Here is a 104936-nt window from a genome sequence, read left to right as displayed (position 1 = left end):
GAGAACTACACCGTAGAATCCGAAAGTGTAAGCGTACAAGGCACCAAGAACCCCTTTCAGCAATATGCAGAAGAAGCCTCAGCCAAGACCTACAACAAAGTACCCCTTTCCTTATACAACCAAAGTTTGATGGAAAGTGGCAGGATGGAGCTTACCTCTGCAGTAAAAAGACAGAAACAAAGCCGTCAAAACGTATTTTATTTAGAAGCCAAGACCCATAATCCAAACATACGTTTAGGCGATATTGTGAAGCTCAAAGCTTGGATGCCGGGACATGAGATCTTCAAGAACGGAGAAGTTCCCTTAGAGAGCTACCGCATTATAGAGATTACCCATAACTACGAAGGCATGGAAGGCTATCATAACTTTATAGTAGGGGTACCCAAAGAGATAGAGACCCCTCCTTATATGGAAGAAGACGCCATCCCCCAATGTGAAGAACAGTCGGCTACGGTTATGGATAACAACGATCCGGAAGGGATGTCAAGAATACGAGTGCAGTTTCTATGGCAGAAGCCCTTTAACGGAATGACCCCATGGATACGCTCCATCACGCCCTATGCAGGAGCCGGCAAAGGGATGCATGTAGTACCGGAAATAGGAGAAGAAGTGATTGTGAGTTTTGAGAATGGGAATGCAGAGAAGCCTGTTTCTTTGGGAGCGATGTTCAACGGAAAAGGAAAATCAGGTCATGGAGGTAAGGGAAACTATATGAAGGGCTTACAGACCGCAGCAGGAAATAAGCTACAGTTTAACGATAAAGAAGGAAGTGCTTTACTTACAGATAATGGAGGAGCAAATATGAAGTTTGATGGAACAGGAAATGCTACAACGAATGCGAATAAAATACATGCAGTTAATGCCGGAACAAATGCAAATACATCCGTAGGAGAAGATGCCAGTACCCTGAAAATGGATAAAGATGGTAATATTACTTTAGAAGGCAACACTAATATAACCTTGAAAGTAGGAGGAAATACCATTGTAATAGACCAGAATGGATTGACATTTACTAATAAAGATGGAAATACGGTAGCTATAACTCCGGAAGGTATAACCAATACGGCTAAAATAGGAGAAATGAAATCTACAGCAGAAACAGGAATTGTTTCCATAGAAAGTAAGTCGGACACAGCTACTTTTAAAGGTTCTACAGATACAAATATAGGTGGAGGTAGTATAACATATGTAACAGGAGGAGAGGTAGAAATTAATCAATCTTAAAGGTTAAATAAATATGTATTACATCAATATCCCACCTTTAGGTGAAAAATATAGGTATAAAGTTACCACTGCAAATCGTACTTTGATTGGAAATAAGAACATGGAATTTGTTCAGGATAAAGAAATTGAATTATCCTTATTGAAAATAGAAAACCAACAATTGAAGTTTAGGTATAGACTCATTAATCATAAAATGGAAAATTCTGCCCTTATTCATCAGTGGGCAGATGATATAGAAGTTATATATCAAGAACTTATTTTACTAACAAATGTAGATGGTGTTCTTATGGATATTGAAAATTTTAGAGAAATAAATACCCGATGGATAAAATTGAAAGGTTCTTTGAAAAAAAAATATCCACTCGGTGTTGATTTTATGATAGAAGAGACAACCAGATTATTAAAAGATAAGAATAGATTTATGGAAACCTTTATAGGATATAGTTTTTGGAGAGCTTTTTTTCAAGGATGGTTTAAGGAATATGAAAAAGAAGAAAAAAAAGAATTAGTCTTAAAAAAATATTTTGGAACAATAGATCTCCCCTTAATTCTTAATTCTAGAATTGAGAGTAGGCAAGGCAAATATGATATAACTTTTTGTGAGAACACAGCAGAGTTAAATAAGAAAAAATTTAATCGGAAAGCATTTGCACGAATGTTAAAGGATTTGACGGATATTTATAATATAGACGCTTCATTATCAGTAGATATGGAAGAAAAATATCATTTCAGTGAAAAAGGAGTTTTGCAAAAAGCAGATATTTTTTTAGAAACCTATGTAAATCAATGGTATTCTGTGTCTAATGCTCATCAAATACAAATAATAGAAGAGAATACCAGGGAAAGAAAAGAAAAAGATACTGAAAAGTTAGTAAGCAGGCCCAGTATATTTTTAGATAATCCGGAGAAAAAAAACTCCAAAGGTTTTTTTATAAAAGAAAGTTCAAATAAAAAGTAAAAATGACTATAGAAGAAATAAAAACCGGAGCAGATTTACGGCAATATACACTAGAGTTATTAGCAAAAAAAGATCAGGAAGTAGCAAATGGGAAATATACTTACCCTCCTTTGTTAGATTATCTGTTGTCTTTATGGACAGTTGCAGGGCAGTATAAAGAAAATGAGCTTTTAACTTTTCGGTTAATTGCAAAAATAGTAGAACAAGCCTTTACTGCACCTAAAAAACAGGTAAATTGGGAAGAATTGGAAAAAGAACCGTTTATACCCCCTTATAAAAGCACCGTTAATACTCCGGAATATTTTGAGGAAATAAAAAAATATAAGGCTTTTGAAAAGAAACTGCGAAACCATGTAATAAGTTTGAAGATGCTGTTGACCTACGGAGCTGAAAAACTGGGAGTGAAATCTTACGACAATATTTTTACAGGCAACCGATATTTTTGGGAGAATACAACTACAGAAAAATTTTTAGAAAGAGGCACAGTTCATTTGAAAGACGAAATAGACTGGACAGATTACGAAGAAAAATATCCTGTGACTTGGTCTGTACTTAGAGGTATTTTAAATGGAGGAAGATTTGAAGAGTAAAAAACAAAAACTATGTCTAAAAAAAAATATATACCGGATAATAGCTGGCTTACTTGTGATAAGGGAGCCAATCCTATAAAAATAAAAGTAACTCACAACAATAACAGTTATATATATGGTGAAAAGCTGGTAAGCGAAATGGATATGGTCCCCGGAGAGAATGTAGATTCCTTTGGCAGCTGTTCTTTATGCGGGTCTTGTGCTTTTGATCCTGTGTATTGGGATAAATGTAACCAGGGAGTAAAAGTAAACAGTTACAAACTGGTTTTTGAAGATGCAAACCTGCTTTGCAAAAAAGGAGTTTTGCAAAAAGCGGATATTTTTTTAGAAACCTATGTAAATCAATGGTATTCTGTGTCAAATGCTCATCAAATACAAATAATAGAAGAGAATACCAGGGAAAGAAAAGAGAAAGATACTCAGCGATTAGCAGCTAAGCCCAATATATTTTTAGATAGTCTGTGGAAAGAAAACTCCAAAGGTTTTTTTATAAAAGAAAGTTTAAATAAAAAATAAAAATGAATATAGAAGAAATAAAAACCGGAGCAGATTTACGGCAATATACACTAGAGTTATTAGCAAAAAAAGATCAGAAAATAGCAACCGGAGAATATACTTATCCTACTTTGTTAGATTATTTATTGTCTTTATGGACAGTTGCAGAGCAATATAAAGAAAATGAGCTTTTAACTTTCCAGTTGATTGCAAAAATATTGGAACAAGCTTTCATTGCTCCTAAAAAGCAGTTGGATTGGAAAGAATTGGAAAAAGAACCATATGTATTGCCCTATGATAGTAAACCTAATACTCCGGAATTTCATAATGAAGTAAAAAAATATCCTTATTTTGAAAAGTCTATTAGGAACCATGTAATAAGTTTGAAGATGTTGTTGACCTACGGAGCTGAAAAGCTGGAAGTGAAACCTTACGACAATATTTTTACCGGCAATCAATATTTTTGGGAAAATACAAACACAGAAAAATTTTTAGAAAGAGGGTCTTATTATTTAGATGGTGAAGACGATTGGTTAGATGAAGACGATAAACTTCCGATAACATGGTTTACCTTATGTAGTATTTTGAATTATGGAAGATTTGAAGAGTAAAAAACAAAAACTATGTCTAAAAAAAAATATATACCGGATAATAGCTGGCTTATTTGTGATAAGGGAGCCAATCCTATAAAAATAAAAGTAACACACAACAATAACAGTTATATATATGGTGAAAAGCTGGTAAGTGAAATGGATATGATCCCCGGAGAGAATATAGATTCCTTCGGGAGCTGTTCTTTATGTGGGTCTTGTGTTTTTGATCCGGTGTATTGGGATAAATGTAATCAGGGGGTAAAGGTAAACAGCTACAAGCTGGTTTTTGAAGATGCAAACCTTCTTTGCAAAAAAGGAGGCAAAATAAGAGTAGATTTTACAGTACCTTCACAGGTTTCAGGAGCATCTATCGGATTGGGAGTAGGCATAGGACTAGGTCTAAATGGATTTAATGCTGTAGCACCAAATTTAAAAGGAGTAGATGCCCTTATGCCTGTTAACCAATTACGTTGGAGTCAGAATACAGTAAGTCCTTTTTTTAGAGATGGAAGGTCACTTTCAGTAACCCGTGATATTATAATGAAAAATGGTTCTGCATATGGGCAAATCCCACCATTAGAGGTTGTTAAAATGTCAGATGGGGGATTTACAACCTTAGATCATAGAAGAGGAGTTGCCTCATTAGAGGCAGGAGCAAAAGTGGTCCCGGTAAAAATAATAGAAGGAAAAACACCTCTTCCACCTGATGAAGTAGAAAGATTTGAAATAAAACCTAAAGCAGCTAAAAAATTAGGAGTTGATGTTACGTATAAGCCAACTACCTATGAAGATGCTATTCGAGTTAGAAGTGCCAACCAAGGAGCAAGTTTTCCATTAGAAGGTTCTACTTCCCCACCTAGAATAACTGGAGAAGGAATAGGTTCAGTACCTAAAGCTAACAGTTTCATTCAAAATACCCGTAATAGTCTTGCCAATACTAACATGGTGAAAAGCATAAATAGTAGTTCCACAACGTTGAAAATAAATTCTTACTTAGCGGAAAATTCAGGAACAATATCTAAAGTGGGGAAGGTTGCTGGGAGAGGAGCCATTGTAGTGGGGGTTGCCTTGGAAAGTTATAATGTTTATACTACCTATCAACAGGAAGGAGAATTTGGAACTGAAACGAAAAAAGCTACAGGAGGAGCGGTAGGAAGTCTGGCAGGAGCTTGGGCAGGAGCGGAAGCGGGAGCAGCCGCAGGTGCTTTTATTGGCTCAGTTGTTCCCGGTGCTGGAACATTAGCAGGAGGGATTGTAGGAGGTATAATAGGTGGAGCTGTTGGTGGTATAGCAGGAAGCAGTGTAGGAAAATGGATTGGTGGCTGGTTTTAAATAAAAAAAATTATGGGAATATTTGCTCAGTTTTTTAGTTCAGAGTCTAATGAAAATAAAAAGATCAGGACTCAGTTTAAAAATGAAAAATATTTTAAAAAAGAAATTGAACGTTGTAATCAATGGATAGATGATGATAAAGAAGATTTTGAAAATTATATTAAAAAACATGGCAAATTAATGGATACTCATTATTTAAGTGCTTGTAAAATTAGATTACAAAAAATTGAAAATATGTATTCATTAGGAGAATCTCCAGCAAAACTTAAAGATATTTATAAGGAAGTTTTAAATTATTTTTTAAAAGGATATTCAGAAAATTATAAAAATAATTCTTTGGCCTTAGAAATAATTTCATTTTATAAATTATTAAAATTTCAACAAAATGAATTAAATGAAATTATTAACTTTATTAATAAGTGGGAAAGTAATTCTAAAATAGAAGATATATATAAACCTGCATCGTTAATATACTTTATTTTAGAAATGAAAATAATTAAAAGAAGTTCATATAAACCATATGAAACATTATATGAAATTGTAGAACAACCCGCACGCGAAGCTGAAATTTCAATAGAAAAATATTTAGATAACTGGTATGGTATGCACAAAGAAGAGCCTTGGTATAACACACATCTTAAAGATTGGGGCTACAGTGGCTACTGGGCTTGGGAAGTGGCAGCAGTAGTAGAAGTAAAGGGTCTGAATGATTCAAAATTTAAAGATAATCCATATTATCCTTATGATATGGTTCACTGGAAAGAGGAAAATTAAATTTAAAATGAAAATTACAATTTATAATGCTCAGACTGGATTAAAAAAAGACTGGGAAGAAGAAGATTCTTGGAAAAATGTTAAACAGATTTTTAATGAAATTCCGAATATATCCGGGTGTTTTTTGCTTATACATAAAAATCAGTTGGGCGTAAAACTTCAGGTAATCAACGAAGACTATTTTAAAAGTATTTTGATATATCGGGAAGAAAAAAAATCCGTAATAATTAACAAAGAAGAAGGACAAAATGTCTTGAAGTTATTACTAGACGATGAATTAGAATTTGTTCGATTATTTGATTTCCCAGAGGAGTATTTTAATAATAATGCTTCTGCAAAATCAAAAGTAAATGATTCTATAAAAAAAACAGATATTTCTCCAAACTCTGAATCGCAGACTTTAATATTTAAAACCTATAAAGGGAAAAAATATACAGAACAAGAATGGGAGAAGTTCGAGCAAGAACAATTTGAACACTATGCACGAAAAAACAATATATTGCTAGAAGATGAAAAAACTAAAAAAGGGAGTAGATTTTTTTTAGATGAAAAAGAAGGTGATTTTTAATACATCAATGAATAATATAGATCCATATCCTTATCAAAACCTATCCTTATCAGACATGGAAGAAGAGATCTGGAAGGAAGTTTTTGGATATGAAGGCTATTTATCAGTATCCAATAAAGGTAGAGTAAAATCATTAGCCCGCTCTTATACAAACGGTAGAGGGATTAGTTTTAAGGAAGAAAGAATCTTAAAACAAAAAATAGGAAAAGACGGATTGACTTTTGTTATTAGTGTAGATGGAATACGCTACAATCATATAACCGCAAGAATAGTTTATTCCACTTTTATTAAGTCTTTGCCCGACTTTAAAAAGAAACAATTATTTATACTCCACAAGGATAATGATAATTTAAATAATAATGTGGACAACTTGTTTTTAGCCAATCGCTCACAGGTTATGAAACATTATTTTAAATCAGGAATAATAACGCCTAATTTTTATACGCATAGCGAAGAAGCAAAAAAAAAATTTCGGACTTCCCGGTACAAACCTGTATCACAATATACCCTTGAAGGAAAATATCTGAGAACCTATAAAAATATAAAAGAAGCAGCCGTTCATTTGGGAATATCTCCTTCCTCTATATCAGTTGCTCTTCAGGGGAAAACAGGCTATGCAAAAGGGTATTTGTGGAGAGAAGCTAAAGAAGAATCATCAGATATTTCCCCGTTTATCATGCCTTCTTTAGGTACAGTTATTTCTAAATATGATAAGTCCGGAAAACATATATCCGATTTTGAAAGTATCCGTCAGGCAGAAAGAATTACCGGAGTGAACCGTAACTGTATTCGTAAATGTCTTTTGGGGAAAAGACTTACAGCCGGTGGATACATCTGGAAAGAAGCAGATAAAAAAACTACTGAACAGTAAGATGATTTTTTATTAAGTGTGTATAATTACTGCATATTTTCTTATAAAAAGGAAGATTATTGCAATCCTTCTTTTTTCTGAGTTATATATAATTCCCTTAAACCTTTAATGGTATGTAAACGATCATATATTTTGATTTTAGAAGTTAATGGAGCAAAAATATGTCCGGTTCCGCCTGTTGCAATTACATATGTTTCTTCTTTTAATTCTTTGTTAATTCGATCTATGAGTCCTTCAACCATACTTAAAAATCCGAATACCACACCGCTTTGCATACATTCCTCTGTATCCTTTCCTAAAGTTTGCTTGGGTGTACGCATTTCAATATCCGATAATTGGGCAGTTGAACCAATTAATGATTTTAAAGAAGTAATTACACCCGGAGCAATAACTACACCTTTTATTTCTCCGTTTTTATCTACACAAGTAAGAGTTAAAGCCGTTCCAAAATCCACAACAATTTTGGTTCCTTCATATTTTTTAAAAGCGTAATAAGCATTGGCATATAAATCAGTTCCCATTTGAGGAGACATAAAAGTAAGTTCAGTAGGAGTATTTTTACTTACCAACGTGGTTTTTATGTTATGTAGCCTTTGAAGGGATTTTCTTACAGGATAAGTTAGATGGGGAACCACAGACCCTACGGCAATATCTTTTATTCTATTTATGTCAATATCATAGTTTTTAAATGCTATTTTAAATTGAGAGTAGAGTTCATCTTCAGTTTTATAAGGTTTGGTATTCATTACCCATGAATTTACACATTCTTCACCTTCAAAAACTCCGAATCGAATGTTACTATTTCCAATATTTACAACTAAAAGCATATTTTATTTTTTAGGATATATATTATTTTGATAATTTGCATCACCTAATCTTTGAGTGGCATCAATCATCATAGATTTAATTTTATCCATTGAAAAAGGAAGATTAAAAGTATATTCTTTTTGAGTCCATTTCCAATAAGGAAGAAGTTTCATTGGAATCGAAAATTCTTGTTTTTTCGTATTGTGCATCATGTTCAAGGGTATTGTATAAATCTCTTGAGTTCCATCTGTATAAGAAACATATAGATCTACCGGCATTGGGAAATCTCCCAGATTTTCTAGTGTGATTTGTGTAGAATTTTCTTCGTAGGGGGTAACAGCTTTAATTGAATAGTCAATTTGACGAGTAGTAGTAGTCATATAATTCCAGTACCATTTAAGATCCATTTGAGATACTTTTTGAGCTATATGAATAAAGTCTCGATCTGTAGGATGTTTAAATTTCCAGGTTTCAAAATATTCTTTCATTATTTTGGATAAGTTTTGTTCTCCTACGATATATCCTAACTGTATTAAAAATAATTCCCCTTTTATATAAGCAGCAACAGAATATGCGCTATTGGTTTTGAAATGATCGGCTAATAGTCCCATGGCTTCTTCTTGTCCGGATTTGGTAAAATTAATATACGTATTTACGGTTTTATAGTGAGGGTTTGGAAGATTTTTTACACTTTCAGGAAATATTTTTGACATAACTAAATTTTCGGCATAAGAAGTAAATCCTTCATCCATCCAAGCACGCATGCTTTCGTTGGAGGCAATAATTTGTTGAAACCACGAATGAGAACCTTCATGAAACATCAATCCACAAAGATTTTGTAAAGAATTAGAATTTCCTAATATCATAGAACACATTCCATATTCCATTCCCCCATCTCCACCTTGTATAAAAGAATATACAGGATAAGGATATGCACCGAAATTTTCTTTCATGATTTGGTAATACTCAACAATTTTAGGTTTTGCATCTTCCCAATATTTTGTATTTTCAGATTTTTGATAAACTAGGTATACTAAAGGACCTTCAGGTACTTTTATACTATCTATAGTATAATCAGGATCAGCAGCCCAAGCGAAATCATGTATATTTTCTGCTTTAAAATGCCATAATATCTTTTTATTTTTTATTTTAGGCTTAGCTATAGGGGTGTATCCTTTGACATCGTCAGGATTTTGCAAAACACCTCCAGCACCTAAAATATAATTTTTGTCAATATTAATTTTTACATCAAAATTACCAAAAACTCCCTGAAATTCTCGAGCTATGTAATCAAAGGTATGCCACCCTTCATAGTCATATTCTGCAACTTTAGGATACCATTGGGTCATAGTCAGATCAATTCCTTCTGAATTATTTCTACCACTTCTTCTTATTTGTAATGGAACCTGTGCTTCCCAGGTCATTTCAAATGTAGTTTGCGTATTTGGTAAGATAGGTTTAGCTAATTCTACCTTTAAAATTGTTTCTTCTTCAGTATATTTTAATGGGATATCTTCTTGTTTTAATGATAGTATTTTCTGATATCCTATTTCATTATCTTTTAATAAATGAATCCGAGATTCTCCATTATTTGTTATCATACGGGAGTCTGCTTTTTTTCCTAAAGTCTGTAATTTTTGATCCATCATAGAATTTGGCTGAAAAGCATTCCAATACAAATGAAAATAAAAAACTTTTAATGTGTCGGGAGAATTATTCGTATATACAATTGCTTGATTTCCTTTATATTGATAGTTTTTGACATCTACATCAATATTCATTTTATATTCGACCTTTTGTTGATAATAGGCATTTTGCTGTGAAAATATGAATGTGTTTGTTAATAAAATAAAAACTAAGAAAATATTTTTCATCAATGAATTATTTTTTTATGCAAATTAAATATATTTTTAATATTCCGAATAAGGTTTTTTAGGAAATTACAAAATAGATATATTATTTTGTTGTTTGGAAATATGGATACTTTAAACTTTATAAAAATTATTATTTCTTAATAATATAAATTTAATTGATTAAAAATGCTAGAAATGAATCTCAACGTTTAATTTTCTAGGTTTTATAATTAATAGAGTATTTTAATAAAAAGAAAAAAGGATATTATAACTTTAATGTCCTTTTTTTTCATCTTAATTTTATATAATAGTTACATTCCCATATCATCATCTAAAGAATTTCCTATACTATTTTCTTGTCGGTTCTTTTTTCCTTTTTTAGCATTTTCCTTATTTATCCTATAAGTAAAAGAAATAGTAAACTGTCTGGGTCTCCATTGCATTTCAGAGTAGCGATAAAAATCTGCGCCCCAAGTATCTGTTTTTCTTTTTCTAGATTTAAAAACATCCTGTATGTTAAAAAGAATAGTACCTTGTCCTTTTAAAATATCTTTACTTAAGCCTAAATCCATACCAAACGTTTCTTTATTTTTATTTTGTCCGGATTTATTTGGAGCCATATAATTACCTTGTAATTGGAAATTGAAATTTTCAGGGAATTTCACCGTCATATTTAGACGTGTTTGCCAGGTAAATCCACTTTTGTTAAGGTTTTCGGTAATTGAAGTAGAGGTTTGTGTAATCGGGTCTAATTTTTGGTACGTATGGCTACCATAGTTTTTGTATTGAAAAAGGTTGACATCTCCAAAAATTCTCCACCATTTATAAGGGTTAATTGTATAAGACAGCTCCCCACCATATCGGTTTTCATGTCCTAGATTTATAGGACTCGTGTTTAAATTTCCTAATGGATCAGAAATTGTAACTTTTTGAAAAGGGTCTTCTGTTCTTTGATAATATATAGAAGGTGTAATTCCCCAAACCCGATATTGAATGTTATATCCCAATTCAAATGAATTAGTATATGAAGGGTCTAAATCAGGATTGCCTGAAAAAGTATTTTTATCATCAGAAAGATTTTTATAAGAAACTAACATTCTGCTTTTGGGACGATTTATTCTCCTACTATAACTTAATTGTATCTGGCTTTTTTCAGTAACATCATAATTTAAATGAAGAGTAGGAAATAAGTCAGTATAATTTTTGTGAGTGTCGGACTGAGATTTTTCTGATTGTACAATTATAAATGAAGTTTCTTCTCTTAAACCTGCTAAAAATGAAAAGTTTCCCCATTTATTTCCATATTGCAGATAGGCAGAAAGTATATTTTCTTCATAGTTGGTTTTATCAGTATATTCCGGATTATTAATCCAATGAGTATTTCCCGATGTTAGTTCATCTAAAGAAAAATCGGTTTTAATTTTGGAAAAGTCCGTTCTAACTCCTGCTTCTAACTGAGAGCCTTCTTTGAATGGTAAAACATAATCAGATTTTAACATAAATCCGGTTTGAGTGTTATTGTTTTTATTTTTACCTAGTTTTTTATCAAAAATATTAGAATCAGAATCATCTACACTGTAGTTAAATGTACCATCAACAGTTAATGTGTTATTTTTTTTAGAAAATTTATGAGTAAAGTTAAGATTTCCATCTATACCATAATTATTTCTATTTTGTCTTTCTTTTCTTTCTGAAAAGGTTTGTAATAGTGAAGGAAAATATGTATTGTTATAATATGTTGTACTTAGGTAATTGCTAATGTTGTACTTATATCCTATAGAAGTTGATAAAGAGTTATTTTTGTCAAAATCAAAATTAAACCCAGTATTAGCATTAAATGAAGTTCTTTCTCTATTTCTTTTAGAATTTTGTTCAGAGTATTCATCTTGCAAACCATTTGTGTCATATCCGGTATATTGATTTTTTACATTTCCGTTATTTTTTCCATATCTGAAACCTGCATTTGCAAACCAGTTCCATTTTTCTTTTCCATAACCTAAATTTACATTTGTTCCATATAGTTGAGGGGTACCTCCTAAGACTTGAAAATTACCTGTAAGTCCTTTTTTTACATTTTTTTTTGTAATTATATTGATAATTCCTGCGGTTCCAGAAGCTTCATAACGAGCAGAAGCATTGGTTACCACTTCAATTTTATCTACCATAGCTGCAGATATTGATTTTAAAGCTTCTGCAGTATCATTAATTCCTAACATTGCAGAGGGCTTGCCATCTATAAGAATTTTTACATTTTCATTTCCTCTTAGGCTTACGGTTCCTTCAACATCTACACTTACTGAAGGTACATTTTGCATAACATCTGAAAGAGTACCTGTTTTTGCTGTTAAATCCTGAGAGACATCATATACTTTTTTATCTAATTCTACTTTATATATGGGCTTTGTACCTTGAATTACTATAGCATCTATGTCTTTTACATTTCCGGAAGGTTCCATACTTAATTTGCCTAAAAAAGTATTTACAAGGAGATTTTTTTGATCAAAATATGATTCATAACCTGCTTGATCTACAGTTATATTATACTCTCCCGGAGGTACTTCAAGAGTAAATTTGCCTTTATTATCTGTGAGTTGCCCAAATACTAAAGTTTCATTATTTGTATTTGTTAGGCTTACACTGGAATAGGGAATAGGGGTACCGTTGCCTGACTGGGTTACTATACCAGTTACTTTTATTTTTTGAGAAAACAAAAGAGTGGGTGCGAATAAAAAAAATAATATAATATATCTAAACTTAAGCTGTGAATTTCTCATTATGAATCAAATTAGATTTATAAATCAGACAGACTAAAGGAAAGAAGGTTTAATCATAAATATATTTTGGTTTATTTAAGTATTTATTTTTTATGATTAGGATTATTGTTTTCTATTAATTCAAAAGGATTTTCAGAATTAGTTTTAATAAAGCTTTTACCAAAAAGTATAATTCCAAAAATAAGTAAAGCAATTCCAACTATTTTTTTTATTCTATATACAATCTGATCTGTTAATTTGTTTTGGAATTTATTTGCCAGAAATATTTTAAGGAGATCTACACCAATCATTGTTATAATTAAGCATGACATGTATAAATAGAAATCAGATTGTTTAGGATATTGTGCAGATATTAAAACTACAGTTGTAAGCCAAAAAACAATAACACCTATATTTACCAAATTAAGTATAAAACCATTCATAAAGGTTTTGAAGTAATTTGTAGTAACAATATTAGTTCCCCCTTTTAGGTGTAAATTACCTCTTGATAAAATACTATATAATCCGTAAATAAAAATAATAAACCCGGCAATCATATATAGAGATGGATGAGCATCAATAAAATCTAAAAGGCCTTTACTACCTCTATGTGAAATAATGATACATAACAGATCTGCAGAAATTACCCCTACTTCTAATGCTATGGCAGGTTTAACCCCTTTAGTTAAACTGGTTTCTAGTAATAAAAAAAATACGGGTCCTATTAAGATAAGACTAAGAAATATGCCTAATAAAATTGCAGATGTGATAAGAGGTACCATTTATATAGCATTAAGAAATGCTGCAAGTTACATATTTTTAGATTAAATTGTTTCGATGTTTGTTATTTTAACTTTTATGTAGTGTCTTTAAATATTCAATCCATTGATTTTCAAGCGCATTTGCATTAATATGATATACTTTATAAATATCAGTTTTTCGCCAAAATTCTAAAAATTTATCCCAACCGTAAACTGTTATTAAGTATTTTATCAGAGATCCAGATTGTGGATAACAAATTTGTGAATTAAATGTATTGAATTTATTGTTTTTAAATAATTTTTTTAAAGGAATGAGTTGGTTTTTTTTTAATAGTTGATGACATAGTATATCTATATCCTGATTGTTCCAAATCTTATCAGAATAAACTGAAAAACCTTCGGAAATCCATGAATGTGTATTGCCCCAATTTTGATTAGACAATAAATGGACTACTTCATGTGATTCTCCTATAAGAAAATAGCTTTCTATAATTGTATTGCTTTTTGAATAGGAAATAGCGGTATGATTGAGCCCGGTCAGTTTTTTAAAATCATTTTTATCATTTACAATGAAATAATAAATTGGAGTTTTTATATTTTGTATGCCGGTAAATTCTTTAGCTTTATAAATTCCTTTTGTAATTTTTTTTTCAGTTGATAATAAGTTTTTTTCAACAATAGAGTTAGTTTGATAATAGGCAATATAATCTTTAGTCTGGAATGCTTTCCATGTGTAGTTTTTTTTCTTAAAATAAAATTGATTTTGATTCCCACTATATAAAATACTGGAACAATTAGATAGTAAAAAAGTTGAAAGAAAAAAAATAAAAATCTTTTTCATTTTTTTATAAAAAAAGGAAAGTTTAAACTTTCCTTTTAAATTTAATTGTCAAAATTGATTGTATCTTTTTTCTTTAATTGCGAATTAATAGTTTCCTTAGGTGTGTTGTCAACGCTTTCTTCAATATCATAATTTTGCGATGAGGAATATCCTCCGTCATAAGCTCCATAGGAAGCCAAATCATCACAACCAAAATTTGCACCCATAGTTTCCGGTTTAATAAATTTATCTTCTTGAGAAACACCAAGTTTTTTATCAGCATATACTTTTTGCATAAAGTATGCCCAAATAGGAAGAGCCATACTAGAACCTTGTCCTATAGAAGTTGAAGCGAAGTGTGCATATCTGTCTTCCCAACCTACCCAAACTCCTGTTGCAAGTTTAGGAGCTATACCGATAAACCAACCATCTGCATTTTTATTGGTAGTTCCGGTTTTTCCGGCTATTTCAGCTTTAATACCCATACCTCGTAATCTTTTCCCTGTACCAAAATCTACTACTCCTTTCATAAGATCAATCATGGTATAGGCATAAATTTCATTCATAACCTCTCGGATTTGAGGCTGATATTCTTTAATTACTTTTCCATTGTTATCTTCTATTCTCCAAATCATTTCAGGTTTTATATAGTTACCATAATTAGCAAATGTACTATAAGCTCCTACCATTTCATATATTGTTAAATCTGCAGAACCTAAAGCAATTGTGTTATTTCTAGGTATTCGACTTTCAACACCTAGATCTTTAGCCATTTGAATAACGGCATCGGCTCCGGTTGCATTAATAAGCCGCGCTGTAACTGCATTTTGCGAATATGCTAAAGCATGTCGTAAATCAGGATTTCCCCCTTTACCGTAAACGGTCCAACTTTTATTGGAATAAGTGGCATTGGATATTTGTGTACATGGTGTATAGTTTAAAGTTTTTATGGCAGTTGCATATACAAATGGTTTAAATGTTGAACCTACCTGCCTTTGTGCTTGTTTTACATGGTCATATTGGAAATGTTTCCAGTTTATTCCTCCTATCCATGCTTTTATATTTCCGGTATTAGGCTCTATAGCCATAAGACCTGCCTGTACTATATGTTTATGATATCTTATAGAATCCCAAGGAGACATTATAGTATCTCTGTCTCCTTTCCAGGTAAATATTTGTAATTCAATAGGTTTTTTAAATTCCTTTATAATATCTTCTTCTGATAGACCTTTAGCTTTTAAATTTTTGTATCTTCCTGTTCTACGCATTGCGCTTTTCATAAGGTTATTATATACTTCTTCTATAGGTCGATCTTTTTGATCTGCATAAGTATAAAAAGGTGCATATTTTCTTCCTTTTTGTTCTTTAAAAAATATGTTTTGAAGATATTTTACATGTTTTTCAATGGCTTCTTCTGCATATTTTTGCATTTTAGAATCTAGTGTAACATAAATTTTTAAACCATCTTTATATAAATTGTATTTTTTACCGGTTTGTTTTTCATAGTCACTTAATATATCATTAACTTCTTTTTTAAGTGCATATTTAAAATAGGCAGAATACCCCTCGCCTATTTCTTTTACCGGTCTATAGTCCAATTTTACAGGGGTTTCTTTTATTGAAGCATATTCTTCTTGTGTTATATAGCCTTGTTCTGTCATCAATTTTAGAACAATATCTCTTCTTTTTTGTGCATTTTCTGGATTAATTTTTGGATTATTAAGTCTAGGATTTTCAAGCATAGCTACTAAGGTTGCACACTCTGAAAGATTTAAATTTTTGGTGTCTTTATTAAAGTATACTTTAGATGCTGTAGCGATTCCATTAGCACTAAATAGGAAGTCAAATTTATTAAGATATAGAGTGATAATTTCGTCTTTGGTATAAAGTTTTTCAAGTTGTACAGCAATTATAATTTCTTTAATTTTTTGGAAAACACGTCCAATTTTATTTTTGGAAACACCCTTGTAGGCAAAATTGCCATCATCATCATCTTTTTGAGTAAATAATAATTTTGCTAACTGTTGGGTTAATGTACTTCCGCCTCCTCTCTTACCACCAAATACAACAGCTCTGAAAAGAGCTTTTTTGTCTACACCTGAATGTTCACGGAAACGTTCATCTTCTTTAGCCATTAATGCATATACTAATGCTTGTGGTAGATCTTTATATTCTACAGGTATTCTTTTTTCTTTTTCAAATTTTTGTAAGACTACTCCATCAGAAGAGATAATTTCTGAAGCTACAAAAATTTCAGGATTTTCTAAATCTCTAACGTCAGGCATTTCACCAAAAGCCCCATAAATTGTTAGTACAAATAACAATATAAAAGCAAGGAGTCCGGCAAAAAATATACCCCAGAACCATAAGAGGCATTTTTTTATAAAACTTTTTTTAGAAGTTTTTTTTATTGTATTGCTAGTGTTGATTTTCTTTTTATTTGTTGATTCCATAATTTTTTATATGGTTTGTTATTCAATATTTACTCCAAAATCTTCAATTCCTTTTAAAGTATCTTTTCGCATTCCTTGAACTATAGAAAGTGTATACAGCCCATTTTTAGGGAAATTAAATTCTTTTTTATATCGTAGATTAATTTCTTTTACAGAACCTACTCCTGTGCCTAACCACTTCCCACTGTTGTCTGCCAAAAAATAATTTAGGGTATCCACTGTAACAATATTTTTTCCTTGTTTTAGTTTTACAAATAAATATATGTTACTAAACGGGTAATCATTATTATTTCTTACAATAAAATTTATATTTTTTTTGTTTTCGGAATTTTGTACTTTAAATGTAAAATTCAAAGTATCTTTTTTATTCCATGAATTTTTTACATTGATGATATCGGAATATTCTAGATGATTATTGCATTGTATACAAAGTAATCCTATAAGTGTTAAATAAAAAATAAGTGATCTTTTCATACTTATTGTTATCGTAAAAAGTATTTAAGGGTTATTCTTTCTGGAATTTTTTTTTCTTTGTCCTGAATTTTTCTTTTCATTAACAGGATTATTTAATAATTTTTCGCTTTTTTTAGATTTAGTTTTGTTATTAGATCTTTTTTTGTTGTTAGATTTCGTTCTTTTTTCAAATCTATTTAAGTTATTTTCTTCAATTAAATCTACTTTCACAATTTCTTTTTCTAATAACTCATCCAGAGGTTTAATAATAATTCCTTTTTTGTTTAGCTCTATTAGTTTTTTTAAATCATAAATATTTATAGGATACCAGGATATTGAATTATCAGTATAAGTAAACCACATTTGCTTTCTAAAAACATCAACTTTTATACAAAAAGCTTTTCCTTTTTCTGTATCTAATATAGTTTGGCTTGATGGGAAGTCAGCAAGTGCATCGACATAAATATCTAATTCAAAATTTAAACAACACTTGAGTTTTCCACATTGTCCAGCCAGTTTTTGAGGATTGATTGATAATTGTTGATATCTTGCTGCAGCAGTATTTACTGATCTGAAATCCGTTAACCAAGTAGAACAACAAAGCTCTCTTCCACAAGAACCTATGCCGCCTACTTTTGCACTTTCTTGTCTATATCCTATTTGTCGCATATCAATTTTAGATCTGAATGCTACAGCATATTCTTTAATTAATTGCCTGAAATCAACTCTACCTTCAGAAGTGTAATATAAGGTAACTTTGGATCCGTCTCCTTGATATTCAACATCACAAATTTTCATTTGTAGCCCTAAGTCTTTTGAAATTTTTCTTGCTTCTAGCATTACTCTATTTTCTTTGGCTTTGAAATTTTGCCAAATATCGACATCTTTAGGGGTAGCTTTTCTATATATTTTTAGAATTTCTTCATACTTTACTTTTTTCTTTTTCATTTGAATTTTAACTAATTCTCCTGTTAAAGATACTACTCCTACATCGTGTCCTGAAGAAGCTTCTACGGCTACAATGTCTCCTATGTTTATGGCTAATGAAGAATCTTTAATATAAAAATCTTTTCTATCATTTTTAAATCGTACTTCTAAATATTGAGGTTGGTGATTATTGAATTCGGGTGAATGAATGTTGGATAGCCAGTCAAATACAGAAAGCTTACTATTACAGTTTCCTGTTCCGCAAGCTCCATTATTTTTACAACCTTGAGGAAGGTTGTTTGAACTACATGATCCACATGTTTCCATATTCTACATTTTAATCTAATTTACAAAGATAGATATTTTTTAATGCTTAAGTTCTAAAATATTTTTTTAAATTGTCATTTAATTTCTTTTGTATAGTTACTTTTTCAATAGAATATTAGATTTTTATTACATGAGATTAGAAAATAAAATAGATTATTCCAAACTACTTCCTCATATATCTTTAAAAGCAATAACATTTATTGAAAGATGGTTGAGTCCTTATTATTTTCATTTAATAATAAAAAATCCTAGAGAAACTAAATTAGGAGATTACAGATTTCCAAAGAAAGGTAATCCACATAGAATAACAATAAATGCAGGAATGCCACAATCATTGTGTTTTTTAACATTAACTCATGAGATAGCTCATTTGATTTCTTTTGACATTTTTGGAACTAAAATTCGGCCACATGGGAAAGAATGGAAAAAAGTATTTTCTGATTTAATAATTGAAAGTATTTCAGCATATGATGAAGCTAGCAGAAACTATTTGTTAAAATATGCGAAAAAACCTAAGGCTAGTTTTTATGCAGATAAAGAATTGTCTGAATATTTTACCAGATTACAAAATCCTAAAGCTTTATTATTAAAAGATATAGATGATAATACGTGGTTTAAACTTAACAATAAAGTTTTTCTTAAACTTGAAAAAGTAAATTCTCGTTATATTTGCATGGAAAGAATGACCAAAAAGAGATATTTTATAATAGGAAATGCTCTTATTGATGAAATAATTGAATATGATAAAAAATAAAGATTATTATTGTGTAATATTAGCCGGAGGAATTGGTAGTCGTTTTTGGCCTATAAGTACATCTAAACTACCTAAACAATTTCATGATATTTTAGGCACAGGTAAAACTTTAGTACAGCAAACTTTTGATAGATTAAATAAAATTATATTAAAAGAAAATATATTTATTATTACTAATGAGGAGTATGTAGATCTAACTTTAAGTCAGTTGCCCCATATATCGAGAGAGCAAGTAATAGGGGAAACAGTAATGATGAATACTGCTGCATGTAATGCGTATATGGCAGAAAAAATTTTTCACTTGAATCCTAATGCTACAATTATTGTAGCACCCTCAGATCATCTTATTCTTGAAGAAAAATCTTTTATGAAAGATATATTATTCGGAATGGATCGTGCAAGTAAAAAAGATATTTTAGTAACATTAGGGATTCATCCTACTCGCCCTGATACCGGATATGGATATATAGAATTTGAAAAAAAAAATGTAGATAAATTTCATAAAGTAAAATCATTTAAAGAAAAACCAGATTTAGAGACAGCCTATAAATTTGTTGAGTCTAAAAGATTTTTATGGAATTCAGGAATTTTTGTTTGGTCAGCTCAAAGTATATTAAATTCTTTTCAAAAATACTTGCCAGATATGTATTATACATTTGAAAGTGTGGAAGGATATAATACTAATAGGGAAAAAAATGAAGTAGATAAAATATATCCCAATTTGCAAAAAATATCAATAGATTATGGTATTTTAGAAAAGTCTGATAATGTGTGGGTAATTCCTTCATCTTTTGGTTGGAGTGATTTAGGTACTTGGGGAGCTCTATACGAAAACTTTGATAAAAATGAGGATGGCAATGTATTACATGGAAATCATGTTTATACATATAATACAGCAAATACTATAATAAAAACTAATCGTGATAATAAAATCTTTATTGTTGACGGGCTAAAAGATTATATTATTGTAGATACAGATAACGCTTTATTAGTTTGTCCAAAGAATAAAGATCAAAAGATTAAAGAATATTTAGACAATATTAAAAAGATGGAAAATGGGGGAAATTTTATTTAATATTTTGTTCTTTTTTTAAATTGTAAATCATGGCTTCTCTAGCCATAGTAAATATTTTTGAGGAGAAAACAAATTTAATTAAATTTTGATTAGTGGTAGTTAGAATTGAATTTTTATCTCCTTCCCATTCTTTTATTCCATTTTTAAGATATACAATATTTTCTCCTATTTCGAGAACAGAATTCATGTCATGTGTATTTATAATTGTGGTTGTATTATACTCAAGAGTTATTTCATGGATCAATTTATCAATTAATTGAGAAGTTTGCGGATCTAATCCTGAATTAGGCTCATCACAAAAAAGGTATTTAGGATTGTTTACTATTGCTCTGGCTATAGCCACTCTTTTTTGCATTCCTCCTGATATTTCAGAAGGATATTTTTTACCTGCATCTCTTAGATTGACTCTTTCCAATACTTCAGCTACTCTATTTCTTTTTTCAGATGTGGTTAGATTGGTAAACATTTCTAAAGGAAATTTAACATTTTGTTCAACAGTCATTGAATCAAAAAGAGCGCTACCCTGGAAAACTGTTCCTATTTCACTTCTCAAATTTTGTCTTTCAATATTTGATAATTTAGAAGCATTTATTTTTTCATAATAAATATCTCCGGATGTAGGATCAAATAATCCTAATAAACATTTTAAAAAAACAGTTTTTCCAGATCCACTTTGACCAATTATAAGGTTTGTTTTTCCTTTTTCAAATGTGGCTGAAATTCCTTTTAATACTTCAATACCATCAAATTTTTTGGTTATATTATCTGCTATAATCATTTTTTTATTAGTCTAATAAAATTTGAGTAAGAATTAAATCCATAATAATAATGGAAACAGTAGTCCATACAACAGCTAATGTACTGTTTTTACCTACTTCTAAGGATCCGCCTTTTACAGTATATCCATAATAAGAAGGTATAGTTGCTATTAGAAATGCAAATACAAAAGTTTTAATAAAACAGTAATAAATAAAAAAATCGGGAGATGGGTTTTGCAAACCTTTAACATAATCAATATTTGCCCATTTACCTGTAGCTACTCCGGCAATGTATCCTCCAAAAATACCTATTACCACACTTATCATTATTAAAACTAAATTAAAAAATAAAGAAGCTATAACTTTAGGTAAAATAAGATAAGAAGGAGTGTTTACCCCCATAACTTCTAATGCATCTATTTGTTCGGTCACTCTCATGGTTCCAATACTTGAAGCAATAAATGAACCTACTTTCCCTGCTAAAATAATGCTAATAATAGTGGGGCAAAATTCTAGGATTAGTACTACTTTAGTTGCATATCCAACATAAAAATCGGGAATAGGAAAAGAAGAGGCTTTAAAATTATTATACATTTGTATAGCTACGATAGCACCCACAAAAAAAGAAAGAAAAATAACCAAACCTACGGAATTGATTCCCAGGTCATTAATTTCCTGGATTACATTTTTCCTTAAAATCTTTCTCTTTTGTGGTTTTTGAAACACTCTTAGCATTAAAAGAGAATATTCACCAATAATTGAAATCATTTTCATAATTGTGCTAAGTTAATATTTTTTTAAGATGTATGAGAAATAATGGAGAGTATAAATCTTAAATATGAAATTAATTTTCTAATTATTCACAACAATTTCTAATATGTTTTTTTTGTTCTATTTCTAATGCTTTATTGGAAGGGGAAATCATATGAATGCCTAACCCTAACCCTCTTAAAATAAATAAAATCCCTAATATAGCAATGAAATATGGAAAGAATTTTAAAACTTTAGTCCTTATTTTCAAATTTACTACTTTCCCTATTAGAGTAGTAATAAACATAAAAGGAAATGTGCCCAACCCAAAAATAGCCATAAAAATCATTCCTTGTAAAATTCCTCCGGCAGCTATAGAAGAAGTGAGGGCTACATAAACAGCACCGCAAGGTAAAAATCCATTTAAAATCCCTGTTATGTATCTTGAAATATTTCCTTTTTTACCTAAAAATTTACTTAAGAATATTTTTATTTTAACCATAAATTTATTTATAGGTTTGAAATTTCCACCGATTTCTGTTGTTTTTCCAGGGAGTAAAACCATTAATAATAAAAGAATTCCGGATAAAATAGATATTTGTTTTTGATATCCTGCTATGTCTAAACTTTTTCCAACAATTCCAACAATTCCACCTAATATAGTATAAGTAGTAATTCTTCCTAATTGATAAAGTAGATTTTGTGTATAAAATTTAAATTTGTTATTGGAGTCTAGTCCTAATGAAAATGCAATAGGTCCACACATTCCTACACAATGAAAACCACTGAGTAATCCTAGGCTAAGCGCGGTATATAAATATATTCCATTTATTTCCATATTATGGGAACTTCCATTTGATAATTTATTTTATCTTTTGACCAATAAAGTTTTAGGGTATATTTTCCTTTAACAAGTATTTTATTAGGAATAAGAATTGTATTTTGCGGAGATAAATCTAAAAAATTTTTCTTAATATCCAGTTCTTTAGAATTTGCTCTAAATAAAAGAAATCTCCCTTTTGTATTTGTCAGATTAAATTCTTTTGGGAAAGTTATTAATATACCTGTTCTATCCATATTAATTTCCGGTCTTTCCTTTAATTTTGCAGCATTTTTAGTAGCATCAATTTCCTGTTGATAATTTATTTCTTCTTCATAATATTCATCGGTAACTAAATCATATGAATTTGAAAATTGATTACTAAATACCATAGAGCATATAAATAAAATGAAGCATATCAAGGCAGTTATAACTCCATGAGCCCAAGTAAATTTGAATTTCATAATTAAAATCTTAAGTTAGAAGGTCCTATAAAATTTGTTTTATATTGATCAATTTTCTTTCCCTTATCATCAAAAACCCCTATGATTATTTCTTCTTTAGTATTTTTTAAAGTAGATTTTGGGATTTTAACTGTAGCTATTCCTTTGAGTGTACTTTTTGCTTTTATGGAGAAATGGGTTCCATAACCTAATAAAAAAATTTCTGCATTTGTAGGTTGTATTACTTTGACATTTAAATTTTTATTTTCGGTTGTTTTATTAGCAAAAATAAATTGGTATTCATCAACAATAAGATTGTCTTCTACAGAAAACTGTGTTCCTGTTTCTTTTAGAAATTTTGTTTCCACACTAGATCTTATAAATAGCAAAGATGTACATACTGAAACTAAAATAATTAAGACCAAAGTATATGCAATGACTCGGGGAGTAAATTTAAACTTAGATCTTTTTTCAATCATATTTTCAGAAGCATATTTGATTAACCCGGTAGGAAATCCAATTTTTGTCATAACTTCATCACAAGCATCTATACAAGCTGTACAGTTTACACATTCTAATTGACTTCCATTTCTAATATCAATTCCGGTAGGACATACTGCAACACATTGTCCGCAATCAATGCAATCTCCTTTGCCAAGAGTTTTCCTATCTTCATTTTTTTTCCACTTACATCTACCCGCAGTACTTTCCCCTCTTATGAAATCATAAGCAACATTTATAGTGTCTTTATCGATTAAAACTCCTTGTAATCTGCCATAAGGACAAATAAAGGTACACGCTTGTTCTCTAAACCAGGCAAATACAAAATAAAATAAACTGGTAAAAATTAATAATCCTAAAAATGTAGAAATATTTTCTGATGGACCTTCAATTACTATTTTTTTTAATGCATCAATTCCAATTATATAAGAGAGAAATAAATTAGAAATAATGAAAGATATAATAGCAAAAATGGTCCATTTTAATAATTTTTTCCGTATTTTTTCACTATCCCAATTTTGCTTGTCTAGTCTTATCTGTTTATTTCTATCTCCTTCAATTAAATATTCTATTTTTCTGAATATATGTTCCATAAAAATGGTTTGTGGACAGATCCAACCACAAAAAATTCTACCATATATTACGGTAAAGACTATAATAAAAACAACAGATGTAACTAATCCAATAGCAAATAAATAAAAATCAGAGGGTGAAAAATATGCCCCGAAAATGTAAAATTGACGATTTAATATATCGAATAAAAAAAGTGGATTTCCTTTTATTTTAATGAATGGAGAAATAAATAAAAAAAGTAGCAAACAAGTACTTACTATATCTCTATATTTAGTATATTTTCCTTTAGGTTTCTTTGGATATACCCATTTTCTTTTTCCGGTTTGGTCAGCAGTTGCCAAAGTTGTTCTAAAACTATCATTTTCATTTTTTACATCTTGAGTTTCAGGCATCTTCTGATACATTTTATAGATATTTATAGTTATAAAGTGAAAATACGAAAAAGCCTATTTATTATAAGGAAGAATAAACAGACTTTTTGTATATATTATTTTATTTCTAATTAGAAGCAGCAGCCTCTTTTACAGTTCCTATTTTTACAGTTTTTCCTTCAGCAGCAGCAGCAGCAACTATTGCTTCTCCGCCTTTTACCCATGGAGCAATATCACCTTGCGGAGCCTTACCTTCAGATGATCCATCAGGGTTCTTTTTAGATTGTTGGTTTAATGAATATATGTAGCTGGATACTTTCATGATATCATTTCCTTTTAGCTCTCCGGTAGCGCCAAATGCTCGCATTGTTAGATCATTTTTACTACCATTCCATACCATGTAGAAAATATTTTTAAATTCATCGGTTTGATAAATATTGATCCAATAATCATCGGTTTGGTTAGGACCAGCAAGACCTGTACCTCCTTCACCATGACAAGTTTTACAAGTTTGGTCATAAATTTGCTTACCTTCTTCTACATTTTCAGGTTTATATTCTGCGGTTTCTAAAGTAGCCTGAGGAGCTGTTTTTTCATATTCTGTTATTTCAGCAAGTTGAGTTTTATATTCTTCATCGTATTCTTTATCAGGATGTGCAAAATCAGTAAATGAATAAGCAACAAAATATATGCAAGCAAAAGTTATAGTTACAGCAAATAATCCAATATACCATCTAGGTAATTGATTGTCTAGTTCTTTTATTCCGTCATATCCATGATCTAAAATTTCAACAGTACCGTCTTTTTCTTCTTGTGAATTTTTAAAGGCACTATTCCAAGCTCTTGTCCAAAAAGGAATTTTAAGTAATTCTAAATATTCCTTTTTTTCTTCTTCTGATAATTGTTTAAATTTTTCAGCATCAATCAATGTGTTTAATGAATTATTAATTAATAACAAAACAATTGAAATTGATATTGTTGATAAATATATGGGGCTTGTTATGAATTTAAAGTTCTCTAAGAACATATAAAATGCTCCTGTAATTAAGCATACTGCTATTATTAGGATTATTATAAATGGTGTTCTTGGTTTCATATTTTTAATTAGTATTGTTTAAATTAGTATCCTCATCAGGTTCATCTAAAGGTAAATTACTCATATCATGGTAATATTTTTTAGGTTTTTTTACAACCACAATGATTAAAAATAAAAAAAATAAAAAGAATAGCAAAAGCGCAATGCTTTGGTATATCGTCGCATTGTCAACTCCGGCTACTATTTTATTATAAAACTTTAGCATTGTAAATTAATTACTAGCTGTTTGTATTTGAGTTTTTTTTATGTCTGTACCCAACCTTTGTAAATAAGCAATTAATGCAATAATTTCTCTTTTTTCTAAAGGTACAAATTCCTTACCTTCTTTTTTAGCCTCTGCTAAAGAAGCATCATAACTTTTTTTATAGTCAGGACTGCTGGTAAAAATATCTGAAACAATTTTTTTTGCTTGGGCAGACATATTTGCTTGATAATTTTTTATATCTCCATCTGAATATTCTACTCCAAACCAATTTTTCATCAATTCGAGTTTTTCTTTTGTTTTGGATACATCTAATTTATTATATATAAGCCAAGGGTAACGAGGCATAATCGAACCGGGAGATGTAGATCTCGGATCTAGCATATGGGTAAAATGCCATGAACTTGGATTTTTTCCTCCTTCTCTGTGTAAATCGGGACCTGTTCTTTTAGATCCCCATAAAAATGGTCTGTCATAAACATATTCTCCGGCTTTTGAATACTCTCCGTATCGTACAACTTCATCTCTAAAAGGACGTATCATTTGTGAGTGACAGGCGTTACAACCTTCTCTTATATATAAATCTCTACCTTCTAGCTCAAGTGGTGTATAAGGTTTTACACTTGAAATTTGAGGTATATTGGATTTTACAAATAATGTGGGTAAAATTTCAATAGCTCCTCCTGTAGCTAATGCAATAAATGCTAAAATAATGAAATATAGAGGCATTCTTTCTAACCAAGAATGTGTTTTTTCATTTGTTCCTTTTTTTGGAGAAAGTTTTAAAGCAGGAGCTTCTGCATCTTCGTTAGCTAAGAATTTACCTTTTCTAACAGTGGCAATAATGTTAAAAGCTAAAAGAATTCCACCACATAGGTATAAAGAACCTCCGACAAATCTGAAAATGTAAAAATTTCTTAATGCAGTTACAGTTTCCAAAAAGTTTTTTGTTACAAGGGTACCGTCTGGATTAAATTGTTTCCACATTAATCCTTGGGTAAATCCACTCATATATAAAGGAACGGCATACAAAACTATTCCTAAAGTTGCTAACCAAAAATGCCAGTTTGCTAGTTTTACAGAGTATAATTTAGTTCTAAATATTCTAGGAATTATAAAGTATAACATTCCAAAGATCATCATTCCATTCCAACCTAAAGCTCCCACATGTACATGTGCTATAATCCAATCAGTAAAGTGCCCTATTTTATTTAATGTTTTAGTTGCTAAAATTGGACCTTCAAAAGTTGCCATTCCATAGCAAGTAACAGCTACAACGAACATTTTAAGTACAGGATCTTCTCTTACTTTATCCCATGCTCCTCTTAAGGTTAGTAAGCCATTTAACATTCCTCCCCAAGAAGGAGCTAATAACATGATTGAAAAAGCAGTACCCAGCATTTGCGTCCAGCCGGGAAGTGAAGTATATAATAGGTGGTGTGGCCCTGCCCACATATATACAAAAATTAATGACCAGAAATGTATAATTGATAGTTTATATGAAAATACAGGTCTATTTGCAGCCTTAGGTAAATAGTAATACATGAGTCCTAGGATAGGAGTTGTTAAGAAAAATGCTACTGCATTGTGCCCAAACCACCATTGTACTAATGCATCTTGTACTCCTGAATAGAGTGAGTAACTTTTTGGGTGTAAAATATTTCCATCTAAAGGTATTTCTAAATTGTTAAATACCCACAATAAAGTAATTCCTATCCAGGTTGCTATATAAAACCATAAGGCTACATACATATGTCCTACTCTTCTTTTAGCAATAGCAATAAACATATTTAAGCCAAATAGAATCCAAATTACCGCTACTAAAATATCAATAGGCCATTCATGTTCAGCATATTCTTTAGATGTGTTTATTCCCATAAGGAAAGTAACCGCCACTAATACAATAATTATTTGCCAACCCCAGAAATGTATCCAGGATATTAGATCATTAGTTCTTGTTTTTAAAAGTCTTTGAGCGGAATAATAAAAGCCTGTAAAGAATCCATTGCCTACGAAAGCATAAATTACTGCACTGGTATGCAGCATTCTAAGTCTTCCGTAACCAAGGAATCCTTGAGATTTTGCAAGGTCCATCCCATCATTTCCAAAAAAAACTTCTGGTAATGTTGGGAAAAACAACAATAATGCAACAGTAAGCCCTACTATAAAGCCAATAATAGCCCAAAATATTGTGGCATAAGCAAAAGCTTTTACTATTTTGTTGTCATACGAAAATTTCTGTGTTTCCATTTTTTGATTACGTAGTTACTTTATTATGATTGTCTTTTTTTTGTTCTGTTTTATCACCATTAGAGTTTGTTTGATTTTGGTCGGAGTCTAGTAATATTCTTACAGCTGGTGACTCATCATCATCAAATTGACCACTTTTTATACCATAAATAAATAGAGCTAAAAAGATAATAGCAAGTGAAACACTGCATAATATCATTAAATATAATATTTCCATAATTTAATATAGCTATAATAGCAAAAATACAGTTTATTTATTTCTAGGTATGATGATTTTTATCATATTTAATTATGAGATATAAATTTATAATCATTCTAAATAACATGCGTATTTAATTATTTGATTTTAAAGTTCTTGTATCCAACAAACAGTGTGGCTAATGTTGTGAATGTTACAATGGAAATAGAGCTTATAGGCATTAAAATAGCAGCTATTAAGGGTGATAATTCACCGGAAACGGCAAAGCTTAATCCAATGATATTATAACAAAAACTGATGAAAAAACATATATAAATTATATGTATTGTTGACTTTGAAAGCTTTAAAAATTTAGTAAGATATTCAAAACTGTTTCCATCTAATATAGCGTCTGAAGAAGGGGTAAAACTGTTTACATCATCAGCAATAGCAACTCCTACGTCAGCTTGTTTAAGAGCTCCTGCATCATTTAGACCATCGCCAAGCATCATGACAATTGTGCCTGGATTTTTCTGAATTTTTCTAATGTATTCTAATTTATCTTGGGGAGATTGGTTAAACTTCATAATGGTTTGTGCAGGAAATATCTTTTTTAAAAATTCTTTTTCAGAATCATTATCTCCACTTAATAGGGATATTTTATAATTTTTAAGGCTGTTTATAATATTTTGTGTATTTTTTCTATACTGGTTGGAGAATGCAAATCGTCCTTTGTATTTGCCATTATATTGAATGTAGACAGAGGTATCATTTTTAGCTAGATTTTTATCGCCTACAAATATAGGAGAACCAATTTTAATGTGAGTCTTATCTATTTCGCCTTGAATTCCTTTTCCAATAATTTCCTCAAAATTTTTGACAGGTATGTAATTATTATCTGTTGGTATAAATTCATATAAAGACCTGCATAGCGGATGGTTTGAATTTTGTAATACTGCTTTTATATTTTGCAATTCTTTAGGAGTTAGTGGTTCGCCTTCATAATTAATCTTAGCAGCTTTATTAATGGTTAAAGTCCCGGTTTTATCAAAAACGATATGATTTACTTTTGAAAGTTTTTCAATGGTAAGAGCATCTTTAACATAGAATTTTTTTCGTCCAAAAATACGCATCATATTCCCGATGGTAAATGGTGAAGATAATGCAAGAGCACAAGGACATGCTACAATTAATATGGCAGTAATTACCTGATACATTTGTGAAGTATTATTTTTCACAAAATACCAATACAAACCACTTAATATGGTAATTATGAATATGAAAATTACAAAATATTTGCTTATTTTATTGGTGAGAGTATCTATTTTAGAGTGATCTTTTTTAAAGGCATCATTGTTCCATAGTTGAGTTAAATAACTTTGATTTACTTCTTTAATTACTTCAAGTTCTAATATGGCACCTATTTGTTTTCCTCCGGCAAATATTTTTTCTCCATTTTTCTTTTGAATTAATTTGGATTCACCTGTTATAAAACTATTATCTATAAAAGCATCACCTTTAATTAAGATCGAATCTGTAGGTATAATTTCATTATTTCTAATTAAAATTCTATCCCCAACTTTTAAATCAGAAATTAGTATGTTTTCTTGTTTGTTATTAAAATCTATTTTTGTTATAGCAATAGGATAAAATGACTTATAATCTCTATCGAAGGCTAAGTATTTATAAGTTCTTTGTTGAAAATATTTACCCAGAAGCATAAAGAAAAGTAATCCACAAAGAGAGTCAAAATACCCGTTACTTATTCCTTCATATGCTTCATAACAACTTCTCAAAAATAAAGCTAAGATACCAACAACTATGGGTAAATCGATATTCAGATATTTGTTTTTTAAGGCCGCCCATGCGGATTTGTAATAATCAGAGGCGCAATACAATACTACGGGAAGAGACAAGAGAAACATTAGTATTCTAAATAAATGATTGTATTTATGTAACCATATGTCTCCTTCTTTATCCATAAATTCCGGAAAGGCAAGTAGCATTATATTACCAAAAGAAAATCCTGCAATCCCTATTTTGATAATTAATGATCGGTCTACTTTCTCAGGTTTTTTATCTGCAGTTTCTAAATTTATAATGGGTTTGTAGCCAAGATCAGTTAAAAAATAGGCTAATTCACTTAGTTTATATAATTCACTTTTATATGCAATTTGTACGGTTTTTGTAGTAAAATTAACAGTTGAGTAAATTATGTTTTTATTAATTTCTTTTAAGCTTTCTAATAACCAAACACATGAGCTGCAATGTATAACCGGTATTTTGAAAGTTACCAGAGTAGTTCCATCTTCCGAATAATCTATAATTTTATTAAAAATTAAAGGAGTATCTAAAAAATCGAAGTGATTTTGATTTTTTTCTGGTTTAATCCCTGCTTTTTCATTTAATTCGTAATAATTTTCAAGATTGTTTTGATTTAAAATTTCATAGACAGTTTTACATCCGTTGCAACAAAAAATTTTCCCATCAAATTCTATTCTTACATCTTCAATATTTTGTCCACAATGAAAACAAAATTCGCTCATATTTAGATAAAATCAATTAACGTGTATACAAAGATATTGCTTTATTTAAAAATAAAATATTATTTTTGCAATGAATTGAACACACAAAATGACAAATATCATGACAAAAGATTCGGTAGATTTAATCCTTTCAGAATTAAAGAATAAGGAGATTTTGGATCAATTTACCAAAGAAGAGATGGATATTCTGGATAAGGAAATGAGAGAAATTCACTACGAAAAAGGGCAAGAAATTATTCATGAGGGATATAAACCTACAGGAATTTACGGAATACTTCGTGGTACAGCTAAGCTTTATAAGAGTGGATTTAATGGTAAAGAACAAATATTAAGATTTACTAAAAAAGGAGATCTTGTAGGCTATCGTTCTTTATTAGGTGGAGAAAGTTTTAGTGCATCTTGTACTGTATTGGAGGAAGTGAATGCTGTATATGTACCTGAACTTATTTTTCACAAATTATTGGAAATAAGTTCGAAAGTGTCTTTTGATATATTGAAAAAAATATCACAAGATTTAGGAGAAGCAGGTAAAACTATTACTCTTCTAGCTCAAAAAACTGTTCGGGAAAGGTTGGCAGAGATTTTACTTTTTTTAGAAAATAAATTAGGTATGGATAGTGAAGGTTTTATTAAAATAACTTTAACTAGAGAGGAAATGGCGAATTTAATCGGTACAGCAACTGAAAGTGCAATAAGGTTAATTTCAGAATTTAAAACTGATGATTTAATTGAGGTGGAAGGTAGAAAGATTAAAATATTAAATCATCAAAAATTAACCCGTTTGGGACATGTAATAGCTTAATTATATAAGTTTATATCTAAAAAAATTATCTTTGAATTTTCAAAGATAATTTTTTTTATTCATTAAATTCCAGCCATCTAAATTCTTTTTCTTCTATTTTTTGAATAACAGCTTCCAGTTGGGTACTTATTTTTTGAATTTCTTCAAAATTTAAGTTAGGATTTGAAATTAATTCTGTTAAATTCTCTTTTTCTTTTTCCAATTTCGGAATTTCTTTTTCTAAAAGTTCCAATTCCCTTTTTTCTTTAAAAGATAGTTTTTTAGTTTTATTTATTTCCTCATTTATTGGTGGGCTTATATTTATTTTTTTGGATTTTTCTTTTTCATCTTTAGTATTTTCCAGTTCTTTTTTCTGGAGATAATACTGTGTGTAATTACCTATGAACCAAGATGTTTTTCCTTCACCTTCAAATATCATTAGTTCATCTGTTACTTTATCCATAAAGTATCTGTCATGGCTTACAATAAGTAAACATCCTTGGTATTCGTTAAGGAAGTTTTCCAGAACCGTCAGTGTAGGCAGGTCCAAATCATTAGTAGGTTCATCTAAGATAAGAAAATTAGGATTTTTAAATAATACAGATAAAAGTTGAAGGCGTTTTCGTTCTCCTCCGCTTAGTTTAGCAATAGGTGTATATTGAGTTTCCGGCGTAAAAAGAAACATTTCTAAAAATTGGGAGGCTATTAATTGTTTACCGTTGGAGAGGGGGAAATAATCTGCAATTTCTTTAACAAAATCTATAACTCTTAGTTCTTCTTTGAAATTAATGCCTCCTTGTTTAAAATGTCCTATATTTACTGTTTCACCACGTTCTATGATCCCGGAATCTATATTTTCTTTATTTTCAAGAATTTTTAAAAAAGTAGTTTTCCCTACACCGTTTTTTCCAATAATTCCGATTTTTGAACCTCTGGCAAAAGAATGAGAAAAATTGTCTAATATAATTTTATCTCCATATTGTTTAGAAACATTCTTCATTTCAATGATTTTTTTCCCCAAACGAGTCATTTGCATATCAAGTTGTACATTAGAATCATTGATTTTCTGTTTAGATTTTTCTTCGGTAATATAGAAATTATCAATTCTGCTTTTTGATTTAGAGGTACGTGCCTTGGGCTGACGTCTCATCCATTCAAGTTCTTTTCTATATAGGTTTTTAGCTTTATCGGTTTGGGCTATTTGATTTTCGATTCGTAGTGCTTTATTAGATATATAGGTTTCATAATCTCCATTATGTGTATAAATGGTTTCATCTTCTAATTCTAAAATTTTAGTACAGATAGAATCTAGAAAATACCGATCATGAGTAACCAAAATTAAAGTTTTATTTTCTTTGTTCAGGAAATATTCCAACCATTCTACCATATCAATATCCAAATGATTGGTTGGTTCATCAAGAATAAGCAAAATGTGGCCTTTTTCAAAGCTTATATCAATTAAAAATTTGGCTAGAGCAATTCTTTTTCGTTGACCTCCGGATAAAGATTCAATTTTTTGAGAAAGAAAATCTATTTTTAATTTAGATATAATTTCTTTTATAATAGGCTCAACTTTCCACCCTTCCAGTTGGTCCATTTTTTCAATCAGTTTTATTAAATCTGGATTTTCCGGATCTTCTTCTGCCATTTTGTCGTATTGACACACAATATCTAAAATAGGGTTGGAGTGTGTAAATATGTAATCTTTGGTCAAAAGATTGTTATCAAATGAATCGTTTTGTTCAAACATTATTGTTTTAACATCTTTATTGAGTATTACTTCTCCTGAATCTGAAGTTTCTTTTCCGGCCAATATTTTTAGTAAGGTCGATTTTCCACTGCCATTTTTAGCTACTAAGGCAATTTGATCGCCTTCATTAATATGAAAAGTGACATTATTAAAAAGCGAACGTATACCAAAAGATTTGCTTAAATTATTTACGGAAAGGTAGTTCATATATTCAAAAATAAAAATGAGGGGTAAAGGTATTTATATTTTTTGAAATATGCCTATCTGTAATTTTTGGGTTTAAATTTATATTGGCCAACTGTTATGAGAATGTGCTGTATAAGTATATTTGAAATAATAAAACAAAATAAATTTTATCTTACATTAGCTTTTCATTTCAATTTTTGTCAGGTATAAAATTTAATCTATGAAAAAAGTAGTAAGTAAAAATTATACAAAAATAATCCATATACTCACAAAAGCTTTTGTAAATAATAAATCGGTGAATTATGTCTTAAAACAAAAAAAGGAAAAATATATTTCAAGATTGATGGATTATTCTCTATATATGGGAGAAAAATTTGGAAAGATATTGATAAATGAAGAAGAAACCGCCTGTGCTATACTCATAGACCACAAAAAAAAGAAAACTACTTTAGGCACCCTTATACAAGATATAAAATTTGCTTGCTGTATTAGTGGATTAAAAAATGCCCAAAAAGTAGTGAAAAAAGAAAAGATTACTCATGAAACACTACCTAAAAATATTGATTTTATTCAGCTTTGGTTTTTTGGTGTAGATGTTTTACAGCAAGATAAAGGAATAGGATCTGGTTTTTTACAAGAGGTTATAGAATATTATAAGGAAAAAAAGAAGCTATTGTTTTAGAAACATCAACATTAAAAAATATTCCATTTTATGAAAAAAATGGATTTAAAATATATAGTGTGAATAAAGAAGATTTCGGGTTTGATTTTTATTTTTTAATATATAGATATTAGTAAAGTTTAAAAATTTTAAAAAAAATAGAAGGTTATATAGATTCAAGTCCTTTTCTTTCGGCATTATCTTATAAATCGTCTTTTATTGAAAGAAAGTAGTAGTAAAATATATAATGATTGAGATTTTTAAACAATTTAGGTTTTATAAACCAACTAATTTTCTTTTTTGAATTAGAGTAGCTAAAAGATATTTTATATCAGGATAAAAAATTACATTTGTATAATTTAAAGGTATTTAAAAAATAATTGAAAAATATATCAATGATAGAATTGAAAAACAATGATAAAAAGAAGGGCTTAAGAATATTAATTATACTTAAGAAATAATACTTCGAATTTAATAAATTAGATAAATATTTAGGAGAGCTATCATAAGTGCTTGATGCGATTCTATTTAAATTTGTTCACATTATAGAGGCTTTCATGAAGGATATTGCATTGGCTTTAAATGAAGAGAAAATATGAAATAGTGATTTATTTGGAAAAGAAGGACGAGTAATATATAGTAATGGATTAACAATTATCAATCTCTTAAAATTATAAAAGAAATTGAGCCTATAAAGAAATCTTTTATTCAAACTCATTATAAAGCAAAAGATTGGGAATATAAAGAAGAATATAGATTAACAAAGCTATTTTTTATTTCAACTAATGGATTTAAGCTACCTGAGAATAAAGATAGAACTGTTTCAATTACAGACAATTTTATTGAAGAAATAAATTTAGAATTAAATATATTCCAAAAACACAAGGATAAAATAATTCTAATATATAAAAATAAAAATATAAAAGTCTATCAGATAACTAAAATACCTTTTAAATTCTTATTAGATAGGTAAGAAATAATAAGTAAAAAATAATTGATTCAATAATATGATTACTCAAATAGAACAAGCTTTATTAAGATGTAGTGGTGATAAGTTTGCAAATATATCACGTTTATATTTATCTTATAAATATGAGTTAGTATATTCTACTGGATTTGTTAAAGGTAAAGAAAAATCTAAAAAAGGAACACCTGATAATTTTGTCTTATTTAAAGATTATTATATATACAATGAAATTACTACTCAAGAAACAAGGCTTGATGAAAAATTAAAAAAAGACATAGCTCATTGTTTTAAACAGAAAGATATTCCAATAAATAGAATATTAAAGATTGTTTTAATTTGTAATGGAGAAATTACTCCAAAGCTTTTAGAAGACTTAACTAATTACAAGAATAATATAAATAAATTAGTTGAATTAGAGGTTATTGGAGTAGATACATTTGCCAATATTATATTTAAAGATTATCCATCCTTAGGGAAGGAATTAGATATACCTATTGATACTGGACAAATTTTAGAATTAAATGATTTCGTAAGACAATATGAAAAATCAAAATTTGCAACCCCTTTAACCAACCATTTTTTTAATAGAGAAAAGGAATTAAAAGAAGGTAGTGCATATTTAGAAAGTGAAGATATAATTCTTATTTCAGGTCAGGCAGGAGTTGGAAAAACCAAATTTTCTCTAAAACTTGTAGAAGAATATAGAAATAAATATCCCTCTTATCATGTAAAATATGTAAAAGCAAATGGAAATCAAGGTATTTGGGAAGATTTAAAAATACAGTTAATCAAGGAAAATAATTATTTGCTTGTAATTGATGATGCTAATAAACTGAAAACAAATTTAGAATCAATATTGAATTTTAAAAATGTGTATAATAAAGAAAAAATTAAACTAATTTTTACTGTAAGAAATTATTTAAAAAGTGAAGTGGACTATTTATTAAAGGATTTTTTACTTATAGAACTTAAAAATTTTGAAAAAGATGAATTAAAAGATATTTTAACTTCTACTGATTTTAATATTACTAATTATTACGCAGATAAGATTTATTCTATTTCTAAAGGAAACTCAAGAATTGCTATAATGGCTGCTAAAGCTGGAATTAATAATGATATAGAAAAAATAAACAATGCCTCAATAATTCTTGAAGAATATTTTTCTTCTGTCAATCAAAGTATTAAATCTGATACGGCTTTACTAAAAGTAGCTGGAGTTTTATCAGTTTTTAGAATTATTGACTTTTCAAATACTAAAATAATAGAAGAAATTAAAAAGTATTTTAATATATCTGAAAACATTTTAAGGGAAAAACTGGATTTGTTATATAAAAATGAAATAGCGGATGAATATAAAAACACTTATAAAATAGCAGACCAAATTTTAGGAGAATATATTTTTTATTTAGTATTTATAAAAGAAAAGTATTTGTCTTTTAAACTATTATTAGAAGTTTACTTTGATGAGCATAAAATTTTATTAATGGATATTTTATCTCCAATTGTGAGCAATTATGGGTTTGAAGAAATAAAAAGTAAAATACATAATGATGTACTAAACAAATGGAAATCAATTGATTGTTATAATAAAAAACTAAAATATTTGAAAGACTTTTGGTTTTATTTACCAACAGAAACTTTATTATTTCTAAATAAATCCATTTCCAATAAAAAAAAATGTGATATAAATAAATACTTATTTACCATTTATGACGATAACAGAATAGGGGCATATGATGATGAAATTATAGATATTTTAATTAATTTCCAACAATTTCCAGATAAATTTGGATTGGCTTTAGAAATTCTCTTTAAATATGGGCTATCAACTCAAGAATTATTCTCCAAATTATTAAAAGCTCTTACTCAATCTTTTGCCTATGGGGAATATAGTTATGAGACAAAATATAATATACCTATAAAAGTATTTGATTATTTATATTCTAAAGTATCAGAAAATGAGGTTTTTTATTCAAGGATAATACTTTTTATTGCAACAAAATATTTGATTGATAGTTATCAGGTTATTTCAAGTGAAGGTTTGAAATTTTATATAGGTGAAAAACTTGTTTGTTTAACTACAGAACAGAAGAAGTTTAGACATAAACTTTGGGATTTCATTTTTAATTGTTATAAAAATAATGGTATAAAAGAATACGTTTATGAATTCTTTGAAAATCATCATTATTCAATGCATGTAAAAATTAATAAATCTGTAATTAAATTTGATAGAGATTTAATTACTGAATTTATAAAAGATAATTTTTCTAACAAATCTTATAAAGATGTGTATATTGTGTACGAATATACAGAAGAATTAAAAAATGCTGATATTGAATATGATATAGTACTTGATTCAAAAATTCAGAATAAAGATTTTGAAATATGGTTGTTATTGTATGAAACAGTACATGAAAATAAAAATAATTTACTTTTTGAAAAAATAAAAGATTATGGGTTAGAGGATTATATAACTCTTTTAAATAGCATAAATAACATTTATAAAAAAGTAGGGTATGAAGAATTTTCCCAAAACTTTTCTATAGTATATCATTCAATTTATGAGATGTTTGTAGATTTAGCTCGTAAAGATTTTGATTTATTCCTTCAAGTTTTAGAAAAATTATTTGAATATGACTATTTTGTTGATATGTCTTTAGGAAACATATTTATTAAACTTGATTATGATTTGCCAAAAACTAAAAAGTTAAAAGATATTTTACAAAAGAATACAAAAATAGAAAATATATATATTTCTCTACTTGTTAATATACCTAAAGATTTTATTACTATTGAAGATTATTTATACTACTATAAATTATTACAAGACCAGAATACTAATCACTTTTATTTTTGGTGTATTGACTCAATTTTAGAAAAGTTAGAAAATTTAGAATTAGATTTAAATCAAGAAGTATCTAAAATTATTGATATCATTTATCAAAAAATTAAAACAAGTAATGCTTATTTAGATCTTAGAGATTCATTATTTAATTTTATCTATAATAAATATCCTTCTGTTTTTATTAAGAAATTAGATATAATAAAAAAAATATACTTATATTTTAATAAAAAAAACAATTATTTTGACAATAATTTGAATATATTAAAATGTATTTTGGTAAAATCCCCTAATTTCATAATTAAATTATTAAAATCTAAATTTAATGAAAACACATTCATTAGTAGAAATGACTTAAATGTTTTTAATTTTTGTAAACTTTGGGAACTCAATAATCCGGAAGAAATATTTATAAATATAATTAAATATTTCAATGGTTCTCTTTTTATATTATCTAATACACCATCAGCAATTGTAAGTCTATTTAGAGGTAACAATAAACAAGAATCAGACTTTCTCCTATCCTTAATTAGTATTTCTGATAAAAGGATGTTAAGAACTATTTTTAATGTTATAGTCTGTAAATTTAAAGACAAAAAATTTGAATTTTTGCTAAAAATACTTAAAAAAGATAATGATTTAGAATTTTTTAAAACTTTAGACTTATACATGTTAAGTACTATTTATTCAGGAAGTGGAATTCCAAGAATGGAGTATAAAATTTCTGAATTAGAGAAAACAATAGATTTTTTTCAATCTTTAAATGATATGAAATATTTAGAACATATTAAATATTTGGAGGATACTATTATGTATACTAAGATAGAGATTGAATATGAAAGAAAAAGAGAATTTATTAATAAATGGAGTGTTTAATAAATTAAGTGTTAAAAGGATTATAATAAAACAAAGAATGCTGTCCTTCGAAAAAACAAAAAACCATAATCTAAAATGATTATGGTTTTTTAAGTGGTACCTCTTGGAATCGAACCAAGGACACAAGGATTTTCAGTCCTTTGCTCTACCAACTGAGCTAAGGTACCTCAGATTTGGTTTGCAAATATAGGACTTAATTTTAAAGTACAAAATAATTATTAAAAAATATTTAAAAAAAAATCACGTTAACATATTTAATAGAACTTTTACAATATTTATTTTTATAATCCGTGCATTATTGACATATTTGCAGTTATTAAATTTTTCAGGATGAAATTTAAAATTTTCTTATTATTTATTTTTATTTTAGCTAACCATTCAATTAATGCACAGCAAACCTCAACTTCTCCATATTCATCCGTTGGGTTAGGAGATAATAAGACAAACAGTGATATAGTAATTTCATCCATGGGAGGCATAGGTACTGCGTATATTTCAGATTTCAATAATGAAGTGAATTTTATTAATCCTGCAGCAAACAGAAATTTAAGATATACCAGTTTTAATATTAGTGTGAATACAGATTATACAGACGAAAAAACTTCTTTAGAAAGCAGTGATAGATCTACTACATATTTAGCAAATTTAGCTTTTGCTTTTCCTATTGGTCAAAAATCTCGAGCAGGTGTAAATCTACAACCCTATACAAATATAGGATATGATATGACATTAGATGCAACTTCGCCTGTAAATATGAAATCTATATTAAAAGGGAGAGGGGGGTTAAATTCATTTAATGGTTTTTATTCTTATAACGTAACTAAAGAATTATCTTTAGGAGCAAAAATAGGTTATATTTGGGGAGAACTTAAGAAAGAACAAGAAAATTCTATTCAGAATGCAGCTTTAATCTCCGGGATATTTAACAAAAAGGAATATAATTTTTTCGATTATACCTTGGCATTAGCTTACCAAAAAAAATTAAAAAAAGATCATTTATTAAAATTAGGAGCTACCTATAATATAGGACACAAAGTAAATACAGACATCGATTATGTTTATTCTACCTATTACTATGATGTTTATGGAAATAAAAAATCTGTAGATACACTTACATACATAAATGGAGAAAAGAAAACTAAAATACCTTCTTCTTTTTCTTTAGGAGTGGCTTATGGAAAAGAATTTAAATGGTCATTAGGAGCAGATTTTAAATTTACCAATCAATCTAAATTAGAAATACCGGAAGATAATTTAGAATATAAAAACAGATATAGAGTAGCAATAGGCGGTTGGGTATTACCCAATGTGAACAGTTTCAGATCATATTTTCAAAGAGTTATATATAGATATGGGATATATTATGAAAATACAGGCATTGAACTTTATAATCATACAATTAATCAATATGGACTTACAGCAGGGATGAGTCTTCCTTTGGGGAAATCAGGTCGTCAAGATCCCTCATTGCTAAACTTAGGTATTGAATTAGGCCAAAGAGGAACTAAATCTGATGGGCTGATCAAAGAAAATTTTGTAAACTTTAAAATAGGATTTAACTTTGATGACCTTTGGTTTAGAAAAAGAAGATATGATTAATATGCCCTCTTTTTACTTACTTTAAACTAATAACTTTTAATTATGAAAAGTAAAGTAAGGCTTATAAAAATTATTGCATTTATCTACTTAGTTTTCTGTAGTACAATTTCTTGTTCAGATGATTCAACCGAGAATTTAGGAAAAAAAAATAAGAATTTTGTATCACGAAAAATATTTAATGCCCATGTGGTTATTACAGATTCTATTTATAAAGTCATAAATCTGAGATCACCTTTGATAGAAGAATATGAATTTGCTCAAACTCCCTATACAGAGTTTCCCAAAGGGATAGATATGGATTTTTATGAAAAAGGTAAAAAACCTGGGCATTTAAAAGCAGACTATGCGAAAATAATAGAAGTAACAGGATGGTATGAAGCTAGGAATAATGTAGTACTGATAAACTCTTCTAACGATACATTAAAGACCAATCGTATTTTTTGGGATAAAAAAAATAGAAGGATATTCTCTAATGATACGGTAAAAATATACCGAGCTGATGGAATAACTACAAATATTTCAGAACATGGGATTGAATCAACGGAAGATTTTAAAAACTATAAACTCAAAAAAAATAAAGGAACTCTTCCATACAATAACGAATTAAAAAAATAATAATAGTTAGTAACCGCAGCCTCAAATATTCTTATTTTCATATTTTTTTAAATTACTTTAACTCAAAAATTCACAGATTTATATATCTTTATTTATATTATTTTTTATAGATAAAAAATTCGAAAGTTTTTCCAAGATATATATATTTATATTATTTTTACTAAATTTGCTTTCATAAATTATTCTTTCAATAATTATTATTTGATGAATGCAAGGTTTCAATTTAAAATTATATTTAGTTTTTTTAGATTATTTTTATAACCTAGAAGAAGTTCTTTAATTATATATATATAAAATTTGATATATTTAATATTGATATTCAGATTTAAAATGAATGAAGTTAGAATTCTTAATGTATGTTAAATAATATAAAATAAAATCTTTTTTTATTAAAATAGAAAGGTGTAATTTAGTAACTTGAAATGCATTGTAATTAAAATGTAAATATTCATTAATCATGAAAAGAACATATACCATTTTGTTTTTATCAATAACCATTTTATCTTTTGCACAAAGAAAAAAAATTGAAGAAACTTCAGAAAAAGGATTTTATTTTAAGCAAGTAGGAGATAAAATAGAGGTTTGGAGAGGTTATCCATCTTCCGATAAAGCGAGTAATAACGCAGGTTATAGCTTTATTGAAGAAAAAAAGTCAGAGAGAATGGAAGTAGTATCAAATAATAAGAGCAATAGATTGCCTGCAAGTGCTTTTTCTTCCCCTAATGAAGTAAAAATAACTCAAGATGCAGAAGGAAATAAATATTGGATTATTATAGATGGTACGGTAGTAAAAACAGAATTAGCTAACAAAGCTAATTCAGAAAAAGCAACCCCTCAAACTACAAGTAAGATAATAACAAAAGATCCTAAAAAAAATTCAGATGAAATCCAAAATAATATGATTTCAACAACTCCTGAAAAAAAATTAGGTACATCCGGAATTGTAAAAGTAGCTTCAAAAAAATCATCAGTAAAAGAAGAAATACCTGTTAAAGGTCATAAAAATGTAGCTCAGGTTAATACGAATACAAAAAGTCTTAAATTATCAGAACAATCTACAGAAGTTAAAAATGCAAATGCAGAAGTTTCAGATTCAAAATCCTTGAAAGAAGTAAAAACTTCTGAGACTGTTACAGCTTCATCTTTAAAGAGCGAAACGCCTAAAGAACCTATACCTCCTCAAGAACCTGTATTTTCTAATGAAAAGAAAGAAATTCAAAGTGTAAAAGTAAAAGAAGAAACTTCAGTCAAAACGAATCCAAATCTAGCACCTACAAATACTATTACAGAAAAACCTACATTGACAATAGAACCTTCTGAAACTAAACATGTAAATATAAAAGAATTGGATTCTCCTACAGGTAAAGAAGTTAAAACTGATATAAATAATAATGAAGATATAAATGAAGAGATTAAAATCGATTCTGGAGATGTTGGAAATGTATCAGATCTTTTTGAAAAGAATTATGATAATATGACCAATAAAGAAAAAAAGTTATATAGAAAGAATGAAAAGAAAATTATGAAACAGTTAAAAGCTGAATTAAAATTAAAAGAAGAAGAAAGTAATTAAAATATAATTGATTTTTTATAAAATAACCCATCAAATGTTACCAATTGATGGGTTTTATGTTTTTAGAAATTAAATAATTATTTGTTTTACTAAAAGGTCTAGAACCAAAAAATCCTCGGTATGAGGATAATGGAGAAGGGTGTGGAGATTTAATTATAAAATGTTTTTCAGGATTTATTAGTTTAATTTTTTGTTGAGCATAACTTCCCCATAAGATAAAAACAATGTTTTCCTTTTCTTCTGATATTTTTTGGATTATAGAATCTGTGAAAATTTCCCATCCTTTTTTTTGGTGTGATCCGGCTTCATGAGCTCTTACCGTTAAAGTAGCATTTAATAAAAATACGCCTTGCTGAGCCCAAGCAGACAGATCTCCGGAACTAAGACTTACACCTAAATCATCTTTTAGTTCAGTAATTATATTTTGTAAAGAAGGAGGGTTGGTTATTCCTTCGGGAACTGAAAAACATAATCCCATAGCTTGGCCTATTCCATGGTATGGGTCTTGCCCGAGTAATACAACTTTTACTTTATCTAATGGAGTTAATTCAAATGCCTTAAAAATTTGTTTTCCTTTAGGAAAGCAAGTATGGGCTTTATATTCATTTTTCACAAAATCTATTAAAGATAAAAAATAAGGTTTTTCAAATTCATTTTTTAACGCATTTTTCCAAGATGGTTCAATATTTATGTCCATGTGTGAATTACATAAAATAATTAAAATACTAAAATACAATTTTTATTTAAAAAGAAATAATAGCATTTTTTTAAAATTCAATTGATTATCATAAATTTCCTATTTAGTAAATTAAAAAAAGTGTACTACTATAAAAATGATAATAATTTTAAATAATAGAATACATATTAAAATTTAATAGTTTAATTTTTTTTTCAGCTATTAATTCTTGTAGAAAATGATGGATTTCATCAAAAGAAAAAGAGTGAAATTCAGCATAAATATCCTCTCTAGAACATGGACCTTTAGCTATAAATGATAGAATATCTGACGAAGGATTTAAATTCTTTTTTATTTTATTTAAACAAACATCACATTTATTGCAATTATGGTAAGATTTTTCTCCAAAATAACCCAAAATTAATTTCATTCTACAATATTTTTTATTTTGAATGAAAAATTCTAATTCTTTATATTTTAATAATTTATTTTCTTGAATTTGTTTAAATTTTGCCCAAAGATCATTAAAGATCAAAAATTCATTTCTTGAAGTGATAAAAATTATTTTTTGCAACGCACCATCAATATAATTTATTTCTCCTAGTTTAGAGTATTTAACTAAAATTTCATGAAGCAGTATGGGGGAAATCATTAAAGAATCTGCTAATTTTTTTTCATTTACCTTAATTTGATAAGAAAAAATTCCGCTGATTTTTCTAGCTATTTTTTCAATAATTTCAGAATCTTTCCCAAAAGCATTTTTAATATCAAGTCTTTCAATAGGAAAATTAAATTGAATCAAACTATCAGTTGGTTCATATTTCCATTGTATAATATTACAGTTACTCAAAAATTCCAGGACATTTATAATTTTATTACGACCTATATTTACTTTGTTTTGAAAACTCATCAAATCAAATTCAAAAGTATTTTCAGGTAATTCATTTGGAGCAATACCGTAAATTGAATATAAATAAAGAACAATTTTTTTATATTCGGTTTTTGAAGAAATAGTTTGCGTTAGTGATGAAAAAATTTGAGATAATTCATTTTCAGACCAAAATAAAAAAGCATAAGAAGTTAATCCGTCTCTACCTGCTCTACCAACTTCCTGATAATAATTTTCCAGAGAATATGGTGGGGAAAGATGAATTATCAACCTAACATTATCTTTATCTATTCCCATTCCAAAAGCGTTGGTTGAAATCAAAACTTTTGAATTACTATTTGTCCACTCTTTTTGTTTTTGTAATTTTTCTCGAAGAGGGAGCCCAGCATGAAAATAATCTACATCAAAACCCTTATTTGAAAGAATTTGATAAATATTTTTAGTTTCGTTTCTTGTTCTACAATAAATAATTCCTGAACCATTGTATTTGTTTAGAGTCCGTTCAATTTGTCCAATTTTGTCTTCTGTTTGGATTACATGTAATGATAAATTCTCTCTTTCATATGATTTTTTAAAAACTTGGACATCTCTTAAATTTAATTTTTTTATAATTTCAAAAAGTACTTTTTCTGTTGCTGTAGCTGTTAAAGCAATACAGGGAATTTGCAGGCCAATATAAATTCTGAAATCCTTAATTAATTGATAAGAAGGTCTGAAATCATTTCCCCATTCTGAAATACAGTGAGCTTCATCCACAGCCAGGAATGATATTTCAACATCATGAATTATCTCTAGAAAATTTTTATTTAAAAGTCTTTCAGGAGAGACATATAATAATTTAAGTTCATTATTTTTGAGTTTGTCAAAAATAATATATTGCTGATCAATGGTTTGCTCCGAAGAAATATATTCTGCAGATATCTGTCTTTGTTTTAATTGTGATACTTGATCTTTAATTAATGCAAGTAAAGGGGATATAACAATACATGTGCCTTCTCCCATTATTGCAGGAACTTGGTAACAGATAGATTTACCTGCACCTGTTGGCAAAAGTGCCACTGTATCACAACCTTCCAAAATACTTAAAATAATTTCTTTTTGAGGATCCCGAAACTCTTTATATCCCCAATAAGATTCTAGTATGAGGTTAGGTAAAGTATAATTCATTAAAAATTAGCAATTCACTTTAAATGTTGATGGTTTACAAATATAGGTTTTTAAGTTAATTTTTTATAGATTACGTGTAACAAAAAAAGCTTAATTTAGACAAATCAAATTAGAAATGTAGAAAAATATTATCATGAAAAAGAAGACTATTAAAATTATTTTAATAATTATCTTTATTTTGCTCTTTTTATATTGTATCGGATATGTTGTCCGATCAAATGCTAACAACAGTGATACTTTTACTACAGAATCCCCTGTAATGATGGTGGTGCAACAAAAATCTATTGCAACAGGAAAGATAAATCCTAAAGAAAAAATTGATATAAAACCCAATATATCTGGAATTATAAAACAAATTCATGTTAAAGAAGGAGAAGAGGTTAAAATTGGTCAGTTAATAGCAACAATTAAAGTGGTTCCGGTAGTTTCTAATGTAAATGCAGCCATGCAATCTATAAACTCAGCAAAAATCACTTTAAATAATCAAATACGTCAGTTTAATAGACAAAAATTATTATATAATCAAGGTGTAATTTCTAAACAAGACTATGAAACAGCTGAGACTGATTATAAGATGGCACAACAAACTTTAAAACAAGCACAAAAAGAATATGATATTGCTAAAACAGGAGTTACACCAGGGCTAGAAGATTTGGCAAGTATTCAAATACGTTCTACGGCAAACGGGTTGGTATTAGATATTCCTGTAGAAGTGGGAGATCAGGTTATTGAAGCTAATACTTTTAATGCCGGAACAACTATAGCCAGTGTTGCAGATGTAAATAAAATGATATTTGAAGGGAAAGTAGATGAAGCTGATGCCGGTAAAATGCATGAAGGAATGTCCATGAAAATAGTTATAGGAGCTTTACAAGATAAAAATATAAATGGGATTTTAACCTTTATTTCCCCTCAGGGAAAAGAAGAAAATGGGGCTGTGAAATATGAAATAAAAGCAGATATTATAATTCCTTCGGGAGTAGATATAAGAGCAGGATATAGTGCAAATGCTGAAGTGATACTTAAACAAACCCCAAAAACTTTAGCAATTCGGGAAGCTTTGGTGCAATATGATGAAAATGATAAACCTTTTGTAGAAATTGAAGAAGCAAAAGGAAAGTTTAAAAAAGTAAATATACAGTTAGGACTTTCAGATGGTCTATACGTTCAAGTATTAAAAGGCCTTAATAAAAATGATAAAATAAAATTGTGGAACCCTACAGATACTGATAAAGAGGCTAAAAAATAAATCCTAATTAGAAGTAAACATATGAAACATGGATAAAGTTTTAGAAATAAATCATCTTACCAAGAAATTTAATCGGTTAACAGCTGTACACGATATAAATTTTAGTGTGGAAAAAGGGAATGTGTATGGTTTATTAGGACCTAATGGAAGCGGAAAGTCAACCACCTTAGGTATGGTTCTCAATGTGGTTAATCCCACAAGCGGTTCATGGAAATGGTTTGGAAAAGAGCACAGCACAGAATCTTTGAAAAAAGTGGGAGCAATAATAGAACGACCTAATTTTTATCCATATTTATCAGCCGAAAAAAATTTAAAAATTGTAGCAGAAATTAAAGAAGCTCCCCTTTCTAAAATAGAAGAAAAATTAGAATTGGTAGGATTATTAGAAAGGAAAAAAGATAAATTCAGTTCTTTCTCCTTAGGTATGAAACAGCGTTTGGCAATTGCCGGTGCCTTACTGAATGACCCTTTAGTTTTAATATTAGATGAACCTACTAATGGATTAGATCCACAGGGTATTATACAAATTCGTCAGATTATTCAAAAAATAGCTTCTACCGGAACAACAATTATTTTGGCCAGTCATTTACTGGATGAGGTAGAAAAGGTCTGTAATCATGTAGTTATCTTAAACAAAGGGAAAACAGTCTATTCAGGGTCAGTAGAAACCATGTCCGCAGGCTTAGGTTTCTTTGAACTGGGGGCATCTAATATGACAGATTTAGTAGAGGCATTACATACTTTACCCTATTTTAATAAAATCACACAAGGAGCTTACTGGGTTACCGCTATTATTGATAAGGATATAGAGCCCTCAGAGCTGAATAGAATCCTTTTTGAAAAAGGGATTTCATTAAATCATTTAGTGAAAAGAAAAGAAAGTTTAGAACAACAATTCTTTAATCTTATAAAAAATCAAAACTAATTAAGATGTTAAGATTATTAAAAATAGAATGGAATAAAATTTATTATTATAAAGCTGCTAGGGTATTTACATTTATTTATTTTGGATTGTTAATTTTAATGGGGCTTTTTTTATCACAATTTAAAACCAGTGTTAATGGTACAGATCTTGACCTTGCTAAGCTTGGAGCATTTGATTTTCCCTATATTTGGCAAAATATAACCTATTTTGCGGCTATAGGTAAAATATTTTTAGCTGTAATTATTATTACTAATATAACGAATGAATATTCCAATAGGACATTAAAACAAAATTTGATTGATGGCTTAAGTAAGAAAGAGTTTATACAATCAAAATTTTTAACCACTCTTGTATTTTCTTTACTTTCCACCTTATTTATATTCTTAATTGGTTTAATTTTAGGTGTTTCCTTTTCAGAAAATAGTGTTTCCTTTTTTCAGAATATAGATTTTATAGGAGCTTACTTTATGAAGTTAGTTCTTTTCTTTAGTTTTTGTATGTTTTTATCCGTACTAATGAAGAAAACTGCTTTTTCTTTTTTAATGTTATTTGTATGGTGGGTTTTAGAAAGTATTTTAGGCGGGGTTGAATCTTTTCTACGAATAAAATTTTTCGATCAAAATCCTTTGAAAGTTAAGATGGTTTATAATTATCTTCCTTTACAAACATCTTCTAACTTAATAAAATTTCCAGAGTTAAGTTTAGAAGATTATATTCTCGGAGGCAGACCTTTTACTCAAGGGGCTGTAGATTATAGTTTTTTTATAGTTTCTGTTTTTTATATAATTATTTTTGTTATGTTATCTTATATACTCTTAAAAAAGAGAGATTTATAAAATAAATATATAAGATTACAATATAATAAATATCTCTTCTAAAAATACCGTATTTTTGTATTTATGATTTCCAAAGAAACCATAGATAAAATTTTTTCAACAGCCAGGGTTGAAGAAGTAATTTCTGATTTTGTAACCCTCAAAAAATCAGGGAGTAATTACAAAGGATTAAGTCCTTTTGTGGATGAAAAAACCCCTTCTTTTATGGTTTCCCCCGCAAAACAGATATGGAAAGATTTTTCTTCAGGAAAAGGGGGTAATGTAGTTACCTTCATTATGGAGCAGGAACACTACACATATCCGGAAGCTTTACGTTATCTGGCTAAAAAATATAACATAGAAATAGATGAAGATCAGGTAGAACTATCAGAGCAACAAAAGGAGACTTATCAAAATAAAGAGAGCCTTTATCAATTATCAGAAGTTGCAGGTGAGTATTTCCAAGATCAGTTGTGGAAGACAGAAGAAGGTAAAAATATAGCACTGTCTTATTTTCAGGAAAGAGGTTTGAGAGAAGAAGTTATACAATACTTTCATTTAGGATATTCGCCTAAAAATAAAAACTCTTTTACTCAATTTGTATTGAGTAAAGGTTATAAAAAAGAAATTTTAGAACAAACCGGATTAAGTATATTCAAAGAAAATTCAGAGCAAGGAATAGATCGTTTTAGGGAAAGGATTATATTTCCTATTCATAGTTTTTCAGGAAGAATCCTGGGATTCGGAGGAAGAATCCTGCAAAATCATGTAAAAACAGCAAAATATTTAAATTCCCCTGAAAGTGAAATATATCATAAAAGTAAAGTTTTATATGGCTTATTTCAGGCAAAATCACATATTACTAAAGAAGATAATTGTTATTTGGTAGAAGGATATATGGATGTAATTTCTTTATACCAGAGCGGAATTAAAAATGTGGTAGCCTCTTCAGGTACTTCACTTACAAATGATCAAATCCGTTTAATAAAGAGGTTGACTAATAATATTACAATACTTTATGATGGAGATTCAGCCGGAATCAAAGCCTCTTTTAGAGGAATTGATATGATTTTAGAGCAAGATATGAATGTTAGGGTCTTGTTATTTCCTAATGGAGAAGATCCAGATAGCTTTGTCCAAAAACATTCCTCTGATGAAATTGAAAATTTTTTTAAATATAATATTAAAGATTTTATCCAATTTAAAACGGATGTATTATTAAAAGAAGCTCAAGATGATCCTATAAGAAAAGCATCCTTAATAAGAGATATAGTTAGTAGCATAGCTTTAATAAAAAATCTAATACAGAAAGAAATTTATGTGAAAGAATGTGCTAGGTTATTGGATATTTCAGAACAAGTTCTATTTAGTGAACTAGCACAAATTACACAAAATAAATTAGAATCTGATAGGAAAGAATTTAAAAAAGAAATCAAATTACAACCGGTTGAAAATAAAAATGAAAAAGTAGATTTTACCTATAAGATAGAAGAAGACATATTAGATTTGATGCTTTCTTATGGAGATTACGAGATAAAAATGAATTATATAGAAGGGGAAGAAGCATATAAAACGACAGTAATAGAAGAAATAGTACACAGATTTAAAGAAGATGACATACAATTTTCTATCGATTTTTATAATAAAATTTTAGTTGAAATAGAAGATGGGATTGATAAAGGTGAATTACGTACGGGTGAATTTTTTGTAAAGTCAGAAGATGAAAATTACACCAGATTTGCTGCCCAAAAAATGTTAAAAAAATATTTTATTAGTGAAAATTGGCAGGTGAAAGAAATTTTTGTTCCTAGTTTAGAACAAAATCTTTCAAAAAACACGAAAGATGTAATATTAAAATATAAATCTGTAAAAATTATACAGATGATAGATAAGCTTGCAAAGGACTTAGAAACACCCGATATAGAAGAAGAAAAAAGGAATAATATTTTTCAGCAAATTATAAAACTCAAAATATTGTTAAAACAAATAAAAGATCTAGAAAACAAGGTTATTTAGAAACATTCTAATTTAAATAATTAACACTTTATAATTATATTTTTGTTAATATAAAAATCATATATTTGCCAGTAAAGAACACCTGAAAAAAACATATCTATGAGCATTAGTGCATTTTTTAGATTATTTCAGCCCAAAGATAAAGTTTTTTATACTTTGTTTGAAAAGGTTTCAGACAATCTTTTATCCATGTCAAAATACATGGTTGAGGGCATGTCTTCTAAAGAAAATATAACAGAAGCATTTTTTAAAAAAATAGAAGATTATGAACATGCCAATGATAAATTAACACACAATATTTTTATAGAATTAGGGAAAAATTTCATTACTCCTTTTGACAGAGAAGATATACATCAGTTGGCAGCTTCTTTAGATGACATAGCAGATTTTATGTATGCCTCTGTTAAATATGCACTTTTATATAAATCTCCTTATTTAAAATCTTTTGCTACATTTTCTAAATATATAGATGATAGTGTTGTAGAATTACAGAAAGCAATATATAATTTAAGAGATTTTAAAAGGCCTAAAGAAGTTCTAGAATCTTGTGTAGAAATTAATAGAATCGAAAATGTTGCAGATGATTTGTTTAGTAAAGAAATGGGGGCATTATTTGAGAGTAAAATAGAAGTTATAGAAATTATTAAAATAAAAAATATCATAGAATATTTGGAAGATGTTACTGATAAATGTGAAGATGCAGCAAACATTATTGAATCTATTTTAGTTAAATATTCTTAAACCCCTTATATGACGTTACTTATAACTATCGTAGTATTAGCTTTAATATTCGATTATATAAATGGTTTTCATGATTCAGCGAATTCAATAGCGACCATTGTTTCAACTAAAGTATTAACACCGTTTCAAGCGGTTTTATGGGCAGCATTCTTTAATTTTGTTGCCTATTTTGTTTCCTTGCATATTATAGGTGAATTTAAAATTGGAAATACCATTGCTAAGTCTGTACATGAAAATTTCATAACATTAGAAGTAATTTTCTCAGGTTTAGTAGCAGCAATCCTTTGGAATTTGTTTACTTGGTGGGCAGGAATTCCTTCCTCTTCTTCGCATACACTTATTGGAGGATTTATTGGTGCAGCTATAGCTCATGTAGGAGGTTTTAGTGAAGCAGGTCAAGCAGTAATAAATTACCCAATCGTAATACCTATCATATTATTTATTTTTATTGCACCTTTTATAGGTATGATAGTATCTTCTATAATCACTTTAATAATTATAAATATTTGTCGGAAGGCAAATCCATATAAAGCCGATCAATGGTTTAGAAAATTGCAATTAGTTTCTTCTGCTGCATTTAGCATAGGGCATGGAGGAAATGATGCACAAAAGGTAATGGGAATTATTGGAGCAGCATTTATTTTTTATGAAGTAAACATGGTGCATGCAGCCGAATATGTAAATCTCACTTCAACGGAAAGATTTCAGCATTTTACTTCTGATTACTGGTGGGTTCCTATAAGTAGTTTTATAGCAATTGCTTTAGGGACTATGTCAGGAGGATGGAAAATTGTAAAAACAATGGGAACTCGAATTACAAAAGTAACTCCTTTAGAAGGAGTTTCAGCTGAAATTTCAGGAGCTATTACCCTTTTTTTAAGTGAACATTTAGGAATTCCTGTAAGTACAACTCATACAATAACAGGTTCTATTATTGGGGTAGGATTAGTTAAAAGAGTATCAGCCGTAAGATGGGGAATCACAATTAAATTGCTATGGGCTTGGGTTTTAACTATTCCTGTAAGTGCTGTATTAGCAATGATAGTTTATTCAATTGTTAAACTATTTATGCAATGATCAACTAAATTCTTTTAGTCTTAAAAAATTCTTTTAGTAATTGAGAGCATTTCTCTTCTAAAACCCCAAAGATACATTCTGTTTTAGGGTGCAAAGAAATTCCGCTAGAAGAAAAACCTCTGTGTATATCTTTAGCACCTATTATTATTTTACTAACCTGAGACCAATATAAAGCCCCTGCACACATAACACAGGGTTCTAAAGTTACATATAAAGAGCATCCTCTTAGATATTTAGCGCCCAGATAATTACTTGCTGCAGTAATTGCCTGCATTTCAGCATGGGCAGTAACATCGGTTAAAGCTTCGGTTAAATTATGAGCCTTAGCTAAGATTTTATTATTAGAAACAATAATTGCTCCTACAGGAACTTCATTATTACTATAGGCTTCTTCAGCTTCTTTAAGGGCAATATTCATAAAATAAGTATCAGTAAACATTATACTTTTTAGCTTTTTTTACTTTCTTCAAACTCCTCATTTAACAAATGGCCACATTTAAAACAATATTTAGCGTTAGGTTCATGATTTTCAGCCATACAAAATCTACATTTCTGGGTATTCAAATGAATTTTTTTATTTCTTGTATATTCTGCGGAAACCAACCCGGCAGGAACAGAAATAATAGAATATCCTAAAATCATAATTCCCGATGCTATAATTTTTCCAACAATTGTAATAGGAGCCACATCTCCATATCCTACCGTTGTTAGAGTAACAATTGCCCAATACATTGATTGAGGGATACTAGAAAAATTTTCTGAATTATATTTATTTTCAATTACATACATAAGAGCACCTAAAATAAGAGTTGTAATTATTATAAAATATAAAAAAACAAAAATTTTCCTTTTACTTTTTTTTAATGAAATTAATAAAGCATTACTTTCATTAATATAACTTCCTAATTTTAATATTTTGAAAATACGTAATAATCTTAAAATTCTAATAATTGCAAGATAATGAGATTGTAAAAAAATTACACTCAAATAAGTTGGAATAATAGATATTAAATCGATAATACCATAAAAACTTGTAACATATTTTGTAGTTTTTTTAACACTGCAAAGTCTTAAGACATATTCAATAGTAAAAGAAATAGTGACCCACCAATCTAATATATATAGCCAGAATCCTATACGATGATTTATTCCTTGTACACTTTCTAGCATTATAATTAAAGTGCTTAATGAAATAAAAAATAAGAGAGTAATATCAAAAATTTTCCCTTTAAAAGTATCAGATTCAAATATAATTTCGTGGAGTTCAAATTGCCATTTCTTAGTGCCTTCTTTTTGCTCATATGTATACCCTACAAAAAAATATTTTATTTTTCTAAAAATATTTTTCATAATAAAATATTTTATTTAAATATTTTATGACCTTTAAAATAATTCAAAAACAAAGATAGAAATAAAACAAATTATTTATAAAATTAATTAGCTGAATTATTTGATTAATAGTGATTGTGTTTATAATTTGTAAAATTTGTATAAAAAATTAATCAACTTGCAGATTTATTTCATATATTTGCAAAATATTAAGAAATTAATTTAGAAAAAAATATATTATTACCATGAAAGAAAAATTTTATATAGACGACACGGATAAACGCATTTTACAATTCTTATCAATAAACACTAGAATGCCGTTTACAGAAATCGCTAAAAAAATGGATGTATCAGCCGGAACTATTCATGTAAGGGTTAAAAAAATGGAAGATGCAGGTGTTATTAAAGGAACATCTTTAAATATTGATTATTCCATTTTAGGCTATTCATTTATTGCTTATGTAGGAATTTTGTTAACTAAATCAAGTAAAACACAAAATGTTCTTGAAAAATTATCTTTAATTCCAAATGTTACAACAGCTAATGTAATTTCAGGGAAATATAATATCTATTGTAAAATAAATGCAAAAGATGCTGAGGATGCAAAAAATGTAATTTATAAAATAGATGATATTGAAGATGTGTTGAGAACAGAAAGTATGATTTCTTTAGAAGAGAGCATTAATGATGAAAATAGATTAATGGATGCTCTATTTAAATAAAAAATAAATGTCTCCTCAAGAAAAGGAAATTTATTTTAATGTAGCTATTTCTACGTCTTTAGTATTGTTTGGTTTTGATGGTGATAAGTTACGTATTTTGTTAAAAAAGCATGATAAAGATCCTTATAGAGGAGCTATGCTTCTACCATCCCAGTATGTTAAATATGATGAAGCTACAGATAAAGTAGCAAAAGATTTATTGCTTAGGCATACTAAAGAAATCAATATTTATATAGAACAATTAAAGGCCTTTTCAAAAGTTTTCAGAAATCCTTTAGGAAGAGTCGTTAATATATCCTATTATGGTACTGTAAAATTAGATGATAAATTAGTGAAATATTCTGAAAATAGAGGAGAAGTCTGGTTAGAGTATTCACAAATTCCAGATCTGGCTTTTGATCACAATGACATAATTGATTATGCTAAGGAAAGATTAAAACGTAGGGTAAAACGAAGACCTATTGGATTTTATCTTCTCCCTGAATATTTCACCATCTCTCAATTGCAAAAATTATATGAAAATGCACTCAATAGAGAAATGGATAAAAGGAATTTTAGAAAAAAAATATTCAATTCGCAATTGATTATAGAAACAGAGCTTACAGATAATTCATCTTCAAAAAAATTCGCCAGATTGTATAAATTTGATGAAGAAAAGTATGAAAAATTAAGCTTAAAAGGATATGATTTTCTATTCTAAAAATAGAAAAAAAAATTCCTATTTAAAAAAATAGGAATTTTTTTTTCAAAATAATATAAAAATAATATTATAAATAATCCCATAAACATTATAAGATGATTATTGTATAATTTTGTACATTTACCTTAAATTAATTTATAAAATCAATAATATGAGTGAAGATGAAGAAATTTTTGGTAAACGTCCCAAAGAATACTTTAAAGTAACAGAAAAAAAATCTTTAGCATTTAAAATTTCATGTTTATACATGGGGTTTATGGCATTTATTCCTTTGTTTTTGGCTATATTGGGTTTTAAAAGAATTTATTTTCCGGGAGCTCCAACTTGGTTTTTTATTATAAATTTATTATTAGGATTGATGATGATGATTGGAGCAATTGGAGCTTATAATTTTAAAAAAAGAGGGTTATATCTTTTTGTTTCTACCCTTATAGTAGATATATTATTTCATCTATCCTTAGGATTTCAAGAATTAGATGCTATACATGGATTATATCTCTTTATAGGTTTAGCTTTAGTGCCGATTGTTCCCCGTTGGAAATATTTTAACTAAAAGACTACTGAACAATGAAAATAGAGTCTTTAAAATTTCCCATTGGAAAATTTGAAAAACCTCAGGAAATTACACAATCACATGTAAATATATGGATTAAGGATGTAGAAAATTTTCCAGATAGATTATTTCATGAAGTTCAGGATCTTTCAGAAGGGCAATTAGATACTCCTTACAGACCAGAAGGATGGACAATCAGACAGGTGGTACATCATGTAGCCGATAGTCATATGAATTCATTTATCAGAATAAAATTAGCCTTAACAGAAAATAATCCTGTTATAAAGCCGTATTTAGAAGAAAAATGGGCGGAATTACCGGATAGTAAAAATTATCCATTACAGACTTCATTAAACATTATTAAAGCCTTACATGAAAGATGGAGCTATTTGCTGAAACAGCTTACAGAAGAAGATCTAAATAAAACCTTTATACACCCCGAGAGTAATAAAGAATTTACAATAAAAGAAATGGTCGGATTTTATGCCTGGCATTCCAATCATCATTTAGCACATATTTCTACATTAAAAAAATCTAAAAATTGGTAATTTTTTAAAGATTTTCGTATTAAAATGTAGAAGTTAATAGATTGTATTATTTTAATATTTTCCAATATTCTAATTTAGAATCATTGGTAAAGTAGGAGATTTTGAAGTCACTTTATAAATAGAGTAAGTGAGATAAAATTTGTGATATAATAGAAATGATTTCTAAATAAAATAGTATGAGAATAGATATTATTACGGTAGTACCCCAATTAATGAAAAGTCCTTTACATGAATCTATAATGAAACGAGCTCAGGAAAAAGAGTTAGTTGATATACATTTTCATGATTTAAGAGATTATTCCAAAGGAAATTATCGTCAGGTAGATGATGCCCAATACGGAGGAGGTGCAGGAATGGTACTAATGATAGAGCCTATTGATAAATGTATATCTAAATTACAATCCGAAAGAGACTATGATGAAATAATTTACATGACTCCCGATGGAGAAACACTAAACCAAAAGATGTGTAATACTTTATCTTTAAAAAAGAATCTTATTATACTTTGTGGACATTACAAAGGAGTAGATCAGAGAGTTCGCGATTTATTTATTACTCGTGAAATATCTATAGGAGATTATGTATTAAGCGGAGGAGAGTTAGGGGCCTGTGTGTTGGTTGATGCAATAGTAAGATTGTTACCAGGGGTTTTAAATGATGAAACCTCCGCATTATATGATTCTTTTCAGGATGATTTATTAGCTCCTCCCGTATATACCCGACCAGAAGAATATAAAAATTTAAGAGTTCCTGGTGTTTTACTAAGTGGTAATTTTGCAAAAATAGATGAATGGAGACAAGAAATGTCGTATAAACATACATTAGATAAAAGACCTGATTTATTAAAAGATGAATAAGTAATGGAAGAAATTGAAAATAAAATAGCAAAAAGTGGTTTAATTACTTTAGATTTAGGGGACTATTATCCTAAAGAATCACATATTTTGTTTGATATTAAAGATTATTTATATGAAGGATTAATTTTAAAAGAAAAAGACTTTAGGAAATCATTATCAGAAATAGATTGGAAATCTTATAATAATACTTTAGTCGCTATAACTTGCTCTGCAGACGCAATTATTCCTTCATGGGCTTATTTATTAGTAGCAAATCATCTTACGGGAATAGCTAAACTTGTTGTCTTTGGATCATTTGAAGATATTGACAAGGAGGTATATACGCATATTATAGATAATATTCCGATTGAAAAATATAAAGATAAAAAAGTCATAGTCAAAGGTTGTTCTCACAAACCAGTTCCGCAAAATGCATACATACAAATGGTTCAAAAATTACTACCTGTAGTATCTTCACTTATGTTTGGTGAAGCATGCAGTACAGTACCTATTTACAAAAAGAAAAATTAAGAAATAAATAAATTTACCAATCTCTCTTATATTTGTAAAATTAAAAAATCTTAAAATTAAATGAAAATAGGAATTTTAGGAGGAGGGCAATTAGGAAAAATGTTTATGCAAAATGCTTTAAATTATCCTAATGAAATATATTTTTTAGAGCCGGATTCTCAAGCACCATGCTCTGTATTTTGTGATTGTTTTATAGAAGGTGATTTTAAAGATTATCAAACTGTTTTAGATTTTGGAGAGGATAAAGATATACTAAGTATAGAAATAGAAAATGTAAATATAGAAGCTCTGAAAGAATTACAAAAAAATGGTAAAAAAATAATTCCCAATCCTGAATGCTTGCAAATTATCAAAGATAAAGGACTACAAAAAGAATTTTATAGAGAACATTATATACCGACAGCCAATTTTTATCTTGTAGAGAATAAAGGAGAGTTGAAAGATGACAAAAGGTTAAAATTTCCGTTTATTCAGAAATTAAGAATAGGAGGATATGATGGTAAAGGAATTCAATTAATTAAGAATCAATTTGATTTAGATAAATTTTGGAATAAACCATCTGTAATAGAAGAAGTCATAGATATTGAAAAAGAATTATCTGTTATAGTATCAAAAAATGAAAATGGAGAAGTTAATGTTTTTAATGTAGTTGAAATGGTGTTTAATGAAAAACTAAATTTAGTTGACTATTTATTTTCTCCTGCAGATATATCTAATGAAGTTGCTGGTCAAGTAAAAGAAATCGGACGAAAGGCGGTTGATGCTTTTCAAACACCAGGAATTTTTTGTATAGAACTTTTTTTGAGTAAAAATGGAAAATTAATGGTAAATGAAATAGCTCCTAGAGTTCATAATAGTGGACATCAAACTATAGAAGCGAACTATTCTTCGCAATACGATCAAATGCTTCGGGTTTTAACAAATTCCCCTTTAGGAGATGTTTCCGAAAAAGAATATGCTGCTATGATTAATTTAGTTGGAGAAGCAGGATATGTAGGTGAGGCAAAATATGAAGGTCTGGAAAAACTATTAGATTTATCTAAAGTATATTTACATTTATATGGAAAAAAAATAACTAAACCGGGAAGAAAAATGGGGCATGTAACTGTTTTAGGACATACCCGAACAGAAATAAAACAAAAAATACAATTTATAAAAAATAATTTAAAAGTTATAGCATAATGAATATAGCCCTAGTAGGAATAATTATGGGAAGTGAAAGTGATCTTCATATAATGGAACCCGCAGCAGATATATTAAAAGAATTAAACATTCCGTATGAACTTACTATAATATCAGCCCATAGAACCCCTGAACGAATGGCAGAATATGCTAAAACTGCCTATCAACGAGGAATTAAAGTAATTATAGCAGGTGCAGGAGGAGCAGCACATTTGCCAGGTATGGTAGCTTCCCATACAACATTGCCTGTAATAGGAGTTCCAGTAAAATCTTCAAATTCTATAGATGGATGGGATTCTATACTTTCCATATTGCAAATGCCAAATGGTATACCTGTAGCTACGGTAGCACTAAATGCAGCGAAAAATGCAGGATTATTAGCGGCACGTATGCTTTCTCCTTTTTCAGAAGAAATAACCAAAAGTCTGAATCAATTTCAAAAATTGAATGAGATTAAAGTTTTACAGGCAGTTGAAAAAGTGAAAAAAAGATACCCTAATGATTTTGATAGTTAGAGAATGTATTACTTTTTTTCTAATTTTCCTTTAATATGGTTGGCTTCAGTTATAAACTCAGATAATTTTTTAGTATCTCCGTTTTCAAGATAAGATTTAAACTCTGTAAGTTTATCCAAATATGTGTTAATTATAGGAAGTAGATATTTTGAATTCTGTATAAAAATTGGTAACCACATATCTACAGAACTCTTAGCTAAACGTACAGTAGAAGCAAATCCTCCGGAAGCAAGATTGAATATCGCTGAATCATTTTTTTCCTTTTCTAGTACTGCTACAGCTAAAGCATAAGAAATTGCATGAGATAGATGAGAAACATATCCAACATGTTCATCATGAGATTCAGAATCCATGAAAACTATTTTAGAGCCTAAAGCTTTGTACATATCCGATATTATTTCAATAGATTTATAAGAAGATTCTTCCGCATTACAAATAATGGATACTTTATCTTTAAATAGATTTTGTATAGCCGCAGAAGGACCACTATTTTCAGTGCCCGACATAGGGTGTGATGCTACGTATAACTGTCTGTTTGGATAATTTTTCACCTTTTTTATTAAAGAAGATTTAGTAGAACCTACATCTGTAACCACAGAGTTAGGATTTATGAATTTCAGAATTGAAGGCAAAAGCTCTAATGATGCGTCTACAGGGGTAGCAAGAATAATTATATCAGATTGTTGAATAGCTGTTGAAAAAGGGGAAATTTTATCAATAATTCCTAATTTAAGAGCTTCTTGTTCATGTTGGGAAGATTTATCTACACCTGTAATCTCAGTTGCAAATCCTGTTCTTTTTAAATCTAAGGCAATCGATCCACCTATTAATCCTAGCCCAATAATAGATACTTTATACGACATTACAAATTTAAATTAAAAAGTCGGTTTTTATTCAAGATAAAGAAACCGACTTTTATTGGTTATATGTTTTATCTATTTACACAGTCATTATTTCTTTTTCCTTAACAACTAAATATTCTTCAGCTAATTTAGTATATTTATCAGTAAGATCTTGTATTTTTTCTTCACCATTTTTCTTTAAATCATCAGATATACCATCTGTTTTTTTTATATCATTATTTGCCTCTTGTCTGGCTTTTCTTATTCCTATTTTAGCATTTTCACATTCTGCCTTAGCTTGTTTAACCAGGTCTTTTCTCCTTTCTTCAGTCAATGGGGGAATATTAATAATAATAGTTTCCCCATTATTGCTAGGAGTAAATCCTAAATTTGCTTGAAAAATTGCCTTTTCAATAGGTCCTAAATTAGTTTTTTCCCAAGGTTGAATACTTAGAGTCATACCATCAGGAACAGAGATATTAGCTATTTGAGATAGAGGGGTTAAAGCTCCATAATATTCTACTAAAATAGATTGTAACATTGCAGGATTAGCTCTACCAGCACGTATTTTATTAAAAGAACTTTCTAAATGTTTGAGGGAGGCCTCCATACCCTCTTTAGTAGCCTCAATAATCAATTCTAATTCTTCCATTTTTCAAGATAAATTTTCTGTGCAAATATAAAGCTTTAATTTTATTAAATAGTGACTAAAGTACCAACTTCTTTTCCTTCGATAATCTTTACCAAGTTGCCTTTTTTATTCATATCAAAAACAATAATAGGTAAATTGTTTTCTTGGCTAAGAGTAAAAGCTGTCATATCCATAATTTTTAATCCTTTTTGGTATACTTCCTCAAAAGAGATACTATTAAATTTCACAGCATTTTTATCTTTTTCGGGATCTGCATTATAAATTCCATCTACACGTGTACCTTTAAGAATTACCTCCGCATTTATTTCAATAGCTTTTAAAGTGGCTGCGGTATCTGTAGTAAAATAAGGATTTCCGGTACCTGCTCCAAAGATAACTACTCTTCCTTTTTCAAGATGTCTTTCAGCTTTTCTTTTAATAAAAGGTTCTGCTACTTGTTCCATTCTTATAGCAGTTTGTAATCTTGTTTTAACCCCAATAGATTCTAAGGCACTTTGCAAAGCCATGCCATTAATTACTGTTGCCAGCATACCCATATAGTCTCCTTGTACACGATCAATACCGGTAGCTACTCCCGAAAGACCTCGGAAAATATTTCCGCCACCAATAACAATAGCAACTTCAGATCCTTTATCAACTACATCTTTTATTTCCTCAGCATACATTTGAAGGATTTTAGAATCTATTCCATATTGTTGATTTCCCATTAGGGCTTCTCCACTAAGTTTTAAAAGTATTCTTTTATATTTCATATTTATTTAGTATAAAAATAGGCTGTAATTTTGTGTCAAATGTGTATTTATAATAGACAAATGTGAATTTATTTTTTTAATGTTAGAATATAATAGTACTATCTCTAAATATTTCTTATGTGCAAATATACTAGGTTTTATTAAAAAATAGTATTTGTTTTCTATTTTAAATAATTTAATTAAATGGTATATTTATTCTGAAAAAACAACATTTAAAAATCAATTATTGTAAAAGAATACTTATACAAAGGAAGTAAATACTAAAGTTAATAATTTATAAATTGTTAAAATTATTATAATTTACGAAACCAGTTTAGCTGAATTTTTCTTTTTTATTAGATTTTATTAATAGATTTGTATGGCTAACTTTTATAATCTAAAGATTTAAAATATGAAAATTGACTTAAGATATAAATATACTTTTATTATAATTCTATTCTTAAATTCATTATTTTTTTCAGGTCAAATTTATTCTATAGAGAATATTAATCAAAAAATTTCCTTAGGAGCCTCTGCTGTTATAAGAAAAGACGAGACGACTGTAACTATATTTTCTTCAAAAAAAATGGTTGTTAAACAAAAAAAAGTAATTACAATCTTAGATAAAAGTAAAGATTATTTATCAGAATTATACTTTCCGTTTGACCCTAATAATAAAATTAAAAACTTAGTTACAACAGTCTATGACAAGACAGGAAAAAAAATTAGGGGAGTAAAAAAATCAGAATATTTAGACATCAGTTCTTCCGATGGATTTAGTTTATATACGGATAACAGGGCTTTAGTCTACAAATATTATCCTGTGAATTACCCATATACTATAGAATACGAGGTGGAAACCGAAAGTTCAAATACATTATTTTTAAGGGATTATGTTCCGCTAACCTATAGAGGAGTAGCAGTAGAACATTCAGCTTATACAATATCTAATTTGTCCGGAATAGAATTAAGAAAAAAAATATATCCTACAAATTTATTTTCTATTCAAGAAGAAAAAACAGAAACCGGATGGTTTTACCAGGTAAATAATATAGCTTCTTTAAAAGTAGAAGCCTTATCTCCATCCTTATCTAATGTAGTTCCCAAGATATCGTTTGCTTTATCTTGTTTTAGTTTAGAGGGAAAAGAAGGGTGTTTTTCAAGTTGGAATGAGTTTGGTAAATGGATGGATTTAAATTTATTGCAGGGAACTCAAAATTTGACAGATAAAGCAAAGGCTGAAATTCATACTTTAGTTAAAGACATTAAAAGCGATAGGGAAAAAGTGAAAATTCTTTATCAATACTTGCAAAATAAAACACGTTATGTAAATATCGCTATAGGAATAGGTGGCTGGAAACCTATTAATGCTTCGGAAGTATATAACAAAGGTTATGGGGATTGTAAGGCATTAACCAATTTTATGTTGACAATTTTAAAAGAAGTGGGTATAAAATCCTTTTATACGGTAATAAACTCAGAAAAGTCAGAAGTAGATTTTGATGAAGAATTTCCTAAAATGGGTGGGAATCATGTGATTTTATGTGTTCCTATGAGTCAAGATACCTTATGGCTGGAAAATACCAGTCAGAATATGGCATTTAATCAATTAGGATTATCTACTGTCAATAGAAATGCAATACTTATTTCCAATGAAGAATCAAAGGTTATTCATACCAAAAAAATGGGTACTAAAGACAATACAGAAAATATAAAAATAGATATTAATCTATATGAAGATAAACAAGCGACATTTAAAGGAACCATGTTTTATAATGGACTACAATACACAGATCAACTCGATTTATTAGCATATGAAACACAAAAATTGCAAGATATATATAAGGAAAAATTTTCTAATATACTTATTTCATCCTTTAATACTTGTCAGGTAAATAATAATAAAAATGAAGGAGTTTTTACAGTAAGTCTTGATTTTAAAGCATCTAGATTTTCTACATTTCTAGGTAAAGAAATGTTTTTTGATGCGGTTCCTATAGAACGCATGAAATATAATTTAGTTAAAGATGAAAACCGAACTTTACCGTTAGAAATTTTATATGGTTATACTGATTCTTATGAGTTTTCTTATATTATTCCTCAGGGATTTATAACAGGAAAACTTCCGGAAGATATATTGTTTACATCGGAATTTGGTAATTATACTTTATTTTTTAAAGAAGAAGGAAATAAAATTGTTGTTAAACGGAAATTAGTGATTAACAAAGGAATTTATTCAAAAGAAAAATTTAATGAATATGTAAAATTCATGAATATTATTTATAAATTCGATAACACAAAAATAAATTTAATTAAAAAAATATGAAATTCACACTAACTATTTTATTCACAATTGTTGTTTTTTTAAGTGTTTTTTCACAAAAAAATTCTTATGGTAAAATATTGCCGGAAGAATTAGAACAAAAACAATCGGGAATAAAATCAGAAGCACCGGCAGAAATAATTTATAAAGAAGTGAAATTATCTGTAAGTGTATATGGAGTATTGGAAATGCAAGTATCTGAAAGAATAAAAGTATATGATAAAGACAAAGCTGATGAATTCCTTACTTATGAGGTTCCTTTACATAAGAATGGAAATGAGTTAGAGAAAATTTCAGGATTCAAAGCTTCTACATATAATTTGGAGAATGGGAAGGTAGTAGAAATGAAAATAAAAAATAACCAGACTATTACAGAAGAAAAACATAAATATTTGAACCTTTTTAAGTTTACATTCCCAGATGTTAGAGATGGCTCTGTTCTTGAATATAAGTATACATTTTATTCTCCCTGGATAAGTGAGATACCTATACAATATTTCGATTATAAAATCCCATTACGATCAATGAAATATACCTGTAAAATTCCATATATTTATTTTTATATTCCTGATATACGAGGATTAAATTCTGATAAACTGAAAATAAATAATGATAAAAGTCAGATTGCAGGAGAATATCCTTTTTCAATTATCACTTTATCTATTGATAATGTAAAACCATATGAAGAAGAACCTTATGTAATGAATTACAAAAATATCAGAACTTCTGTAAGGTATGAGTTGAGTAGAGTGGATATTCCCGGAAAGACAAGTAAGAATTTTTCAACTACCTGGAATGAAGTAGGAAAAACATTATTACAAAGTGATAATTTTAGTAATTATTATAGTAATACTCATCAATTTAAAGATATACTTCCTTCCTTGATCACAGATTTAAAAACCACACGAGAAAAAGCAACAGCTATTTTAAAATATGTTCAAGAAAATTTTGTATGGAATGAATATGTAGGAGTTCATGCAGATCAGAGTTTAAGTAAAACTATAAAAACAAAATCGGGGAATTCAGGGGATTTGAATTTATTAGTAATTGCCATGCTGAGGGAGGCAGGAATAAATGCCAATCCAGTAGTTTTAAGCACAGTATCTAATGGTATGTTAAATTATACATTTCCTTCGCTACAAAAATTAAACTATGTAATTGCTGCATATTATGATAATGGAGAGTTGAATCTTTTAGATGCTACAAATAAATATAGCGAAATCAACCAGTTACCAAAGAGAGCTCTAAACTATAGAGGTTTTTATATAGATAAAGACAATATTAAAGAAGTAGATTTAACAAATAGAACGATAAGTACAGATAATACCTTATTAACTTATAGTATAAAGCCCGATTTAGAATTTGTCGGGAATATGGCTAATAGTTCCGGACAGTATTTTGGAATGACTAAGATGGAAGAATATGAAGAAAATAAAGAAAAATTTGATAAAAAATATCGTTCAAAATATACATTTCCATTGGAGAATTTAGAATTTTCTAATAATTCTTCTATTTTCAAAACGTCTTTTAGCTTTAATTCTGTCACTGACATTGAAAAAATAGGAGATAAATTAGTATTTAACCCCTTACTATTCACTGCTGAAAAAGAACAGGTTTTTAAGGCCGAAAACAGAACTTACCCAATAGAATTAGGTTCTCCTTCCAAATTTTCAAAGATAGTTATAGTAACCCTTCCGGAAGGATATAAGGTTGATAAATTACCCACATCAAAAAAATATAAAATGATTGGGAATTTAGGTAGTTATGAATATATTATAAAAAATTCCAACAATCAAATTGAGATTAAAACGACTTTTTTAATGAATGAGTTTTTTATTTCTGCAAATTATTACAGTGTATTAAAAGAGTTTTGGGAACTAATGATAGAAACAGAAAATCAATTAGTCTCTCTTATAAAAGAATAAAAATAATAAATTTTAAATAAATGAATAATTAGGGGATATATACAATAAACAGTAATTTTGTTTTTTATAATACAAAAAAGTAAGAGATATGGAGATTAAATATGCTGCAAGGATGGCAAATTTAAGAGCTTCTGAAATAAGAGAAATATTAAAAGTAACCGAAAATCCTAATATTATTTCATTTGCCGGAGGCCTTCCCGCACCAGAATTATTTCCTGTAAAAGAAATCAAAGAAATAAATCGTTTAGTTTTAGAAGAATCTGGCTCAAAAGCTTTACAATACTCAACAACCGAAGGATATAAGCCATTAAGAGAGTTAATAGCAAAGAGGATGAATAATAGACTTCTTACCTCGTTTGATGTCGATAATATCTTAATAACACATGGTTCTCAACAAGCTTTAGATTTAAGCGGGAAAGTTTTTTTAGATAAAAATGATGTAGTATTATGTGAGAGTCCTACATATCTTGCAGCTATAAATTCTTTTAAAGCTTATGAGTGTACATTTGCAGAAGTAGAAACAGATAATGAAGGAATGGTAATGGAAAATCTGGAAAAAATGCTTCAAACTATTCCTCGAATAAAATTTATTTATGTAATTCCTGATTTTCAAAACCCTACCGGGCGTACCTGGAGTTTAGAAAAAAGAAAAGCCTTAGCAAAACTGGCAGCAAAGTATAAAATTATAGTCATTGAAGATAATCCTTACGGGGAATTACGTTTTGAAGGAGAAACTTTACCATCAATAAAATCATTTGATAAAGAGGGGTATGTATTATGTACAGGAACTTTTTCCAAAATATTTTGTCCTGGATTTAGAATTGCTTGGATTGCAGGTGATAAAGAAATCATCCATAAATATGTATTAGTAAAACAAGGGGCAGATTTACAATGTAATACATTAGCTCAAATGGAAATTTCTAAATATTTGGAATTATATAATATTAATGAACATATTAATAAAATTATAGATGTATATAAAAGAAGGAGAGATTTGACGATTCATATAATGGAAGAAAAATTCCCTAAAACAGTTTCTTTTACACATCCAAAAGGAGGTTTGTTTATTTGGGTAGAGCTTCCTGCTAATATAGATGCTAGAGAAGTGCTTGCCCAATCTATTCAAAGAAAGGTAGCATTTGTTCCGGGTGGCGCCTTTTTCCCTAATGGGGGGAAAGAAAATACTTTACGTATTAATTTTTCCAATATGCCGGAAGAACGTATTGTGGAAGGACTTACTATTTTAGGGGAAATTCTCTATGAGAGCATAAAATAAAAATTATCTTCTTATTTTAATTAGAAAGTAAAAAATCTTTAAAATCTGAAAAATTATTCTTTAAAGAATGAGCTAGGCTTTTCTTTTTTTCTAGCTGTTTTACTTGTTCAGGAATTTCAATTTTGTCTTTCAAATTTGTAGGATATACATCTATAAATTTGCATGGATGAGCCGTAGATAAAAAGATAGTATAATTTAAAGGATTAAAATGATTCTTAGCCGCTAAATAAGCTACAGCAGTATGAGGGCAGGCTATATATTTATATTTTTCATATAATTCATTAATTCCTATTAAGGTATCTTTATCTGTATAAGAATAGGCAGAAATAGTTTTCCGTATATTTTCTATATTGTTATCAAATAGATCCATTATACGTACCCAATTACTCGGATTTCCAACATCCATAGCATTAGAGAGGGTTTGTATGGAAGGTTTAGGAGTATAAAGACCTTTTTTTAGATATTGAGGTACTGTATCATTAACATTTGTAGCTGCAATAAAATGCTTTACAGGAAGTCCCATTTTATAAGCAAGTAATCCGGCTCCAATATTTCCAAAATTGCCACTAGGTACAACAAAAACAATATTGTTTTTATTATTTCTCTTTGCTTGAGCATAGGCATATATATAATAGAAAGTTTGCGGGATCAGTCTAGCAATATTAATAGAGTTAGCAGAGGTAAGCCGAAAACGAGAATTGAGTTCTGCATCATTAAAAGCTTCTTTCACCATTGCCTGACAGTCGTCAAAAGTTCCTTCAACCTCAAGTGCACGTATATTTTGGCCGTTTGTAGTTAATTGTTGTTTCTGTATTTCGCTTACTTTTCCTTTAGGATAAAGGATAGTTACACGCGTTCCTTTAACACCTAAAAAACCTAAAGCTACAGCTCCTCCGGTATCGCCTGAGGTTGCAACTAAAATATCGAGTGTTTTATCTTTCGAATTTGACAGGTAGGACATGATTCTACTCATAAAACGAGCACCAAAATCTTTAAAGGCTAAGGATGGACCATGGAATAACTCTAAAACCCCTAACTGATCATATAAAGAAACTAGAGGAACTTCAAAATTAATAGCATCTTCAACAATATTTTTCAAGTCCTGTTTAGGAATGTCCTCTCCAATAAGGGAGCTTGCTGCTTCTAAAGCAATTTCTTGTAAAGAATACTTTGTTATATTTTGTAAAAACTCCTCAGAAATTTGCGGTATCTTCACAGGCATGTATAATCCTTTGTCTGTGGGAAAACTGTTAAAAACCGCTTCTTTAAAAGATATTTTTAAACTTTTATTATTAGTACTATATAATTTCATAATTTTTTTTATTTAAATAATTTAAAGTTCTACAGCTCCTTGAGTATTTATTGAAGAAGAATAACCATTGCTTTCAATAGATTTTTTCCCAAGATGCTGTTTCAGCATTTTTGTTATTTCTTTTGCTTTTTCTATTCCTTGTGTAAAAGCAACAACAGAAGGTCCGGAACCTGATATTCCAAATCCTAAAGCCCCGGATTTAATTGCAATGTTTCTCATTTCTTCAAATTCAGGAATTAAAAAAGACCGGGTAGGTTCAATAATATAATCTTTAAGACTACTGGATATTAGATTATAATCTTCAGTGAATAATCCAGTAACCAATCCTGCTATATTGCCCCATTGAGAAACCGCATTTTTGAGTTCTGTTTGTGTTTTAAGTATTTTTCTGGCAGCACGTGTAGGAACCTCAACATGTGGAAAAATAATTGAACAACATAATTCCTTAGGTACAGGTAGATTTATTACATGGAGTGGACTATAGCTGTGTATTAAAGTAATCCCTCCTAATAAAGAAGGAGCCACATTATCTGCATGCCCATGTCCGCAAGCTAATTCTTCTCCTTTGAGGGCAAAAGGAAGAAGTTCTTGTTTAGTCAATGGAGTTCCTAATAATTGATTAATAGCAAACAATCCTGCTATGGTACTGGCAGCGCTAGACCCTAGCCCACTTCCGATAGGCATTTTTTTGAAAAGTTCTATTTCTAAGCCTATATTCTTAATTCTAAGGTGATCAAGTACCATTTTAATTGAAGCACTTACAGTATTTTTTTCAGGATCTAGAGGCAAAAGTCCAAGATCTCCTGTTATTTTGGTGATTTTTATTCCGGGAGAATCCACTTTTCTAAGTGTTATTTCATCTCCGGGTTCTTCTAGGGCTAAACCCAAAATATCATATCCACAAATAAAGTTGGCAGAGGTAGCCGGAGCAAAAACGCGTACACAATCTTTTTCTTTCATTAAAAAATAATTTGCCTCATGAGTTATGAAGCAAATTTAATTTAATTATAACAGATTATCAATCTTTTTGTGTTTTTCAATGAATGATTAAAGGAATATTTGATAACGTTTACAAAATTTACATCTAACTTATTTTATAGAATGTTATAATACGTTCAATTAAATTAATCATTATATAATTGACTCAGTTTATGATTGAGCCTTTAATATGAAGATTAAGTTAACTTTAAATAAATAAATTGATTCTTTGATAGAGTCTTTGTAAAAAAATTTATGTTTTATTCTGTACCTACATTAATTAGATCGGCAAATACTCCTGCAGCCGTTACTTCGGCTCCGGCCCCTGGTCCCTTGATAACTAAAGGATTGTATTTATATCTTTCTGTAGTAAATGATATAATATTATCACTACCTGAAAGATTATAAAATGGATGTGAAGCTTCCACTAACTCCAGGGTTATAGATACTTTACCTTTTTCCAATTTTCCAATATATCGTATTGCTTTTTTTTCTTTTTCTGCTTTAAGCTTTATTTCAGTAAAATATGATTCAGATTTTTGTAATTCATTATAAAAATCATCTACAGAATTAGCTTTTATACAATTTTTAGATAATATATTTTCCAACAAAACTTCATGCTCTTCTGTAGTATATCCTGCATCTCTTGCCAGTATCATCATTTTACGCATAAAATCTTTTCCACTTAAATCATCTCTGGGATCAGGTTCTGTAAAACCTAATTCTTGAGCTTTTTTTACAACTTCATAAAATGATACATCACCTTTAAAGTTATTGAAAATATAGGAAATAGTTCCACTTAAAATAGCTTCAATTTTTAGTATACGATCTCCGCTGTTCATAAGATCTTTAAGAGTTTTTATGATTGGAAGCCCAGCACCTACATTGGTTTCATAAAAAAAATCTACTCCTCGTTTTCGGGCGGTATCTTTAAGTATTTTATACTCTTTATAAGAAGATGAATTTGCTATTTTGTTACAAGTTACAATTGAAATATTAGATTCAAATATACTTTTATAGAATTTTGTAGGATCAGGACTTGCTGTATTATCAATAAATACACAATTAGAAAGATTCATAATTTTCATTTGTTGGATAAAATTTTCCATATTTGCCTGATTTCCTTCGTTTAAAGCAGCTTTCCATTCAATTAAATCTATGCCATTTTCTTGGATGAGCATTTTTCTAGAATTTGATATACCTACTATTTTAACTTCAATATCATTATTTTCTTTTAAGAAATTGCTTTGGTTTTGTATTTGTTGAAATAAGGTTGCTCCTATATTTCCTGTACCCAAAACAAATACATGTAAGGTTTTGGTCAGTTCTATAAAAAATGTGTCGTGTACTGTATTTAGGGCTTTAGCAAGATTTTTTTTCTTGATTATAACAGATATATTATATTCAGAAGATCCTTGAGCAATTGCATGGACATTAATACCGTTTCTTCCTAAAACATGAAATAATTTACCGGAAATTCCCGGTGTTTGTTTCATATTTTCTCCCACAATTGCAATTATGCATAGGTTTTCTTCAATGCTGGGGATATTAATTTTATGAGTTTGAAGTTCCATTTCAAACTCACGGGTTATTAAATTTTTTGCTCTTTCAATATCATTAGGTTCAATAGCGAAAGTTATACTATGCTCGGAGGAAGATTGAGTAATAAGTATTACATTAATTTGTTCTCTTGCCAATAAAGAAAATAATCGTCCGCTAAATCCTACCTCACCAATCATTCCACTTCCGGTAACGTTTACCAGACTAATTTCATTTATGGAAGATATTCCTTTTATAGGGAAAGGATTTTTTTCTATATTTTCTTTGTGTATTAGAGTTCCTTTAAAATCTGGATTAAATGTATTTAAAAGTAAAATAGGAATATTTTTTCTAAAAGCAGGAATCATAGCTGGTGGGTAGATAACTTTAGCACCGAAATAAGATAATTCCATAGCTTCCGTATAAGAAAGCTCAGAGAGAGAAAAAGCTTTTTTTACAATTTTAGGATCTGTTGTTAACATACCATCCACATCAGACCAAAGTTCAATTTGTTCAGCTTCTAATGCAGCCCCAAAAATAGCCGCTGTATAATCACTTCCTCCTCTACCTAAAGTAGTAATTCTGTTTTCTTCATTTGATGCTATAAACCCGGTTACATAGAAAATTTTATCAGAATGTGTTTCATAATAATTTTTTATAAGATATTCTGTTTTCTCAATATTAACTTTTGCATTTCCAAATTGATTATTTGTTTTTATAAGCGAGCTTGAATCCACATATGTACTTTCAGGAAAATATTGTTTAGAAATTTGACTTAATAGGTAAGTAGAACATTTTTCTCCGTAGCTTAAAATAAGATCTTTACTTTGAAGACTTAATTCTTTTAAACTATTAACTCCCTGAAGTAATTCTTCCAACTCATTCATATAGAGTTTAATTTGGGTAAGAACCGGGTTTTGATTTTTAATTTCTAACAGTTCTTTAGCTACAGAAAAATGTTTGTTTTCAATTTCGGTAAGGCCTGATTTAAAATCTTTCCTTTCAGAAGCAGCAAAGGCCATTTCTGTTAAAAGATTGGTTACTCCACTCATAGCAGAAGAAACTACTATAAATTTTTCACCGGAAGAATATCTTTTTTGTAAAATGTTTAAAATACATTGTATACTTTTTGCAGAACCTACAGAAGTACCTCCAAATTTTAATATTTTCATAATCAGAATAAGAATATAACTACAATTTTACTAAATTTTATAAGAAAGAAAAAATAAAATATATTTTATGTTTAATATTTTATTATTTAAAAGCAAATACTCTATAAAGATCAAATTAATATGTAGATCTTTTAAATTTATAAAAATAAAAAAGAAAAGTCAAATGTATAAAAGATAAAAATGCGTTTTGATAAATGATTTAATCGTTTTTCAAATAAATAAATCGTATGTTTTTTAACTATTGATTCCTTAGTATTTTTATAAATAATTACTAAATCAATTTGCTGGAATTTACACTAAAACTGAAAAACTATCAAAAATTATTGGATGTTGTGTAAGGAGTTATAACATAAATAAAGCTAAACAAATTATTTGATCTATTTTTTTAGTGATGTATGTCAACCTATATAGAGTAAAATACAAAAGTATATTATATATTAAAATAATACGAAAATATAAGAAAGACAAATGTAAAATATTTGCAGATTAATGATTAAATTGTTATCATGTGAATATTTATATTAAATTTAAAATAAAATAGTATTTTTGTTGTTAATATATAAATACATGAAAAAATTTTTCAACTATCTATTGAGTTTGTTTTATGTTTTGGCAGGTGTAAATCATTTTTTTAACCCTAATTTATATATGGAAATTATGCCTGGATTTTTACCTTGGCATTATCTGTTAGTAATAATAAGTGGTATTTTAGAAATAATATTAGGAATAATAGTTTTAATTCCTTCATTAAGAAGATATGGGGCTTGGGGAATTATTTTTTTATTAATAGTTATTTTTCCTGCTAATATTCAAATGGCAGTTAATTGGTATTATGATGATAACCCATATTTATGGCTAGCTATAATCAGATTACCTATACAGATTTTATTAATAGCATGGGCCTGGGTGTATACTAAAAAACTTTAATAAAAAAGAATATGAAAAAAGTAGTAATAACAGGAGGAACCGGTTATTTAGGAAAACATCTGGTTAATGAATTACATAAAGCATATAAAATAGTAATATTAACACGTAACCCCCATAAGTATAAAAATATGGGTAATGTTTTATATGAAGAATGGGATAATCTCAATACAATCGAAGAAAAGTTGGAAGAAGCATATGCTATTATAAATTTAGCTGGTGAAAATATTGGTTCTAAAAAATGGACTCAAGACCAAAAGAAAAAAATATTAAATAGTCGTATTACTGCTGCTCAAACTATAAAGAAAAGTATAGAATTATGTAATAATAAACCAAAAGTTTGGATACAAGCTTCTGCAACCGGATATTATGGTGTCCAAAATCATACTGTTTTTGATGAGGGCTCTCCAAAGGGAGAGGGCTCCTTTTTGTCAGATGTTTGTTATGAATGGGAAAAACCAATAAATGCACTTGATTCTCATATAAGAAAATTAATTATAAGAACAGGGGTAGTACTTTCCTCAGATAGTTCCTTAGTAAAACAACTCATAATGTCTTTTAAATTTGGAGTAAAATCAATTCCCGGAAATGGTGGAGAATATCTTCCATGGATACATATAGAGGATGAAGTAAGAGCTATTAAGTTTTTATTAAGTCATGAAGAATGTTCAGGAATATTTAATTTAACATCTCCTGAAAGTTCTTCTATGCAGCAAATTATAAACGAAATTGGGAAGTATAAAAATAGTATTATTTCATTGCATATACCTAAATTCTTTTTAAAATTAATATTTGGAAAAGAAATGACGGAAGAAATTATATTAACCAATCAGAAAATTTATCCTAAAAAATTATTAGATGCTCAATTTCAATTCAAATATACAAATATACAAGAAGCAATTTCTCAAATAATACAAGGTTTAAATAAAAAATAAGTGAATGATTGTTGATAATATGTCCAATTATAAGAAAAAACTGAAAAAATATCCATTAAAAAGATTAATATTAAATATAGTATTATAGTAGTATTAGAATATTGAATAAGAAAAAATATATTAATTAACGAATAAAATATTTTTAAGTTAACATTTATAAAAAATTAAACAAAAAAGCAACTAACTGATTTAAAGTTAATTGCTTTTTATTCTGGTACGGATGAAGGGAATCGAACCCCCACGCCTCACGGCACTAGATCCTAAGTCTAGCGTGTCTACCAGTTCCACCACATCCGCATGTTCTGGTTTTGGACTGCAAATATACACTTATTTTACAAAATTTGGAATAAATGAATAAAAAATATTTATAATAGTAAATTTTAAGTCATAAAAAAACAATTGATATGATAATCTACTCATATTTAGTTTTAGGTATTATGGTTTTATTTAAAATAATTCATTCACATATAAATTTAGATAATTAAAATATACTTATTTAATAATTATATTTTTATAATGTTAATATTGTTTGTAAAATATTATAAGAAAACAAATGTAGTTGTTCTTATTATATCAAAATAAGTTGACATCTTTTGACATTTTTTTAAGGAAATTGGATTAAAGTTACAGAGATAATTACTTATTCAAATAAAGGAAAATATAGTCTTATCTTAAAAAGACTACGGATAACGAGTTTGTTCATATCAGTAAAAAAATATAAACAGTGGTGTGCAGATAAAGATTTTTGTTTTCCAAGGTATAGTATAGAAAAAATGACTATGTTATCTTTGCAAAAACTCTTATCTAATAAAATAGAAATTACTGATAATGACTTAAATATGGCTTATATCACATTAAAGAAAAGAGAGCAATTATTAGAAGATTATATTGATGAACTTGGAGAAGGCTATATAAGTAGCTATGATGATTTAATACCAACAGAAATTTAATAATAATTTAGTATTTATTTTTATTTAAAAAGTTATCTTTAAATTTGTTATATTCTTTTTCGTTTATAGCCCCTTTTTCCTTTAAATCAAACAAATTAGATAAGTATTTTGTAGTATTAAGATCTTTTTCAAGTAATTTTTTCTTTTTCGATAATAATACAATAACTAAGGCTATTATAGGTGTCAAAAATACTGCTAAAATAACAGACCATCCATAACCAATAACTCTTGTATTACCTAACCAGCCAACAGCCCAACAGGATAAAATCCATAATATAAATAAAAATAATACGTCCATATTTTTTCACCAAATATATAAAATAAAACTTATTGGTTATATTAGAATTATAGACTTTTGCTAGTATTTAAAAAATATTGTAGCTTTATAATATGCAATGAAGTTAGCGGGTAAACTCCAAGAATGTGGATTGTATATGCTTAGTAACTAAGTTTGCGGGTAAAACCAAGAATCTCTCTTACATAGGCATGAGCGGTAAAACTTACCGCTTTTTTTATACCCTTGAGTATATGATCTTTTCAATGGTTGTAGGAGAATAGAAAAACTTACGTGCAAGCGCTCTAATTATGTAGTTATCAGAGTATTTCTGAACTCCAAGTTCAGTAATATTAGACGTTTTTGTATATTCTATCCTTACCGGTCTATATTTTTCTTCTGTAGTTTCTTTCTTTGCCATACGCAAAATTAAAAAATGATACTTTAATTAGCAAAAAGTAGTTTTAAACAGCATTTTTACAGGGTTTGAATAGTAAATGATAATAAAAAATAGTAGTCGGATGATATAAAAATGGAAGAAATGGTAGTTTTAACTCATTTTATATAAATCTAAAATTTTCGAATTTTTTCTTTTTTTTCTTTTTATATAGATCTAAATAACCCCCATAATAGGGATTATACCGTAGCTTAAGAATGTAGACAAATATCTTTGAGTTAAAGAAATAAGATTTGCTGATTTTAGTATAAAATTAGATTAATAGAAAAGATGATTTTACATAGTTTTATTTTTAATAAAATAAAGAAATTTCCAACCCAAATAATCAATCTTCTTTAAAATATAAGCCATAATAGTTGCCAATATTACATTTATAGAGAAAATCAGTAATAATAAAATAGGCCAGTCTATAAAATTTTCCCATAATTTTACCAAAGCATATATTTTAGAGCAAATAATTCCTTGTGCAAAATAATAAAATATGGCATTTTGTCCTATATAAGAAAGGAAATTATTTTTTGAGAATTTAATTCTTCCTTTTAAAAAAACTATGATTAATAAAGAAAATGAAGAATAGACAAAGTAAATTATATTAGGGGGAAATTTTTGATATCTTATTAGTAAAGTCGCTTTATTGCCAAATTGAAGATAAAGCAAATAATAAATAAAAAGTAATAATAAAAAACATAAAATTGCATATAATGGCTTTAGATTGATGTTTTTTAATTGATGAGCGATTAAAAAAAATGATAGATATGTTAAAATATAACCTGTATTTCCTTGGGGATAAAAATGAAAACTAAAATAAAAAAGGCAAATAATAAATATTCCAATAAGTATAGATATTTGTTTTTGAGAACAATATTTTAGCACAATTGTACCAAAAAACGATGTGATAAAATAAATTTTTAAATACCACATAGATCCCATAACTACTTCTAAGGGGCCGGAGAAAGAGTAATCATGCAAATACCAATTAAGTAATATAATCCAGTTCAAGTCTTTGTTGTAAAAATTACAATAAAAATATATTAAGGTGATAAACACCATATAAGTAATCTGTAATTTCAAAAGGCGGTGTATATTTCGTTCAATATTGCCTGAAGAAGTAAATCCACTTAAAAAGAAAAAGATGGGAACATCTATTAATAAACTTAAACTTCTTATTTCTGAAGGAACATATCTCTCCCCGGACCAAAAAACTGTATGAATAAAAATTACACTTAAAGTAGCAATTCCTTTTACAACATCAATAAAGAGGTTTCTTTTCATAATGAGCTTTTTATAATATAATAATTAAGTAACTTTTAATATACTTATTAAATAATGTTAAAGATAAAAAATAAATTTAATTATCGAAATCAAAGAATTTAGCTGACTTTTAAAGTCAAATAAAATTAAAATAGCCAAAACCTTTTGAGTAGCCAAATAGCAACAAAACCATTATTTATAATTATTCCAGATAGATGAAACGTGACAAAATCTCTGATTTTAACTTTGTTAACTAAAGTCCAATATTGTATATTTGCATTCAAACATAGAAATCGAAATGGACGCAAATGGCGTAAATTCAAATAGTAACGTTTTATTTAGCACAGAAGCTTTAGAAAAAGTCAATAAAATCATTGCTCAATACCCGGAGGGAAAACAAAAATCAGCTTTGATTCCCATATTACATCTTGCTCAAAAAGAATTTGGAGGTTGGTTAGATGTTCCTGTAATGGATTACATTGCTACATTGTTACACATCTCATCCATAGAAGTATATGAAGTGGCTACCTTTTATACTATGTTTAATATGCAGCCTGTAGGTAAATACGTTTTGGAAGTATGTAGAACGGGTCCGTGTATGTTAAAAGGAAGTGATCAGATTATTGATTATATTAAAGAAAAATTACAAATTAACGAAGGAGAAACTACTCAAGATGGTTTATTCACATTAAAACCGGCAGAGTGTTTAGGTGCCTGTGGTTATGCGCCTATGATGCAAATAGGTAAGTTTTATCATGAACATCTTACTAAAGAAAAAGTAGATGAAATAATAGAACTATGTAAAGAAGCTAAAATAACAGTTCAATAAAATAAATATAGGAAACTCAATTGATAATGAGTCAAAAGTTATTATTAAAAAATATTGGAGTTGAAGGAATCAAGACCTTTGAAGTTTTTAAAAAATACGGAGGATATAGTGCGGTAGATAAAGCTTTGAAAATGTCATCAGATGAAATATTAGAAGAAGTTAAAGCGAGTGGTTTGAAAGGAAGAGGGGGCGCAGGATTTCCTACAGGAATGAAGTGGAGTTTTTTGGCTAAACCCGAAGGAGTGCCACGTTATTTAGTAGTAAATGCAGATGAATCAGAACCTGGTACATTTAAAGACCGATATTTAATGGAATATATTCCTCATATTTTAATAGAGGGAATTATTATATCATCCTATTGTTTAGGAGCCAATACATCCTATATATATATAAGAGGAGAATATTCTTGGATTCCCGACATTCTAGAACATGCTATTCAGGAAGCAAAAGCAAATGGATATTTAGGTAAGAATATAAAAAATTCTGGTTATGATTTAGAAATATATATACAAAGAGGAGCCGGAGCTTATGTTTGTGGGGAAGAAACTGCTTTACTCGAATCTTTAGAAGGACGAAGAGGAAATCCGAGGTTAAAACCACCATTTCCGGCAGTAAAAGGTCTATATCAGTGCCCTACTGTAGTAAATAATGTAGAAACGATTTCCAATATAGGAGCAATAATAAATCTAACAGGTGCTGAATATGCAAAATTAGGAACCGGGAAATCATTAGGGACCAAGCTTATTTCAGCTTGTGGAAATATTAATAAACCAGGAGTTTACGAAATCGATTTTAACCTAAGTGTAGAGGAATTTATATATAGTGAAGAATATTGTGGAGGAATTTCAAATGGTAAAAAATTAAAAGCATGTATTCCTGGAGGGGCTTCAGTCCCTATCTTGCCCGCAAAATTATTATTAAAAACAGCAAACGGAGATACTCGTTATATGAATTACGAAAGTTTGGCGGATGGAGGATTCATTTCTGGAACGGCAATGGGATCCGGAGGTTTTATTGTTTTAGATGAAGACCAATGCGTAGTAAGGCATACAATGACGTTAGCAAGATTTTTTAACCACGAAAGTTGTGGACAATGTACACCATGTAGAGAAGGAACAGGATGGATGTATAGGATTCTAAAAAAAATAGAAGAGGGAAGAGGAACTACAGAAGATATTGATTTATTATGGGATATTCAAAGTAAGATAGAAGGAAATACTATATGTCCGTTAGGAGATGCGGCCTCTTGGCCTGTAGCAGCGGCAATTCGCCATTTCAGAGATGAATTTGAATGGCATATTAATAATCCAGAATGTCTAATTAAAAATTATGGAATATCAAACTATGAATATGTATAAAAAGTTAATTTTAACTGCTTTATTTTTGCTACCATTTAGCACAATAGTAGCACAGAATAATAAAAAAATTGCTCACAGAAAAGGAGAAGTCTATGCCTATTGGGGGTGGAACAGAGCCTTTTATGGAAGATCATCTGTACATTTTACAGGTGATGATTATAACTTTACTCTTCATGGAGTAAAAGGAGATGATAAACCGATAGGATGGAATTTCCATGATTTTTTAAATCCCGGAAGAGTTACTATACCTCAGGTTAACTATAGAATAGGATATTTTTTTAAAGATAATTGGGCGATTTCTTTAGGAATGGATCACATGAAATACGTAGTAAGACCAGGACAATGGGTAAAAGCAACAGGAGAAATTGATCACCCTGGATATGAAGATGCGATAAAAGATGGAGAATACGGGTATTTAACAGATGATTTTTTACATTTGGAACATACAGACGGGCTCAATTATTTAAATGCAGAATTAGAATATTTTCATAATTTCCTACAAGCAGGCTTTTTTAAATTTAATGGAATTGCAGGAGGAGGATTAGGCCTCTTAATCCCTAAAACTAATGCAACTATTATGGATAAAGAAAGACATGATAAATTCCATTTTGCCGGTTGGGGCTTAGATGCAAAAATTGGAGCAGAATTATTATTCTGGAAAATATTCTTTTTAAGAACAGAATTAAAAGAAGGAATAATAAGTATGCCTGATATTAGAACATCTTCCAATAAATCGGATAAAGCCTCACAAAATATAGTTTATCTACAATGGAACTATACTTTTGGATGTAGCTGGCATTTTTAAGCCATTTATAATATTATTTAAGTAAGGGAATAATGATTGAGGAAAACAATAAAGTTAAAGTAACCATAGATGGAATTGTGGTTGAAGTAGAACCAGGAATTCCTATAATTGAAGCCGCAAGGCAAATAGGCGGTGAATGTGTACCCCCTACAATGTGTTACTATAGCAAATTAAAAGGAAGTGGAGGACGTTGTCGTACCTGTTTAGTAGAGGTATCCAAGGGATCAGAAAAAGATCCAAGACCTATGCCAAAATTGGTGCCTAGTTGTCGTACCAATGTAATGGATGGAATGGAGGTAAAAGTAATTACCTCAGAACGAGTAAAAAAAGCAGTAGAAGGAGTAACAGAATTTTTACTTATAAATCATCCTTTAGATTGCCCTATATGCGATCAAGCAGGAGAATGTAAATTGCAAGATCTTGCCTATGAACATGGATTAGAAAGAACACGTTCTGAATTTCCTAGGAGAACTTTTATTGCAGATGATATAGGCCCTAACATTAAGCTGAATATGAACCGATGTATACTCTGTGCACGTTGTGTTTTAGTAGCAAATCAGCTTACAGATCATAGAGATCACGGTATTCTGTTTAGAGGAGATCATGCTGAAATTAGTACTTATCTAAATAAAGCAATTACCAACGATTTTTCCGCAAATGTAATAGATGTTTGTCCAGTTGGAGCTTTAACTGACAGAACGGCAAGGTTTAAGAGTAGAGTTTGGTTTACTAAACCGGTGAATGCAACTTGTAAATGCGAAAAATGTAGTGGTAAAGCGGTATTGTGGATGAAAGGAAATGAAATAATCAGAGTTACAGCGAGAAAAGACCAATATAATGAAGTAGAGGAATTTATTTGTAATGAATGTCGATTTGATAGAAAAGATATTAATTTCTGGACAATTGAAGGACCTACACATATTAGTGATCACTCAGTAATTTCTTTAAATCATTATGAATTACCTTTACCTAAAGATGATCCTCATTATTTAATCAACAAAAAAGAACAAATAAAAACAAAAATAGGATAATAAAATATGTGGTTTACAATATCATTAGTAGTAATTTTATTTGTAATATGTTTAGGAGCAGCAGCCTATGAAACGTGGATGGAAAGAAAAGTAGCCGCATTAATGCAAGATAGATACGGACCTAACAGAGCAGGTATTTTTGGTTTAATGCAACCCCTATGTGATGGGGGAAAACTATTTTTTAAAGAAGATTTCGTTCCAAGAAACGCGAATAAATGGCTCTTTATAATAGCCCCGGGAATATTGATGCTTATAGCATTAAGCACAGGAGCTGTTATTCCATGGGGAAAAACCTTAGTATTTAGTGGAATTTCATATCCCGTACAAGTAGCTAATATAGATGTTGGAGTTTTATATATCATGGGAATAGTGTCTATAGGAGTTTATGGTATTATGTTGGGAGGATGGGCATCTAATAACAAATATTCTCTGCTAGGAGCTGTAAGAGCTTCTTCGCAAATGATTTCCTATGAATTAGCTATGGGACTTTCTCTTCTCTCTATTATTATGATGTCTGGGACATTAGATCTTAGAGTAATGGTTGAAGAACAAGCTACAAACTTATATGGAATATCTTTTTTAAATGGATTGGCTTGGAATGTGTTTTATCAGCCCTTAGCCTTTATATTATTTGTGACCTGTTCTTTTGCAGAGCTAAACCGTGCTCCTTTTGATATGGCAGAATGTGAATCAGAATTAGTAGGAGGTTATCATACAGAATACAGTTCTATGAAATTTGGAGTATTTTTATTTGCAGAATACATAAACATGTTTATCAGTTCAGCATTAATAAGTACTCTTTTTTTAGGAGGTTATAGTTTTCCGTATATGAATGAATTAGCAGCAAACGGAACATTAAGTGAAAATATGATCGGAATACTTAGCATAATTACATTTCTTTTAAAAATAACTTTTTGTATATTTTGCTTTATGTGGGTAAGATGGACCTTGCCAAGATTCCGTTACGACCAATTAATGCGATTAGGTTGGAGAATTATGATTCCATTAGCCATATTTAACCTTTTAATCACAGCAGCCATTATAGTTTTTAAATAATAACAAATAAAGCTAAAATTATATAAAGCTTATGCAACGATTGACAAATAGATCTAAAGTAGTTTCCAATAAAACTATGACTTTCAAAGAGAAAATATATATTCCCACTATACTTTCCGGAATGTCCATAACTTTTAGTCATTTATTCAAAAAAAGAGCTACCATTAGTTATCCTGAACAGAAAAGAGAATTTAGCCCTGTATATAGAGGACAGCATATTTTAAAAAGAGATGATGAAGGGAGAGAAAGATGTACAGCATGTGGGCTATGTGCAGTTGCTTGTCCGGCAGAAGCTATTACAATGATAGCAGCAGAAAGAAAAAAAGGAGAAGAAAATCTTTACAGAGAAGAAAAATATGCTAAAAAATACGAAATTAATATGCTAAGATGTATATTTTGTGGGCTTTGTGAAGACGCCTGTCCAAAAGAAGCAATATTTTTGACCGATAGAATTGTCTTTCCAGAAGACCTAAGAAAAAATTTTATTTATGGCAAAGATAAATTAGTAGAAACATTGGAAAATAGAATTGATGTCTCTCTAAGGCAAATAAAAAAATATTCAATAGAAAAATAAGACATGGAGGAAATTTTGTTTTATTTAGTATCTGCCTGTTCAGTAATAAGCGCTTTATTTGTAATATTTAGTAAAAATCCAATGTATAGTATTATAGCTCTTATTATTACCTTTTTTTCAATTTCAGGTTTATATATCATGTTAAATGCACAATTTTTAAGTGCAGTTCAAATTATAGTATATTCAGGAGCAATTATGGTTTTGTTCCTCTATGTCTTAATGATGTTAAATTTAAAGGAAAAAGATGAACCTCTTAAAGGTAATGCATTCAGAATCCTGGCGACTATATGTGGAGGGTTAGTATTTATAGGATTTTTAGGAGCATTACGTGGATATAATCAAATTGATTTTCCTTTAAATCCTGATAGTCAAATAGGCTTAACCAAGAATTTAGGACATTTGTTATTTAGTCAGTATGTATTGCCTTTTGAATTAGCAGGTATTTTATTTTTATCTGCATTAGTAGGTGCTGTTATGATAGGAAAAAGAGATTTATAATATATATCTGAAATAAAAAAGAAGAGAAATGGTAAATAGTTTATTACAAAGCATTCCAATAGATTATTTTATATACCTGTCTGCCTTACTTTTCTGTATAGGAATAACAGGAGTTTTAGTTAGGAGAAATGCCATAATAATTTTAGGATGCATAGAACTTATGCTTAATTCAGTTAACCTTTTATTAACTGCATTTTCTGCCTATAAAGGAGATGCAAATGGACAAATATTAGTTTTTTTTATAATGGTAGTAGCAGCTGCAGAAGTAGCTGTAGGATTGGCAATTATTACCATGCTTTATAGAAATACAGGTTCTACAGATGTAAGTTTATTTAATAGATTAAAGGGATAATACATGGAGAATATAATATATCTAATACCGGCTTTACCTCTAATAGGATTTATAATTTGTGGGTTTTTTGGAAAAAAAATGTCAGAAAAGATGGTTGGAGGTATAGCCACTTTAATGGTTTTCATTTCCTTTTTACTTTCAATAATAATTTTTGGTAATTTATGTATAAGTTCTTCTTTAGATAATTATGATCCAATAAAACAAAATTTATTTAACTGGTTTACTATCGGAGAATTTAAGGTAAATTTTGCTTTTCAGATAGATCAATTATCCATCATTATGATGATGATTGTTACCGGGGTAGGTTTTTTAATCCATTTATATTCCATAGGATATATGCATGGCGATAAAGGATTTTATAAATTTTTTTCATATCTAAATCTTTTCATTTTTTCCATGTTGTTATTAGTCATGGGAAGTAATTTTTTAATTCTTTTTATAGGATGGGAAGGAGTAGGATTTTGTTCTTATCTTCTAATTGGTTTTTGGTTTAAAAATAAAGAATATGGTTATGCTGCACGCAAGGCATTTGTGATGAATAGAATAGGGGATTTAGGCTTATTAATAGGAATATTTATAATTGCATATTACTTTGGAAGTATAGAATATACAGACATAGTTAGTAAAATTAATAACTTTTCAATTAACGATCCTATATTAATATCAGCTACTATTTTTTTATTTATAGGAGCTATGGGAAAATCCGCACAAATTCCTTTATATACCTGGTTACCCGATGCTATGGCTGGTCCAACACCCGTTTCGGCATTAATACATGCAGCAACTATGGTAACGGCAGGTATTTATATGGTAATACGTTCAAATGCAATTTACAGTTTATCCCCATTTACCTTAGATTTTATTATGTACGTAGGTTTGGCTACTTCACTATTAGCTGCTTTTATTGGTTTACGGCAAAATGATATTAAAAAAGTACTGGCTTACTCAACAGTTTCCCAATTAGGATTAATGTTTATTGCAATAGGGGCAGGAGCCTATACAACAGCTCTGTTTCATGTAACTACTCATGCCTTTTTTAAAGCACTTTTATTCTTAGGCGCAGGAAGTGTAATTCATGCAATGAGTGGAGAGCAGGATATGAGATATATGGGAGGACTTAAAAAGAAAATACCACTTACCTATGGAACTTTCTTAATAGGAACTCTTGCTATCTGTGGTGTACCTCCATTAGCAGGAATGTTTTCAAAAGATGAAATTCTTACTGTATTATGGGGGAAAAATAAAATGGTTTGGTTTTTAACTCTTTTTTCTGCAGCATTAACTTGTATTTATATGTTTAGATTATTATTCCTTACTTTTTTTGGGGATTTTAAAGGAACTAAAGAGCAAAAAGAACATATACATGAAAGTCCTGCAGTCATGACAATTCCTTTAATTATTTTAGCTATATTAACTACAATAGGAGGAGCTATAAATTTACCTCATTATTTAGGTGAAAGTATATCACAAAAAATGGCAAATTGGTTATCAGTTATTTATATAGGTTTACATCCAATACCTGAACCATCTTTTATGACAGAAATGATTTTATTAATTATTACCTTAACCATTATAGCTATAGTCGCAGGTTTTTCTTACCATAAATATGTTAAATTAAAAACTACAGCTCAGATTACAGAAAATCTTATCGGATGGCAAAAAGTCTCTGCAAAAGCTGCTTATGTCAATGAATTATATAACGAAATTATAGTTAATCCGATTCTAAATTTAGGTCGTTTTTTAAAAAATATTGTGGATAAGTATTTTATAAATGGTATAGTAGAAGGAGCTGGAAAATTAATACAAGGATGTGGAAATATTTTAAGATTAGTACAAAACGGGAATGTTGAATTTTATGTATTTGCTATGTCTGTTGGAATATTTATATTATTATTAGTAGCGAAATTTTTAACTCATTAAAAAACAAATTAAGTAAACAGGATATAATGTTAACATTAGCAATAATACTTTTGCCAATTTTAGGCGCAATATTATTATTTACCCTAAAAGCAAATAGTTCCAAATACGTAGCTTTTACATTAGCTATAGCAGAATTTGTACTTACAGCCTTTGTGTGGGCACAATTTTACGAAAAAGGAGTTCAGTTTGAGATTCAATACCCTTGGATAACTCAAATTAATAGCTCTCTTCATTTTGGAATAGATGGACTTACACTATTAATGCTTCTTTTAACTAATACTTTAACCCCTATTATTATATATTCCTCATTTAAAGATAATAGACCTTCAGCATTTTATGCTTTAATTTTATTGATGCAGTTTGGATTGGTTGGATTATTTACTTCCATTGATGGATTATTATTTTATATTTTTTGGGAAGTAACATTAATTCCTATTTGGTTTATATGTGGTTTATATGGTACCGGAGAAAACAAAAGGAAGATAAATCTTAAATTTTTCATTTATACATTTTTTGGCTCTTTATTTATGCTAGTAGCCTTTATATATGTATATTTACAAACAGGATCTTTTGATTATCATAGTTTATATTCAATAAAACTATCCTCGGAAGAACAAGTATTTATATTTTGGATGTTTTTCCTAGCTTTTGCTATTAAATTACCCATTTTCCCTTTTCATTCCTGGCAGGCAGATACCTATACTATGGCTCCGACACAAGGTTCTATGTTACTATCAGGGATCATGTTAAAAATGGGAGTATTTGGGATTATAAAATATCTTCTACCTTTAGCTCCGGAAGCAATTGGAGGTATCTCGGGGTGTATAGTCTTAGTTTTATCAATTATAGGAATTGTTTATGCATCTTTAATAGCTATAGTACAAAAAGACATTAAGAGATTAATAGCTTTTTCATCTATGGCTCATGTAGGATTAATAGCTGCCGGAATTTTTTCTTCAGCAATACTATCTGTAAATTATGGTATAGACAAAACCGGAATAGAAGGAGCTTCAATACAAATGTTGGCACATGGAGTAAATATAGTAGGGTTGTTTTATGTGGCAGATATATTAATAAAAAGATTTGGTACCAGAGATTTATCAAAAATGGGAGGTTTGGCTGCAAAAGCACCTGTACTTGCTGTTTTATTCATGATTATATCCGTAGGTACAATGGCCGTTCCTCTAACCAATGCTTTTATAGGTGAGTTTTTATTATTAAAAAGCATATTTACCTTAAGTACCTGGGGTGTAATTTTTGCAGGGTTAACTCTTATTCTCTGTGCAGTATATGTAACTAAGACCTACGGAATGTCTATGTTTGGACCAGGAAATAAAGAATTTTTAAAAACACAAAAAGATATTTCATTACAAACACAAATTGGATTAGGGGTATTGGCTTTCTTAGTATTAATATTTGGTATTTTTCCGCAACCTTTATTAAATCTTTCATCAGAAACAGCAACACATGTTTTAGGATTATTATTTAGATAATAGAATGTAAATAATAAATAAAATAAAACCCGTAGTGCATTTAGGAATTAAAATTTAATAAAATTAATATTTTTTATTTAAAATTAATTTTTATTCATAATTTAAATATTTAAAGTATTTGAGGCTACTTTAATACTATTATCAAATTTAAATTATTTCACTGAGAATGAACGTTTTCAATATGTGTAATTAATAAAACTAGGAAATTTATTTTATTGTATTTTCTTCACGATTATAAATTTCTAAATTTTCTCTGTTTTCAAGGTAGATATCAATACAAAACTGTGTAAGAATATATGCCCAATTTTCAGAAAACATAGTAAAACAAGGAACCATTTTCATTTTCATATTAGTAAGTTCATAAGGATTTTGTTTAGGAATCATGAAAATATATTTATGATTAGGTATAATGGGCCGATCTAAATTCGAATATTTGCTATTATTTAGTTTTGATGGATTTAAATTAGGGTATACATAGATTTTAAATGAATCTAATAATGTGTCATTAAGAATATTCCTTTACCCAAATAAAATCAAAATTGGAATAATAAAAAGGATACTGCTTTTGTGTTCATATATTTTGGAATTTATACAATTTCTTAAAAACTTTGATCTTTTTTTAGAAGATCAGCTTGTGAAAACAGCTGGGAAATAATAGAAAGCATAGGAATAATATAATAAAATTTTTAATTTTTAAATGAAAATACTCTTTAAACATCAAAATCACAAAAAATAGAAAAACAATATTTGTTAATGTATATTAAATCATGTTTTAATGATTAAAAAATAGAATTTATTTTAAATTATATTTATTTTTTTGATTTCTAAAGAAGTACTAATTTTACAGAATGTCCGACTTATTAGATCCCGATAAAGAAAAATATTCCCAAGAGGAAATAGTTCAAGAAGAGCAGGTGCGTCCAAAGAACTTCCATGAATTTGCAGGGCAACCTCATATTATGGATAATCTGGAGATTTTTGTAAAAGCAGCTAAACTTCGTCGGGAATCATTAGATCATGTTTTATTACATGGTCCGCCAGGGTTAGGAAAGACTACCCTAGCAAATATCATAGCTAATGAATTAGGAGTAGGTATAAAAATTACCTCAGGCCCGGTATTAGATAAACCTGGGGATTTAGCAGGTTTATTAACCGGATTAGAGGGAAATGATGTATTATTTATAGATGAAATTCATAGATTATCGCCTATCGTTGAAGAATATTTATACTCAGCTATGGAAGATTATCGCATAGATATCATGATAGAAAGTGGTCCTAATGCTAGATCGGTTCAGATAAATCTAAATCCATTTACCCTTATAGGAGCTACTACAAGATCAGGGCTACTTACAGCACCATTAAGGGCCAGATTTGGAATAAATTTCAGGTTTGAATACTATCATACTGAATTATTAGGAATGATTGTAGAAAGAAGTTCTCGAATTATGAATATGCCTATAGAATCTCAGGCAGCAATCGAAATTGCCTCTAGAAGCAGGGGTACTCCTCGTATAGCAAATGCATTATTAAGAAGAATTAGAGATTTTGCACAAATTAAAGGTACTGGAAAAATAGATATGAAAATTGCGGAAATGGGTCTAGAAGCTTTAAAAGTTGATAAGCACGGATTAGATGAAATGGATAATAAAATTCTTAGTTCTATTATAGATAAATTTAAAGGAGGTCCGGTAGGATTAACAACAATAGCTACCGCAGTAGGAGAAAATCCTGGTACATTAGAAGAGGTATATGAACCATTTTTAATTCAGGAAGGGTACTTAATACGTACCCCAAGAGGAAGAGAAGCTACAGAGAAAGCTTATAAACATTTAGGGAAAATAAAAACAATGGGAAATCAGTCAGAATTATTTTAAATGAAATCTTATTTATTTTTAATGCTTGCTATTTGTTTAGAAGTAATAGCAACCTCAACCCTTCCTAAAACTAAAGAATTTACTGTATGGAAACCAACCGTAATATTCTTTCTTTTATTTTTTAGTGCATTATTTAGCCTTAATAAAGCGATTAAGACTATACCATTAGGAATAGCCTATGCAATTTGGTCGGGAATAGGGATAGTGTTAATAAGTTTTACAGGATATTTTATATATAAACAAAAGCTAGATATACCGGCTATTATAGGAATAGTTTTTATAATTATAGGCGTTTTAATTATAAATTTATATTCCAAAACAGCAGGACATTAAACTAAATAAGAAAAAAATGATACTTATACACAATGCTACTATCATAAATGAAGACAATTCGGTTAAAGGTTCTGTTTTAATAGAAGATGATCTGATTTCAGAAGTTTATTTAAATGAAAAAGTTCCGGAAGGAATCATAAAAGAAGCTCAAGTTATTGAAGCAGAAGGTCTATGGTTACTTCCCGGAGTAATAGATGATCAAGTACATTTCAGAGAACCGGGGCTTACCCATAAAGGGGATATAGAAACAGAGAGTCGAGCAGCAATTGCCGGAGGAGTAACTTCTTTTATGGAAATGCCAAATACCCTTCCACAAACCGTAACTATAGAAGCGTTAAACAAAAAGTTTGAGTTAGCTTCTCAAAAATCCTATGCAAATTATTCATTTTTTATGGGAGCTACCAATTCAAATATGGAAGAACTCAAAAAGATAAACCCAAAAAAGGTTTGTGGAATTAAAATTTTCATGGGATCATCAACAGGAAATATGTTGGTAGATAACAAAAAAGCATTAGAGACTATTTTTGCAGAAGTAAATATGCTAATAGCTACCCATTGTGAAAAAGAAGAAATTATAAAAGCGAATATTGAAAAATATAAAATAGAATTTGGAGAAAATATCCCAATACCCTATCATCCTTTAATTCGTAGTGAAGAAGCCTGTTATCAATCATCTTCAGAAGCAGTAGAATTAGCTCATAAATATGGAACACGACTTCATGTATTGCATATATCTACAGAAAAAGAATTAAGTCTTTTTGAAAGTAAACCTTTATCAGAAAAAAAAGTAACAGGAGAAGCCTGTGTACATCATTTATGGTTTACTGATGAAGAATATCTAACTATGGGGGCACAAATTAAATGGAATCCGGCAGTAAAAACCCGTAAAGATAGAGATGCCATATTACAGGCGGTAAATCAAGATAAATTAGATGTTATAGCAACTGATCATGCTCCTCATTTGTTAAGTGAAAAACAAGGAGGGTGTTTACAAGCAGCATCAGGAGGACCTTTAATTCAGCATTCCTTACAAGTTATGTTGGAATTAGCAAAAAAAGGAAAAATAACAAAAGAAACAGTAGTGAAAAAAATGAGTCATGCTCCTGCAGATTTATTTCAAGTATATAAAAGAGGCTATATAAAAAAAGGATATTTTGCTGATATGGTATTGATAAATCCAGAAAAACCTTATACAGTAACGCAAGAAAATATTTTATATAAATGTAAATGGTCACCGTTTGAAGGCAATACATTTTCAACTACGATTGAGAAAACTATCTTGAACGGGAAATTAGCTTTTGATAACGGAATAGTTAATGAAGTAAGAGGCAAAGCATTAAAATTTGACAGATAAATAAGTTGTCAAAAAAAAATATAAATGAGTATTCTGTAATTTAAATGAATAAACAAAAGAATCATAAGACAAATGCAGCCAGAATATTAGATAAGGAAAAGATTGCATATGAATTGATTTCTTACGATATTGATGAATCAGATTTAAGTGCACAACATGTTGCTCATTTGTTAGATCAAAATATAGATCAAATATTTAAAACCTTGGTGTTGAAAGGAGATAAAACCGGTTATTTTGTATGCTTAATTCCCGGAAGTAAAGAATTAAATTTAAAACATACGGCTCTAATTTCAGGAAATAAAAACTGCGATTTAATCCCTATAAAAGATTTAATGGGATTAACTGGATATATACGTGGAGGTTGCTCTCCGATAGGAATGAAAAAGCATTTCCATACTTTTATAGATAAAAGTTGTTTAAATTTTGAATATATATTTATAAGTGCCGGACAGAGAGGCTTGCAAATACAAATAAACCCTAGCGATCTCATCCATGTAACTCATGCCAAAACGAGCTTATTGATTATATAATTAAAAAATAATAATTTTTTATTATAATATTAATTATAGATATAATATATAAAATTTAAACATCTCCTAAGTTATTTAAAAAAGACTTAAATTTTAATAGAAAACATTTATGGAAAATTATGAGGAGATTTAATAAATTCTTGAATTTTAGGTAACAGTTAGATAATTATATAAATAGACAATTAATTAATAAAATAAAATGAATTATATTCAGAAATGGCGTAATTGGCTTACATTAATTATGATAAATAAAGTTATCATGATAATAAAATTTTAAAAATTGTTAGAGGGAGTAACTGTAAATTATTTTATAATAAAGATAAAAAAATTGGCATTATAGGGCAGATGAAAGACGTTGGATTCCTATGAATAATGAAAGTAATAGGAAAAAAATGACTTAATTGAACAAGAAATTAATGAAGGAAGCTATTATGTCAGATAGTTAATTTTTCTTATCCTAGAAACTAATTTTTCTTTAAAATTCAACAAAATTATCTTTAATATGTAAATGCATATTAAGTTAGATAGCTGAAAAACAAAATAAATTATTAAAACTTTTGTAAATTTGTACCCTTAAAAAATAGAAGAATGATAAAAATTACCCTTCCAGATGGAAGTGTAAAGGAATTTGAGAATTCCGTTACACCGTTGGATGTAGCCAAAAGTATTTCAGAAGGATTGGCTAGAAATACAATTTCTGCATTAGTAGATGGTAAACAAGTAGAAGTTACCACCCCGATAACGGCAGATGCAACGGTTCAATTACTTACCTGGAATGATGATTTAGGTAAAAAAGCATTTTGGCATTCTTCTGCCCATTTATTAGCACAGGCTATAATGGAATATTATCCCAGTGCAAAATTAACAATAGGTCCGGCTATAGAAAACGGATTTTATTATGATGTAGATTTTGGAGGGGAAGCTTTTTCAGAAAAAGATTTCGAAAAAATTGAGAAAAAAATGCTTGAAAACGCTAAAAAGGATTCTTCATTTAGATTATATCCTGTTAGCAAGAAAGATGCATTACAAGAATATAAAAATAACGAATATAAGACAGAATTAATAGAAAATCTCGAAGATGGAACTATTACATTCTGTACACATGATAATTTTACTGACTTATGTAGAGGAGGTCATATACCATCAACAGGAATTGTAAAAGCAGTAAAAGTTTTAAATGCAGCCGGAGCATATTGGAGAGGAGACGAAAAAAATAAACAATTGGTAAGAGTGTATGGAATAACCTTTCCTAAACAAAAAGATCTTACCGAGTATCTAGAAAGGATAGAAGAAGCTAAAAAAAGAGATCACCGTAAATTAGGTAAAGAATTAGGTTTATTTACCTTTTCAGAAAAAGTAGGAGCGGGACTTCCTTTATGGTTGCCTAAAGGGGCTAAATTGCGCCAAAAACTAATAGACTTTTTAGGAGCAGCCCAACAAAAAGCAGGATATGAAATTGTAGCGACTCCCCATATAGGACATAAAGATTTATATGTTACCAGTGGACATTATGATAAATATGGAGCAGATAGTTTTCAACCTATTAAAACTCCAAATGAAGGAGAAGAATTTTTATTAAAACCCATGAATTGTCCGCATCATTGCGAAATTTATCGCTCAGCACCTTGGTCATATAAAGATTTACCGAAAAGATTTGCTGAATTTGGAACTGTATATCGTTATGAACAAAGCGGTGAATTACATGGGCTGACCAGAGTTAGAGGGTTCACTCAGGATGATGCGCATATATTCTGTACTCCCGATCAATTAATTGGAGAATTTGAAAAGGTAATAGATTTAGTATTATATACATTTAAATCTTTAGGATTTGAAAATTTTACCGCTCAGGTATCATTAAGAGATAAAGAAAATAAAGAAAAATATATCGGGACAGATGAAAATTGGGAGAAAGCAGAAAATGCAATTAAACAAGCCGCTGAAAGTAAAAATCTTCCAACCGTTATAGAATATGGAGAAGCTGCTTTTTACGGTCCTAAGCTTGATTTTATGGTAAAAGATGCTTTAGGAAGAAGTTGGCAATTAGGAACAATACAGGTAGATTATAATCTTCCTGAAAGATTTGATTTACATTATATAGGTCCAGATAATGAAAAACATAGACCGGTAATGATACATAGAGCTCCATTTGGATCTTTAGAAAGGTTTGTTGCTATTCTCCTAGAACATACCGGAGGAGATTTGCCTCTATGGTTAAGCCCGGAACCATTTATTATAATTCCTATTAGTGAAAAATATACAGTTTATGCAAAAAAAGTTTTGAATTTAATGGAAAATTCAGATATTTGCGGACGGATTGATGAGCGTAACGAAAAGACTGGTAAAAAGATACGTGATGCGGAAATTAATAAAATCCCTTATATGTTTATAGTGGGAGAGAAAGAAGAAGAATCAGGAACTGTATCTATTCGAAAAAGAGGAGAGGGAGATTTAGGAACTCTTTCTTTAGAAGAAGCAGTAAGAATGATGAAAAAAGTAACAGATAAACCTTAAAATTTATATACCATAGCACTTAACAGAAATAATCCAAGAGGGAGATACATCCCAAGGAAACAGGAAGCAGAACATAAAATCAATAATTTTATTGATGTTCCCGAAGTACGAATAGTAGGTGAAAATGTAACTCAAGGAGTATATCCTATAAAAGAGGCTCTTAAAATTGCTGAAGATTTAGAATTAGATTTAGTTTTGATTACTGCTACGGCTAACCCACCTGTTTGTCGTGTTATAGATTACAAAAAGTTCTTATATGAGCAAAAAAAGAAGCAAAAAGAACTAAAATCTAAACAATCTAAGGTAGTTGTAAAAGAAATTAGATTTGGTCCTCAAACAGATGAACATGACTATGAATTTAAGAAAAAACATGCTCAAAAATTTTTAGAAGAAGGATCTAAATTAAAAGCCTATGTTTTCTTTAAAGGAAGATCTATAATTTTTAAAGATCAAGGTCAGATTTTATTATTAAAATTGGCACAAGAATTAGAAGAATGGGGGAAGGTTGAACAAATGCCTAAATTAGAAGGAAAACGGATGATTATGATGATGTCTCCTAAAAAATAAAATTTATTTTTAAAAGATTTAAATATATTTAATAACGAAGTAAAAAATAAGAAAATGCCTAAATTAAAAACAAAATCAGGTGCAAAAAAGCGTTTTTCACTTACCGGAACAGGTAAAATTAAAAGAAAACACGCTTTCAAAAGACACAATTTAAGTAAAAGAACTACTAAAGCAAAAAGAAATCTAACTTATGTAACTATAGTAGAAAGTGTAGACGAAAAGAGTGTTAAAAGACAATTATTACTTAAATAAGAATATCTAAATATTCTGGTTTATTAACAAAAAGTTTAACCCTGAATTGGAGCATTAGAAGAGAAATTTATATTTCCGCCCAATTTAAAAAAAACAAAAATTTATGCCAAGATCAGTCAATGCAGTAGCGTCTAGAGCGCGAAGAAAAAGAGTCTTAAAACTAGCAAAAGGTTATTACGGACGAAGAAAAAATGTTTGGACAGTTGCTAAAAATGCAGTTGAAAAAGCATTAGGATATGCCTATGTAGGTAGAAAACAGAAGAAAAGAAATTTTAGAGCATTATGGATTCAGAGAATTAATGCCGGAACAAGACAACAAGGACTTTCTTATTCCAAATTTATGGGCTTGTTAAAAGCACATAATATAGAACTAAACAGAAAAGTATTAGCAGATTTAGCTATGAATCATCCTGAAGCGTTTAAAGCTGTTGTGGATGCTGTTAAAAAATAATTTAAATAATTTTCGTTATTAAATAAAAACTCACTTAAAAAAGTGAGTTTTTTATTTGTATTTTTTAATTTACCATTGAAAGTAGCTTAAACAAAAATCACAGCTATAGATCGGACTAAATTTTTATATTAATAACTAACCGAGTTTTTATAAAATTCAATAATACACATACATTTATTTTAATAAAAAATCTATTTAAGAGATTTTTTTCTTTTTATAAAATACAATGAATAAGCAAACGAGAAGTATATTTATATAATTTTAAAAAGGCATATCCGAATCCTCATCATATAGAGTATCTTCAATTCCAAAAGAGTCTGATGGATTTACAGAAGGAAGATTTATAGAACTTTCAAAAGAGCTTTCATCATTAATTCTACTCTCAAATGTAGCGGAATTATTTTCTTCCGTTGCGTAATATTCATCATCAAGATCGGAAAATTTAGCTTGAGAACTCGTAAATTTTAAACGCACATCTTCTAAAGCCCCGTTTCTATGTTTAGCAATAATAAATTCTGCTTGTCCTGCGCAAGGAGCACCATCTTCCCAAGTTTCTAATTTATAATATTCAGGACGGTATATAAAAGTAACAATATCTGCATCTTGCTCAATAGCACCTGATTCCCTAAGGTCTGATAACAAAGGTTTTTTACTACCTCCTCGGGTTTCAACCGAACGGGATAGTTGAGATAAAGCAATTACCGGTATTTCTAATTCTTTAGCTATAGCTTTCAAAGACCGAGAAATTGTAGCAATTTCCTGTTCTCGGTTGCCTATTCCCTTTCCTCCAGCAGTCATAAGTTGTAAATAATCAATCATAATAATTTTTACACCATGTTGAGAAACCAATCTTCTCGCTTTTGCTCTTAAATCAAATACGGAAATTCCTGGGGAATCATCAATAAAAATAGGGGCTTTTTCCAACTTATTTACCCGGGAGTATAATTGCTGCCATTCCAATTCAGAAAGATTAGCCTTTCGTAACTTTTCAGATTCTATTCCTGTTTCACTTGAAATCATTCTCATCATAAGTTGTTCTGCAGACATTTCCAGTGAAAAAATCCCAATTGGGTTTTCTGAATTGATTGCTATGTTTCTTGCCATAGATAAAATGAATGCAGTTTTACCCATTCCGGGTCTGGCGGCAATGATGATTAAATCCGAGGATTGCCAGCCGGCAGTTATCTTATCAACATTCTTAAACCCTGAAGGAATTCCACTCATACCTTGTTTCGATTCAAGAGATTTTATTTTTTTTAATGCATTAGATACAAGGTTTTTAGCTTCATTAAAGGTTCTTTTTAAAGTTCCATTTGTAATTTCATACAATTGACTTTCAGAATAATCTAAAAGATCAAAGACATCAGAAGTTTCATCGTAAGATTTCTCAATCATATTAGAAGATATCTCAATTAGCTTTCGTAAAATATATTTTTCTAGAATAATACGAGCATGATATTCAATATGGGCAGAAGAGGATACTTTATTGGAAAGCTGAATCAAATTAAAATCACCACCGGCGGCATCAAGAGTTCCTTTAGATCGAAGTTTATTGGAAATAGTAAGAATATCTATAGGTTCAGTTTCTTTGAATAAGTCTTCTATTGCCTCATATATTAACTGATGTTCTTTCTTATAAAAAACTTCAGGAGATAAAATATCTATAATTTCATCCAATCCTTTTTTATCAATCATCATGGCTCCCAATACTGCTTCCTCTAAGTCTATAGCTTGAGGTGGAAGTTTCCCTTTTTCTAAATTAATGATTCTGTTAGACTTAGTGAAATTGTTTGATTTTGATTCTAGTTGTTCCATTAGATTTCAAAATTATACAAAAATTAGATGGGAAACACATCCTTTTTTAAACATTTTTCTTTCCTTTAAGATACTAAATAAAGAAGGGTTATTAACAAAATATTGTTAATTATTTTAAAAATAATAAATATAGTTTTAAAATTCTTAGATTAAGAGTATGTATTTCTAAACATTAGAAATAAATAAATCTTAAAATTTATAACATAACTAAGTATATTTATATTTGTTAAAAATCAAAAAATGAAAATTAGAGTGTGTATTGCAGGTGCTACCGGTTGGGCAGGAGCAGCCTTAAGCAGAGGAGTTATCGCAGATAATGGATTGGAATTAGTTTCTGGGATATCTAGAAAATCAAGTGGAGAAAATCTATCAGAAATATTACGAGTAAAGTTTCATTATATTCCAGTATTGAGTACTGTAGAAGAAGCTTTATCTCAGGTAAAATGTGATGTATTAGTAGAGTTTACTCATCCTGAAATTGCTAAGCATAATGTTATAACCGCTTTAGAGAAAGGAGTAAACGTCGTAATTGGGACTTCTGGATTAACAGAAGAAGATTATTCAGAAATTGAAAAAATTGCTAATAAAAATAAATGTTCAGTTTTAGCTGTTGGGAATTTTGCCATTACGGTAGTTTTACTCCAAAAATTTTCCGAAATAGCAGCTAAATTTATTCCTAATTTTGAAATCATAGATTATGCAGATCAGAATAAAGTAGATTCTCCCAGTGGTTCTGCATTTGAGTTAGCAAACAGATTATCAAAAATTCAACCTCCTGTTGAAACAGTCTCGGAAGACCGTATGGTAGGTCCAAAAGATGCCCGAGGAACAAAAATAAATGGAGTAAGGGTACATTCTTTAAGATTACCCAGTTATATAATTTCATTAGAATCCGTTTTTGGTTTAAATGATGAGCGTTTAACTATTAGACATGATTCGGGAGCCGGAGCAGAGCCCTATGTTAAAGGTGGAATTCTAGCAATAAAGAAAGTAAATTCATTTAAAGGATTGAAAAGAGGGTTAGATTCTGTTATGGACTTAACTATATAAAAGTAAAACGTAATGTGTGTTAAAAATAAAATAAACTATTTCAGTGCAATTTTAAAGTGGGTATTATTTAAACATAAGTAGTATCCATGATATATTAACTAAAGAAATTATTCTTTACTTTTGTTCTTATGAAATGGGAGGAAGTTATAGGACAGGATCTGATAAAACAGCAATTAAAAGATTCAATTCAAAAGAATAGAATAAGCCATGCTCAGCTCTTTATAGGTAAATCAGGTTATGGAGTATTACCTTTAGTGTTGGCCTATGCCTCTGAAATTTTATGTAAAGATTCCCAATCTTGTTATAAGCAGGTTTCATCATTGCAACATCCGGATCTTTTTTTTTCATTTCCTACTATAAATAATGCGACTGAAAAAAAAGAAGCAGTAAGTAAAGATTATATAACAAAATTTAGGGAATTTATAACAGAAAACCCATATCAATCTATAAATCAATGGTATGAATTTTTGGGTGAAGACAAAAAACAAGGTTTTATTTCCGTAAAAGAAATTGAAAATATTTTTGAGAAATTAAATCTTAAAAGTTTTGAAGGTGGATATAAAATTCAGATTATTTGGATGATGGAAACAATGCGGACGGAAGCTGCCAATAAACTATTAAAAATATTAGAAGAACCTCCAACTCAAACTATTTTTTTATTGATTACAGAAGATGAAAGCAAAATACTTCCAACCATTTTATCCAGATGTCAGGCAGTCAAAATTAATAGAATAGAAGAAAAAGAAATAACAAAGGGTTTAAAGGATAAATATTCCTTATCTGAAGATGAAATAAATAAAATTTCAACAAAAGTTGAAGGGGATTGGAATTTGGCTGTCGCTTTACAAAAAAATAATGAATTACAAGAAGAATTTGAAAGATATTTTATTCAATGGAATAGGGCAGCAGTTATGGCGCCCAAACAACCCGTTTATCTAAAGCAAATTGTAGAATGGTCTATTGAAATATCTGGTTGGGGTAGAGAAAAGCAAAAAACATTCCTTCAATTTTGTACTGAAATTTTTAGACAAGCTCTTTTAGAAAATTATGCTTCAAATATTTTAGTTAATACTCCTTTAACATATAAAAATTTTAAATGGCAAAGTTTTAGTCAATTTGTACATGGCAATAATATTGAAGATATAATTAATGAAATAAATAAAGCCTATTTTCATATTGAAAGAAATGGTAATCCTAAAATAATTTTTCTGGATATGGGAGTAAAATTAACGAGATATTTAGCCAGAAAAAAAGATTGATTGCAAACTTTTCAAGTATGATTATTGTCATGTTTTAGTGTTTGTGAATTCTTGTGTAAATCGTGTTTTTTTTAATTAATAGTCTAGTATACAGCAACATACGTCGTTTTTTTATTTAGAATTGTTATAAATTAAAACCTTGTTAATTATATATATCGAAAAAGGTTTGGTGATAAACATCATATTTATATTTTTGCAATAGTCTCATATTTATGAGATGGTATTAAAGATATAAAGAAGTTTCATTCAATTGAAATCAATTATTATGAATAAAATTATAGCAGTATGTATGCTGGCTCTTTTCACCGGTCTTTTAGTTTTTGGACAAGAAGGGAATGCTCAAAATGGGGAGAAGTTATTTAAAGCAAATTGTGCAGCTTGCCACGCTTTAGATAAAAAACTTACCGGACCGGCACTTAAAGGTATTGTTACTACTTTAAGTGCAGAAGGAGCAGATAAAGAATGGGTTCATAAGTGGATTATGAACAATGAAGCCTTAAGAAAGAGTGGAGATAAGCGCGCAAATAAAATCTTTGAAGAATATAACCGAACTGCAATGGACGTTTTTGAAGGAAGGTTATCAGACAAAGATATTGATGATATTTTAGCCTATACAGAAAATCCTCCTGCTCCGGAAGAGCCTAAAGAACAGCAAGCAGTAACTGCCACTCAAGATGATTCTTCAAACTCAATTTATATTTTTGTATCCTTTGCTTCCATAGGAATTATTTTGCTTTTTACCTTATATAAAGTAAACCAATTAGTACGACTAAAAACAAAAGGTATTGTCTTAAATGAGTTACAAGCTACGAGAATTAAATCACTTTCTCAATTCTACAATAAATACAAAGGATTTTCATATTTCTTAATAACTCTCTTATTAGCGTTATCGTTGTATGGAGTTTGGGCATGGTTAATGGGGATTGGAGTAGATAAAGGTTATGAACCTGAACAACCCATTTATTTTTCCCATAGAATACATGCGGGAGAAAATAAAATTGATTGTCAATTATGCCATTCAGGAGCAAAATACGGTAAAGTATCAGAAATCCCTTCATTAAGTGTATGTATGAATTGTCACAGAAATATTAGTGAATATACAGGAAAATATATAGAACCGGGTAAATCTAAAGAATTCTATACTTCAGAAATAAAAAAAATATATCAACATATTGGATGGGATGAAGACAAACAAGCCTATACAGGAAAGCAAATTCCTGTAAAATGGGAAAGAATACATAATATGCCGGATTTTGTTTACTTTAATCACTCTCAACACGTAGTAGCTGGAGAGAAAACAATTATCGCAGATTATAACAAAAAACATCCGAATCAGCCTATAGATGTTGTGTGTAAGGCTTGTCATGGTGCTATAGATACAATGAACGTAGTAAAAATGGCAAATGATTTTACCATGGGATGGTGTTTAGATTGTCACAGAACGACAGAAGTAGACATGAACAATGGATATAATGCTGCTTACTTTAATAAGCTTCATGAAAAACTGAAAAAAGAGTATGGTGAAGATAAATCTAAAATTACAGTAGATGCAATCGGAGGATTGGAGTGTGGTAAATGTCATTATTAATATCAATTAAAATCATTAGAAGATCGATATGGCTTCAAAAGATAAAATAAAATTTAGAAGTTTAGAAGAATTAAAAGATCCTTCAATAACAGAAAAAATAGCAAGAAATGAATTTGCAGAAGAACTTCCTATTGATGAATTTTTAGGAGATGATAAAGCAATGTTTTCAACTAAAACATCAAGAAGAGATTTTTTAAAATTCTTGGGTTTTGGTACAGCAGCAGTGACATTAGCAGCTTGTGAAGCTCCGGTTATAAAATCTGTGCCTTATGTAGTGAAACCCGAAGGAATTATTCCGGGTGTGCCTAATTACTATGCCTCTACTTTATTTGATGGTTTTGATTTTGCAAGTGTATTAGTAAAAACCAGAGAGGGTAGGCCTATTAAAATAGAAAGCAACACTCAATCAAAATTATTTGGAGGAACAAGCGCTAGAGCACAAGCTTCCGTTTTATCTTTATATGATAATAACAGAGCTAAAGGGCCAAAATTGAATGGAGAAGATACAAATTGGAATACTCTTGATAACTATGTAAAAAAAGGGTTACAAGAATCAAAGAATACAGGTAAAAAAATTATTATACTTACACCCTCTTTACCTTCACCGTCAACAAAAAAAATAATAGACGAATTCAAATCAGTATATCCAACATCCGAACATATAATTTATGATGCATTATCTTATTCACCTGCTTTAGATGCAGCTCAAGAAGTTTACGGAGTAAGAGCATTGCCTTTATATGATTTGACCAAAGCAGAATTACTGGTATCTTTTGGAGCTGACTTTTTAAATGATTGGAATGCTGGACATTTAGAATCAGATTATACAAAAGCTAAAACTCCGGGTTCAACTATGCTAAGACACATACAAGTAGAATCTAATCTTAGTTTATCCGGGGCTAATTCCGATCAAAGAATTCCATTAAAACCTTCAGCCGTTCAAAAATTATTAGCAGAAGTTTATAAAGGTTTAGATGGATCTATAGTTAGCAAACAAGCTCAAAATATAATTAAAGAGTTAAAATCTAAAGGTTCCAAAGCAGTAGTTTTTGCAGAAGGAAGTAAATCATCTTATGTTTTAGCTTATTTAATAAACCAAAAATTAGGATCAGAAGCCGTAAGAAAAGATAAAGTTATTTTAGTTAAAGAATCTGATGACCAAAAATTTAAAGAATTTATTTCTTGGTTATCCTCAGGCCAAGTGGGAGTATTATTAAACTTTAATACTAATCCTGTATATTCATATTCAGAAAGTGAAAAATTAGCTACCCTGATATCTAAAGTTCCATATTCTGTTTCTTTAACAGAATATGAGAATGAAACAGCAATAAATACAAAATCTTTAGCTCCAGTTCCTCATTGGTTGGAATCATGGGGCGATTTACAACCTGCAACAGGAGTGTATTTATTATCACAGCCAACTATACAAAGAATTTTTGATACAAGACAATTTCAAGATTCTTTATTGATATGGAAAAAAGAAAGCATTCCAAATGGAAATGTTTTTGTATCTAATTCACAAAATGTAGCAGTAAAAGATTCAACAACTGTAGCTTCAACAGATTCCATAAAAGTTGGGGAGGCATCCGACTATACTCCCAATAATTCAGAATATGTCAGTACTACTGCTACACCAGTACAAACAAATGCATATTACAATTATTTAAAACAGTATTGGCAAAATCAATTAGGGGTGGCATTAGGGTATAGTTTTAATCAAGCATTGTATAATGGATACAATGAAACAACGGAAACTATTTCATTAAATCAATCCGGAGGAGATGCCCAACAGGCTTTGAATGATATAGAAGCTATAAAAGAAGGGGCATTAGAATTAAATTTATATACAAATACTGGCATAGGTGACGGTACACAAGCAAATAATCCATGGTTACAAGAGCTGCCCGACCCAATTACAAGATTAGCATGGGATAATTATATAACTATTTCTAAAGAAGATTCTGCTAAAATTGGAATAGTTAATAAAATGAATGGAAGAATGCAATTAGACGGGTCATTAGCAGATTTAACTGTAAATGGTAAGATCATTAAAAATATACCTGTTTTTATACAACCGGGACAAGCTAAGGGGTCTATTGGTCTAGCTTTAGGCTACGGACAAGCCAAATCTGGAAAAGTTGGACAAACTGGAATTAATGCTTACCCTGCCTATTTATCTTCAAGTTTTATTCAGTATAATAATATAACATTAAAGATAACCGGAGAAATGTACGAATTTGCTTCTATGCAAATGCAAGGAACTTTAATGGGAAGATATGAGATAGCAAGAGAAATTCCTTTGCAGACATATTTAGAAAAAGACTCCAAAGAATGGAATAAACCTATTAAGATCAATACATATGTAGGAGAAATGCCGATAGGTAAAGTCGATTTATGGAGAGATTATGATAGCAGTGATGGACATCATTTTAATTTATCTGTAGATCTTAATATATGTACAGGTTGTGGTGCCTGTGTTATTGCATGCCAGGCAGAAAACAATGTTCCTGTTGTAGGAAAAGAAGAAATGCGAATGTCTAGAGATATGTATTGGTTACGTATTGACAGATATTATTCAGCTAAGAAAAAAATAGAACAAGAAGAAGAAATTATAGAAAATTTAGATCAGGTACCAATGTACAAAGATCTGATTGAACCCGATACAAGCAATCCGGATGTAATTTTCCAACCGGTTATGTGCCAACATTGTAATCATGCACCTTGTGAAACAGTATGCCCTGTAGCAGCTACTTCTCATGGTAAACAAGGACAAAATCAAATGGCTTATAATAGATGTGTAGGTACCCGTTATTGTGCTAATAACTGTCCATACAAAGTAAGACGATTTAATTGGCTTAATTATGCCTTAAATCCTAAATTTGATTATAATATGAATAATGATTTAGGAAGAATGGTACTTAATCCTGATGTAGTAGTACGTTCAAGAGGAGTAATGGAGAAATGTTCTTTATGTATCCAGATGACTCAGGCTACGATTTTAGATGCTAAAAAAGAAGGAAGAAGAGTAGAAGATGGAGAATTTCAGGTTGCTTGCTCCAAAGCTTGTTCCAGTGGTGCAATTAAATTTGGAGATGTTAATGACCCACATTCAGAAATCGTTAAATTATCTAAAGATAAGAGAAAGTATGTATTATTAGAAGATGTAGGAACCAAACCTAACGTATTCTATCAATATAAAGTTAGAAATAGAAAAGAATCATAAAATTTAAGAAAGTTACTATGTCAGGACATTACGAAGCGCCTATTCGAGAACCGTTAATTTTAGGAGAAAAATCCTATCATGACATTACAGAAGACATTGCTAGGCCTATAGAAAGCAAAGCAGGTAAACTTTGGTGGTTTGCTTTCTATATTGCCTTAGTTGCATTTATATACGGAGTAGGTTGTATCGCCTATACAATTGGGACAGGAATTGGTGTATGGGGGTTAAATAGAACTATCAACTGGGGTTGGGATATTACTAATTTCGTGTGGTGGGTAGGTATAGGACATGCAGGAACTTTAATTTCTGCCGTTCTTCTACTTTTCCGACAAAAGTGGAGAATGTCTATTAATCGTTCTGCAGAAGCTATGACTATTTTCGCAGTTGTTCAGGCGGCACTTTTTCCTTGTATTCATATGGGACGTATTTGGCTGGCTTATTTTGTATTTCCAATACCCAATCAATTCGGATCTTTGTGGACCAACTTTAATTCCCCTTTATTATGGGATGTATTTGCAATTAGTACCTATTTTTCTGTTTCTGTAGTGTTTTGGTATATTGGTTTAATTCCTGATTTTGCAATGGTTAGAGATAGAGCAATAAAACCGGTTACTAAGAAAATATATAATATTTTAAGTTTTGGATGGGGTGGTAAAGCTAAACATTGGCAAAGATTTGAGGAAATTTCTTTAGTATTAGCCGGATTAGCAACTCCATTAGTATTTTCAGTGCATACTATCGTGTCATTTGACTTTTCTACTGCAGTAATCAAAGGTTGGCATTCTACAGTTTATCCTCCATATTTCGTAGCCGGAGCAGTTTTTTCAGGATTTGCTATGGTTCAAACCTTAATGAGTATTATTAGGAAAGTATGTCATTTAGAAGATTATATTACCCGTAGACATATAGAATATATGAATATAGTAATCGTAGTAACAGGAGGTATGGTAACAGTTGCTTATATTACAGAATTTTTTATAGGATGGTATTCCGGTAGTAGATATGAAGATTTTACTTACTTTTCCATAGGTGCTGCCACAGGTCCTTATTGGTGGGCTTTTTGGTTGCTTATTCTTTGTAATGTTTTAGTCCCTGCAACTTTGTGGATTAAAAAATTGAGAATAAATTTTCTTTGGACTTTTATTGTATCTATAGTTATAAATATAGGTATGTGGTTTGAAAGATTTGATATTATAGTTATTAATTTATCTAGAGATTATTTACCTAGTAGCTGGACTAAATTTGAGCCTTCATTTGTTGATGTGGGTATTTTTTTAGGAACTATAGGATTTTTCTTTGTATTGTATTTATTATACGCTAGAACTTTCCCTGTAATAGCTCAAGCTGAGCTTAAAACAATTTTAAAATCATCTGGAGAAAGTCATAAAAAACATAATTTAGAACATGAGCACCACTAAAAAAATAATATACGGTTTATATGGAGATGATGATCTCCTGTTAGACGGGGTGAAACA

95 protein-coding genes and 2 tRNA genes (1 of these 97 cut by a window edge) are annotated in these 104936 nt (G+C 29.2%); 61 read left to right on the top strand and 36 right to left on the bottom strand.

What is annotated here, in order from left to right:
• From C4S76_RS11845 to C4S76_RS10905, 9 genes are all read left to right on the top strand, one after another.
• Positions 1-1224: phage baseplate assembly protein V (locus tag C4S76_RS11845; RefSeq protein WP_221405015.1), on the top strand; the 1224-nt coding region annotated here is incomplete at its 5' end.
• A 13-nt stretch (positions 1225-1237) separates the two neighbouring features.
• A complete protein-coding gene (locus C4S76_RS10940) occupies positions 1238-2182 on the top strand; it encodes a hypothetical protein (RefSeq protein ID WP_105194501.1) in 945 nt (314 codons plus the stop codon).
• Between the two features lie 2 nt (positions 2183-2184).
• On the top strand, positions 2185-2772 hold the full coding sequence (locus tag C4S76_RS10935) for a hypothetical protein (RefSeq protein WP_105194500.1): 588 nt from the start codon (positions 2185-2187) through the stop codon (positions 2770-2772).
• 12 nt (positions 2773-2784) lie between these two features.
• The gene (locus tag C4S76_RS10930; protein WP_105194499.1) at positions 2785-3288 is read left to right on the top strand and encodes a PAAR-like protein; all 504 of its coding nucleotides are present in this window, start codon (positions 2785-2787) and stop codon (positions 3286-3288) included.
• 2 nt (positions 3289-3290) lie between these two features.
• Positions 3291-3878 (top strand): hypothetical protein, encoded by a 588-nt coding sequence (locus tag C4S76_RS10925; RefSeq protein ID WP_105194498.1) that lies wholly within the window; start codon positions 3291-3293, stop codon positions 3876-3878.
• A 12-nt stretch (positions 3879-3890) separates the two neighbouring features.
• On the top strand, positions 3891-5192 hold the full coding sequence (locus C4S76_RS10920; protein ID WP_105194497.1) for a PAAR-like protein: 1302 nt from the start codon (positions 3891-3893) through the stop codon (positions 5190-5192).
• Positions 5193-5204: 12 nt separating this feature from the next.
• On the top strand, positions 5205-5966 hold the full coding sequence (locus C4S76_RS10915; protein WP_105194496.1) for a PoNe immunity protein domain-containing protein: 762 nt from the start codon (positions 5205-5207) through the stop codon (positions 5964-5966).
• 7 nt (positions 5967-5973) lie between these two features.
• Positions 5974-6534 (top strand): hypothetical protein, encoded by a 561-nt coding sequence (locus C4S76_RS10910; protein ID WP_146105738.1) that lies wholly within the window; start codon positions 5974-5976, stop codon positions 6532-6534.
• A complete protein-coding gene (locus tag C4S76_RS10905) occupies positions 6512-7405 on the top strand; it encodes an NUMOD1 domain-containing DNA-binding protein (protein ID WP_105194494.1) in 894 nt (297 codons plus the stop codon). Before C4S76_RS10910 ends, C4S76_RS10905 begins: the two co-directional genes overlap by 23 nt.
• A 56-nt stretch (positions 7406-7461) precedes the next feature.
• Here C4S76_RS10905 and C4S76_RS10900 read toward each other — a convergent pair whose 3' ends face one another.
• From C4S76_RS10900 to C4S76_RS10865, 8 genes are all read right to left on the bottom strand, one after another.
• Positions 7462-8232, bottom strand: coding sequence for a type III pantothenate kinase (locus C4S76_RS10900; protein WP_105194493.1), 771 nt, complete (start codon positions 8230-8232; stop codon positions 7462-7464).
• 3 nt (positions 8233-8235) lie between these two features.
• Positions 8236-10086, bottom strand: coding sequence for a M1 family metallopeptidase (locus tag C4S76_RS10895; RefSeq protein WP_105194492.1), 1851 nt, complete (start codon positions 10084-10086; stop codon positions 8236-8238).
• A 290-nt stretch (positions 10087-10376) separates the two neighbouring features.
• Entirely contained in the window at positions 10377-12839 is a 2463-nt protein-coding gene (locus C4S76_RS10890; RefSeq protein ID WP_105194491.1) for a TonB-dependent receptor domain-containing protein, read from the bottom strand.
• An 83-nt stretch (positions 12840-12922) separates the two neighbouring features.
• The gene (locus C4S76_RS10885) at positions 12923-13600 is read right to left on the bottom strand and encodes a LysE family translocator (protein ID WP_105194490.1); all 678 of its coding nucleotides are present in this window, start codon (positions 13598-13600) and stop codon (positions 12923-12925) included.
• A 67-nt stretch (positions 13601-13667) separates the two neighbouring features.
• The gene (locus tag C4S76_RS10880) at positions 13668-14420 is read right to left on the bottom strand and encodes a peptidase MA family metallohydrolase (RefSeq protein ID WP_105194489.1); all 753 of its coding nucleotides are present in this window, start codon (positions 14418-14420) and stop codon (positions 13668-13670) included.
• A 41-nt stretch (positions 14421-14461) separates the two neighbouring features.
• A complete protein-coding gene (locus tag C4S76_RS10875) occupies positions 14462-16852 on the bottom strand; it encodes a penicillin-binding protein 1A (protein WP_105194488.1) in 2391 nt (796 codons plus the stop codon).
• A gap of 18 nt (positions 16853-16870) precedes the next feature.
• Positions 16871-17326: a gliding motility lipoprotein GldH gene (locus C4S76_RS10870; protein WP_105194487.1), complete on the bottom strand. Its 456-nt coding sequence runs from the start codon at positions 17324-17326 to the stop codon at positions 16871-16873.
• A gap of 24 nt (positions 17327-17350) precedes the next feature.
• Positions 17351-18559: a PSP1 domain-containing protein gene (locus tag C4S76_RS10865; protein WP_105194486.1), complete on the bottom strand. Its 1209-nt coding sequence runs from the start codon at positions 18557-18559 to the stop codon at positions 17351-17353.
• Between the two features lie 130 nt (positions 18560-18689).
• Between C4S76_RS10865 and C4S76_RS10860 the strand changes: the two genes are divergently transcribed.
• Together C4S76_RS10860 and C4S76_RS10855 are read left to right on the top strand one after the other, a co-directional pair.
• Positions 18690-19313, top strand: coding sequence for a SprT-like domain-containing protein (locus C4S76_RS10860; protein ID WP_105194485.1), 624 nt, complete (start codon positions 18690-18692; stop codon positions 19311-19313).
• Complete coding sequence (locus C4S76_RS10855) at positions 19300-20388, top strand: mannose-1-phosphate guanylyltransferase (protein WP_105194517.1); 1089 nt, start codon at positions 19300-19302, stop codon at positions 20386-20388. Before C4S76_RS10860 ends, C4S76_RS10855 begins: the two co-directional genes overlap by 14 nt.
• On the opposite strand, the gene C4S76_RS10850 is transcribed toward C4S76_RS10855, so the two are convergent.
• From C4S76_RS10850 to C4S76_RS10805, 10 genes are all read right to left on the bottom strand, one after another.
• Positions 20381-21166 (bottom strand): ABC transporter ATP-binding protein, encoded by a 786-nt coding sequence (locus tag C4S76_RS10850; protein WP_105194484.1) that lies wholly within the window; start codon positions 21164-21166, stop codon positions 20381-20383. The genes C4S76_RS10855 and C4S76_RS10850 overlap by 8 nt on opposite strands.
• Before the next feature lie 7 nt (positions 21167-21173).
• Positions 21174-21920, bottom strand: coding sequence for an MlaE family ABC transporter permease (locus C4S76_RS10845; protein ID WP_245915832.1), 747 nt, complete (start codon positions 21918-21920; stop codon positions 21174-21176).
• An 82-nt stretch (positions 21921-22002) separates the two neighbouring features.
• Positions 22003-22734 carry a sulfite exporter TauE/SafE family protein gene (locus C4S76_RS10840; protein ID WP_105194483.1) on the bottom strand — a complete coding sequence of 244 codons (732 nt, stop codon included), beginning with the start codon at positions 22732-22734 and terminating at the stop codon, positions 22003-22005.
• A complete protein-coding gene (locus C4S76_RS10835; RefSeq protein WP_105194482.1) occupies positions 22725-23180 on the bottom strand; it encodes a FixH family protein in 456 nt (151 codons plus the stop codon). The genes C4S76_RS10840 and C4S76_RS10835 overlap by 10 nt, the downstream gene beginning before the upstream one ends.
• Positions 23181-23182: 2 nt before the next feature.
• Positions 23183-24637 (bottom strand): cytochrome c oxidase accessory protein CcoG, encoded by a 1455-nt coding sequence (gene ccoG / locus C4S76_RS10830; protein ID WP_105194481.1) that lies wholly within the window; start codon positions 24635-24637, stop codon positions 23183-23185.
• 94 nt (positions 24638-24731) lie between these two features.
• Positions 24732-25700, bottom strand: a complete 969-nt coding sequence (locus C4S76_RS10825; RefSeq protein WP_105194480.1) for a cbb3-type cytochrome c oxidase N-terminal domain-containing protein — start codon at positions 25698-25700, stop codon at positions 24732-24734.
• 4 nt (positions 25701-25704) lie between these two features.
• Complete coding sequence (locus C4S76_RS10820) at positions 25705-25905, bottom strand: CcoQ/FixQ family Cbb3-type cytochrome c oxidase assembly chaperone (protein WP_105194479.1); 201 nt, start codon at positions 25903-25905, stop codon at positions 25705-25707.
• 6 nt (positions 25906-25911) lie between these two features.
• Positions 25912-28152 carry a cytochrome-c oxidase, cbb3-type subunit I gene (gene ccoN / locus C4S76_RS10815; protein ID WP_105194478.1) on the bottom strand — a complete coding sequence of 747 codons (2241 nt, stop codon included), beginning with the start codon at positions 28150-28152 and terminating at the stop codon, positions 25912-25914.
• Between the two features lie 7 nt (positions 28153-28159).
• Positions 28160-28351, bottom strand: a complete 192-nt coding sequence (gene ccoS / locus C4S76_RS10810) for a cbb3-type cytochrome oxidase assembly protein CcoS (protein ID WP_394335592.1) — start codon at positions 28349-28351, stop codon at positions 28160-28162.
• 137 nt (positions 28352-28488) lie between these two features.
• Complete coding sequence (locus tag C4S76_RS10805; RefSeq protein ID WP_105194476.1) at positions 28489-30876, bottom strand: heavy metal translocating P-type ATPase; 2388 nt, start codon at positions 30874-30876, stop codon at positions 28489-28491.
• Positions 30877-30976: 100 nt separating this feature from the next.
• Between C4S76_RS10805 and C4S76_RS10800 the strand changes: the two genes are divergently transcribed.
• On the top strand, positions 30977-31678 hold the full coding sequence (locus tag C4S76_RS10800) for a Crp/Fnr family transcriptional regulator (RefSeq protein WP_105194475.1): 702 nt from the start codon (positions 30977-30979) through the stop codon (positions 31676-31678).
• A gap of 55 nt (positions 31679-31733) precedes the next feature.
• Here the strand turns inward: C4S76_RS10800 and C4S76_RS10795 are convergent, their stop codons facing one another.
• Positions 31734-33614: an ABC-F family ATP-binding cassette domain-containing protein gene (locus tag C4S76_RS10795; protein WP_105194474.1), complete on the bottom strand. Its 1881-nt coding sequence runs from the start codon at positions 33612-33614 to the stop codon at positions 31734-31736.
• A 199-nt stretch (positions 33615-33813) separates the two neighbouring features.
• Between C4S76_RS10795 and C4S76_RS10790 the strand changes: the two genes are divergently transcribed.
• Both C4S76_RS10790 and C4S76_RS10785 read left to right on the top strand, forming a co-directional pair.
• On the top strand, positions 33814-34275 hold the full coding sequence (locus C4S76_RS10790) for a hypothetical protein (RefSeq protein ID WP_105194473.1): 462 nt from the start codon (positions 33814-33816) through the stop codon (positions 34273-34275).
• Positions 34276-35261: 986 nt separating this feature from the next.
• The gene (locus tag C4S76_RS10785; RefSeq protein WP_105194472.1) at positions 35262-38939 is read left to right on the top strand and encodes an nSTAND3 domain-containing NTPase; all 3678 of its coding nucleotides are present in this window, start codon (positions 35262-35264) and stop codon (positions 38937-38939) included.
• 94 nt (positions 38940-39033) lie between these two features.
• Here the strand turns inward: C4S76_RS10785 and C4S76_RS10780 are convergent.
• A tRNA-Phe gene (locus tag C4S76_RS10780) sits at positions 39034-39106 on the bottom strand.
• Between the two features lie 163 nt (positions 39107-39269).
• Here C4S76_RS10780 and C4S76_RS10775 point away from each other — a divergent pair.
• The 3 genes from C4S76_RS10775 (at position 39270) to C4S76_RS10765 (ending at position 42726) form a co-directional block, all read left to right on the top strand.
• Entirely contained in the window at positions 39270-40538 is a 1269-nt protein-coding gene (locus C4S76_RS10775) for a hypothetical protein (RefSeq protein WP_105194471.1), read from the top strand.
• A gap of 42 nt (positions 40539-40580) precedes the next feature.
• Entirely contained in the window at positions 40581-41153 is a 573-nt protein-coding gene (lptC, locus tag C4S76_RS10770) for an LPS export ABC transporter periplasmic protein LptC (protein ID WP_105194470.1), read from the top strand.
• A gap of 457 nt (positions 41154-41610) precedes the next feature.
• Positions 41611-42726, top strand: coding sequence for a hypothetical protein (locus C4S76_RS10765; RefSeq protein WP_105194469.1), 1116 nt, complete (start codon positions 41611-41613; stop codon positions 42724-42726).
• Positions 42727-42763: 37 nt separating this feature from the next.
• Here the strand turns inward: C4S76_RS10765 and C4S76_RS10760 are convergent, their stop codons facing one another.
• Together C4S76_RS10760 and C4S76_RS10755 are read right to left on the bottom strand one after the other, a co-directional pair.
• Positions 42764-43423: a uracil-DNA glycosylase gene (locus C4S76_RS10760; protein WP_105194468.1), complete on the bottom strand. Its 660-nt coding sequence runs from the start codon at positions 43421-43423 to the stop codon at positions 42764-42766.
• 148 nt (positions 43424-43571) lie between these two features.
• The gene (locus tag C4S76_RS10755) at positions 43572-45458 is read right to left on the bottom strand and encodes a RecQ family ATP-dependent DNA helicase (RefSeq protein ID WP_105194467.1); all 1887 of its coding nucleotides are present in this window, start codon (positions 45456-45458) and stop codon (positions 43572-43574) included.
• Between the two features lie 133 nt (positions 45459-45591).
• On the opposite strand from C4S76_RS10755, the gene C4S76_RS10750 reads away from it, so the two are divergent.
• The 6 genes from C4S76_RS10750 to C4S76_RS10725 all read left to right on the top strand — a co-directional run bounded on the left by C4S76_RS10750 (position 45592) and on the right by C4S76_RS10725 (position 52281).
• The gene (locus tag C4S76_RS10750) at positions 45592-46707 is read left to right on the top strand and encodes an efflux RND transporter periplasmic adaptor subunit (RefSeq protein ID WP_105194466.1); all 1116 of its coding nucleotides are present in this window, start codon (positions 45592-45594) and stop codon (positions 46705-46707) included.
• A 28-nt stretch (positions 46708-46735) separates the two neighbouring features.
• A complete protein-coding gene (locus C4S76_RS10745) occupies positions 46736-47632 on the top strand; it encodes an ABC transporter ATP-binding protein (protein WP_105194465.1) in 897 nt (298 codons plus the stop codon).
• Between the two features lie 5 nt (positions 47633-47637).
• Positions 47638-48468, top strand: coding sequence for an ABC transporter permease (locus C4S76_RS10740; protein ID WP_105194464.1), 831 nt, complete (start codon positions 47638-47640; stop codon positions 48466-48468).
• A gap of 63 nt (positions 48469-48531) precedes the next feature.
• Entirely contained in the window at positions 48532-50463 is a 1932-nt protein-coding gene (dnaG, locus tag C4S76_RS10735; RefSeq protein WP_105194463.1) for a DNA primase, read from the top strand.
• 99 nt (positions 50464-50562) lie between these two features.
• Complete coding sequence (locus tag C4S76_RS10730; protein WP_105194462.1) at positions 50563-51204, top strand: DUF47 domain-containing protein; 642 nt, start codon at positions 50563-50565, stop codon at positions 51202-51204.
• Between the two features lie 9 nt (positions 51205-51213).
• Positions 51214-52281 carry an inorganic phosphate transporter gene (locus C4S76_RS10725; protein WP_105194461.1) on the top strand — a complete coding sequence of 356 codons (1068 nt, stop codon included), beginning with the start codon at positions 51214-51216 and terminating at the stop codon, positions 52279-52281.
• A gap of 4 nt (positions 52282-52285) precedes the next feature.
• On the opposite strand, the gene C4S76_RS10720 is transcribed toward C4S76_RS10725, so the two are convergent.
• Positions 52286-52720 carry a nucleoside deaminase gene (locus tag C4S76_RS10720; RefSeq protein ID WP_105194460.1) on the bottom strand — a complete coding sequence of 145 codons (435 nt, stop codon included), beginning with the start codon at positions 52718-52720 and terminating at the stop codon, positions 52286-52288.
• A gap of 8 nt (positions 52721-52728) precedes the next feature.
• Positions 52729-53631, bottom strand: a complete 903-nt coding sequence (locus C4S76_RS10715; protein ID WP_105194459.1) for an ion transporter — start codon at positions 53629-53631, stop codon at positions 52729-52731.
• Between the two features lie 224 nt (positions 53632-53855).
• Here C4S76_RS10715 and C4S76_RS10710 point away from each other — a divergent pair, with 224 nt between their 5' ends.
• From C4S76_RS10710 to purE, 8 genes are all read left to right on the top strand, one after another.
• Positions 53856-54332 (top strand): Lrp/AsnC family transcriptional regulator, encoded by a 477-nt coding sequence (locus C4S76_RS10710; RefSeq protein WP_105194458.1) that lies wholly within the window; start codon positions 53856-53858, stop codon positions 54330-54332.
• Between the two features lie 7 nt (positions 54333-54339).
• Positions 54340-55032: an NUDIX hydrolase gene (locus tag C4S76_RS10705; protein ID WP_105194457.1), complete on the top strand. Its 693-nt coding sequence runs from the start codon at positions 54340-54342 to the stop codon at positions 55030-55032.
• 151 nt (positions 55033-55183) lie between these two features.
• Positions 55184-55585, top strand: a complete 402-nt coding sequence (locus tag C4S76_RS10700) for a hypothetical protein (protein ID WP_105194456.1) — start codon at positions 55184-55186, stop codon at positions 55583-55585.
• Positions 55586-55599: 14 nt separating this feature from the next.
• Positions 55600-56133 carry a YfiT family bacillithiol transferase gene (locus C4S76_RS10695; RefSeq protein WP_105194455.1) on the top strand — a complete coding sequence of 178 codons (534 nt, stop codon included), beginning with the start codon at positions 55600-55602 and terminating at the stop codon, positions 56131-56133.
• 176 nt (positions 56134-56309) lie between these two features.
• On the top strand, positions 56310-56990 hold the full coding sequence (gene trmD / locus C4S76_RS10690; RefSeq protein ID WP_105194454.1) for a tRNA (guanosine(37)-N1)-methyltransferase TrmD: 681 nt from the start codon (positions 56310-56312) through the stop codon (positions 56988-56990).
• Between the two features lie 3 nt (positions 56991-56993).
• Positions 56994-57500, top strand: a complete 507-nt coding sequence (locus tag C4S76_RS10685) for a DUF2480 family protein (protein ID WP_105194453.1) — start codon at positions 56994-56996, stop codon at positions 57498-57500.
• 60 nt (positions 57501-57560) lie between these two features.
• Positions 57561-58682 (top strand): 5-(carboxyamino)imidazole ribonucleotide synthase, encoded by a 1122-nt coding sequence (locus C4S76_RS10680; protein ID WP_105194452.1) that lies wholly within the window; start codon positions 57561-57563, stop codon positions 58680-58682.
• Entirely contained in the window at positions 58682-59197 is a 516-nt protein-coding gene (gene purE, locus C4S76_RS10675) for a 5-(carboxyamino)imidazole ribonucleotide mutase (protein WP_105194451.1), read from the top strand. The genes C4S76_RS10680 and purE overlap by 1 nt, the downstream gene beginning before the upstream one ends.
• Before the next feature lie 8 nt (positions 59198-59205).
• Here purE and C4S76_RS10670 read toward each other — a convergent pair whose 3' ends face one another.
• The 3 genes from C4S76_RS10670 to pyrH all read right to left on the bottom strand — a co-directional run bounded on the left by C4S76_RS10670 (position 59206) and on the right by pyrH (position 61443).
• The gene (locus C4S76_RS10670) at positions 59206-60060 is read right to left on the bottom strand and encodes a prephenate dehydrogenase (RefSeq protein ID WP_105194450.1); all 855 of its coding nucleotides are present in this window, start codon (positions 60058-60060) and stop codon (positions 59206-59208) included.
• A 76-nt stretch (positions 60061-60136) separates the two neighbouring features.
• Positions 60137-60691: a ribosome recycling factor gene (frr, locus tag C4S76_RS10665; RefSeq protein WP_105194449.1), complete on the bottom strand. Its 555-nt coding sequence runs from the start codon at positions 60689-60691 to the stop codon at positions 60137-60139.
• A gap of 44 nt (positions 60692-60735) precedes the next feature.
• Positions 60736-61443, bottom strand: coding sequence for a UMP kinase (gene pyrH, locus C4S76_RS10660; RefSeq protein WP_105194448.1), 708 nt, complete (start codon positions 61441-61443; stop codon positions 60736-60738).
• A gap of 391 nt (positions 61444-61834) precedes the next feature.
• On the opposite strand from pyrH, the gene C4S76_RS10655 reads away from it, so the two are divergent.
• The 3 genes from C4S76_RS10655 (at position 61835) to C4S76_RS10645 (ending at position 66946) form a co-directional block, all read left to right on the top strand.
• On the top strand, positions 61835-63748 hold the full coding sequence (locus tag C4S76_RS10655) for a DUF3857 domain-containing protein (RefSeq protein WP_105194447.1): 1914 nt from the start codon (positions 61835-61837) through the stop codon (positions 63746-63748).
• Positions 63745-65670, top strand: coding sequence for a transglutaminase-like domain-containing protein (locus C4S76_RS10650; protein WP_105194446.1), 1926 nt, complete (start codon positions 63745-63747; stop codon positions 65668-65670). The genes C4S76_RS10655 and C4S76_RS10650 overlap by 4 nt, the downstream gene beginning before the upstream one ends.
• An 88-nt stretch (positions 65671-65758) precedes the next feature.
• Positions 65759-66946, top strand: a complete 1188-nt coding sequence (locus tag C4S76_RS10645; protein ID WP_105194445.1) for an aminotransferase-like domain-containing protein — start codon at positions 65759-65761, stop codon at positions 66944-66946.
• Positions 66947-66962: 16 nt separating this feature from the next.
• On the opposite strand, the gene thrC is transcribed toward C4S76_RS10645, so the two are convergent.
• The 3 genes from thrC to thrA all read right to left on the bottom strand — a co-directional run bounded on the left by thrC (position 66963) and on the right by thrA (position 71947).
• Complete coding sequence (gene thrC, locus C4S76_RS10640; protein ID WP_105194444.1) at positions 66963-68258, bottom strand: threonine synthase; 1296 nt, start codon at positions 68256-68258, stop codon at positions 66963-66965.
• Positions 68259-68279: 21 nt separating this feature from the next.
• A complete protein-coding gene (locus C4S76_RS10635; RefSeq protein WP_105194443.1) occupies positions 68280-69218 on the bottom strand; it encodes a homoserine kinase in 939 nt (312 codons plus the stop codon).
• Positions 69219-69496: 278 nt separating this feature from the next.
• On the bottom strand, positions 69497-71947 hold the full coding sequence (gene thrA / locus C4S76_RS10630; protein ID WP_105194442.1) for a bifunctional aspartate kinase/homoserine dehydrogenase I: 2451 nt from the start codon (positions 71945-71947) through the stop codon (positions 69497-69499).
• 567 nt (positions 71948-72514) lie between these two features.
• On the opposite strand from thrA, the gene C4S76_RS10625 reads away from it, so the two are divergent.
• Positions 72515-72874: a DoxX family protein gene (locus C4S76_RS10625; RefSeq protein WP_105194441.1), complete on the top strand. Its 360-nt coding sequence runs from the start codon at positions 72515-72517 to the stop codon at positions 72872-72874.
• Positions 72875-72885: 11 nt separating this feature from the next.
• The gene (locus tag C4S76_RS10620; RefSeq protein WP_105194440.1) at positions 72886-73806 is read left to right on the top strand and encodes a TIGR01777 family oxidoreductase; all 921 of its coding nucleotides are present in this window, start codon (positions 72886-72888) and stop codon (positions 73804-73806) included.
• Between the two features lie 212 nt (positions 73807-74018).
• Here C4S76_RS10620 and C4S76_RS10615 read toward each other — a convergent pair.
• Positions 74019-74103: transfer RNA gene (locus tag C4S76_RS10615), tRNA-Leu, on the bottom strand.
• 398 nt (positions 74104-74501) lie between these two features.
• Here C4S76_RS10615 and C4S76_RS11675 point away from each other — a divergent pair.
• The gene (locus tag C4S76_RS11675) at positions 74502-74756 is read left to right on the top strand and encodes a hypothetical protein (RefSeq protein WP_146105737.1); all 255 of its coding nucleotides are present in this window, start codon (positions 74502-74504) and stop codon (positions 74754-74756) included.
• 7 nt (positions 74757-74763) lie between these two features.
• Here C4S76_RS11675 and C4S76_RS10610 read toward each other — a convergent pair whose 3' ends face one another.
• From C4S76_RS10610 to C4S76_RS10600, 3 genes are all read right to left on the bottom strand, one after another.
• Entirely contained in the window at positions 74764-75054 is a 291-nt protein-coding gene (locus C4S76_RS10610; protein WP_105194439.1) for a hypothetical protein, read from the bottom strand.
• Between the two features lie 214 nt (positions 75055-75268).
• Positions 75269-75457 carry a hypothetical protein gene (locus C4S76_RS10605; RefSeq protein ID WP_146105736.1) on the bottom strand — a complete coding sequence of 63 codons (189 nt, stop codon included), beginning with the start codon at positions 75455-75457 and terminating at the stop codon, positions 75269-75271.
• 306 nt (positions 75458-75763) lie between these two features.
• Positions 75764-76759: an acyltransferase family protein gene (locus C4S76_RS10600; protein ID WP_105194437.1), complete on the bottom strand. Its 996-nt coding sequence runs from the start codon at positions 76757-76759 to the stop codon at positions 75764-75766.
• Positions 76760-77036: 277 nt separating this feature from the next.
• Here C4S76_RS10600 and C4S76_RS10595 point away from each other — a divergent pair, with 277 nt between their 5' ends.
• From C4S76_RS10595 to C4S76_RS10550, 10 genes are all read left to right on the top strand, one after another.
• Positions 77037-77567: an NADH-quinone oxidoreductase subunit NuoE family protein gene (locus tag C4S76_RS10595; protein ID WP_105194436.1), complete on the top strand. Its 531-nt coding sequence runs from the start codon at positions 77037-77039 to the stop codon at positions 77565-77567.
• 26 nt (positions 77568-77593) lie between these two features.
• A complete protein-coding gene (nuoF, locus tag C4S76_RS10590; RefSeq protein WP_105194435.1) occupies positions 77594-78925 on the top strand; it encodes an NADH-quinone oxidoreductase subunit NuoF in 1332 nt (443 codons plus the stop codon).
• Positions 78897-79730, top strand: coding sequence for a hypothetical protein (locus C4S76_RS10585; protein WP_105194434.1), 834 nt, complete (start codon positions 78897-78899; stop codon positions 79728-79730). The genes nuoF and C4S76_RS10585 overlap by 29 nt, the downstream gene beginning before the upstream one ends.
• Positions 79731-79762: 32 nt before the next feature.
• A complete protein-coding gene (locus C4S76_RS10580) occupies positions 79763-80761 on the top strand; it encodes a 2Fe-2S iron-sulfur cluster-binding protein (RefSeq protein WP_105194433.1) in 999 nt (332 codons plus the stop codon).
• A 6-nt stretch (positions 80762-80767) separates the two neighbouring features.
• Positions 80768-81817: an NADH-quinone oxidoreductase subunit NuoH gene (gene nuoH, locus C4S76_RS10575; RefSeq protein ID WP_105194432.1), complete on the top strand. Its 1050-nt coding sequence runs from the start codon at positions 80768-80770 to the stop codon at positions 81815-81817.
• 76 nt (positions 81818-81893) lie between these two features.
• On the top strand, positions 81894-82391 hold the full coding sequence (locus tag C4S76_RS10570) for a NuoI/complex I 23 kDa subunit family protein (RefSeq protein WP_105194515.1): 498 nt from the start codon (positions 81894-81896) through the stop codon (positions 82389-82391).
• A gap of 3 nt (positions 82392-82394) precedes the next feature.
• Entirely contained in the window at positions 82395-82889 is a 495-nt protein-coding gene (locus tag C4S76_RS10565) for an NADH-quinone oxidoreductase subunit J family protein (RefSeq protein ID WP_105194431.1), read from the top strand.
• A gap of 28 nt (positions 82890-82917) precedes the next feature.
• Positions 82918-83241, top strand: coding sequence for an NADH-quinone oxidoreductase subunit NuoK (gene nuoK, locus C4S76_RS10560; protein WP_105194430.1), 324 nt, complete (start codon positions 82918-82920; stop codon positions 83239-83241).
• Positions 83242-83244: 3 nt separating this feature from the next.
• A complete protein-coding gene (gene nuoL / locus C4S76_RS10555; protein WP_105194429.1) occupies positions 83245-85161 on the top strand; it encodes an NADH-quinone oxidoreductase subunit L in 1917 nt (638 codons plus the stop codon).
• A 26-nt stretch (positions 85162-85187) separates the two neighbouring features.
• Positions 85188-86654 carry a complex I subunit 4 family protein gene (locus tag C4S76_RS10550; protein WP_105194428.1) on the top strand — a complete coding sequence of 489 codons (1467 nt, stop codon included), beginning with the start codon at positions 85188-85190 and terminating at the stop codon, positions 86652-86654.
• A gap of 207 nt (positions 86655-86861) precedes the next feature.
• Here C4S76_RS10550 and C4S76_RS11840 read toward each other — a convergent pair whose 3' ends face one another.
• On the bottom strand, positions 86862-87038 hold the full coding sequence (locus C4S76_RS11840) for a hypothetical protein (RefSeq protein ID WP_181044109.1): 177 nt from the start codon (positions 87036-87038) through the stop codon (positions 86862-86864).
• Between the two features lie 464 nt (positions 87039-87502).
• Here C4S76_RS11840 and ruvB point away from each other — a divergent pair, with 464 nt between their 5' ends.
• The 8 genes from ruvB to rplT all read left to right on the top strand — a co-directional run bounded on the left by ruvB (position 87503) and on the right by rplT (position 94526).
• Positions 87503-88528 carry a Holliday junction branch migration DNA helicase RuvB gene (gene ruvB / locus C4S76_RS10545; protein WP_105194427.1) on the top strand — a complete coding sequence of 342 codons (1026 nt, stop codon included), beginning with the start codon at positions 87503-87505 and terminating at the stop codon, positions 88526-88528.
• Positions 88529-88861 (top strand): DMT family transporter, encoded by a 333-nt coding sequence (locus C4S76_RS10540; protein WP_105194426.1) that lies wholly within the window; start codon positions 88529-88531, stop codon positions 88859-88861.
• A 16-nt stretch (positions 88862-88877) separates the two neighbouring features.
• Positions 88878-90215, top strand: coding sequence for a dihydroorotase (locus tag C4S76_RS10535; RefSeq protein WP_105194425.1), 1338 nt, complete (start codon positions 88878-88880; stop codon positions 90213-90215).
• 44 nt (positions 90216-90259) lie between these two features.
• Entirely contained in the window at positions 90260-90745 is a 486-nt protein-coding gene (gene ybaK, locus C4S76_RS10530) for a Cys-tRNA(Pro) deacylase (protein WP_105194424.1), read from the top strand.
• A 588-nt stretch (positions 90746-91333) separates the two neighbouring features.
• Positions 91334-93256 carry a threonine--tRNA ligase gene (gene thrS, locus C4S76_RS10525; RefSeq protein WP_105194423.1) on the top strand — a complete coding sequence of 641 codons (1923 nt, stop codon included), beginning with the start codon at positions 91334-91336 and terminating at the stop codon, positions 93254-93256.
• 48 nt (positions 93257-93304) lie between these two features.
• Positions 93305-93823: a translation initiation factor IF-3 gene (gene infC / locus C4S76_RS10520; RefSeq protein WP_105194422.1), complete on the top strand. Its 519-nt coding sequence runs from the start codon at positions 93305-93307 to the stop codon at positions 93821-93823.
• A 54-nt stretch (positions 93824-93877) separates the two neighbouring features.
• Positions 93878-94075 carry a 50S ribosomal protein L35 gene (gene rpmI / locus C4S76_RS10515; protein WP_105194421.1) on the top strand — a complete coding sequence of 66 codons (198 nt, stop codon included), beginning with the start codon at positions 93878-93880 and terminating at the stop codon, positions 94073-94075.
• A gap of 103 nt (positions 94076-94178) precedes the next feature.
• Positions 94179-94526 carry a 50S ribosomal protein L20 gene (rplT, locus tag C4S76_RS10510; RefSeq protein ID WP_105194420.1) on the top strand — a complete coding sequence of 116 codons (348 nt, stop codon included), beginning with the start codon at positions 94179-94181 and terminating at the stop codon, positions 94524-94526.
• Positions 94527-94787: 261 nt separating this feature from the next.
• Here the strand turns inward: rplT and dnaB are convergent, their stop codons facing one another.
• Positions 94788-96341 (bottom strand): replicative DNA helicase, encoded by a 1554-nt coding sequence (dnaB, locus tag C4S76_RS10505; RefSeq protein WP_105194419.1) that lies wholly within the window; start codon positions 96339-96341, stop codon positions 94788-94790.
• Positions 96342-96581: 240 nt separating this feature from the next.
• Here dnaB and dapB point away from each other — a divergent pair, with 240 nt between their 5' ends.
• The 6 genes from dapB to C4S76_RS10475 form a co-directional block, all read left to right on the top strand.
• The gene (gene dapB / locus C4S76_RS10500; protein ID WP_105194418.1) at positions 96582-97391 is read left to right on the top strand and encodes a 4-hydroxy-tetrahydrodipicolinate reductase; all 810 of its coding nucleotides are present in this window, start codon (positions 96582-96584) and stop codon (positions 97389-97391) included.
• 128 nt (positions 97392-97519) lie between these two features.
• Positions 97520-98650 carry a DNA polymerase III subunit gene (locus C4S76_RS10495; protein ID WP_105194417.1) on the top strand — a complete coding sequence of 377 codons (1131 nt, stop codon included), beginning with the start codon at positions 97520-97522 and terminating at the stop codon, positions 98648-98650.
• 265 nt (positions 98651-98915) lie between these two features.
• Entirely contained in the window at positions 98916-100238 is a 1323-nt protein-coding gene (locus tag C4S76_RS10490; RefSeq protein WP_105194416.1) for a c-type cytochrome, read from the top strand.
• Positions 100239-100266: 28 nt separating this feature from the next.
• Entirely contained in the window at positions 100267-103461 is a 3195-nt protein-coding gene (locus tag C4S76_RS10485) for a TAT-variant-translocated molybdopterin oxidoreductase (RefSeq protein WP_105194415.1), read from the top strand.
• 17 nt (positions 103462-103478) lie between these two features.
• Positions 103479-104879, top strand: coding sequence for an NrfD/PsrC family molybdoenzyme membrane anchor subunit (nrfD, locus tag C4S76_RS10480; RefSeq protein WP_105194414.1), 1401 nt, complete (start codon positions 103479-103481; stop codon positions 104877-104879).
• Positions 104866-104936, top strand: the start of a protein-coding gene (locus C4S76_RS10475; RefSeq protein ID WP_105194413.1) for a DUF3341 domain-containing protein. It continues 472 nt past the right edge of the window; the window shows 71 of its 543 coding nt (coding positions 1-71); the start codon lies at positions 104866-104868; the stop codon falls past the right edge of the window. Before nrfD ends, C4S76_RS10475 begins: the two co-directional genes overlap by 14 nt.

Source organism: Apibacter adventoris (genome assembly GCF_002964965.1).
In the GTDB taxonomy this organism is placed as follows: domain Bacteria; phylum Bacteroidota; class Bacteroidia; order Flavobacteriales; family Weeksellaceae; genus Apibacter; species Apibacter adventoris.
The sequence above is the reverse complement of the archived record's forward strand: the minus strand, read 5'-3'. Positions and strand labels throughout refer to the sequence as shown.

Excerpts from the sequence above, each read along its gene's own strand:
- C4S76_RS10940 (WP_105194501.1), top strand. The coding sequence starts at position 1,238 with ATGTATTACATCAATATCCCACCTTTAGGTGAAAAATATAGGTATAAA.
- C4S76_RS10935 (WP_105194500.1), top strand. The coding sequence starts at position 2,185 with ATGACTATAGAAGAAATAAAAACCGGAGCAGATTTACGGCAATATACA.
- C4S76_RS10930 (WP_105194499.1), top strand. The coding sequence starts at position 2,785 with ATGTCTAAAAAAAAATATATACCGGATAATAGCTGGCTTACTTGTGAT.
- C4S76_RS10925 (WP_105194498.1), top strand. The coding sequence starts at position 3,291 with ATGAATATAGAAGAAATAAAAACCGGAGCAGATTTACGGCAATATACA.
- C4S76_RS10920 (WP_105194497.1), top strand. The coding sequence starts at position 3,891 with ATGTCTAAAAAAAAATATATACCGGATAATAGCTGGCTTATTTGTGAT.
- C4S76_RS10915 (WP_105194496.1), top strand. The coding sequence starts at position 5,205 with ATGGGAATATTTGCTCAGTTTTTTAGTTCAGAGTCTAATGAAAATAAA.
- C4S76_RS10910 (WP_146105738.1), top strand. The coding sequence starts at position 5,974 with ATGAAAATTACAATTTATAATGCTCAGACTGGATTAAAAAAAGACTGG.
- C4S76_RS10905 (WP_105194494.1), top strand. The coding sequence starts at position 6,512 with ATGAAAAAGAAGGTGATTTTTAATACATCAATGAATAATATAGATCCA.
- C4S76_RS10900 (WP_105194493.1), bottom strand. The coding sequence starts at position 8,232 with ATGCTTTTAGTTGTAAATATTGGAAATAGTAACATTCGATTCGGAGTT.
- C4S76_RS10895 (WP_105194492.1), bottom strand. The coding sequence starts at position 10,086 with ATGAAAAATATTTTCTTAGTTTTTATTTTATTAACAAACACATTCATA.
- C4S76_RS10890 (WP_105194491.1), bottom strand. The coding sequence starts at position 12,839 with ATGAGAAATTCACAGCTTAAGTTTAGATATATTATATTATTTTTTTTA.
- C4S76_RS10885 (WP_105194490.1), bottom strand. The coding sequence starts at position 13,600 with ATGGTACCTCTTATCACATCTGCAATTTTATTAGGCATATTTCTTAGT.
- C4S76_RS10880 (WP_105194489.1), bottom strand. The coding sequence starts at position 14,420 with ATGAAAAAGATTTTTATTTTTTTTCTTTCAACTTTTTTACTATCTAAT.
- C4S76_RS10875 (WP_105194488.1), bottom strand. The coding sequence starts at position 16,852 with ATGGAATCAACAAATAAAAAGAAAATCAACACTAGCAATACAATAAAA.
- C4S76_RS10870 (WP_105194487.1), bottom strand. The coding sequence starts at position 17,326 with ATGAAAAGATCACTTATTTTTTATTTAACACTTATAGGATTACTTTGT.
- C4S76_RS10865 (WP_105194486.1), bottom strand. The coding sequence starts at position 18,559 with ATGGAAACATGTGGATCATGTAGTTCAAACAACCTTCCTCAAGGTTGT.
- C4S76_RS10860 (WP_105194485.1), top strand. The coding sequence starts at position 18,690 with ATGAGATTAGAAAATAAAATAGATTATTCCAAACTACTTCCTCATATA.
- C4S76_RS10855 (WP_105194517.1), top strand. The coding sequence starts at position 19,300 with ATGATAAAAAATAAAGATTATTATTGTGTAATATTAGCCGGAGGAATT.
- C4S76_RS10850 (WP_105194484.1), bottom strand. The coding sequence starts at position 21,166 with ATGATTATAGCAGATAATATAACCAAAAAATTTGATGGTATTGAAGTA.
- C4S76_RS10845 (WP_245915832.1), bottom strand. The coding sequence starts at position 21,920 with ATGAAAATGATTTCAATTATTGGTGAATATTCTCTTTTAATGCTAAGA.
- C4S76_RS10840 (WP_105194483.1), bottom strand. The coding sequence starts at position 22,734 with ATGGAAATAAATGGAATATATTTATATACCGCGCTTAGCCTAGGATTA.
- C4S76_RS10835 (WP_105194482.1), bottom strand. The coding sequence starts at position 23,180 with ATGAAATTCAAATTTACTTGGGCTCATGGAGTTATAACTGCCTTGATA.
- ccoG (WP_105194481.1), bottom strand. The coding sequence starts at position 24,637 with ATGTATCAGAAGATGCCTGAAACTCAAGATGTAAAAAATGAAAATGAT.
- C4S76_RS10825 (WP_105194480.1), bottom strand. The coding sequence starts at position 25,700 with ATGAAACCAAGAACACCATTTATAATAATCCTAATAATAGCAGTATGC.
- C4S76_RS10820 (WP_105194479.1), bottom strand. The coding sequence starts at position 25,905 with ATGCTAAAGTTTTATAATAAAATAGTAGCCGGAGTTGACAATGCGACG.
- ccoN (WP_105194478.1), bottom strand. The coding sequence starts at position 28,152 with ATGGAAACACAGAAATTTTCGTATGACAACAAAATAGTAAAAGCTTTT.
- ccoS (WP_394335592.1), bottom strand. The coding sequence starts at position 28,351 with ATGATATTATGCAGTGTTTCACTTGCTATTATCTTTTTAGCTCTATTT.
- C4S76_RS10805 (WP_105194476.1), bottom strand. The coding sequence starts at position 30,876 with ATGAGCGAATTTTGTTTTCATTGTGGACAAAATATTGAAGATGTAAGA.
- C4S76_RS10800 (WP_105194475.1), top strand. The coding sequence starts at position 30,977 with ATGACAAAAGATTCGGTAGATTTAATCCTTTCAGAATTAAAGAATAAG.
- C4S76_RS10795 (WP_105194474.1), bottom strand. The coding sequence starts at position 33,614 with ATGAACTACCTTTCCGTAAATAATTTAAGCAAATCTTTTGGTATACGT.
- C4S76_RS10790 (WP_105194473.1), top strand. The coding sequence starts at position 33,814 with ATGAAAAAAGTAGTAAGTAAAAATTATACAAAAATAATCCATATACTC.
- C4S76_RS10785 (WP_105194472.1), top strand. The coding sequence starts at position 35,262 with ATGATTACTCAAATAGAACAAGCTTTATTAAGATGTAGTGGTGATAAG.
- C4S76_RS10775 (WP_105194471.1), top strand. The coding sequence starts at position 39,270 with ATGAAATTTAAAATTTTCTTATTATTTATTTTTATTTTAGCTAACCAT.
- lptC (WP_105194470.1), top strand. The coding sequence starts at position 40,581 with ATGAAAAGTAAAGTAAGGCTTATAAAAATTATTGCATTTATCTACTTA.
- C4S76_RS10765 (WP_105194469.1), top strand. The coding sequence starts at position 41,611 with ATGAAAAGAACATATACCATTTTGTTTTTATCAATAACCATTTTATCT.
- C4S76_RS10760 (WP_105194468.1), bottom strand. The coding sequence starts at position 43,423 with ATGGACATAAATATTGAACCATCTTGGAAAAATGCGTTAAAAAATGAA.
- C4S76_RS10755 (WP_105194467.1), bottom strand. The coding sequence starts at position 45,458 with ATGAATTATACTTTACCTAACCTCATACTAGAATCTTATTGGGGATAT.
- C4S76_RS10750 (WP_105194466.1), top strand. The coding sequence starts at position 45,592 with ATGAAAAAGAAGACTATTAAAATTATTTTAATAATTATCTTTATTTTG.
- C4S76_RS10745 (WP_105194465.1), top strand. The coding sequence starts at position 46,736 with ATGGATAAAGTTTTAGAAATAAATCATCTTACCAAGAAATTTAATCGG.
- C4S76_RS10740 (WP_105194464.1), top strand. The coding sequence starts at position 47,638 with ATGTTAAGATTATTAAAAATAGAATGGAATAAAATTTATTATTATAAA.
- dnaG (WP_105194463.1), top strand. The coding sequence starts at position 48,532 with ATGATTTCCAAAGAAACCATAGATAAAATTTTTTCAACAGCCAGGGTT.
- C4S76_RS10730 (WP_105194462.1), top strand. The coding sequence starts at position 50,563 with ATGAGCATTAGTGCATTTTTTAGATTATTTCAGCCCAAAGATAAAGTT.
- C4S76_RS10725 (WP_105194461.1), top strand. The coding sequence starts at position 51,214 with ATGACGTTACTTATAACTATCGTAGTATTAGCTTTAATATTCGATTAT.
- C4S76_RS10720 (WP_105194460.1), bottom strand. The coding sequence starts at position 52,720 with ATGTTTACTGATACTTATTTTATGAATATTGCCCTTAAAGAAGCTGAA.
- C4S76_RS10715 (WP_105194459.1), bottom strand. The coding sequence starts at position 53,631 with ATGAAAAATATTTTTAGAAAAATAAAATATTTTTTTGTAGGGTATACA.
- C4S76_RS10710 (WP_105194458.1), top strand. The coding sequence starts at position 53,856 with ATGAAAGAAAAATTTTATATAGACGACACGGATAAACGCATTTTACAA.
- C4S76_RS10705 (WP_105194457.1), top strand. The coding sequence starts at position 54,340 with ATGTCTCCTCAAGAAAAGGAAATTTATTTTAATGTAGCTATTTCTACG.
- C4S76_RS10700 (WP_105194456.1), top strand. The coding sequence starts at position 55,184 with ATGAGTGAAGATGAAGAAATTTTTGGTAAACGTCCCAAAGAATACTTT.
- C4S76_RS10695 (WP_105194455.1), top strand. The coding sequence starts at position 55,600 with ATGAAAATAGAGTCTTTAAAATTTCCCATTGGAAAATTTGAAAAACCT.
- trmD (WP_105194454.1), top strand. The coding sequence starts at position 56,310 with ATGAGAATAGATATTATTACGGTAGTACCCCAATTAATGAAAAGTCCT.
- C4S76_RS10685 (WP_105194453.1), top strand. The coding sequence starts at position 56,994 with ATGGAAGAAATTGAAAATAAAATAGCAAAAAGTGGTTTAATTACTTTA.
- C4S76_RS10680 (WP_105194452.1), top strand. The coding sequence starts at position 57,561 with ATGAAAATAGGAATTTTAGGAGGAGGGCAATTAGGAAAAATGTTTATG.
- purE (WP_105194451.1), top strand. The coding sequence starts at position 58,682 with ATGAATATAGCCCTAGTAGGAATAATTATGGGAAGTGAAAGTGATCTT.
- C4S76_RS10670 (WP_105194450.1), bottom strand. The coding sequence starts at position 60,060 with ATGTCGTATAAAGTATCTATTATTGGGCTAGGATTAATAGGTGGATCG.
- frr (WP_105194449.1), bottom strand. The coding sequence starts at position 60,691 with ATGGAAGAATTAGAATTGATTATTGAGGCTACTAAAGAGGGTATGGAG.
- pyrH (WP_105194448.1), bottom strand. The coding sequence starts at position 61,443 with ATGAAATATAAAAGAATACTTTTAAAACTTAGTGGAGAAGCCCTAATG.
- C4S76_RS10655 (WP_105194447.1), top strand. The coding sequence starts at position 61,835 with ATGAAAATTGACTTAAGATATAAATATACTTTTATTATAATTCTATTC.
- C4S76_RS10650 (WP_105194446.1), top strand. The coding sequence starts at position 63,745 with ATGAAATTCACACTAACTATTTTATTCACAATTGTTGTTTTTTTAAGT.
- C4S76_RS10645 (WP_105194445.1), top strand. The coding sequence starts at position 65,759 with ATGGAGATTAAATATGCTGCAAGGATGGCAAATTTAAGAGCTTCTGAA.
- thrC (WP_105194444.1), bottom strand. The coding sequence starts at position 68,258 with ATGAAATTATATAGTACTAATAATAAAAGTTTAAAAATATCTTTTAAA.
- C4S76_RS10635 (WP_105194443.1), bottom strand. The coding sequence starts at position 69,218 with ATGAAAGAAAAAGATTGTGTACGCGTTTTTGCTCCGGCTACCTCTGCC.
- thrA (WP_105194442.1), bottom strand. The coding sequence starts at position 71,947 with ATGAAAATATTAAAATTTGGAGGTACTTCTGTAGGTTCTGCAAAAAGT.
- C4S76_RS10625 (WP_105194441.1), top strand. The coding sequence starts at position 72,515 with ATGAAAAAATTTTTCAACTATCTATTGAGTTTGTTTTATGTTTTGGCA.
- C4S76_RS10620 (WP_105194440.1), top strand. The coding sequence starts at position 72,886 with ATGAAAAAAGTAGTAATAACAGGAGGAACCGGTTATTTAGGAAAACAT.
- C4S76_RS10610 (WP_105194439.1), bottom strand. The coding sequence starts at position 75,054 with ATGGACGTATTATTTTTATTTATATTATGGATTTTATCCTGTTGGGCT.
- C4S76_RS10600 (WP_105194437.1), bottom strand. The coding sequence starts at position 76,759 with ATGAAAAGAAACCTCTTTATTGATGTTGTAAAAGGAATTGCTACTTTA.
- C4S76_RS10595 (WP_105194436.1), top strand. The coding sequence starts at position 77,037 with ATGGACGCAAATGGCGTAAATTCAAATAGTAACGTTTTATTTAGCACA.
- nuoF (WP_105194435.1), top strand. The coding sequence starts at position 77,594 with ATGAGTCAAAAGTTATTATTAAAAAATATTGGAGTTGAAGGAATCAAG.
- C4S76_RS10585 (WP_105194434.1), top strand. The coding sequence starts at position 78,897 with ATGGAATATCAAACTATGAATATGTATAAAAAGTTAATTTTAACTGCT.
- C4S76_RS10580 (WP_105194433.1), top strand. The coding sequence starts at position 79,763 with ATGATTGAGGAAAACAATAAAGTTAAAGTAACCATAGATGGAATTGTG.
- nuoH (WP_105194432.1), top strand. The coding sequence starts at position 80,768 with ATGTGGTTTACAATATCATTAGTAGTAATTTTATTTGTAATATGTTTA.
- C4S76_RS10570 (WP_105194515.1), top strand. The coding sequence starts at position 81,894 with ATGACTTTCAAAGAGAAAATATATATTCCCACTATACTTTCCGGAATG.
- C4S76_RS10565 (WP_105194431.1), top strand. The coding sequence starts at position 82,395 with ATGGAGGAAATTTTGTTTTATTTAGTATCTGCCTGTTCAGTAATAAGC.
- nuoK (WP_105194430.1), top strand. The coding sequence starts at position 82,918 with ATGGTAAATAGTTTATTACAAAGCATTCCAATAGATTATTTTATATAC.
- nuoL (WP_105194429.1), top strand. The coding sequence starts at position 83,245 with ATGGAGAATATAATATATCTAATACCGGCTTTACCTCTAATAGGATTT.
- C4S76_RS10550 (WP_105194428.1), top strand. The coding sequence starts at position 85,188 with ATGTTAACATTAGCAATAATACTTTTGCCAATTTTAGGCGCAATATTA.
- C4S76_RS11840 (WP_181044109.1), bottom strand. The coding sequence starts at position 87,038 with ATGATTCCTAAACAAAATCCTTATGAACTTACTAATATGAAAATGAAA.
- ruvB (WP_105194427.1), top strand. The coding sequence starts at position 87,503 with ATGTCCGACTTATTAGATCCCGATAAAGAAAAATATTCCCAAGAGGAA.
- C4S76_RS10540 (WP_105194426.1), top strand. The coding sequence starts at position 88,529 with ATGAAATCTTATTTATTTTTAATGCTTGCTATTTGTTTAGAAGTAATA.
- C4S76_RS10535 (WP_105194425.1), top strand. The coding sequence starts at position 88,878 with ATGATACTTATACACAATGCTACTATCATAAATGAAGACAATTCGGTT.
- ybaK (WP_105194424.1), top strand. The coding sequence starts at position 90,260 with ATGAATAAACAAAAGAATCATAAGACAAATGCAGCCAGAATATTAGAT.
- thrS (WP_105194423.1), top strand. The coding sequence starts at position 91,334 with ATGATAAAAATTACCCTTCCAGATGGAAGTGTAAAGGAATTTGAGAAT.
- rpmI (WP_105194421.1), top strand. The coding sequence starts at position 93,878 with ATGCCTAAATTAAAAACAAAATCAGGTGCAAAAAAGCGTTTTTCACTT.
- rplT (WP_105194420.1), top strand. The coding sequence starts at position 94,179 with ATGCCAAGATCAGTCAATGCAGTAGCGTCTAGAGCGCGAAGAAAAAGA.
- dnaB (WP_105194419.1), bottom strand. The coding sequence starts at position 96,341 with ATGGAACAACTAGAATCAAAATCAAACAATTTCACTAAGTCTAACAGA.
- dapB (WP_105194418.1), top strand. The coding sequence starts at position 96,582 with ATGAAAATTAGAGTGTGTATTGCAGGTGCTACCGGTTGGGCAGGAGCA.
- C4S76_RS10495 (WP_105194417.1), top strand. The coding sequence starts at position 97,520 with ATGAAATGGGAGGAAGTTATAGGACAGGATCTGATAAAACAGCAATTA.
- C4S76_RS10490 (WP_105194416.1), top strand. The coding sequence starts at position 98,916 with ATGAATAAAATTATAGCAGTATGTATGCTGGCTCTTTTCACCGGTCTT.
- C4S76_RS10485 (WP_105194415.1), top strand. The coding sequence starts at position 100,267 with ATGGCTTCAAAAGATAAAATAAAATTTAGAAGTTTAGAAGAATTAAAA.
- nrfD (WP_105194414.1), top strand. The coding sequence starts at position 103,479 with ATGTCAGGACATTACGAAGCGCCTATTCGAGAACCGTTAATTTTAGGA.